Origin of the sequence: Burkholderia sp. BCC1047 (assembly GCF_902833155.1) — a bacterium.
Lineage (GTDB): Bacteria > Pseudomonadota > Gammaproteobacteria > Burkholderiales > Burkholderiaceae > Burkholderia > Burkholderia sola.
The window spans coordinates 55,866-144,585 of record NZ_CADFEH010000020.1; the positions used below are offsets into that span (position 1 = coordinate 55,866).

Annotated in this window: 85 protein-coding genes, 1 tRNA gene and 1 pseudogene (1 of these 87 running past the window's edge); 38 read left to right on the forward strand and 49 right to left on the reverse strand. The window is 66.7% G+C overall.

Annotated features, from left to right (window positions below):
- Positions 1-1,944 carry the 5' portion of a monovalent cation:proton antiporter family protein gene (locus HWX55_RS20735; RefSeq protein ID WP_175977115.1) on the reverse strand. 63 nt of this gene lie to the left of the window's left edge, so only the first 1,944 of its 2,007 coding nucleotides appear in the window; its start codon is at positions 1,942-1,944; its stop codon lies off the left edge, out of view.
- Between the two features lie 125 nt (positions 1,945-2,069).
- On the opposite strand from HWX55_RS20735, the gene kdsD reads away from it, so the two are divergent.
- From kdsD to HWX55_RS20790, 11 genes are all read left to right on the forward strand, one after another.
- Positions 2,070-3,053, forward strand: a complete 984-nt coding sequence (gene kdsD, locus HWX55_RS20740; RefSeq protein ID WP_089488829.1) for an arabinose 5-phosphate isomerase KdsD — start codon at positions 2,070-2,072, stop codon at positions 3,051-3,053.
- Complete coding sequence (locus HWX55_RS20745) at positions 3,053-3,589, forward strand: HAD family hydrolase (protein WP_175977116.1); 537 nt, start codon at positions 3,053-3,055, stop codon at positions 3,587-3,589. Before kdsD ends, HWX55_RS20745 begins: the two co-directional genes overlap by 1 nt.
- A gap of 3 nt (positions 3,590-3,592) precedes the next feature.
- Positions 3,593-4,207 carry an LPS export ABC transporter periplasmic protein LptC gene (gene lptC / locus HWX55_RS20750; RefSeq protein WP_175977117.1) on the forward strand — a complete coding sequence of 205 codons (615 nt, stop codon included), beginning with the start codon at positions 3,593-3,595 and terminating at the stop codon, positions 4,205-4,207.
- A 20-nt stretch (positions 4,208-4,227) separates the two neighbouring features.
- Positions 4,228-4,893 carry a lipopolysaccharide transport periplasmic protein LptA gene (lptA, locus tag HWX55_RS20755; RefSeq protein WP_050014883.1) on the forward strand — a complete coding sequence of 222 codons (666 nt, stop codon included), beginning with the start codon at positions 4,228-4,230 and terminating at the stop codon, positions 4,891-4,893.
- On the forward strand, positions 4,890-5,666 hold the full coding sequence (gene lptB / locus HWX55_RS20760) for an LPS export ABC transporter ATP-binding protein (RefSeq protein ID WP_050014881.1): 777 nt from the start codon (positions 4,890-4,892) through the stop codon (positions 5,664-5,666). Before lptA ends, lptB begins: the two co-directional genes overlap by 4 nt.
- A 172-nt stretch (positions 5,667-5,838) precedes the next feature.
- Positions 5,839-7,344: an RNA polymerase factor sigma-54 gene (locus HWX55_RS20765; RefSeq protein WP_175977118.1), complete on the forward strand. Its 1,506-nt coding sequence runs from the start codon at positions 5,839-5,841 to the stop codon at positions 7,342-7,344.
- 159 nt (positions 7,345-7,503) lie between these two features.
- Positions 7,504-7,863 (forward strand): ribosome-associated translation inhibitor RaiA, encoded by a 360-nt coding sequence (raiA, locus tag HWX55_RS20770; protein ID WP_006477786.1) that lies wholly within the window; start codon positions 7,504-7,506, stop codon positions 7,861-7,863.
- Between the two features lie 167 nt (positions 7,864-8,030).
- The gene (locus HWX55_RS20775) at positions 8,031-8,570 is read left to right on the forward strand and encodes a PTS sugar transporter subunit IIA (RefSeq protein ID WP_011546240.1); all 540 of its coding nucleotides are present in this window, start codon (positions 8,031-8,033) and stop codon (positions 8,568-8,570) included.
- A gap of 129 nt (positions 8,571-8,699) precedes the next feature.
- On the forward strand, positions 8,700-9,668 hold the full coding sequence (gene hprK, locus HWX55_RS20780) for an HPr(Ser) kinase/phosphatase (RefSeq protein WP_006483133.1): 969 nt from the start codon (positions 8,700-8,702) through the stop codon (positions 9,666-9,668).
- A gap of 74 nt (positions 9,669-9,742) precedes the next feature.
- Positions 9,743-10,651, forward strand: coding sequence for an RNase adapter RapZ (rapZ, locus tag HWX55_RS20785; protein WP_050014875.1), 909 nt, complete (start codon positions 9,743-9,745; stop codon positions 10,649-10,651).
- Positions 10,652-10,678: 27 nt separating this feature from the next.
- The gene (locus HWX55_RS20790; protein WP_050014873.1) at positions 10,679-11,314 is read left to right on the forward strand and encodes an LON peptidase substrate-binding domain-containing protein; all 636 of its coding nucleotides are present in this window, start codon (positions 10,679-10,681) and stop codon (positions 11,312-11,314) included.
- Between the two features lie 113 nt (positions 11,315-11,427).
- On the opposite strand, the gene mutY is transcribed toward HWX55_RS20790, so the two are convergent.
- Together mutY and mutM are read right to left on the reverse strand one after the other, a co-directional pair.
- Positions 11,428-12,534 carry an A/G-specific adenine glycosylase gene (mutY, locus tag HWX55_RS20795; protein WP_050014871.1) on the reverse strand — a complete coding sequence of 369 codons (1,107 nt, stop codon included), beginning with the start codon at positions 12,532-12,534 and terminating at the stop codon, positions 11,428-11,430.
- 24 nt (positions 12,535-12,558) lie between these two features.
- Positions 12,559-13,386, reverse strand: coding sequence for a bifunctional DNA-formamidopyrimidine glycosylase/DNA-(apurinic or apyrimidinic site) lyase (gene mutM / locus HWX55_RS20800; RefSeq protein WP_050014869.1), 828 nt, complete (start codon positions 13,384-13,386; stop codon positions 12,559-12,561).
- 246 nt (positions 13,387-13,632) lie between these two features.
- Between mutM and HWX55_RS20805 the strand changes: the two genes are divergently transcribed.
- The 8 genes from HWX55_RS20805 to hisC all read left to right on the forward strand — a co-directional run bounded on the left by HWX55_RS20805 (position 13,633) and on the right by hisC (position 20,793).
- The gene (locus tag HWX55_RS20805; protein ID WP_175977119.1) at positions 13,633-15,456 is read left to right on the forward strand and encodes a tetratricopeptide repeat protein; all 1,824 of its coding nucleotides are present in this window, start codon (positions 13,633-13,635) and stop codon (positions 15,454-15,456) included.
- Complete coding sequence (gene lolB / locus HWX55_RS20810; protein WP_175977120.1) at positions 15,456-16,076, forward strand: lipoprotein insertase outer membrane protein LolB; 621 nt, start codon at positions 15,456-15,458, stop codon at positions 16,074-16,076. The genes HWX55_RS20805 and lolB overlap by 1 nt, the downstream gene beginning before the upstream one ends.
- A gap of 27 nt (positions 16,077-16,103) precedes the next feature.
- Complete coding sequence (gene ispE / locus HWX55_RS20815; protein ID WP_175977121.1) at positions 16,104-16,985, forward strand: 4-(cytidine 5'-diphospho)-2-C-methyl-D-erythritol kinase; 882 nt, start codon at positions 16,104-16,106, stop codon at positions 16,983-16,985.
- Between the two features lie 55 nt (positions 16,986-17,040).
- A tRNA-Gln gene (locus HWX55_RS20820) sits at positions 17,041-17,117 on the forward strand.
- 44 nt (positions 17,118-17,161) lie between these two features.
- Positions 17,162-18,124, forward strand: a complete 963-nt coding sequence (locus HWX55_RS20825) for a ribose-phosphate pyrophosphokinase (RefSeq protein WP_050014861.1) — start codon at positions 17,162-17,164, stop codon at positions 18,122-18,124.
- Positions 18,125-18,282: 158 nt separating this feature from the next.
- Positions 18,283-18,888, forward strand: coding sequence for a 50S ribosomal protein L25/general stress protein Ctc (locus HWX55_RS20830; protein ID WP_011546248.1), 606 nt, complete (start codon positions 18,283-18,285; stop codon positions 18,886-18,888).
- Positions 18,889-19,008: 120 nt separating this feature from the next.
- Positions 19,009-19,608 carry an aminoacyl-tRNA hydrolase gene (pth, locus tag HWX55_RS20835; RefSeq protein ID WP_050014859.1) on the forward strand — a complete coding sequence of 200 codons (600 nt, stop codon included), beginning with the start codon at positions 19,009-19,011 and terminating at the stop codon, positions 19,606-19,608.
- Between the two features lie 117 nt (positions 19,609-19,725).
- Positions 19,726-20,793 carry a histidinol-phosphate transaminase gene (gene hisC, locus HWX55_RS20840; RefSeq protein WP_175977122.1) on the forward strand — a complete coding sequence of 356 codons (1,068 nt, stop codon included), beginning with the start codon at positions 19,726-19,728 and terminating at the stop codon, positions 20,791-20,793.
- Between the two features lie 88 nt (positions 20,794-20,881).
- On the opposite strand, the gene HWX55_RS20845 is transcribed toward hisC, so the two are convergent.
- The 3 genes from HWX55_RS20845 to rsmD all read right to left on the reverse strand — a co-directional run bounded on the left by HWX55_RS20845 (position 20,882) and on the right by rsmD (position 22,431).
- The gene (locus tag HWX55_RS20845; protein ID WP_175977123.1) at positions 20,882-21,148 is read right to left on the reverse strand and encodes a YfhL family 4Fe-4S dicluster ferredoxin; all 267 of its coding nucleotides are present in this window, start codon (positions 21,146-21,148) and stop codon (positions 20,882-20,884) included.
- A 59-nt stretch (positions 21,149-21,207) separates the two neighbouring features.
- Entirely contained in the window at positions 21,208-21,705 is a 498-nt protein-coding gene (gene coaD, locus HWX55_RS20850) for a pantetheine-phosphate adenylyltransferase (RefSeq protein ID WP_044847476.1), read from the reverse strand.
- Between the two features lie 111 nt (positions 21,706-21,816).
- The gene (gene rsmD, locus HWX55_RS20855; protein ID WP_175977124.1) at positions 21,817-22,431 is read right to left on the reverse strand and encodes a 16S rRNA (guanine(966)-N(2))-methyltransferase RsmD; all 615 of its coding nucleotides are present in this window, start codon (positions 22,429-22,431) and stop codon (positions 21,817-21,819) included.
- A 215-nt stretch (positions 22,432-22,646) separates the two neighbouring features.
- Between rsmD and ftsY the strand changes: the two genes are divergently transcribed.
- Positions 22,647-23,807 carry a signal recognition particle-docking protein FtsY gene (gene ftsY / locus HWX55_RS20860; RefSeq protein ID WP_175977125.1) on the forward strand — a complete coding sequence of 387 codons (1,161 nt, stop codon included), beginning with the start codon at positions 22,647-22,649 and terminating at the stop codon, positions 23,805-23,807.
- Between the two features lie 96 nt (positions 23,808-23,903).
- Here ftsY and maiA read toward each other — a convergent pair whose 3' ends face one another.
- Positions 23,904-24,548, reverse strand: a complete 645-nt coding sequence (maiA, locus tag HWX55_RS20865) for a maleylacetoacetate isomerase (protein WP_175977126.1) — start codon at positions 24,546-24,548, stop codon at positions 23,904-23,906.
- A 181-nt stretch (positions 24,549-24,729) separates the two neighbouring features.
- Between maiA and ybiB the strand changes: the two genes are divergently transcribed.
- Together ybiB and leuA are read left to right on the forward strand one after the other, a co-directional pair.
- Positions 24,730-25,704, forward strand: coding sequence for a DNA-binding protein YbiB (gene ybiB, locus HWX55_RS20870; protein WP_124593415.1), 975 nt, complete (start codon positions 24,730-24,732; stop codon positions 25,702-25,704).
- Between the two features lie 377 nt (positions 25,705-26,081).
- Positions 26,082-27,728 carry a 2-isopropylmalate synthase gene (gene leuA, locus HWX55_RS20875; protein WP_175977154.1) on the forward strand — a complete coding sequence of 549 codons (1,647 nt, stop codon included), beginning with the start codon at positions 26,082-26,084 and terminating at the stop codon, positions 27,726-27,728.
- A 133-nt stretch (positions 27,729-27,861) separates the two neighbouring features.
- Here leuA and HWX55_RS20880 read toward each other — a convergent pair whose 3' ends face one another.
- Both HWX55_RS20880 and HWX55_RS20885 read right to left on the reverse strand, forming a co-directional pair.
- On the reverse strand, positions 27,862-28,245 hold the full coding sequence (locus HWX55_RS20880) for a nuclear transport factor 2 family protein (RefSeq protein WP_011886076.1): 384 nt from the start codon (positions 28,243-28,245) through the stop codon (positions 27,862-27,864).
- A 45-nt stretch (positions 28,246-28,290) separates the two neighbouring features.
- On the reverse strand, positions 28,291-28,860 hold the full coding sequence (locus tag HWX55_RS20885) for an acyloxyacyl hydrolase (protein ID WP_050014846.1): 570 nt from the start codon (positions 28,858-28,860) through the stop codon (positions 28,291-28,293).
- Positions 28,861-29,219: 359 nt separating this feature from the next.
- Between HWX55_RS20885 and rpoH the strand changes: the two genes are divergently transcribed.
- From rpoH to HWX55_RS20915, 6 genes are all read left to right on the forward strand, one after another.
- Positions 29,220-30,155 carry an RNA polymerase sigma factor RpoH gene (gene rpoH / locus HWX55_RS20890; protein WP_175977127.1) on the forward strand — a complete coding sequence of 312 codons (936 nt, stop codon included), beginning with the start codon at positions 29,220-29,222 and terminating at the stop codon, positions 30,153-30,155.
- A gap of 359 nt (positions 30,156-30,514) precedes the next feature.
- Positions 30,515-30,796 carry a cytochrome oxidase putative small subunit CydP gene (gene cydP / locus HWX55_RS20895; protein WP_175977155.1) on the forward strand — a complete coding sequence of 94 codons (282 nt, stop codon included), beginning with the start codon at positions 30,515-30,517 and terminating at the stop codon, positions 30,794-30,796.
- Positions 30,786-32,366 (forward strand): cytochrome ubiquinol oxidase subunit I, encoded by a 1,581-nt coding sequence (locus HWX55_RS20900; RefSeq protein ID WP_089488835.1) that lies wholly within the window; start codon positions 30,786-30,788, stop codon positions 32,364-32,366. The genes cydP and HWX55_RS20900 overlap by 11 nt, the downstream gene beginning before the upstream one ends.
- A gap of 31 nt (positions 32,367-32,397) precedes the next feature.
- Entirely contained in the window at positions 32,398-33,534 is a 1,137-nt protein-coding gene (gene cydB / locus HWX55_RS20905) for a cytochrome d ubiquinol oxidase subunit II (protein WP_050014841.1), read from the forward strand.
- Between the two features lie 61 nt (positions 33,535-33,595).
- The gene (cydX, locus tag HWX55_RS20910; protein WP_060733353.1) at positions 33,596-33,718 is read left to right on the forward strand and encodes a cytochrome bd-I oxidase subunit CydX; all 123 of its coding nucleotides are present in this window, start codon (positions 33,596-33,598) and stop codon (positions 33,716-33,718) included.
- A 590-nt stretch (positions 33,719-34,308) separates the two neighbouring features.
- The gene (locus tag HWX55_RS20915; RefSeq protein WP_175977128.1) at positions 34,309-36,795 is read left to right on the forward strand and encodes a family 20 glycosylhydrolase; all 2,487 of its coding nucleotides are present in this window, start codon (positions 34,309-34,311) and stop codon (positions 36,793-36,795) included.
- Between the two features lie 161 nt (positions 36,796-36,956).
- Here HWX55_RS20915 and nagE read toward each other — a convergent pair whose 3' ends face one another.
- From nagE to HWX55_RS20960, 10 genes are all read right to left on the reverse strand, one after another.
- Positions 36,957-38,720, reverse strand: coding sequence for an N-acetylglucosamine-specific PTS transporter subunit IIBC (gene nagE, locus HWX55_RS20920; protein ID WP_175977129.1), 1,764 nt, complete (start codon positions 38,718-38,720; stop codon positions 36,957-36,959).
- A gap of 87 nt (positions 38,721-38,807) precedes the next feature.
- On the reverse strand, positions 38,808-41,405 hold the full coding sequence (ptsP, locus tag HWX55_RS20925) for a phosphoenolpyruvate--protein phosphotransferase (protein ID WP_175977130.1): 2,598 nt from the start codon (positions 41,403-41,405) through the stop codon (positions 38,808-38,810).
- Between the two features lie 15 nt (positions 41,406-41,420).
- Positions 41,421-42,437, reverse strand: coding sequence for an SIS domain-containing protein (locus HWX55_RS20930; protein ID WP_175977156.1), 1,017 nt, complete (start codon positions 42,435-42,437; stop codon positions 41,421-41,423).
- Positions 42,430-43,533, reverse strand: a complete 1,104-nt coding sequence (gene nagA, locus HWX55_RS20935) for an N-acetylglucosamine-6-phosphate deacetylase (RefSeq protein ID WP_050014925.1) — start codon at positions 43,531-43,533, stop codon at positions 42,430-42,432. The genes HWX55_RS20930 and nagA overlap by 8 nt, the downstream gene beginning before the upstream one ends.
- Before the next feature lie 122 nt (positions 43,534-43,655).
- A complete protein-coding gene (locus HWX55_RS20940; RefSeq protein ID WP_175977131.1) occupies positions 43,656-44,390 on the reverse strand; it encodes a GntR family transcriptional regulator in 735 nt (244 codons plus the stop codon).
- A gap of 311 nt (positions 44,391-44,701) precedes the next feature.
- Positions 44,702-47,920, reverse strand: coding sequence for an error-prone DNA polymerase (locus tag HWX55_RS20945; RefSeq protein ID WP_175977132.1), 3,219 nt, complete (start codon positions 47,918-47,920; stop codon positions 44,702-44,704).
- Between the two features lie 6 nt (positions 47,921-47,926).
- Positions 47,927-49,423, reverse strand: coding sequence for a DNA polymerase Y family protein (locus HWX55_RS20950; protein WP_175977133.1), 1,497 nt, complete (start codon positions 49,421-49,423; stop codon positions 47,927-47,929).
- Positions 49,356-50,048: a translesion DNA synthesis-associated protein ImuA gene (gene imuA / locus HWX55_RS20955; protein ID WP_175977134.1), complete on the reverse strand. Its 693-nt coding sequence runs from the start codon at positions 50,046-50,048 to the stop codon at positions 49,356-49,358. Before imuA ends, HWX55_RS20950 begins: the two co-directional genes overlap by 68 nt.
- 211 nt (positions 50,049-50,259) lie before the next feature.
- Positions 50,260-50,478, reverse strand: a complete 219-nt coding sequence (locus tag HWX55_RS36160; RefSeq protein ID WP_244140615.1) for an alpha/beta hydrolase — start codon at positions 50,476-50,478, stop codon at positions 50,260-50,262.
- A gap of 28 nt (positions 50,479-50,506) precedes the next feature.
- Positions 50,507-51,190 carry an alpha/beta hydrolase gene (locus tag HWX55_RS20960; protein WP_244140616.1) on the reverse strand — a complete coding sequence of 228 codons (684 nt, stop codon included), beginning with the start codon at positions 51,188-51,190 and terminating at the stop codon, positions 50,507-50,509.
- A 209-nt stretch (positions 51,191-51,399) separates the two neighbouring features.
- On the opposite strand from HWX55_RS20960, the gene HWX55_RS20965 reads away from it, so the two are divergent.
- Complete coding sequence (locus HWX55_RS20965; protein WP_175977135.1) at positions 51,400-51,708, forward strand: VF_A0006 family four-cysteine protein; 309 nt, start codon at positions 51,400-51,402, stop codon at positions 51,706-51,708.
- Positions 51,709-51,824: 116 nt separating this feature from the next.
- Here HWX55_RS20965 and HWX55_RS20970 read toward each other — a convergent pair whose 3' ends face one another.
- Positions 51,825-52,640, reverse strand: coding sequence for a MetQ/NlpA family ABC transporter substrate-binding protein (locus tag HWX55_RS20970; protein WP_175977136.1), 816 nt, complete (start codon positions 52,638-52,640; stop codon positions 51,825-51,827).
- 219 nt (positions 52,641-52,859) lie between these two features.
- Positions 52,860-54,500: a methyl-accepting chemotaxis protein gene (locus HWX55_RS20975; protein ID WP_175977137.1), complete on the reverse strand. Its 1,641-nt coding sequence runs from the start codon at positions 54,498-54,500 to the stop codon at positions 52,860-52,862.
- Positions 54,501-54,740: 240 nt separating this feature from the next.
- Here HWX55_RS20975 and HWX55_RS20980 point away from each other — a divergent pair, with 240 nt between their 5' ends.
- The gene (locus tag HWX55_RS20980; protein WP_126363448.1) at positions 54,741-55,031 is read left to right on the forward strand and encodes a YciI family protein; all 291 of its coding nucleotides are present in this window, start codon (positions 54,741-54,743) and stop codon (positions 55,029-55,031) included.
- Between the two features lie 152 nt (positions 55,032-55,183).
- On the opposite strand, the gene HWX55_RS20985 is transcribed toward HWX55_RS20980, so the two are convergent.
- The 5 genes from HWX55_RS20985 to HWX55_RS21005 are packed head-to-tail and all read right to left on the reverse strand — an operon-like array spanning position 55,184 to position 59,266.
- Positions 55,184-55,801, reverse strand: a complete 618-nt coding sequence (locus HWX55_RS20985) for an SCO family protein (RefSeq protein WP_050014818.1) — start codon at positions 55,799-55,801, stop codon at positions 55,184-55,186.
- 18 nt (positions 55,802-55,819) lie between these two features.
- Positions 55,820-56,722 (reverse strand): heme o synthase, encoded by a 903-nt coding sequence (cyoE, locus tag HWX55_RS20990; protein ID WP_050014816.1) that lies wholly within the window; start codon positions 56,720-56,722, stop codon positions 55,820-55,822.
- Between the two features lie 8 nt (positions 56,723-56,730).
- Positions 56,731-57,843, reverse strand: a complete 1,113-nt coding sequence (locus tag HWX55_RS20995; protein ID WP_050014814.1) for a COX15/CtaA family protein — start codon at positions 57,841-57,843, stop codon at positions 56,731-56,733.
- A gap of 25 nt (positions 57,844-57,868) precedes the next feature.
- On the reverse strand, positions 57,869-58,495 hold the full coding sequence (locus tag HWX55_RS21000; protein ID WP_050014811.1) for a cytochrome c oxidase subunit I: 627 nt from the start codon (positions 58,493-58,495) through the stop codon (positions 57,869-57,871).
- A 60-nt stretch (positions 58,496-58,555) separates the two neighbouring features.
- Positions 58,556-59,266 carry an SURF1 family protein gene (locus HWX55_RS21005; protein ID WP_244140617.1) on the reverse strand — a complete coding sequence of 237 codons (711 nt, stop codon included), beginning with the start codon at positions 59,264-59,266 and terminating at the stop codon, positions 58,556-58,558.
- An 84-nt stretch (positions 59,267-59,350) separates the two neighbouring features.
- Between HWX55_RS21005 and HWX55_RS21010 the strand changes: the two genes are divergently transcribed.
- Positions 59,351-59,560, forward strand: a complete 210-nt coding sequence (locus HWX55_RS21010) for a twin transmembrane helix small protein (RefSeq protein WP_006477735.1) — start codon at positions 59,351-59,353, stop codon at positions 59,558-59,560.
- A gap of 174 nt (positions 59,561-59,734) precedes the next feature.
- Here the strand turns inward: HWX55_RS21010 and HWX55_RS21015 are convergent, their stop codons facing one another.
- From HWX55_RS21015 to HWX55_RS21050, 8 genes are all read right to left on the reverse strand, one after another.
- Positions 59,735-60,592 carry a cytochrome c oxidase subunit 3 gene (locus HWX55_RS21015; protein ID WP_006477734.1) on the reverse strand — a complete coding sequence of 286 codons (858 nt, stop codon included), beginning with the start codon at positions 60,590-60,592 and terminating at the stop codon, positions 59,735-59,737.
- Positions 60,593-60,766: 174 nt separating this feature from the next.
- Positions 60,767-60,967, reverse strand: coding sequence for a DUF2970 domain-containing protein (locus HWX55_RS21020; protein WP_175977139.1), 201 nt, complete (start codon positions 60,965-60,967; stop codon positions 60,767-60,769).
- 16 nt (positions 60,968-60,983) lie between these two features.
- Positions 60,984-61,604, reverse strand: a complete 621-nt coding sequence (locus HWX55_RS21025) for a cytochrome c oxidase assembly protein (protein ID WP_175977140.1) — start codon at positions 61,602-61,604, stop codon at positions 60,984-60,986.
- Between the two features lie 35 nt (positions 61,605-61,639).
- The gene (locus HWX55_RS21030) at positions 61,640-61,780 is read right to left on the reverse strand and encodes a cytochrome oxidase small assembly protein (protein ID WP_089435671.1); all 141 of its coding nucleotides are present in this window, start codon (positions 61,778-61,780) and stop codon (positions 61,640-61,642) included.
- A gap of 81 nt (positions 61,781-61,861) precedes the next feature.
- Positions 61,862-63,469: a cytochrome c oxidase subunit I gene (gene ctaD / locus HWX55_RS21035; RefSeq protein WP_050014798.1), complete on the reverse strand. Its 1,608-nt coding sequence runs from the start codon at positions 63,467-63,469 to the stop codon at positions 61,862-61,864.
- A gap of 43 nt (positions 63,470-63,512) precedes the next feature.
- On the reverse strand, positions 63,513-65,111 hold the full coding sequence (gene coxB / locus HWX55_RS21040) for a cytochrome c oxidase subunit II (RefSeq protein ID WP_175977141.1): 1,599 nt from the start codon (positions 65,109-65,111) through the stop codon (positions 63,513-63,515).
- Between the two features lie 56 nt (positions 65,112-65,167).
- On the reverse strand, positions 65,168-65,692 hold the full coding sequence (locus HWX55_RS21045) for a DUF2244 domain-containing protein (RefSeq protein WP_050014795.1): 525 nt from the start codon (positions 65,690-65,692) through the stop codon (positions 65,168-65,170).
- Positions 65,693-65,887: 195 nt separating this feature from the next.
- Complete coding sequence (locus tag HWX55_RS21050) at positions 65,888-66,853, reverse strand: methyltransferase domain-containing protein (RefSeq protein WP_175977142.1); 966 nt, start codon at positions 66,851-66,853, stop codon at positions 65,888-65,890.
- Between the two features lie 81 nt (positions 66,854-66,934).
- Between HWX55_RS21050 and HWX55_RS21055 the strand changes: the two genes are divergently transcribed.
- Together HWX55_RS21055 and trmL are read left to right on the forward strand one after the other, a co-directional pair.
- Positions 66,935-67,732 carry a phosphoribosyltransferase family protein gene (locus tag HWX55_RS21055; protein ID WP_175977143.1) on the forward strand — a complete coding sequence of 266 codons (798 nt, stop codon included), beginning with the start codon at positions 66,935-66,937 and terminating at the stop codon, positions 67,730-67,732.
- Positions 67,733-67,828: 96 nt separating this feature from the next.
- Positions 67,829-68,299, forward strand: coding sequence for a tRNA (uridine(34)/cytosine(34)/5-carboxymethylaminomethyluridine(34)-2'-O)-methyltransferase TrmL (gene trmL / locus HWX55_RS21060; protein ID WP_175977144.1), 471 nt, complete (start codon positions 67,829-67,831; stop codon positions 68,297-68,299).
- A 34-nt stretch (positions 68,300-68,333) separates the two neighbouring features.
- Here the strand turns inward: trmL and HWX55_RS21065 are convergent, their stop codons facing one another.
- From HWX55_RS21065 to HWX55_RS21085, 5 genes are all read right to left on the reverse strand, one after another.
- Positions 68,334-68,858, reverse strand: a complete 525-nt coding sequence (locus HWX55_RS21065) for an O-acetyl-ADP-ribose deacetylase (RefSeq protein ID WP_175977145.1) — start codon at positions 68,856-68,858, stop codon at positions 68,334-68,336.
- A gap of 92 nt (positions 68,859-68,950) precedes the next feature.
- On the reverse strand, positions 68,951-69,949 hold the full coding sequence (locus HWX55_RS21070; protein WP_050014785.1) for an NAD(P)H-dependent glycerol-3-phosphate dehydrogenase: 999 nt from the start codon (positions 69,947-69,949) through the stop codon (positions 68,951-68,953).
- Between the two features lie 25 nt (positions 69,950-69,974).
- Complete coding sequence (gene secB, locus HWX55_RS21075; RefSeq protein ID WP_006481561.1) at positions 69,975-70,466, reverse strand: protein-export chaperone SecB; 492 nt, start codon at positions 70,464-70,466, stop codon at positions 69,975-69,977.
- Positions 70,467-70,574: 108 nt separating this feature from the next.
- Complete coding sequence (gene grxC / locus HWX55_RS21080) at positions 70,575-70,835, reverse strand: glutaredoxin 3 (RefSeq protein ID WP_006477722.1); 261 nt, start codon at positions 70,833-70,835, stop codon at positions 70,575-70,577.
- Positions 70,832-71,254: a rhodanese-like domain-containing protein gene (locus HWX55_RS21085; RefSeq protein WP_006481558.1), complete on the reverse strand. Its 423-nt coding sequence runs from the start codon at positions 71,252-71,254 to the stop codon at positions 70,832-70,834. The genes grxC and HWX55_RS21085 overlap by 4 nt, the downstream gene beginning before the upstream one ends.
- Positions 71,255-71,390: 136 nt before the next feature.
- Between HWX55_RS21085 and gpmA the strand changes: the two genes are divergently transcribed.
- From gpmA to moeB, 3 genes are all read left to right on the forward strand, one after another.
- A complete protein-coding gene (gpmA, locus tag HWX55_RS21090; protein WP_050014779.1) occupies positions 71,391-72,137 on the forward strand; it encodes a 2,3-diphosphoglycerate-dependent phosphoglycerate mutase in 747 nt (248 codons plus the stop codon).
- A 237-nt stretch (positions 72,138-72,374) separates the two neighbouring features.
- On the forward strand, positions 72,375-73,928 hold the full coding sequence (locus HWX55_RS21095; RefSeq protein ID WP_050014777.1) for a S41 family peptidase: 1,554 nt from the start codon (positions 72,375-72,377) through the stop codon (positions 73,926-73,928).
- 104 nt (positions 73,929-74,032) lie between these two features.
- The gene (moeB, locus tag HWX55_RS21100; protein WP_175977146.1) at positions 74,033-74,785 is read left to right on the forward strand and encodes a molybdopterin-synthase adenylyltransferase MoeB; all 753 of its coding nucleotides are present in this window, start codon (positions 74,033-74,035) and stop codon (positions 74,783-74,785) included.
- Between the two features lie 68 nt (positions 74,786-74,853).
- Here moeB and ptsP (HWX55_RS21105) read toward each other — a convergent pair whose 3' ends face one another.
- From ptsP (HWX55_RS21105) to HWX55_RS21135, 7 genes are all read right to left on the reverse strand, one after another.
- The gene (gene ptsP / locus HWX55_RS21105) at positions 74,854-76,626 is read right to left on the reverse strand and encodes a phosphoenolpyruvate--protein phosphotransferase (RefSeq protein WP_050014919.1); all 1,773 of its coding nucleotides are present in this window, start codon (positions 76,624-76,626) and stop codon (positions 74,854-74,856) included.
- 201 nt (positions 76,627-76,827) lie between these two features.
- Entirely contained in the window at positions 76,828-77,097 is a 270-nt protein-coding gene (locus HWX55_RS21110) for an HPr family phosphocarrier protein (RefSeq protein WP_006477716.1), read from the reverse strand.
- A gap of 79 nt (positions 77,098-77,176) precedes the next feature.
- On the reverse strand, positions 77,177-77,647 hold the full coding sequence (locus HWX55_RS21115; protein WP_050014761.1) for a PTS fructose transporter subunit IIA: 471 nt from the start codon (positions 77,645-77,647) through the stop codon (positions 77,177-77,179).
- 231 nt (positions 77,648-77,878) lie between these two features.
- The gene (gshB, locus tag HWX55_RS21120; RefSeq protein WP_175977147.1) at positions 77,879-78,835 is read right to left on the reverse strand and encodes a glutathione synthase; all 957 of its coding nucleotides are present in this window, start codon (positions 78,833-78,835) and stop codon (positions 77,879-77,881) included.
- A gap of 27 nt (positions 78,836-78,862) precedes the next feature.
- Complete coding sequence (gene gshA, locus HWX55_RS21125; RefSeq protein ID WP_175977148.1) at positions 78,863-80,152, reverse strand: glutamate--cysteine ligase; 1,290 nt, start codon at positions 80,150-80,152, stop codon at positions 78,863-78,865.
- A 243-nt stretch (positions 80,153-80,395) separates the two neighbouring features.
- On the reverse strand, positions 80,396-81,904 hold the full coding sequence (locus HWX55_RS21130; RefSeq protein ID WP_175977149.1) for an ammonium transporter: 1,509 nt from the start codon (positions 81,902-81,904) through the stop codon (positions 80,396-80,398).
- Positions 81,905-81,941: 37 nt separating this feature from the next.
- Complete coding sequence (locus tag HWX55_RS21135) at positions 81,942-82,280, reverse strand: P-II family nitrogen regulator (protein ID WP_006398175.1); 339 nt, start codon at positions 82,278-82,280, stop codon at positions 81,942-81,944.
- 356 nt (positions 82,281-82,636) lie between these two features.
- On the opposite strand from HWX55_RS21135, the gene HWX55_RS21140 reads away from it, so the two are divergent.
- The gene (locus HWX55_RS21140) at positions 82,637-82,888 is read left to right on the forward strand and encodes an accessory factor UbiK family protein (protein ID WP_006489451.1); all 252 of its coding nucleotides are present in this window, start codon (positions 82,637-82,639) and stop codon (positions 82,886-82,888) included.
- A 290-nt stretch (positions 82,889-83,178) separates the two neighbouring features.
- Positions 83,179-84,183, forward strand: a pseudogene (locus HWX55_RS21145) (ATP-binding protein); the annotation flags it as partial.
- Positions 84,184-84,304: 121 nt separating this feature from the next.
- Here HWX55_RS21145 and HWX55_RS21150 read toward each other — a convergent pair.
- The 3 genes from HWX55_RS21150 to HWX55_RS21160 all read right to left on the reverse strand — a co-directional run bounded on the left by HWX55_RS21150 (position 84,305) and on the right by HWX55_RS21160 (position 88,436).
- Complete coding sequence (locus HWX55_RS21150; RefSeq protein WP_175977151.1) at positions 84,305-85,597, reverse strand: tyrosine-type recombinase/integrase; 1,293 nt, start codon at positions 85,595-85,597, stop codon at positions 84,305-84,307.
- A 158-nt stretch (positions 85,598-85,755) separates the two neighbouring features.
- The gene (locus HWX55_RS21155; protein WP_175977152.1) at positions 85,756-86,337 is read right to left on the reverse strand and encodes a hypothetical protein; all 582 of its coding nucleotides are present in this window, start codon (positions 86,335-86,337) and stop codon (positions 85,756-85,758) included.
- The gene (locus HWX55_RS21160; RefSeq protein ID WP_175977153.1) at positions 86,334-88,436 is read right to left on the reverse strand and encodes a hypothetical protein; all 2,103 of its coding nucleotides are present in this window, start codon (positions 88,434-88,436) and stop codon (positions 86,334-86,336) included. The genes HWX55_RS21155 and HWX55_RS21160 overlap by 4 nt, the downstream gene beginning before the upstream one ends.
- Positions 88,437-88,720 lie beyond the last annotated feature (284 nt).

Sequence of the window (88,720 nt, forward strand, 5' to 3'; positions counted from 1 at the left end):
CGCCTCGGGCAGCCCGCGCAGCACCACGATGTCGCTCGCGCGCAGCTTGGTCTGCGGATCGGGTTCGACGCCGCGGATGCCGTGCCGGCGGATCGCCGTGACTTCCAGCCCGAGCGCGTACAGCCCCAGTTCTTCCAGCGAACGCCCGACTGCGTCCGCACGCGCATCGACCGGCACCGATTGTAGCCGCACCTGCTCGTGGTCGTCGTCGTCCGCATCGTCCGCGCCGCGGAAATAGCCGCGTAGCAGGCTGTAGCGCTCGTCGCGCATCTCCTCGACGCGCCGCACGACCTTGCGCATCGGCACGCCGACCAGCACCAGCGTGTGCGACGCGAGCATCAGGCTGCCCTCGACGATTTCCGGAATCACCTCGGTCGCGCCGGCCGCGAGCAGCTTCTCGAGATCGGCGTCGTCGACGGTGCGCACGATCGCCGGCAGCGTCGGCTCCAGCTCGTGCACGTGATGCAGCACGCGCAGCGCGGACGGCGTGTTCGCATAGGTGATCGCGACGGCCGCCGCCCGATGGATACCGGCCGCGAGCAGCGATTCGCGGCGCGCCGCGTCGCCGAACACGACCGATTCGCCGGCCGTCGCGGCCGCGCTCACGCGATCGGGGTCGAGGTCGAGCGCGACGTACGAAATGCCTTCCTGCTCGAGCATGCGCGCGAGGTTCTGCCCGGCACGACCGTAGCCGCAGATAATCACGTGGCCGCGCTGCTTCAGGCTTTGCGTCGCGATCCGCGTCATCTGCAGCGACTGCTGCATCCATTCGGTCGACGACAGCCGCATCACGATGCGGTCCGCGTTCTGGATCAGGAACGGCGCGGCGAGCATCGACAGCAGCATCGACGCGAGGATCGCCTGCAGCAGCGTCGAATCGACGAGGTGCCGGTCGAGGATCAGGTTCAGCAGCACGAAGCCGAATTCGCCGGCCTGCGCGAGGCCGATGCCCGTGCGCATCGCGACGCCCGGCGTCGCGCCGAACAGCCGCGCGAGCCCGGCGATCATCGTCGCCTTGAACAGGATCTGCCCGACGAAGAAGCCGAGCACGATCAACGGATGCTCCCAGATCACGCGCGGATCGAGCAGCATCCCGGTCGTCACGAAGAACAGGCCGAGCAGCACGTCGCGGAACGGCTTGATGTCCTCTTCCACCTGATGGCGGAACGGCGTCTCGGAAATGAGCATCCCCGCGATGAACGCGCCGAGCGCGAGCGACAGGCCGAACTTGTCGGTGATGAACGCGGCGCCCAGCGTGACGAGCAGCAGGTTCAGCACGAACAGCTCCTGCGAGCGGCGCCGCGCGACGACGTTGAGCCAGCGCGTCATGAAGCGCTGTCCGATGACCAGCAGCAGCGTGAGCGCGATCACGATCTTGACCGCCGCGACGCCGAGCGTGAGCGCGAGGTCCTTCGACGATTCGGCGCCGAACGCGGCGATCACGATCAGCAGCGGCACGACCGCGAGATCCTGGAACAGCAGCACGCCGAAGATGTTGCGGCCGTGCTCGGTCTCGATCTCGAGCCGCTCGGCAAGCATCTTCGACACGATCGCCGTCGACGACATCGCGAGCGCGCCGCCGAGCGCGATGCTGCCCTGCCACGTGAGATGCTCCCAGCGCTCGAACAGCGCGCCGAGCGCGAGCGCGAGTACCAGCGTCGCGACGACCTGCAGCAGCCCGAGCCCGAACACGAGCCGCTGCATCGACCTCAGCTTCGCCAGCGAGAATTCGAGGCCGATCGAGAACATCAGGAACACCACGCCGAATTCCGCGAGGTGCTCGGCCCGTTCGAGATCCGCCGTGATGCCAAGCGCGTGCGGGCCGACCAGGATGCCGACGGTCAGGTAGCCGAGCATCGGCGGCAGGTTCAACGAGCGGAATACGACGACGCCCACCACCGAGGCCAGCAGCAGCAGCAGGGTCATTTCGAGCGGGGAAATCACAGGCGAAGCGTCCTCGTTCGTCGGGGCCACGGCAAGGCGGGCGCGGGTTGTGGCGGGGGGCAGGCGACCTCGGACGAGTCCGAAGGCGCGGCGCGGCGAACAAACGCCTTTGCTATACTCCGCGCATGATAGCGAAAATCAATGATGATCGGGCGCTCGCGCTCGCCCGCGACGTGCTCGACATCGAGGCGGACGCCGTGCGCGCGCTGCGCGACCAGCTCGACGGCGGCTTCGTCGAGGCCGTGGCGCTGCTGCTCGGCTGCCGCGGCCGCGTCGTGGTCTCCGGGATCGGCAAATCGGGGCATATCGCCCGCAAGATCGCAGCCACGCTGGCCAGCACCGGTACGCCGGCCTTCTTCGTCCACCCTGCCGAGGCCAGCCACGGCGACCTCGGGATGGTCACCTCCGACGACGTCTTCATCGGCATCTCCTATTCCGGCGAATCGGAAGAACTCGTCGCAATCCTGCCGCTCGTGAAGCGGATCGGCGCGAAGCTGATCGCGATCACGGGCCGCGCGGGGTCGAGCCTCGGCACGCTCGCCGACGTGCACCTGAACGCCGCGGTGTCGAAGGAAGCGTGCCCGCTGAACCTCGCGCCCACCGCGAGCACGACCGCCGCGCTCGCGCTCGGCGACGCGCTCGCCGTCGCCGTGCTCGACGCGCGCGGCTTCGGTTCGGAAGATTTCGCGCGCTCGCATCCGGGCGGCGCGCTCGGCCGGCGCCTGCTCACCTACGTACGCGACGTGATGCGCTCGGGCGACGATGTCCCGTCCGTCGGGCTCGATGCGACGCTGTCGGACGCGCTGTTCCAGATCACCGCGAAGCGCCTCGGCATGACGGCCGTGGTCGACGCCGACGGCAAGGTCGCCGGCATCTTCACCGACGGCGACCTGCGCCGCGTGCTCGCCCGCGACGGCGACTTCCGCACGCTGCCGATCACCGAAGTGATGACGCGCAACCCGCGCACGATCGCGCCGGATCATCTGGCCGTCGAGGCCGTGGAACTGATGGAGCGCCACCGGATCAACCAGATGCTGGTCGTCGATGCCGACGGCGCGCTGATCGGCGCGCTGAACATGCACGACCTGTTTTCGAAGAAGGTGATCTGATGAGCGCAGCGCTGACTGCGGCCGAACGCGCGAGCCGCGTGAAGCTGATGATTTTCGACGTCGACGGCGTGCTGACCGACGGCGGCCTGCTGTTTACCGCGGCCGGCGACGCGATGAAGTCGTTCAATTCGCTCGACGGCCACGGCGTGAAGCTGCTCGGCGAAGCCGGCATCGCGACCGCGATCATCACGGGCCGCCGCTCGGAGATCGTCGCGGCGCGCGCGAAGGAAATGAAGATCGCGCACCTGTTCCAGGGCGTCGAGAACAAGCTCGCCGTGTTCGCCGACCTGATCGCGTCGCTCGGCCTGACGGCCGACGCATGCGGCTACATGGGCGACGACTGGCCCGACCTGCCGGTGCTGCTGCGCTGCGGCTTCGCCGCGGCCCCCGCGAACGCGCACCCCGACGTGATCGCCCGCGCGCACTGGGTCGCCGAGGCCCGCGGCGGCCACGGCGCCGTGCGCGAGGTCTGCGATGCGATCCTGCGCGCGCAGCGCCGCTACGACGCGCTGCTCGCCGCCGCCTGCGGAGCCTGACCGATGAGCACGCATTTCCGCTGGACCCAGATGCTGCCGCTCGCCGCGGTCGCCGCGCTCGCGGGCGTCACCTGGTGGCTGCTGCAGGCCACGCTGCCGCCGCCCGGCGAGGGCGTCGCGCAGCCGAAGCGCCACACGCCCGACTATTTCGCGGACAACTTCTCGGTCACCGAGCTCGACCAGACCGGCACGACCCAGTACCGGCTGACGGCCGCGAAGCTGGTTCATTACGAAGACACCGAAGGCAGCGACCTGACCGATCCGGCCATGCGCGCGTTCCAGCCCGGCAAGCCGGTCGTGACGACCACCGCGAAGCGCGGCACCGTCAACGGCGACGTGTCGATCGTCGATTTGTACGACGATGCGCGCGTCCTGCGCGCGGCCGGCGGCGGCGATCCGCAGATGCAGGCCGATTCCCAGCATTTCCGGATCTTCGTCAATGACGATGTGATCCAGACCGAAAAGCCGGTTAAACTTCAGCGCGGCCTGTCGCTCGTCAACGCGACCGACGGCATGAAGTACAACAACGTCACCCGGGTCATCGAGCTTTACGGCAACGTGCGCGGCACGATTGCCGCGGCGGACACGTCCGGCGGCTCGAAAGGTCAACCCAAGTGACGCATCCCTCACGTGACTGCATGAACGAACCGTTCCCTCGACTGATTTCCGGCGGCGCTGCGCGCGCCGTCCGCGCCGCGCTCGCCGCGACGCTCGTGGCGCTCCCGCTCGTCGGGCTGGCGCCGCTCGCCCATGCCGAGAAGGCCGACCAGAACAAGCCGATCAACGTCGAGGCCGACAACCTGACCTACGACGACCTGAAGCAGGTCACGGTCGCGACCGGCAACGTCGTGATCACGAAGGGCACGATCATCATCAAGGGCGATCGCGTCGAAGTGCGCCAGGACCCGGAAGGCTATCAGTACGCGACCTCGTTCGGCAGCGGCAAGAAGCACGCGACGTTCCGCCAGAAGCGCGAAGGCCTCGACGAATACATCGACGGCGACGCCGAGCGCATCGACTACGACGGCAAGCAGGACCTGACCACGCTGACCACCGCCGCGACCGTGCGCCGCCTGCAGGGCACGTCGACGGTCGCCGACACCGTGCACGGCAGCGTGATCACGTACGACGGCCAGCGCGACTTCTACACCGCGAAGGGCGGCAAGGACGTCGCGGCGCCGGGCAACCCGAACGGCCGCGTGCGCGCGATGCTGTCGCCGAAGAACGGCGGCCCCGCGCCGCTGAACGGCGCGCCGGCCAAGCTGTCGCCGTCGACCACGATCCAGGGAGCACCGGGCCAATGAACGCGCTTCCGAACCGCCAGCCGGCCGGCACGACGAGCTCGCTCGTCGTCCGCAACCTGAAGAAGCGCTACGGCTCGCGCACGGTCGTCAAGGACGTGTCGCTCGACGTGAAGAGCGGCGAAGTCGTCGGCCTGCTCGGCCCGAACGGCGCCGGCAAGACCACGTCGTTCTACATGATCGTCGGCCTCGTGCCGACGGACGCGGGCGAGATCTCGCTGAACGGCAGCTCGATCGGCCTGCTGCCGATCCACAAGCGCGCGTCGCTCGGCCTGTCGTACCTGCCGCAGGAAGCGTCCGTGTTCCGCAAGCTGACCGTCGAGGAAAACATCCGCGCGGTGCTCGAGCTGCAGTACGGCGAGGACGGCAAGCGCCTGTCGAAGGACGCGATCTCGTCGCGCACCGAAGCGCTGCTCGACGAGCTGCAGATCGGCCACCTGCGCGAGAATCCCGCGCTGTCGCTGTCGGGCGGCGAACGGCGCCGCGTCGAAATCGCGCGCGCGCTCGCGACCAACCCGAACTTCATCCTGCTCGACGAACCGTTCGCCGGCGTCGACCCGATCGCGGTGCTCGAGATCCAGAAGATCGTCAAGTTCCTGAAGCAGCGCAACATCGGCGTGCTGATCACGGACCACAACGTCCGCGAAACGCTCGGCATCTGCGACCACGCGTACATCATCAGCGACGGGTCGGTGCTGGCCGCCGGCGCGCCGAGCGAAATCATCGAAAACGAAAGCGTGCGCCGCGTGTACCTCGGCGAACACTTCCGCATGTAACGTCCTCCTCGTGGCTGGCTGCACCCCGCCCGGCATCGCCGCGCGGGGCTGCGCCCCGCTTTGCATCCACGCCCGCGGCCCTGCCCGCGGCCGGGCGGCGCGCCGCGCGTAATCGCGGATGGCTCAATGCGCCTGGGTCGTGGCAAACTGCCGGTATGACTCCCTCCTTGCCATGAAAGCCAGCCTTCAACTCCGCCTGTCGCAACATCTTGCGCTGACGCCTCAGCTGCAGCAGTCGATCCGGCTCCTGCAGTTGTCGACGCTCGAATTGCAGCAGGAAGTCGCGATGGCCGTCGCGCAGAACCCGCTGCTCGAGAACGACGACGAATGGATCGCGAGCCCGCTGCGCGTCGCGGCCGACGGATCGCTGATCGCGCAGACGCCGCCCGCACAGAACACCGAGCCGGCCGCGACGAACGGCAGCAGCACGTCCAGCGACCGCGCCGAGCGCGACGAGCCGGCCGGCGCCGACGAATACGACGGCTACGGGTCCGGCGACGGCAACGACGGCCCGCAGTGGAATCTCGACGAATACGGCCGCTCGAGCGGCGCGTCCGACGACGACGACCTGCCGCCGCTGCAGGTGCAGGAAGCCGCGACGTCGCTGCGCGACCACCTGTCCGCGCAATTGCGCGTCACGCAGGCCGGCCCGCGCGACCGCGCGCTCGTGATGTTCCTGATCGAATCGCTCGACGACGACGGCTACCTGACCACCACGCTGGACGAAGTGCTCGCCGACCTGCCGCCCGAACTGGAAATCGACTGCGACGAACTGAACGCGGCGCTCGCGCTGCTGCACAGCTTCGACCCGGCCGGCGTCGGCGCGCGCTCGGCCTCCGAATGCCTGAAGCTGCAGCTGCTGCGCCTCGATCCGTCCCCCACGCGTACGCTCGCGCTGGAGATCGTGTCGCAGCATCTCGAGCTGCTCGCCGCACGCGACTTCACACGGTTGCGCAAGCACCTGAAGGCGAGCGACGACGCGCTGCGCGACGCGCATGCGCTGATCCGCTCGCTGGAGCCGTTCCCCGGCGCCGCATACGGCAAGGCCGAGGCCGACTACGTCGTGCCCGACATCATCGTGAAGAAGGCCGGCCAGGGATGGCTCGCGGAGCTCAATCCGGAGGTCGTGCCGCGCCTGCGGATCAACAACCTGTACGCGAACATCCTGCGCAACAGCCGCGGCGATCCGTCGGCCGGATCGCTGAAGCAGCAGCTCCAGGAAGCACGCTGGTTGATCAAGAACATCCAGCAGCGTTTCGACACGATCCTGCGTGTCGCGCAGGCTATTGTCGAGCGTCAGAAGAATTTCTTTGCGCACGGTGAAATTGCCATGCGCCCCTTGGTTTTGCGGGAAATAGCTGATACGCTGGGCCTACACGAGTCGACTGTCAGCCGTGTGACAACCGGGAAGTACATGCTGACCCCGTTCGGGACGCTTGAATTTAAGTACTTCTTCGGATCTCACGTCTCGACCGACACCGGTGGCGCCGCGTCGTCGACCGCCATCCGAGCCCTCATCAAGCAACTGATAGGAGCTGAAGACCCAAAATCGCCACTTTCGGACAGCCGCATTGCCGAGCTGCTGGCAGAACAGGGTTTCGTGGTCGCGCGCCGCACGGTTGCGAAATATCGCGAAGCCCTCAAGATCCCGGCAGTGAATCTGCGCAAGTCTCTTTAAGCCTGCTGCCTGCCCGGCGGCAGGCGTGTCCCGACCACCGCGCACACGGGGAACAGGCCGGGCGACCTGTCCGCGATACGCCGCCTTCGTGCGGCACGGGCAAGTCGACCGGAGCGCCGCCTCGATGCGGCCGGGTGGTCACTCGCTTGGAGAAGCACTATGAACCTGAAGATCAGTGGACATCATCTCGAAGTCACGCCTGCAATTCGCGAATACGTGATCACCAAGCTGGACCGGGTGCTACGGCATAGCGATCAGGTGATCGATGGCACTGTGATCCTCTCGGTCGACAACCACAAGGAAAAGGACAAGCAGCAGCGCGCGGAAATCAACCTGCACCTGAAGGGCAAGGACATCTTCGTCGAAAGCGCGAACGGCAACCTGTATGCCGCGATCGATCTGTTGATCGACAAGCTGGATCGCCAGGTCGTCAAGCACATGGAGCGCCTGCAAACGCATGCGCACGACCCGATCAAGCTGCAGCCGTCGATCGACCAGATCGAACTGCCGCCGCAATAACCGTCACCGCAACACGCACGCCGCCCGGTTCGCCGGGCGTTTTTTTTGCCACGCCGAGCACAGGTGCAACCGGTCCGTCCGTGCTGCGCCACGCACGCGGCTGTGCTCTATAATGTTCCGGTTATCGCCGGGGGGTGTTGGATGCGGTAGCGGCGTTGCAGGTTGCCATGCCACATGCCTTGATATCGCCGAACATGGAAAATCAGTCCGCCGCCGCAAGGAGACCCCAGGCCGCCCAATCGCCTGCCAACATGAATCGCCTAGCCAAAATCCTGCCCATAGAGAACGTCGTCATCGACCTCTCGGTCACCAGCAAGAAACGCGTCTTCGAACAAGCCGGGCTGATGTTCGAGAATCAGAACGGCATCGGTCGCAGCACCGTCACGGACAACCTGTTCGCGCGCGAGCGCCTCGGTTCGACCGGGCTCGGCGAAGGTGTCGCGATTCCGCACGGCCGCATCAAGGGCCTCAAGCATCCGCTCGCCGCGTTCGTCCGCCTCGCCGATGCGATCCCGTTCGAAGCGCCCGACGGCCAGCCTGTCGGCCTCCTGATCTTCCTGCTCGTCCCCGAGCAAGCCACCCAGCAGCACCTCGAGATCCTGTCGGAAATCGCGCAACTGCTGTCCGATCGCGACGCGCGCGAGCGTCTGCACAACGAAACGGATATCGCCGAGTTGCATCGCCTGCTCACTCAGTGGCAACCTTGAGTTGTTCCGGGCGGAATATTTCCCCGTACGAGGCGGCACGCGCCGCCGTCCAGGGCCGCCCGGCGCCGGCCCGGCATGGCGACGTCCGTCGCCGCGCGCCCGCACCGGCCCATTGGAGTGACGAGAGTCATGGATACGTCCAGCATCAACGCCCAGAGCATCTTCGACGACAACGCAGCGACGCTGAAACTGAGCTGGCTGACGGGGCATGAAGGCTGGGAACGCGGCTTTTCGGCCGACACGGTCGGCAACGCGACGTCCAGCGCCGACCTCGTCGGCCACCTGAACCTGATCCACCCGAACCGGATCCAGGTGCTCGGCGAAGCCGAGATCGACTACTACCAGCGCCAGACCGACGAAGACCGCTCGCGCCACATGGCCGAGCTGATCGCACTCGAACCGCCGTTCCTCGTCGTCGCCGGCGGCGCCGCGGCGCCGCCCGAACTGGTGCTGCGCTGCACGCGCTCGTCCACGCCGCTGTTCACGACGCCGATGTCGGCCGCCGCGGTGATCGACAGCCTGCGGCTTTACATGTCGCGCATCCTCGCGCCGCGCGCGACGCTGCACGGCGTGTTCCTCGACATCCTCGGGATGGGCGTGCTGCTGACCGGCGATTCGGGTCTCGGCAAGAGCGAGCTCGGCCTCGAGCTGATCAGCCGCGGCCATGGCCTCGTCGCCGACGACGCGGTCGATTTCGTCCGTCTTGGCCCCGATTTCGTCGAAGGGCGCTGCCCGCCGCTGCTGCAGAACCTGCTCGAAGTGCGCGGCCTCGGCCTGCTCGACATCAAGACGATCTTCGGCGAAACCGCGGTACGGCGGAAAATGAAGCTGAAGCTGATCGTCCAGCTCGTGCGGCGCCCCGACGGCGAATTCCAGCGCCTGCCGCTCGAAAGCCAGACCGTCGACGTGCTCGGCTTGCCGATCAGCAAGGTCACGATCCAGGTCGCGGCCGGCCGCAACCTCGCGGTGCTCGTCGAGGCGGCCGTCCGGAACACGATCCTGCAGTTGCGCGGAATCGACACGTTGCGCGATTTCATGGATCGGCAACGACTCGCGATGCAGGACCCCGACAGTCAGTTCCCCGGCAAACTGGTGTAACCCGCACGCGCCGGCCGCGCAACGCCGACGCGTCGAGCCGGTGCTATGATGAAACGTCAGGATTCTCTGTTCCCATGCGCATCGTCCTCATCACCGGCATCTCCGGCTCAGGCAAGTCCGTCGCGCTGAACGCGCTCGAAGACGCAGGCTATTACTGCGTCGACAACCTGCCGCCGCACGTGCTTCCCGAACTCGCCCGCTACCTCGCGCAGGACGGCCAGCGCCGGCTCGCGGTCGCGATCGACGCGCGCTCGAGCGCGTCGCTCGACGAAATGCCCGGCCTGATCCGCGAGCTGTCCCGCGAGCACGACGTGCGCGTGCTGTTCCTCAACGCGAGCACCCAGGCGCTGATCCAGCGCTTCTCCGAAACGCGCCGCCGCCATCCGCTGTCCGGCTCGCGGTCGCACGATGCGGACGTCGGCCTGCTGTCGTCGCTCGAGGAAGCGATCGAGCGCGAGCGCGAGCTCGTCGCACCGCTCGCCGAATTCGGCCATCAGATCGACACCAGCACGCTGCGCGCGAACGCGCTGCGCACCTGGGTCAAGCGCTTCATCGAGCAGAAGAACAACGACCTGATGGTGATGTTCGAATCGTTCGGCTTCAAGCGCGGCGTGCCGCTCGACGCCGACCTGATGTTCGACGTGCGCGCGCTGCCGAACCCGTACTACGACCACGAGCTGCGCCCGCTCACCGGGCTCGACCAGCCGGTCATCGCCTTTCTCGACGCACTGCCGATCGTCCACCAGATGATCGACGACATCCATGCGTTCCTGATGAAATGGCTGCCGCACTTCCGCGACGACAACCGCAGCTATCTGACCGTCGCCATCGGCTGCACGGGCGGCCAGCATCGCTCGGTGTTCATCGCGGAAACGCTCGCCGCGCGCCTCGCGCGCGACGCGAACGTGATCGTGCGGCATCGTGACGCGCCAGTGGATGTCGACGCGTCGTCGCGGCTCGTCTCCGAGGTCGACCGACCCTAGCGACACCCGCCCCCACGCCCGCGCGCCATGTCCTCCCTATCGACCACCCTGATCGACCTGCCGCTGTTTCCGCTGCACACGGTGCTGTTTCCCGGAGGGCTGCTCCCGCTCAAGGTGTTCGAGGCGCGCTATCTCGACATGTCGCGCGCGTGCCTGCGCGACGACGCACCGTTCGGCGTGTGCCTGCTCAAGAGCGGGCCCGAAGTCGCGCAGGACGGCGCGGTGTCGGTGCCCGAGACCATCGGCTGCATGGCGCGCATCACCGAGTGCGATACCGGCGAATTCGGGATGCTGTATCTGCAGGCGGTCGGCACGCAGCGTTTCGAGCTGCTGTCGTATCGCGTCGAAGGCAACGGGCTGCTGGTCGGCATCGCGGAGCCGCTGCCCGACGACATCCCGCTCGAAGGCGAACAGGCGCTCGCGCAGTTCGGCTCGTGCGCCGAGGTGCTCGAGCGCATCATCGACGCGCTGAAGAAATCCGATCCGCAGAAAATGCCGTTCGGCGAACCGTTCCGCCTCGACGATCCGAGCTGGGTAGCGAATCGCCTCGCGGAGCTGCTGCCGCTCGACCTGCGCGCGCGGCAGAAGCTGATGGAGTTTCCGGACGTCGGCGCGCGCATCGACGCCGTGCACCACGTGCTCGACCGGCACGGCTGGCTGTAGCGACCGCGTCCGGTCCGTCGCGCATCGCGCGTCGCGCCCCCCGAAGGTCTTTCCTGCGCGCGGCAACGCCGCGCCCTCCCGAACGCGGCCCGCGCCGCGCCCTTCCCCGTTCGTTACAGCAGCGGCCCGCTCAGCGCATCGAGCAACTTGCGCACGGGCGCCGGCACGCCGTACGCGTCGAGCCGGCTCAGCGGCACCCACGCTGTGTCCGCGTCCCGCGCCTGCGACGGCAGGCCGCCGCCGTCCGCCAGATCGCTCAGCCGCGGCTCGATCTCGAGCCGGAAATGCGTGAACGTATGCGTGAGCGGCGCGAGCGGCACCGTGCCGCCACCGCCGAAGCCGCGCGCGAGATCCGCGAGCGCGGCATCGCCGTCCGCTTGCGGCAGGCTCCACAGGCCGCCCCAGATGCCGGTCGGCGGCCGTCGCTCGAGCAGCACGGCGTCGCCGTCGCGCAGCACGAGCATCCACGTCTTGCGCGTCGGCACGGCCTTCTTCGGCCGCGCGGCCGGCAGTTCGCGCTGGCGGCCGGTCGATTGCGCAACGCAGTCGCCCGCGAATGGGCAGCGCGCGCAGTCGGGCTTGCCGCGCACGCACAGCGTCGCGCCCAGATCCATCAGCCCCTGCGTGTACGCGCTCACGTCGGCCGCATTCGCGGCATCGGGCAGCAGCGATTCGGCGAGCGCCCACATGTCGTTCTCGACACGCTTCTCGCCCGGAAAGCCCTCGACGCCGAAGACCCGCGCGAGCACGCGCTTCACGTTGCCGTCGAGGATCGTCGCGCGCGCGCCGTATGCAAACGACGCGATCGCGGCGGCCGTCGAGCGGCCGATCCCAGGCAGTTCGGCCAATGCGTCGGGCGTCGCCGGAAACGCGCCGCCGTGCTCGGCGACGACGACCTGCGCGCAGCGGTGCAGGTTGCGCGCGCGCGAGTAGTAGCCGAGCCCCGCCCACAGCGCCATCACGTCGTCGGTCGGCGCGGCCGCGAGCGCGGCGACGTCGGGGTAGCGGTCGAGAAAACGCGTGTAATACGGGATGACGGTCGACACCTGCGTCTGCTGCAGCATGATTTCCGACAGCCAGATCCGGTACGGATCGCGGGTGTTCTGCCAGGGCAGGTCATGGCGGCCATGCTCGCGCTGCCACGCGACGAGACGCGTGGCGAACGTGCGGTGCAGCGGCGTGACGGGGAACGGAGCGGGGGCGATGCGGGGCGGCTTCAAGTTGTCTGATCGTGGAAAAGGGTTTCAACGCTGGCACGTCGGGCAGAAATAGGTCGACCGCTGGCCCTGCACGATCTGGCGGATCGATGTGCCGCAGACGCGGCACGGCTGGCCGGCGCGATCGTAGACGAAGCAGTCGAGCTGGAAGTAGCCGCTTTCGCCGTTGCTGCCGACGAAATCGCGCAACGTGCTGCCGCCGCGCTCGATCGCGTCGGCGAGCGTCGCGCGCACCGCATCGGCCAGCCGCTCGTAGCGCGGCAGCGACACCTTGCCGGCGGCCGTCGTCGGCCGGATGCCGGCGCGAAACAGGCTCTCCGACGCATAGATGTTGCCGACGCCGACGACCATGTCGCCCGCGAGCAGCGCCTGCTTGACCGACACCGTGCGGCCGCGCGTGCGCGCATGCAGCAGCGCGCCGGTGAACGCCGGCGAGAACGGCTCGACGCCGAGGCTCGCGAGCAGCGGATGCGCATGCACGTCGCCGGCTTCGCGCGGGTGCCACAGCACGGCGCCGAAGCGGCGCGGATCGCGAAACCGCAGCACGAATTCGTCGAAGATCCAGTCGATGTGATCGTGCTTCGCGGCGACCGGCACGCCGGCCGCGGGCAGCACGCGCAGCGTGCCCGTCATCCCGAGATGGACGATGAACCAGCCCGCATCGACTTCGAACAGCAGGTACTTGCCGCGGCGCTCGACGGCGAGCACCTCGCGCGCGCGCAACTGCTCGGCGAGCCCCGCCGGCACGGGCCAGCGCAGCATCGCGGTACGGACGTCGACACGCTCGACGCGGCGGCCCGCGACAAAGGGCTCGATGCCCCGGCGCGTGACTTCGACTTCTGGCAACTCTGGCATGTTTTGCGGGTCTGAGGCTACGGTCTGCTTACATGGGGAACGCGCATGCGCCGCCGCGAGAACGGCCGTTCTCGCGGCGACTCCGAATTAAACACGGGAATGCCCGAAATCGCCGGCCTGGCAGCCCGCGAGGCGGGCGATTTCGGGCATTCGCATGGGGATTCCGCAGGCAAGCGGACCCTATCACGATCGTGCGTGTATTGTAGCGAGCGCGTTACAATCGGTTGAAACATCGAACGGATTTCCATGACTCTGCCCTCGAAGCTGCTTCAGAAGCGCCCCGCCGCCGTGCGCGGCGCGCGCGCCTTCCCGGTCCGCCGTGCACTCGGTGCCGCGCTGTTTGCCGCCTGGACCCTCACCGCCTTTCCGGCCCACGCGCAGGCTCCGGCATCGGACGACGCGGAGCCGCAGGGTGCGTTCGAGCATGTGATGCCGGACGAGCAGAAGAATCTCCCCGGCGTCCCGCTGACGAGCCAGATCGTCTATCAGGTGCTCGCGGCCGAGGTCGCGCTCCAGCGCAACCAGCCGGCACCGGCGTACCAGACCTACCTCGCGCTTGCCCGCGACACGCGCGATCCGCGCATGGCGCAGCGCGCGACCGAAATCGCACTCGGCGCGCAGAGCCCGGCCGACGCGCTGTCCGCCGCGAACCTGTGGCGGCAGTACGCACCGGATTCGAACCGCGCGTCGCAGGTCGACGCCGCGCTGCTGGTGCTCGCCGGCAAGCCGGCCGACGCGCAGCCGATGCTCGCGCGCGAGCTGGCCCGCGCGACCGGCGACACGCGCGGCCCGGCGATCCTCGCGCTGCAGGCGCTGCTCGTGCGCGGCCCCGACCGCGTCGGCGGCCTCGCGGTGCTGAAGGACATGCTGAAGAACGACATGAATCGCCCCGAGGCGCAGCTCGCGATCGCGCGGCAGCAGCTCGCGGTCGACGACAAGGACGGCGCCGCGCAATCGCTGAAGCAGGCGCTGCAGATCCGCCCCGACTACCTGCCGGCGGCGCTGATGCTGTCGCAGATGGGGCCGGCGGAGCGCGCGGCGGGCATCGCGTCGTTCGAGAAGTATGTTCAGCAGAATCCGAAGTCGCGCGACGCGCGGCTCGCGCTGTCGCAGCTCTATCTCGCCGACGATCGCCTCGACGACGCGCAGAAGCAGTTCGAGACGATGCGCAAGCTCGACGCGAAGGATCCGACGCCGCTGATGGCGCTCGCGCTGATCAAGATCCAGCAGAAGAAACTCGACGAGGCGACCGGCTACCTGAAGCAGTACGTGCAGCTCGGCGACAAGCAGCCGAACCTCGACGTCGGCCAGGGCTACATCTACCTCGCGCAGATCGCGATCGACCAGAACAACGACGCGCAGGCGTCGCAATGGCTCGACAAGGTCGACCAGACGAGCCAGCACTACCTGCCCGCGCAGATCACGCGTGCGCAACTGCTGCAGAAACAGGGCAAGACCGACGAGGCGCGCAAGGTGCTCGACAACCTGCCGATCTCGGATCCGCGCGACGCGGCCGTGGTCGCGCGCACCGATGCGTCGATCCTGTTCACCGCGAAGCGCTATCCGGAAGCGGAAGCGCGGCTCGGGCAAGCGGTCCAGGACTTCCCGGACGATCCCGACCTGCGCTACGACTACGCGATGGCGGCCGAAAAGACCGGCCACTACGCGACGATGGAAAAGCAGTTGCGCGAGCTGATCCGTACGCAGCCCGACAACCCGCAGGCCTACAACGCGCTCGGCTATTCGCTCGCCGACCGCAACCAGCGCCTGCCCGAGGCGAGCAAGCTGATCGACAAGGCGATGGCCCTCGCGCCGAACGACGCGTACATCATGGACAGCCTCGGCTGGGTGAAGTACCGGATGGGCGACACGGCCGGCGCGACGAAGGTGCTGCAGCGTGCCTACGAACTGCAGCCGAACGCGGAAATCGGCGCGCATCTCGGCGAAGTGCTGTGGAAGAGCGGCGCGCAGGACGACGCGCGCAACGCGTTGCGTGCCGCGCAGAAGCTCGAGCCCGACAACGAAACGCTCGTGCAGACGCTCAAACGCCTGCAGATCAACGGCCTCTGATGCGGATGTTCCCGATGTTTTCCCGGTTCTCCCGCGCGCAGCGCACGCTGGCCGCGGCCGGCGCGGCGCTTGCGCTCGCCGGCTGCGCGAGCACGCCGCCGGCGGCCCACGCGCCGACGGGCGCCGCGCTGCAGACGGCGGCGACGCATGCGTACCATGGCCGCTTCGCGGTGCGGTACGACGATCGTCTCGGCAACCCGCAGAACGTGTACGGCAACTTCGACTGGCAGGAGCACGGCGACGACGTGTCGCTCGAGCTGCGCAGCCCGCTCGGCCAGACGCTCGCGGTCGTGAAATCGTCCCCGCGCGCGGCGTCGCTCGAATTGCCGAACCGCCCGACCCAATATGCGCCCGACGTCGGCGACCTGATGCAGAAAACGCTCGGCTTCGAGCTGCCGCTCGCGGGCCTGCGCTACTGGCTGCTGCCGACCGCCGCACCCGCGACGCCCGCGGAAACCGTGCGCGACCCGGCCGACGGCACGCGCATCAAGCAGTTGCGCCAGGAAGGCTGGACGATCGACTACCTTGCCTACGCGGATGCCCCGGCCACGGGCGTCAAACGCGTCAACCTCGTGCGCGCGACGCCGCCGCTCGACATCAAGCTCGTGCTCGATCAGTGAGCACGCGCGCCTAGCCCCGATACCCGCATGACCGATTCGACCCGCTCGCTGCGCAACTGCCTGGCGCCCGCGAAACTCAACCTGTTCCTGCACATTACCGGCCGTCGTCCGAACGGCTATCACGATCTGCAGAGCGTATTCCAGCTGCTGAACTGGGGCGATACGCTGCACTTCACGCGGCGCGACGACGGCCGCGTCGCACGCGTCACCGACGTGCCCGGCGTGCCCGAGGAAAGCGATCTCGTCGTGCGCGCGGCGAACCTGCTGAAAGCGCATACGGGCACCGCGCACGGCGTCGACATCGAGATCGACAAGATCCTGCCGATGGGCGCCGGCCTCGGCGGCGGCAGCTCCGACGCGGCGACGACGCTGCTCGCGCTGAACCGCCTGTGGCAACTCGATGTGCCGCGCGCCGAACTCCAGTCGCTCGCGGTCAAACTCGGCGCCGACGTCCCGTTTTTTATTTTCGGAAAAAATGCGTTCGCAGAGGGTATCGGAGAAGAATTAGCTGAGGTACAATTGCCGACTCGCTGGTTCTTGGTTGTGACGCCACGCGTTCATGTCCCGACCGCTGAAATATTTTCAGATGAGTTGTTGACAAGAGATACGAAGCCCGTCACAATTGCTGACTTTCTTGCACAGCAAACCAGCGATGCGGAATGGCCAGATAGCTTCGGCCGGAACGATATGCAGGAAGTTGTAACAAGGAAGTACGCGGAAGTTGCGCAGGTGGTCAAATGGTTGTATGATGTGACCCCCGCGAGGATGACCGGCTCCGGAGCAAGCGTGTTTGCAGCGTTTCACAGCAAGCACGAGGCAGAAGCGGCGAAAGCCAGGCTGCCCGCCAGTTGGAACGGCGCAGTTGCCGAGAGTCTGAACGAGCATCCGCTCTTCGCTTTCGCGTCATGAAGTTTTACTTTGCCGAACGGCCTACACAAGTTCGGTGAAGTTATCAGTTAAGTGTAGGGGAGTCGCCAAGTTGGTCAAGGCACCGGATTTTGATTCCGGCATGCGAGGGTTCGAGTCCTTCCTCCCCTGCCAAAAATTTTCCCGCATTTCCCGCCCAAGCCTGAAGCAGGTGCACGATGAGCAGCCACAGCCATGATGGCCTGATGGTCTTTACTGGCAACGCGAATCCCGCGCTCGCCCAGGAAGTCGTCAGTATCCTTGGTATTCCCCTCGGCAAAGCGATGGTCAGCCGTTTCTCCGACGGCGAGATCCAGGTCGAGATCCAGGAAAACGTGCGCGGCAAGGACGTCTTCGTCCTGCAATCCACGTGCGCACCGGCGAACGACAATCTGATGGAACTGATGATCATGGTCGATGCGCTCAAGCGCGCATCCGCCGGCCGGATCACCGCTGCCATCCCCTACTTCGGCTATGCCCGTCAGGATCGCCGCCCGCGTTCGGCGCGCGTCGCGATCTCGGCGAAGATCGTCGCGAACATGCTGGAAATCGCCGGCGTCGAGCGGATCATCACGATGGATCTGCACGCCGACCAGATTCAGGGCTTCTTCGACATCCCGGTCGACAACATCTACGCGACGCCGATCCTGCTGGGCGACCTGCGCAAGCAGAACTACTCGGATCTGCTCGTCGTGTCGCCGGACGTCGGCGGCGTGGTGCGTGCCCGGGCACTCGCGAAGCAGCTGAACTGCGATCTCGCGATCATCGACAAGCGTCGTCCGAAGGCGAACGTCGCCGAAGTGATGAACATCATCGGTGAAGTCGAAGGCCGCACCTGCGTGATCATGGACGACATGGTCGATACGGCCGGCACGCTGTGCAAGGCCGCACAAGTGCTGAAGGATCGCGGCGCGAAGCAGGTTTTTGCCTACGCGACGCATCCGGTGCTGTCGGGCGGCGCCGCAGATCGCATCGCCGCATCGGCACTCGACGAGCTGGTCGTCACCGATACGATTCCGCTGTCGGCCGAATCGCTGGCATGCTCGAAGATCCGCTCGCTGACGAGCGCGAGCCTGCTGGCCGAGACGTTCTCGCGGATTCGCCGCGGCGATTCGGTGATGTCGCTGTTCGCGGAATCCTGATCGCGAATCGACGGAACAAAGCATGCGCGGAAAGCGAAGCGGCAACGCTTCGCTTTTTGCACAATCGGACGGGATAGACGAAACCCCGGCCGTTTCATCGGGGGCCGCTTGATGGCCCCGTTTTACTGCCTGGTCGCGGGCAGCACATGGAGAATCACATGAAAGTCGTCGCTTTCGAGCGCCAACAGCAAGGTACGGGTGCGAGCCGCCGCCTGCGCAACGCCGGTAAGACCACGGGTATCGTCTACGGTGGCGAAGCCGCCCCGCAAAAGATCGAACTGGATCACAACGCGCTGTGGCATGCACTGAAGAAGGAAGCCTTCCACTCGTCGATCCTCGACCTGGAAGTCGCTGGCCAGTCGCAACAGGTTCTGCTGCGCGACGTGCAATACCACCCGTTCAAGCAACTCGTGCTGCACGTGGACTTCCAACGCGTCGACGCGAAGAAGAAGCTGCACACGAAGGCACCGCTGCACTTCCTGAACGCAGAAGTCAGCCCGGCCGTGAAGCTGTCGAGCGCGATCGTTTCGCACGTCGCGACGGAAATCGAAATCGAGTGCCTGCCGGCCGACCTGCCGGAGTTCCTCGAAGTCGACCTGTCGAAGATCGAAGCCGGTCAATCGCTGCACGCGAAGGACATCGCGCTGCCGAAGGGCGTCGCGCTGGTCGCGCACGTCGACGCGGAAAACCCGGTCATCGCTTCGGCGACGGTCCCGGCGGGTGCCGTGTCGGACGCAGCAGAAGGCGAAACGCCGGCTGCCTAAGCGGCTGCCTGCACGCCCCATCGATCCGTTTCTCGAAACGGTCGACGCAACCCGCCGCGGCTTGCCCGGCGGGTTTTTCTTTTTCTGCGCCCAGGCGGCCGCCGCCGCCTTCGAAACGTCATGATCAAACTGATCGTCGGCCTCGGCAATCCCGGGGCGGAATACACCGCGACGCGCCACAACGCCGGTTTCTGGCTGATCGACCAGCTCGCCCGCGAAGCCGGCACGACGCTGCGCGACGAGCGCCGCTTCCACGGCTTCTACGCGAAAGCGCGCCTGCACGGCGAGGAAGTCCATCTGCTCGAGCCGCAGACCTACATGAACCGCTCGGGCCAGTCGGTCGTCGCGCTCGCGCAATTCTTCAAGATCCTGCCCGACCAGATCCTCGTCGCGCACGACGAGCTCGACCTGCCGCCCGGCACCGTGAAGCTGAAGCTCGGCGGCGGCAGCGGCGGCCACAACGGCCTGAAGGACATCACCGCGCACCTGTCGTCGCAGCAATACTGGCGGCTGCGGATCGGCATCGGCCATCCGCGCGACCTGATTCCGGAAAGCGCGCGCGCCGGCGCGAAGCCCGACGTCGCGAACTTCGTGCTGAAACCGCCGCGCCGCGACGAGCAGGACGTGATCGACGCATCGATCGAACGCGCGCTCGCCGTGATGCCGATGGTCGTCAAGGGCGAACTCGATCGCGCGACGATGCAGCTGCATCGCAACTGACCGCACCGCGCACCGGCCCGGTGCATCGGCCGTCCGACGCCATCCGGCGGCCTCGCCTGCCCCACCGCGACGCGCACATGCGGTAATCTGGACGTTTTGCCCGACAGGAGCCAAGCGGTGAGCCGTTACTGGAGCGACGTCGTTCAGCAACTCGTGCCTTACGTGCCGGGCGAACAGCCCGCGCTCGCGCACCCCGTCAAGCTGAACACCAACGAGAATCCCTATCCGCCGTCGCCGCGCGTCGTCGCGGCGATCGCACGCGAACTCGGCGACACCGGCGACACGCTGCGCCGCTATCCCGACCCGGTCGCACGCGCGCTGCGCGAGACGGTCGCGGCCCATCACCGCATCCAGCCCGACCAGGTGTTCGTCGGCAACGGCTCCGACGAGGTGCTCGCGCACGCGTTCCAGGCGCTGCTCAAGCACGACCGGCCGCTGCGCTTTCCCGACATCACGTACAGCTTCTATCCGACCTACGCGCGCCTGTACGGCGTCGAAACCACGGTCGTGCCGCTCGCGGACGATTTCTCGATCCGCGTCGACGACTATCTCGACGACGCCGGCGGCGTGCTGTTTCCGAACCCGAATGCGCCGACCGGGCGCGCGCTGCCGCTCGCGGACGTCGAGCGGATCGCGGCCGCGAACCCGTCGTCGGTCGTCGTGATCGACGAAGCGTACGTCGATTTCGGCGCGCAGTCGGCGATTACGCTGATCGACCGCCACCCGAACCTGCTCGTCGTGCATACGACGTCGAAGGCGCGCTCGCTCGCGGGCATGCGCGTCGGCTTCGCGTTCGGCGATGCGGCGCTGATCGATGCGCTGAACCGCGTGAAGGACAGCTTCAACTCGTACCCGCTCGACCGGCTCGCGCAGGTCGCCGCGCAGGCCGCGTATGAAGACACCGATTATTTCAACGCGACCTGCCGGCGCGTGATCGACAGCCGGACGCGGCTCACGCATGCGCTCGACGCACTCGGCTTCGGGATCGTGCCGTCGGCCGCGAATTTCGTGTTCGCACGCCATCCCGCGCACGATGCGGGCAGGATCGCGGCGAAGCTGAAGGAACGGGAAATTTTCGTGCGGCACTTCCGGCTGCCGCGGATCGACCAGCATCTGCGCATCACCGTCGGCACCGATGCCGAATGCGATGCGCTCGTCGCGGCGCTGCGCGAGCTGCTGGGCTGACACGGAAGAACCGGCGCCGGGCGGCACCGATCCGAAAGCAAGCGCGGCGCGCGCGCCCGTCGATCGAAGCGCGCGCGTCAGCGCAGGGTCACGATGCGTCGTCGCCCTTCACGGCGATCAACGCGTGGTACTTCTCCATCAATTGCGCGTGCGATTCGTCATGCTGCGGATCGCGCGGAATGCATTCGACCGGACACACCTGCTGGCACTGCGGTTCGTCGAAATGGCCGACGCACTCGGTGCACTTGTTCGCGTCGATCACGTAGATATCCGGGCCCATCGAAATCGCGCCGTTCGGGCACTCGGGCTCGCACACGTCGCAATTGATGCACTCGTCGGTAATCATCAAAGCCATACTGATCTCACTTCTTCAGGCCGGCGGCCGGCTTCGCAACGAAACCGGCCGGCGCCGCATCACGCGGCAGGGCCTCCCATCGCCGTGACTTTCTCGGTCAGCCACTTCTCGACGGACGGAAACACGAATTTGCTGACATCGCCGCCCAATTGCGCGATTTCGCGCACGATCGTCCCCGAGATGAACTGGTACTGATCGGACGGCGTCATGAACATCGTCTCGACGTCGGGCAGCAGATAGCGGTTCATCCCCGCCATCTGGAACTCGTATTCGAAATCGGACACGGCGCGCAGCCCGCGCACGATTACGCGCGCGTTGTTGATGCGGACGAAATCCTTCAGGAGGCCGGTGAAGCTCATCACCTTCACGTTCGGATAATGGCCGAGCACCTCGTTCGCAATCGTCAGACGTTCTTCGAGCGAGAAAAACGGCTTCTTCGCGCGGCTGTCGGCAACGCCCACCACCAGCGTATCAAAAATGCTCGACGCACGCCGCACGAGGTCTTCGTGCCCACGCGTCAGCGGATCGAACGTACCGGGATACACGGCGACTACCATGTCGCTCCTCCTGTCATCACGCAAACGGGATGGCAGCCGTGCGATGCACGCGCCGCTGCCGAGATGGGCATGCGTCGCCTTTGCGGCGCGCCGCCTCGTATGGAACGCGCATTATTCATCATTTTCGCGGCGCAGCAAATGATAGTGAACCGCACCGGCCTTGCCGTGCTTCACCACCTGCCAGCCCGCGAGCGCGTCGTGCGCGGCCGGGTCGAGTTCCGCCCCCGTTTCGACGTACAGCGCGCCGTCTGCCGCGACGAGCGGCGCGGACAGCGCGATCGCGCGCTCGAGCACGGCCAGGTCGTCGAACGGCGGATCGAGGAACACCACGTCGAACGCGCCCGGCGTGAGCCCGGCCGCAAGTCGCAGCGCATCGGCTTCGGCGATCTCGACCGAACGGGCGCCGAGCTTGTCCTTGATCGCACGCAGCTGCTGCGCGGCGCGCGGATGGCGCTCGACCATCACGACGCTCGCCGCGCCGCGCGATGCGGCCTCGAAGCCGAGCGCGCCGGTGCCCGCGAACAGGTCGAGGCAGCGCCAACCGTCGAGATCCTGGCCGAGCCAGTTGAACAGCGTCTCGCGTACGCGATCGGGCGTCGGGCGCAGGCCGTCGAGATCGAGCACCGCGAGCGGCGTGCGTTTCCAGTCGCCGCCGATGATGCGGACCGTGTGCGGCTTGCCGCGACTGGAAGGGGCCGCGGGGCGGCCGGAAGAGGAACGGGACATACGGGATATCGACAACGGAGGGACCGGGCGCGCGCGAGGGGCGCCGCCAAACAGGCGCACGTTACCACAGCGGCGACGCGCACTGACGCGAGCGCCGCGCCGCACTGATAAAATGCACGGTTTCGGCCACCGAGCGCCGCGCCCGCGCGAGCGCAGAACGGCCCGTCCGGCGCCCCGCCCTCGGCGGCGGCCCGCCCTCTTCCCGACGCCAGACCATGTTCAGTTTCTTCAAACGATTCAAGAAAACGCAGGAGCCCGATCCGGCGGAATCGCAATCGGCCGACGTGCAGCAAGCGGACGAAGCGTCCGACGCCGACGCGCCCGCGCCGGAGGCGCCGCCCGCGGCCGACGTGCCGCAGGCAAGCGCGCAAGCGGCCGCGCCGGCCGTCGTGGTGACGGTCACGCCGACCAACGACGGCCGCGACGAAGTGGTCGAGACGGTCGAGATCGTCCCGCCGCCGCTGCAGGACGCGTCCGCGAAGAAGTCGTGGCTCGCGCGCCTGAAAACGGGGCTCGCGAAGACGGGCTCGAGCATCACCGGCGTCTTCGTCAACACGAAGATCGACGAGGACCTGTACGAGGAGCTCGAAACCGCGCTGCTGATGTCCGACGCGGGCGTCGACGCGACCGAGTACCTGCTCGACGCGCTGCGCGAGAAGGTGCGCGCGGGCCGGCTGACCGATCCGCAGCAGGTGAAGGATGCGCTGCACGACCTGCTCGTCGAACTGCTGACGCCGCTCGAGAAATCGCTGATGCTCGGCCGCGCGCAGCCGCTCGTGATGATGATCGCCGGCGTGAACGGCGCGGGCAAGACGACCAGCATCGGCAAGCTCGCGAAGCATCTGCAGAGCTTCGACCAGTCGGTGCTGCTGGCCGCCGGCGACACGTTCCGCGCGGCCGCGCGCGAGCAGCTGGCGGTCTGGGGCGAGCGCAACAACGTGACGGTCGTGCAGCAGGAAAGCGGCGATCCGGCCGCGGTGATCTTCGACGCGGTCAGCGCCGCGCGCGCGCGCAAGATCGACGTGATGATGGCCGACACGGCCGGCCGCCTGCCGACGCAGCTGCACCTGATGGAAGAGCTGAAGAAGGTGAAGCGCGTGATCGCGAAGGCGCACGACGGCGCGCCGCACGAGGTGCTGCTGGTGATCGACGCGAACACCGGCCAGAACGCGCTCACGCAGGTGAAGGCATTCGACGACGCGCTGGGCCTGACCGGCCTGATCGTCACGAAGCTCGACGGCACCGCGAAGGGCGGGATTCTCGCCGCGATCGCGCGGCAACGGCCGGTGCCCGTCTACTTCATCGGCGTCGGCGAGAAGGTCGAGGACCTGCAGCCGTTCAGCGCGGTGGAATTCGCGGACGCGCTGCTCGGCTGAACGCCGCCGGCTCGCATCGCACGGGGCGCCTTCGGGCGCCCTTTTTCATGCGCGGCCGATCCTGCTCGCCACGGGGCCGCCGCGCTCGTTCGGCGCTTATTCGGCGTCGGGCTGCACGCCCGGCTCGGCGGCCTTGAACGCATCGATCGTCGCCGCATGGTCGGCGATCCGCTGGATCGTCGGGAAACGCGTCGTGTCGATCGAGAAGCGGTTCGCGTTGAACACCTGCGGCACGAGGCACACGTCGGCAAGCGTCGGCGTGTCGCCGAAGCACAGCTTGCCGGTGCGCGGATCGTTCGCGAGACGCGCCTCGAGCGTGTCGAAGCCCGCCTCGATCCAGTGCCGGTACCACGCGTTCTTTGCGTCTTCGGGCACATTCAGCGTGTGCTTCAGGTACTTCAGCACGCGCAGGTTGTTGAGCGGGTGGATTTCGCACGCGATCTGCAGCGCGACCGACCGCACGTACGCGCGATCGACCGGCTGCTTTGGCAGCAACGCCGGCTCGGGATGGGTTTCGTCGAGATATTCGATGATCGCGAGCGACTGCTGCAGCGTCGCGTCGCCATCGACCAGCGTCGGCACGACCCCATCCGGATTCAGCGCGCGGTATGCGTCCTTCAGTTGCTCGCCGCCGTCGCGCAGCATGTGCACGGGCGCATAGTCGAACGGCAGCCGCTTCAGGTTCAGGGCGATCCGCACGCGGTACGACGCGGAACTGCGGAAATAGCTGTAGAGCTTCATGGGATGTCTCTCTTTTGGTCGTATTCGGCCGGCGGCGGCACGGGCGCGGCGCAGCGGGTGCGTACGCCGCCGGGAACCAGAGTGTAGCGCGGCACGGTGCGCGGCCGCGCCCGTGCGATACTCGGGGCATTCCTCACCGCTCACCGCGCGGCCCGATGCCGGCCGCCCGCCCCACGTTCCGATGACCGCTTCCCACGATCCCGCCGCCGCTCCGTTCCCTTGCGCCCGCTTCATCAAGGAAATCGGCCGCGGCCCCAACGGCGCGCGCGCCCTGTCCGCCGAAGACACGTTCGAGCTTTATCGCGCGATGCTCGATGCGCGCGTGTCGGACGTCGAACTCGGCGCGATCCTGATCGCCTATCGACTGAAGGGCGAATCCGCCGACGAACTGGCCGCGATGCTCGCCGCCGCGCAAGCGTCGTTCGAGCCCGTGCACGTACAGGACGCCGCGTTCCGCCCGGTGTCGATCCCGAGCTACAACGGCGCGCGCAAGCAGCCGAATCTCGTGCCGCTGCTCGCGCTGCTGCTCGCGCGCGAAGGCGTGCCGGTGCTGGTGCACGGGGTGGAGCGCGATCCGGGCCGCGTGACGAGCGCCGAGATCTTCTCGGCGCTGTCGCTCGCGCCGTCGACGTCGCACGATGCGATCGAGGACACGCTCGCCGAGCGCCGCGTCGCGTTCGCGCCGATCGACGTGCTGGCGCCGCGCATCGCGCACCTGCTGTCGATGCGCGGCGTGCTCGGCGTGCGCAACTCGACGCATACGCTCGTGAAGATCCTGCAGCCGTTCGCGCCGGCCGGGCTGCGGCTCGTCAACTACACGCACCCGCCGTACCGCGACAGCCTCGCGCAGCTGTTCCGCGATCATCCGGACGCGGCGCGGGGCGGCGCGCTGCTCGCGCGCGGCACCGAAGGCGAAGCGGTGGCCGACACGCGGCGCCAGGTGCAGGTCGACTGGCTGCACGACGGCGTGTGCGACACGCTGATCGACGCCGAGCGTTCGTCGACCGACGCGCCGCCCGTCGCGCTGCCCGAGTCGCGCGATGCGGCGACCACGGCCGCGTGGACGGACGCGGTGCTGCGCGGTGAGGTGCCGGTGCCCGACACGGTCGCGCGACAGGTCGCGACGATCGTGCAGATCGTCCGCGTCGCGCGCTGACGGCGCGGCAGCGGCCTGCCCCTTTATCCCGACATTTGACACGCGAGCGCATCCTGGCATAGAGTGGTCGTCATGCGTTCCTTTCCGAACACCCTCCGAATTACCTCCGGCCGCCTAGCGCGGCCGCTATCGCTACGACTAGCCTAAGGCTGTCGTAGCGCCGTGTGCTGTTCGCACGGTCCTCCCAGCAGTTCCTCGCCGTACCCCTCTCGCAGTTTTTACAACCCGAAGTCGTCAGCATTCGTCCGTCCATCCGTCGGCCGATTCGCGAAGATCATCCGCATCCGCGGCGCCATCGCGCGCCGGATGCGAGGCAGCGCCAACCGGCGCCCGTGCCGCGCGTCTTCGCTCGCGACTTGAGACCCGAGGTCCAGAAGATGATGCGCAATCCGCAAGACAAGTACCGTCCGTTCGAGCCCGTCCGCCTCAATGGCCGCCGCTGGCCGGCCCGCACCATCGAGCGTGCGCCCGTGTGGATGAGCACCGACCTGCGCGACGGCAACCAGTCGCTGATCGAGCCGATGAGCATCGAACAGAAGCTCGAGTTCTTCGACATGCTGGTCGCGATCGGTTTCAAGGAGATCGAAGTCGGTTTTCCGTCGGCGTCGCAAACCGACTTCGATTTCGTCCGCAAGCTGATCGACGACAAGCGGATTCCCGACGACGTGACGATCGAGGTGCTCGTGCAGTCGCGCGAAGACCTGATCGCGCGCACGTTCGATGCGCTCGAAGGCGTGCCGCGCGCGATCGTGCACCTGTACAACGCGGTCTGCCCGTCGTTCCGCCGCATCGTGTTCGGGATGTCGAAGGACGACGTGAAGGCGCTCGCGATCGACGGCACGCGCATCATCAAGGCACACGCGGCCGCGCGCCCCGATACGCACTGGACCTTCCAGTACTCGCCGGAAACCTTCAGCATGACCGAGCTGACGTTCGCGCGCGAGATCTGCGACGCGGTCGCGCAGACCTGGCGCCCGACCCGCGACCACAAGATGATCGTCAACCTGCCGGCCACCGTCGAAGCCGCGACCCCGAACGTGTTCGCCGACCAGATCGAATGGATGGACCGCAACCTCGCGTATCGCGACAGCATCGTGCTGTCCGTGCATCCGCACAACGATCGCGGCACCGCGGTCGCGGCGGCCGAACTCGCGCTGCTCGCGGGCGCCGATCGCATCGAAGGCTGCCTGTTCGGCAACGGCGAGCGCACCGGCAACGTCGATCTCGTCACGCTCGCGCTGAACCTCTACACGCAAGGCATCGACCCGGGCCTCGACTTCTCCGACATCGACGCGGTGCGCCGCGTCGTCGAGCGCTGCAACCAGATTCCCGTGCATCCGCGCCATCCGTACGCGGGCGACCTCGTGTTCACCGCGTTCTCGGGCTCGCACCAGGACGCGATCCGCAAGGGCTTCGCGCAGCAACGCCCCGACGCGATCTGGGAAGTGCCGTACCTGCCGATCGACCCGGCGGATCTCGGCCGCAGCTATGACGCGGTGATCCGCGTGAACAGCCAGTCCGGCAAGGGCGGCGCGACGTTCCTGCTCGAACGCGGGATGGGCTTCACGCCGACGCGCCGCGTCCAGATCGAATTCAGCCACGCGGTGCAGACGCTCGCCGACGCATCGGGCGAGGAAGTGACGGGCGACGCGATTTGCGCGCTGTTCGCGCGCGAATTCTTCGAGACCGACGGCCCGGCCGCGCGCCACGACAGCGGCGCGCGCTGGCAAAACCGCGAGATCGCGGCGGCGCCCGCCGCCGATGCGACGCCCGACGCCGCCGCGCGACATTTCGCCGCGGCATTGGCGGCGGCCGCCGGCGCGGCGATCGACGTCGCGTCGTGCGAACACGTGCGCGCCGCGGACGGCCGGATCGCGGTATCGGTCGGCTGCCGGGTCGGCGACGCGCCGCTGCGGCATGGGGTCGGCGTGCACGCCGATGCGGCGGTCGCGGCGCTCGATGCGGTCGTCAGCGCGATCAACCGCTCGGCATGGCACTGCGCGGACCACCGCGCGGCGGCCTGACTAGGGCAGGGTTGAAACGTCAGCGAGCGGTGCGTGACCGCTCGTGCGCCGCGCGATCCGCGCCGCACGAGACAGCAAAAAGCGGCTCGGAAGGCCGCTTCGGTCGATGCATGAAAAGGGGCGCCACCCGCGCTCATGTCTCGGTCGCGCACCGCGTCGCCTGCCACGCAAGCAGCCGCCACTGCCCGTGCTCGTGCGTGTGCACGGCCGTGTAGGCGATCGGAAACACGAGGCCGCCATTGTTCGTTTCCATCTCGATCAACGCGCGCCCGGTCACGACGCAGGTGGCATCGCCGACGGGCAGCAGGTCCTGCGACTGGATCTCGATCTGACGATAGCGGCGGCGGCCGGCGACGATGGCGTCGATGAACTGCTGCTTGGTTTCGCGTTTGCCGTTGGTGTGCACGAAGAACACCTTGTCCGACAATTGCGCGTCGAGCGCCTCGCCGTCCCCGTCGACCATCGCCCGGAACCGATCGCGCTCGAGCGCGCGAATCGCATCGACCACCTTCGCCATCGCCTGACTCCTCGGCAACGCGCCCGCCGTGCGCCGGCGGGCGGATCAGAAGTTGTACTGCACGTAGAACTGGTGGAAATTTATACCAGGATTCGGCTCTTTGATACCCGCGTTAGACACATGTTGGAAACGGTAACCCACCTGATACTGTTGCCGTTCGCCGAACTGCGCGCCGACGCCGACGACGTCCGCGAACTGGAACGATGTCGACAGCGACAGATTGTTCGAGATCGTCGGATGCGTGAGGAACCGGATGCCGGCGCCGGCTTCCACGAACGGGCGAACCTGGCCCGCGCTCTTGATGAAACGGAACATCGGCGTCGCGCCGAATTCACCGATGTTGGCGTGCACGTTGCCGCCGGTGTGCCAGTAGCCGACATGGCCTTCCATCACGAACGCGAAGTGCCAGCCGCCGATTTCCCACCAGTTCCAGCCCGGATCCCAGACCACGCCGAGATCGGCCTTGTCGATCCCGTGGCGATCGGAAAATCCGCCGCCCGCCTGGATCCCCCACCGGTCCGCGAACGCGGCGCCCGATCCGCCCAGCAGCGACGCGGCCAGCAGCGCATGCAGCGCAAGCCGGTTTCGGGGCCGGCGGTTCTTCTTATTGTTCATCTGACACTCCAACTTTATGGGTTGAATGGAGCCTTGCCGCAGCGGCCGGCCCGAGCGAACTGAATGGTATGGTAAAGGACTTTTCGAATCGGCATCGCGAAGCGAAATTGTTTGCTTCCAAAACTACAAAAATCGAAAACGTCTACTGATTACTATCGGAAACAAGCACTTACGGAACTTCGTACCACCGGCCCGGTCGCAAATTAGACTATCGACTCCAACGACTCGATAGAAAACCGGGAACTTGGATGCCCCCGTGGCCTCTAAGGAATTAGCACTCGGATTGTGGGAGTGCTAAGATGGGCTCCGGAATCTCATCCGAGACCAACGGTTTGTCCCTGATTCCAAAGGAGTTTTTAGTGAGCCACGCCCTGACCCTTCCGAACACCCTGAGCCCGACGCCGGCCAAGGCCGAATCGGCAGGCTCGCTGGCGCTCGCAGCCCAATCGATGTTGCCGGGCCAGCTCGGCAACATCGACGCGTACATCCAGGCCGTCAACCGCATTCCGCTGCTGACCGCCGAGGAGGAACGCCGGTATGCAACCGAATTCCGCGAAAACAACGACCTCGACTCGGCGCGCCGCCTCGTGCTGTCGCACCTGCGTCTCGTCGTGTCGATCGCGCGCAACTATCTCGGCTACGGCCTGCCGCACGGCGACCTGATCCAGGAAGGGAACATCGGCCTGATGAAAGCGGTGAAGCGATTCGACCCGTCGCAAAACGTGCGCCTGGTGTCGTATGCGATTCACTGGATCAAGGCCGAGATCCACGAGTACATCCTGCGCAACTGGCGCATGGTGAAGGTCGCGACGACGAAGGCGCAGCGCAAGCTGTTCTTCAACCTGCGCAGCCACAAGAAGAGCATGCAGGCGATGACGCCCGAGGAAATCGACGGCCTCGCGCAGGAGCTCAACGTCAAGCGCGAAGAAGTCACCGAGATGGAAACGCGCCTGTCGGGCAGCGACATCGCGCTCGAGGGCCAGATGGAAGACGGCGAGGAATCGTACGCGCCGATCGCCTACCTGGCCGACTCGCACAACGAGCCGACCGCCGTGCTCGCCGCGCGCCAACGCGACATGCTGCAGACGGACGGCATCGCGCAGGCGCTCGACGCGCTCGATGCGCGCAGCCGCCGCATCATCGAGGCGCGCTGGCTGCAGGTCGACGACGACGGCTCGGGCGGCTCGACGCTGCACGATCTCGCTGCCGAATTCGGCGTGTCGGCGGAACGCATCCGCCAGATCGAGGCGAGCGCCATGAAAAAGATGCGTACCGCCCTCGCCGAATACGCGTAAATCCGCGACGATCCAGAGCGCCTCGTCGAAAACCGCTGCCCGACCGGCAGCGGTTTTTTTTCGTCCGGCTTCCGCTGCTTTTCCTCTGCTTTTCAGCCGTTTCGCTCTCCGTTTTTGCGTCGATTAATTGAACGGATTCATCAGGCATTACGCCATTTGCGGCGCCCTTCCGCATAACCTTGATCCATCTCAATTTTTACCCCCTGTTTCGCGACGGTCTGCCGCATCGCAGCACTCGGCATCGGAAAGCAGTCCTTTTAAAATTGGCATGTCAGGCGCAAAAGGATTAAAACAGCTTCACGGCCGTCATAAATCCGACGTAAAGTCGCCCCCAATCCGACGTAAATCGATTCAGGATAATCGCCTTGATCTCGATCAATAAAGAGCCTGCGCCGCCTTCGCGGCCGGCCGGCACGATCGGCTGGCGTGCGCGCATCGCCGCATGGGCACGCGGTCCCACCCTCGCCCGCGACATCACCCTGGTGCTGATCGTCAAGCTGATCCTCCTGATGTCGCTCAAATACGCATTCTTCAATCATCCGCAGGCCGAGCACATGTCGTTGCCGCCTGCCGCCGTGGCCGAGAAGCTGCTCTCGGTGCCGGCGCCTGCAACTACCGAGAGAGACCATCATGATAAGTAGTGAAGTCGTCGATCTGTCACGTCTACAGTTCGGCATCACGGCGCTCTACCACTTCCTGTTCGTGCCGTTGACGCTCGGCCTATCCTGGCTGCTCGTCATCATGGAAGCCGTCTACGTGATGACCGGCAAACAGGTCTACAAGGACATGACCCAGTTCTGGGGCAAGCTGTTCGGCATCAATTTCGCGATGGGCGTGACGACCGGCATCACGCTCGAATTCCAGTTCGGCACGAACTGGTCCTACTACTCGCACTATGTCGGCGACATCTTCGGCGTGCCGCTCGCGGTCGAAGGCCTGATGGCGTTCTTCCTCGAATCGACGTTCGTCGGCCTGTTCTTCTTCGGCTGGAACCGCCTGTCGAAGGTCAAGCACCTGATCGTCACGTTCCTCGTCGCGCTGGGCTCGAACCTGTCCGCGCTGTGGATCCTCGTCGCGAACGGCTGGATGAACAATCCGGTCGGCGCCGAGTTCAACTACCAGACGATGCGCATGGAGATGACGAGCCTGTTCGACGTGCTGTTCAACCCGGTCGCGCAGGTGAAGTTCGTGCACACGGTGTCGGCCGGCTACGTGTCGGCGGCGATGTTCGTGCTCGGCGTGTCGTCGTGGTATCTGCTGAAGAAGCGCGACGTCGACTTCGCGCTGCGCTCGTTCGCGGTCGCGGCCGGCTTCGGCCTCGCGGCGACGCTGTGCGTGATCGTGCTCGGCGACGAATCGGGCTACACGACGGGCGAAGTGCAGAAGATGAAGCTCGCCGCGATCGAATCGGAATGGGAAACCCAGCCGGCGCCCGCGTCGTTCACGCTGATCGGCATTCCGAACCAGGCGGAACAGCGCACCGACTATGCGATCAAGATTCCGTACGCGCTCGGCCTGATCGCGACGCGCTCGATCGACGAACCGGTGATCGGCCTGCGCGACCTCGCGAAGCACAGCGAGGAGCACATCCAGAGCGGGATGATCGCGTACGGCGCGCTGCAGAAGCTCAAGCAGGGCGACACGAGCGACGCGACCCGCGCGCTGTTCGATCAGCACAAGCAGTATCTCGGCTACGGGCTGATGCTCAAGCAGTTCACGCCGAACGTGACCGACGCGACGCCCGAGCAGATCAAGGCCGCCGCGAAGAAGACGATTCCGCCCGTCGCGCCCGTGTTCTTCTCGTTCCGGATCATGGTGTTCCTCGGCTTCCTGTTCGTCGCGACGTTCGTTGCCGCGTTCTGGTTCTGCGCGCGGCGGCAGCTGCTGCAGGACAACCGCCGCTGGTTCCTGCGCTACGCGGTGTGGGCGATCCCGCTGCCGTGGATCGCGATCGAATTCGGCTGGATCGTCGCCGAGCTCGGCCGCCAGCCGTGGACGATCGCCGGCGTGCTGCCGACGCACCTGTCCGCGTCGAGCCTGCAGCCGAGCGACCTGTACCTGAGTCTCGCCGGGTTCATCCTGTTCTACACCGCGCTGTTCGTCATCGAGATCAAGCTGATGTTCAAGTACGCGCGCCTCGGCCCGTCGTCGCTGCATACCGGCCGCTATCACCACGAACTCGTCGCTGCCGGCGAGCGGGCCGCCGTCTGAGCACGCACTCGCAACGGAACAAGGAATCGCTATGGACTATGCAACTCTCAAGCTGATCTGGTGGGTGCTCGTCGGCGTGCTGCTGATCGGCTTCGCCGTCACCGACGGCTTCGACATGGGCGCGACCGCGCTGCTGCCATTCCTCGGCAAGACCGACGAGGAGCGCCGCATCATCGTCAACACGGTCGGCGCGACGTGGGAAGGCAACCAGGTGTGGCTGATCACGGCCGGCGGCGCGATGTTCGCGGCCTGGCCGCTCGTCTACGCGGCGTCGTTCTCCGGCTTCTACTTCGCGATGCTGCTCGTGCTGTTCGCGCTGTTCTTCCGGCCGGTGGGCTTCGACTACCGCAGCAAGCGGCCGGACCCGCGCTGGCGCGCGGGCTGGGACTGGGGCCTGTTCGCCGGCGGCTTCGTGCCGGCGCTCGTGTTCGGCGTCGCGTTCGGCAACCTGCTGCAGGGCGTGCCGTTCAAGTTCGACAGCGACCTGCGCGTGACCTACTACGGCGGCTTCTGGGCGCTCCTGAACCCGTTCGCGCTGCTGTGCGGGCTCGTCAGCCTCACGATGCTCGTCGCGCACGGCGCCGCGTTCATCAAGATGAAGACCGACGGCGTGATCGCGCGCCGTGCGTCGATCGCGCTGCGTGTCGCGTCGTTCCTCGCGGTCGTGCTGTTCGTGCTGGCCGGCGTGCTGGTGGCCTCGTATATCGGCGGCTTCCACATTACCCACGCCGCGCCGACGGACACCGTCGCGAACCCGCTGCTCAAGGACGTCGCCGCCGGCGCGGGCCTGTGGCTCGCGAACTACGGCGACTATCCGTGGATGATCGCCGCGCCCGTCGTCGGGATCGCGGGCGGCGTGCTCGCGCTGCTGCTCGCCGGCTCGAAGCAGGAAAAGACGGCGTTCTTCTGCACCGGCCTGATGATCGCCGGCGTGATCCTGACCGCAGGCTTCTCGATGTTCCCGTTCATCATGCCGTCGTCGCTCGACCCGCGCAGCAGCCTGACCGTGTGGGATTCGACGTCGAGCCACATGACGCTGCAGGTGATGCTGTTCGCGGTGATCGTGTTTCTGCCGATCGTGCTGATCTATACGGGCTGGGTCTATCGCGTGATGCGCGGCAAGGTCACGCACCAGACGCTCGAAGAAAACAAGCACTCGATGTATTGATGCATTGAACCGGCCGGGGCGCTCAGGCGCCCTCGCCTACCGTTTCGCAAGGAGTCTGACCATGTGGTATTTCAGCTGGATTCTCGGTATCGGCGTCGCGCTGTCGTTCGGCATCGTCAACGCGATGTGGCTCGAAGCGCGGCAGAAGACGCAGGAAGCGTCCGTGCGGGCGCGCCGCGACTGACGCACCGATGCACTGACGGGTGACGCGCGCGGCCGATCGATCGCGCGCCGCCGTCCGGAAGAGAAAGAACCTCGCTTCGCGCGAGGTTTTTTTTCGTACTGGCCGCGCGGGCACACGTCGTGCATCGATGCCAATTTAGCGCCAGATTGATACCACTTGAATACCAATAAAAGGTTTCATAAGATCGTTGGACACGGCCGCTGACAGGCCGATTCCTTCTGGGTGGGGGAGACATGCGATTCCCGTATGTGGCGTGCGCCTGCGCGCCGTGTCGACGTCCGTGTGCCACGGCGCGCGCCGTCGTCGTACTCGTGCTCGTGCGCGGCCAACCGGGCGCCGCCGGCCGCGGCCGGCTCGTCGCCGCGGCGAACGTCATGGACCGCCGATGAATCCGCGCACGCCGCCGCGCCGATCCGATCGGCACGCATGCCCGCCTCCCGTTCCGTAACGCACGCCCCCGCGTGCCGATTGTGCGCGGGGCTGCCGCATCGCCCCGCGTGCTGGTATCTCCCGCAGCTCCACTGAAAGACCCGATCGCAGCGACGTCGCGTCACGGCGCCGCCACGCCCTCTTTTTCTCAGGAGTTCGAATTGAAGCGTACCTTGCCCTCCCTCATTGCCGGCCTGCTGCTCGCGGTGCTGTCGCCCGCTGCGATCTCGGCGCTGCCGGCGTCGGCCACCGCCGGCGCGACTGCCGGCAGCGCGCAAGCGGCCGGCGCCCAGGCGGCCAGCCTCGCGACACAGCTGTCGAACGGCCTCGCGTTGCGCGTCGCCGTCGACAACAACCACGCGGCCGCGGCCGGCGTGCCGTGCGCCGATCTCGGCGCCGATGGCGCGGCCTGCGCGACGGGCCGCCTGATCCTGCAAAACCGCGGCCACCAGGCGATCGCCGACGGCGGCTGGAAGCTCTACCTGCACAGCATCCGCCGCCTGCTGCGGATCGATCGCCCCGGCTTCGCGCTGCGGCGGCTCACCGGCGACCTGTACGAACTGACGCCGCAGCCGGGCTCGGTGCGGCTCGCGCCCGGCGAGCGCATCGAGCTACCGTTCGTCGCCGAATACTGGCTGCTGCGCTACAGCGACGTGATTCCGCGCCCGTACGTCGTCGTCGACGGCGCGCCGCCGGCCGTGCTGCGCTACAACGACACCGACAACGAGCTGCGCTACGTCGAATCGCTGCCGGCCGACGCGCAGAACAACTCGACCGGCAACGCGCCGCCGGTGGCCGCGCGGCCCGATCCGGCCCGCGCGCTGCCGAGCGTGAAGCGCGAATTGCCGCTGCCCGGCACGCTCGAGCTTCGCGGCGTCGAACTCGCGCTGCCGGACCTGCCTGACGCGCAGGTCGCGGCGTTGCGCGAGCGCGCGACGACCCTCGGGCTCGACGGCGCACGCGTGCCGGTGCGCGGCTTCGTCGCGCCGCGCCGGCTGCCGGCCGACCTCGCGACACCGGGCGGCTACCGGCTCGCGATCGGGCCGCGCGGCGTGCTGATCGAAGGCTACGACCGCGCGGGCCTCTACTACGGCGTGCAGACGCTCTATTCGCTCGCGCCGGCAGGCGGCGGCGCGATCCCGGCGATGCTGGTCGAGGATGCGCCGCGCTTCACGCATCGCGGGATGCACGTCGACCTCGCGCGCAACTTCAAGCAGCCGGCGACGCTGCGCCGCCTGATCGACCAGATGAGCGCGTACAAGCTCAACCACCTGCACCTGCATCTGTCCGACGACGAAGGCTGGCGCATCGAGATTCCCGGCCTGCCCGAGCTGACCGAGATCGGCTCGCGCCGCTGTCACGACCCGGGCGAGACGCGCTGCCTGCTGCCGCAGCTCGGCTCCGGCCCCGACAACCGCTCGGGCGGCGGCTACCTGACGCGCGACGACTACGTGGCGCTCGTGCGCTACGCGGCCGCGCGCTTCGTGCAGGTCATCCCCGAGATCGACATGCCCGCGCACGCCCGCGCGGCCGTCGTGACGATGGAGGCACGCTACCGGCGCCTGCACGCGGCCGGCCGCGAGCAGGAAGCGAATGCGTATCGGCTGCTCGACCCGCAAGACACGACGAACCTGACGACGGTGCAGTTCTACGACCGGCGCAGCGACCTGAACCCGTGCGTGCCGGGCGCGCTGAACTTCGCGTCGAAGGTGATCCGCGAGATCGCGGCGATGCACGCGGACGCGCAGGCGCCGCTGCAGACCTGGCACTACGGCGGCGACGAGGCGAAGAACATCTTCCTCGGCGGCGGCTTCCAGCCGCTGAACGGCACCGACCCGAACAAGGGGCGCATCGACCTGGCCGCGCAGGACAAGCCCTGGGCGCGGTCGCCCGCGTGCACGGCGCTGCTCCAGCGCGGCGAGATCAAGTCGATCGACGAGCTGCCGACGCGTTTCGCGAAACAGGTGAGCGCGGCCGTCAACGCGAACGGGATCGGCACGATGGCCGCGTGGCAGGACGGCATCAAGCACGCGAACGGGCCGCAGGATTTCAGCACGCGCCACGTGATGGTGTCGCTGTGGGACACGATCTTCTGGGGCGCGTCGGACAGCGCGCGCGACCTGAGCGGCAAGGGCTACCAGACGGTGCTCGCGCTGCCCGACTACCTGTACTTCGACTTCCCGTACACGCTCAATCCGCGCGAGCGCGGCTACTACTGGGGCTCGCACGCGACCGACGAGTACAAGGTGTTCTCGCTCGCGCCGGAGAACCTGCCGCAGAACGCCGAAGTGATGGGCGACCGCGACGGCAACGCGTTCGAGGTGACGGGCACGGGCCCGGCGCCACGCATCGAAGGCATGCAGGGCCAGGCGTGGGGCGAGGTGATGCGCAACGACACCTTCCTCGAATACATGACCTACCCGCGGCTGCTCGCGCTCGCCGAGCGCGCGTGGCACCGGGCCGACTGGGAGCTGCCGTATGCGGCCGGCGTGCGCTTCAGGCGCGGCGACACGCATCACGTCGACGTCGCCGCGCTGCAGCGCGACTGGGCCGGCTTCGCGACGCTGCTCACGCAACGCGAATTGCCGAAGCTCGAGGGCGCCGGCGTCGGCTACCGGAAGCCGACCTTCACGCTGACGAATCCGTGAACGGCTGAAGAAGGCATCCGGCGATACGCGAGGCGGGCAAACGCATCGCGCATCGCCCGCCCCAAAAGAAAACGGCTTGCGACGCGTACGTCGCAAGCCGTTGTTCTTTTGACCACCGGCCCGGATCCGCCGCGCGGATCGCTCAGGCCGGCTTCACCGCATCACGCCGGTTGCGCGGCCGCCCCGCCGCCCGACGGCGGCAGGCGCGCGCCGAGCTGTTCGGCATAGCGTGCCGCCGCGTTGCCGCAGACGATGTGGAACGTGTCGAGCGACACCCATGCGACGTCGAGCGTGCCGAGACGCTCGCGATCGACCGCCGACGGATCGCGCACGACCACGCGCAGGCGCGTGGTGGCCACCGCATCGAGCGACACGACGTTGGTCGCGCCGCCGAACACTGCGAGCCAGCGGGCCGGCTCCGGATCGAGCGGGCCGGCGGCCGCGCCCGTGACGGGCTGCGCGGCGGCGGCCGGCGCCGTTGCTGCCGCGCCGGTCGCGCCGCTGCCGATCGCGGCACGCATTTCGTCGGCGATGATGTCGGCCTCGGGCCCGATGATCACCTGCACGCTGTTGCCGCCGCGCTTGAGCACGCCGCGTGCGCCGATCGACTTCAGTTCCGGCTCCGATACCTTCTCCGGATCGACGACGGTCAGGCGCAGGCGCGTCGTGCACGCGTCGACGACCGACAGGTTGGCCGCCCCGCCCAGCGCGGCGATGTAGCGTTGCGCACGCGGTGCGGCAGCCGTGGCCGCCGCGCCCGGTGCGACGAAGCCGCCCGATGCGTACGATTCCGTGGCCGCGTCGGTCGATGCCGGTTCACGGCCCGGCGTGGCCATGTTGAACTTGCGGATGAAGAAGCGGAACAGCCCGTAGTACGCGACGCCGTACGCGATACCGAGCGGAATCGCGATCCAGCCCTTCGTCGACAGCCCGTAGTTCAGCACGTAGTCGATCGCGCCGGCCGAGAACGTGAAGCCGAGCTTCACGCCGAGGATCTGGCAGATCGCGAGCGACAGCCCCGTCAGCACCGCATGGATCACGTACAGTACCGGCGCGAGGAACATGAAGCTGAATTCGATCGGCTCGGTCACGCCGGTCAGGAACGACGTCAGCGCCATCGAGAACAGCAGGCCGCCGACCATCGCGCGGCGCTCCTTCGGCGCTTCGTGCAGCATCGCGAGACACGCGGCCGGCAGGCCGAACATCATGATCGGGAAGAAGCCGGCCATGAAGGTGCCCGCGGTCGGGTCGCCCGCGAAGAAGCGGTGCAGGTCGCCGTGCACGATCTCGCCGCCGGCCGGCGGCGTGAAGTTGCCGAACACGAACCATGCGAGCGAGTTGATGATGTGGTGCAGGCCGGTGACGAGCAGCAGGCGGTTCAGGAAGCCGAACACGAACGCACCGATCGCGCCCGCCGTCGTCAGCCACTGGCCGGCCGCGTCGATCGCATGCTGGACCGGCTGCCACACGTACCCGAATACGATCCCGAGTACCACGCACACCAGCCCCGTGATGATCGGCACGAACCGCTTGCCGCCGAAGAACGCGAGGTAGTCCGGCAGCTTGATGTCTTTATAGCGGTTGTACAGCAGGCCCGCGACGACACCCGCGATGATCCCGGACAGCACGCCCATGTTCAGCTTGGGATCGATGTCCTTCATGATCGCGGTTTCGATCAGGTAACCGATCGCGCCCGCGAGCGCCGCCACGCCGTTGTTGTCCTTCGCGAAGCCGACCGCCACGCCGATCGCGAACAACAGCGGCAGGTTGTCGAAGATCGCGCCGCCGGCGTCGGCGATCATCTTGATGTTGAACACGTCCGGCTGGCCGAGCCGCAGCAGGATGCCGGCGACCGGCAATACCGCGATCGGCAGCATCAGCGCGCGGCCTAGACCCTGTATTTTCAGAAACGGATTCCCGTTCATTCAGTCCTCCAATCCTTGTCTCGTCATGAATCGTCGTTGAGGTGATTGCTTTGGTAGTGATACGGGTCGCGCGCCCGCCGCCGACGTTCAGTCGAGCGGCCAGACCTCGCGGCTTGCTGCCCTTACCGCCTGTGCCGAATCGAGCGCGAGCAGATCCTGCGCGCGCTGACGGCACAACTGGTAATCGAGACGGCGCACGCGCGCCTTGATGCCCGGCACCGACACCGGATCGACCGACAGTTCGGTCACGCCGAGGCCCACCAGGACCGGCACCGCGAGCGGATCGCCGCCGAGCGCGCCGCATACGCCGACCCACTTGCCGTGCTTCGCCGCGCCGCGCACCGCGATGTCGATCAGGCGCAGCACGGCCGGATGCAGGCCGTCGGACTGCGCGGCGAGATCGGCTTGGCAGCGGTCCATCGCGAGCGTGTATTGCGTGAGGTCGTTAGTGCCGATCGACAGGAAATCCGCGTGCTGCGCGAGCTGGTCGGCCAGCAGCGCGGCCGACGGCACCTCGATCATCACGCCGACCTCGATCGGCTCGCTGCGGCCCTGCGCGCGCGCGAATTCGTCGATGCGCTTTTTCAGCCGCACGAGTTCGCCTGCGTCGGTCACCATCGGCAGCAGGATGCGCACCGCGCCGAACGGCTTCACCGCGAGCAGGCCCTGCAACTGATCGTCGAGCAGATCGGGGCGCACCTGCGCGAGACGGATGCCGCGCAGGCCGAGCGCCGGGTTCGGTTCGGGCGGCAGCGTCAGGTAGTCGACTTCCTTGTCCGCGCCGACGTCGAGCGTGCGGATGATCGCCGTGCGGCCCTGCAGCGCGTCGACGATCGACTGGTAGCTCTGCTGGTGCTCGACCGCCGTCGGCGCGGCCTGACGATGGATGAACATCAGTTCGGTGCGCAGCAGGCCGACCGCGTCGGCGCCGTTGTCGACCGCGGTATTCGCGTCGTCGAGCGTCGCGATGTTCGCGGCGACCTCGATCGCGCGGCCGTCGACGGTCGCGGCCGCTACACCTGCCAGTTGCCGGTTCGCGTCGCGCACGCCGTCCAGGCGCTGGCGTTCGTGCCGCGCGCGCTCGACGTCGAGCGCGGTCGGCGCGTGTTCGAGCCGGCCCGCGCTCGCGTCGACGACGACCTGCGTGCCGTCCGGAATCGCGTACAGCGCATCGCCGACCGCCACCAGCGCCGGGATGCCGAGCTGCCGCGCGATGATCGCCGCGTGCGACGTCGCGCCGCCGCGCGCCATCACGAGCGCGGTCACGCGTTCGCGATCGAGCGACGTCAGGTCGGACGGCGTGAATTCGTCGGCCGCGAGCACGGCCTCATCGGGTAGCGCGCGCGCGGCGCCGCTCGTGTGACCGAGCGCGCGCAGCACGCGCTTCTCGATGTCGCGCAGGTCGGCCGCGCGTTCGGCGAGCAGCGCATCGTCGAGCTTCGACAGCGTGTCGATCTGCGTGCGGATCGTCGCGCGCCACGCGAAGCCCGCGCCCTTGCCGAGGCTGATCAGGTCGCGCGCCGCGTCGACGAGCGTCGGGTCTTCCAGCAGCACGCGATGCACCGCGAAGATGCCCGCTTCGCCGACCGCGCCGCGCGCCGATGCGTTGCGCACCGTTTCGCCGAGTTCGGCGTCGACCGCCTTCAGCGCCTGGTCGAGGCGGCGGCTTTCCGCGGCCGGCGTGCCGGTCGCCTGCTCGGGCGGCACGATGTCCGCATCGTCGAGACGCACCAGCGTGCCGACCGCGATGCCGGGCGCGGCGCACACGCCGGCGAGCGTGTTCGGGTCAATGGGCGCGCCATCGCGCGGCGCGCCGGCGTGGCGTGCGACCGTCTGCGGCGCGGGCGACTTCAGCCGCGCCGGCTTTTCCTCCAGTTCGCCGTGCGCTTCGCGCAGCAGCTCGCGATCGACCGCGTCGACGGCCTGCTGTGCATGCGCGCCGCGGCCGACCAGCTCCACCGTCGCGCCTTCGCCAGCGCCGAGACCGAGCAGGCCGACGACGCTCGCGATCGACGCCTTGCGGCCGTCGAACAGCACGTCGACGCTCGCGTCGAGCCCGCGCGCGGCTTCCCGCGCCCGTGCGGCCGGCCGCGCATGCAGGCCGCCCGGCTGCGCGAGCACGATTTCGCGGCGCACTTCGTTGTGCGCGGCCGCGCCGGCCTGCGCCGCCTGCGCGGCGGCTTCGCCCTTGCCGCGCAGCGCGAGCAACGGCGTCTCGCCGGCCGTCGCGAAACCGCTCGCGCGATCGACGACCTCGAACGCGTCGGAATTCGCGATCGCGATCACCGACACCAGCGAATGCGCGTTTCGCGCGACCGCGTCCTGGTCGAACTCGATCAACAGCGCGCCCGCTTCGACGCGCGCGCCGGCTTCGACGTGCGCGACGAAGCCCTGCCCGTTCAGCTCGACGGTGTCGATGCCGATGTGCAGCAGCACTTCCGCGCCTTGCGGCGTCGTGATCGTCACCGCGTGGCCGGTGCGTGCGAGATGCGACACGACGCCCGCGCACGGCGCGACGAGCCGGCCTTCGAGCGGGTCGATGCCGATGCCGTCGCCGAACATCCCGCCGGAGAACACCGGATCGGGCACGTCGGCCAGCGGAACGATCGGCCCCGTCAACGGGCTAAGCAGGACGATCTGATCGTGGTTGGGGCTCTTCAACTGGGATTCCTCGGCGCGTCTCATCGGCTTTCTCGACTATCAGTGCGTTTCGGTGACTTTGTTCAGGTGACGCGGCGTGTCGGGATTGCGGCCGCGCGCGACGGCGAGATCCGCCGCCATCACGTAGAACGAAAGAATGGCGGCGATCGGGTCGAGCGCCGAATGGGCCGACTGCGCGAGCGGCAGCACGGTGCCCGATACGCCGGGCGTGCCGGCGGGCGCCGCGAGCAGCACGGCGGCGCCGCGTGCGCGCATGTCCGCGGCCAGCTGCAGCAGGCCGGCCTGCTCGGGCCCCGGCGGCGCGAACACGAGCAGCGGATAGTCGCGGTCGATCAGCTCCATCGGGCCGTGGCGGACTTCGGCGCTCGAGAATGCCTCGGCCTGGATGCCGGAGGTTTCCTTCAGCTTCAGCGCGGCTTCCTGCGCGAGCGCGAGGCCGAGGCCGCGACCGATCACGATCATCCGCTCGACCCCCGCGAGCGCGGCGACGGCCTGCGACCAGTCGAGCCGGCCGGCTTGCGCAAGCACGTCGGGCAAGCCGCGCAATGCGGTGATCAGCGCGGCGTCGCGCTGCCAGTACGCGACGATCTGCGCGGACAGCGACAGCATCGCGATATAGCTCTTCGTCGCGGCGACCGACAGTTCGGGGCCGGCCAGCAGCGGCAACTGGTGCTCGCACGCGTCGGCGAGCGGCGACGGCAGCACGTTGACGGCGGCGACGGTGCGCGCGCCGGCTTCGCGCAGCGCGGCCATCGTGTTGACGAGATCGGGGCTCTTGCCCGACTGCGAGAACGCGAGCGCGAGCTGGTCCTGCACCTTCAGCGGCGCCTGCTGCAACGTCGCGACCGACATCGGCAGCGACGCGACCGGCACGCCGAGGCGGCTCATCGTCAGGCTCGCGAAATAGCTGGCGGCGTGATCCGAGCTGCCGCGCGCGACCGTCAGCGCGACGGCCGGCGGGTGATCGAGCAATTGGCCGGCGAGCGCTTCGACGCGCGCGGTGTCGGCGAGTTGCGCGGCGACGACCTGGGCGGACTCGCGCGCTTCCTTAAGCATATTCGACAATCGATTCTCCTTCGACATAGGTCGCGGTGAGGTTCAGGTCGCGATCGAACACCGCGAGGTCGGCCCATGCGCCGCGCTCGAGGCGGCCGCGATCGGCGATGCCGAGGTAGTCGGCCGCGTAGCGCGACATCCGGTTCGACACGTCGGCGATCGGCAGGCCGAGCGATACGAGATTACGCAGCGCCTGGTCCATCGTCAGCGTGCTGCCGGCGAGCGTGCCGTCGGCGAGCCGCACGCCGCCGAGGCACTTCGTCACGTGCTGGCTGCCGAGCCGGTATTCGCCGTCGGGCATGCCGGTCGCGGACGTGCTGTCGGTCACGACGTACAGGCGCGGGATCGCGCGCAGCGCCGCACGGATCGCGCCCGGATGCACGTGCAGCAGATCGGGGATGATTTCCGCGTACTCGGCGTGCGCGAGCGCCGCGCCGACGAGGCCCGGGTTGCGGTGATGCAGCGGCGACATCGCGTTGAACAGGTGCGTGAAACCGCACGCGCCGTGCTTGAGCGCGGCGACCGCGTCGTCGTAGGTCGCGAGCGAGTGGCCGAGCTGCACGCGCACGCCGCGCGCGGCCATCTCGCCGATGATCTCGATGTGGCCCGCGATTTCCGGCGCGAGCGTGACGACGCGGATCGGCGCGATCGACAGGTACTTCAGCACCTCGTCGAGCACGGCCGACACGGCCGCGTCCGGCTGCGCGCCGAGCTTGCCGGGGTTGATGTACGGGCCTTCGAGATGCACGCCGAGCACGCGCGCGCCGCCGGGCGTGCGGGTGCGGGCGACGATGCCGAGGTTCGCGACGACCTCCATCAGTTCGTCGCGCGGCGCGGTCATCGTCGTCGCGAGCAGGCTCGTCGTGCCGAATTGCGCGTGCGTGCGAGCGATCGTTTCGATCGCATCGCCGCCTTCCATCACGTCGGCGCCGCCGCCGCCATGCACGTGCAGGTCGATGAAGCCGGGCAGGATGTAAGGCGCGTCGTTCGTCGCGGGATCGACGGGCGTGCCGTCGAGCGTGGTGATGCGGCCGTTCTCGCTATCGAGCGAACCGAGAATCCAGCCGTCGGAGGTGAGGATGTTGCCAGTCAGCATGACGTTCTCTTGATGATCGGGTGACGCGGGCATCCGCGTCGTGATTGGCCAATCCGTTGCGATTTATTGCGCGCGATTGCGTTCCATCGCGATTGCGCGGGGTGCGCGGGCAGCCTCGCGCGTCAGCGTTTCAGTTCGGCGACGAAGTCGTAGTAGTCGTCGCGGCAATACGTTTCGGTCACTTCGATCGCGCGCTGGTCGGCGCCGTAGCCGATCCGCGTGATCACCAGCAGCGCCGAGCCCGGCTTCACCGCCATCCATTTCGCGATCGCGTGCGTCGCGTTCGCGGCGCGAAAGTGCTGCAACGCGCGCACGACGGTCATGCCGCGCGCCTCGAGGTATTCGTACAGCGACGCGCCGAGCGCCTGTGGATCGGGCACCACCGCGGCCGGCAGCGTCGAATGCTCGACCGCCATCACGATGCCGTCCGCGCGGCGCAGCCGCTCCAGCCGCGCGACCGTCGCGCCGGGCGCGAGACCGAGATGCGTGAGCTCGTCGCGGCTCGCGGCGCGCAGCGTGCGCGCCAGCCACACCGAATCGGGCACGAAGCCGCGCTGCTCCATCTTCGCGGTGAAGCCGACGAGCCGCGACAGCGGATCGGCGACACGCGGCGTGATGAAGCTGCCTGCGCCGCGCGCCCGCTTGATCAGGCCCTGCTCGACCAGCAGCGCGAGCGCACGACGCGCGGTGATCCGCGACACGCCGACCGACACCGACAGCAGCCGTTCCGACGGCAGCGCCTCGCCGGCCCGCCACGCGCCGGCGTGGATCGCGCTCGCCAGATTGCGGGCGAGCTGCAGATAGAGCGGCGTGTCGTCGAGGGGATCGGGCGCCAGTTCGGACCAGCCGGTTTCCATGTGCCTCCGGGTGTCGGACGACGATCTCGGACCGTCGAAAGTGAACGCATTATATAACCACCATAATACCAGTCAACGAACTGGTATTAGCGCCGCGGAAATCGCCGAAAGCCTTGCGCGGCAAGCGTTTTAGTGCCGGCAAAGCCTTTGTTTACAACGCAGTGCGGGATAGGGATTTACCCGAAGTGGTATGCAAAGGGACGGTTCCGGTGCACCGTTCGGCCGGGTTTCGGATGCGAATATGAGACCGGAATAGAACCAATTTGGCCAACTGGTATGCACCTGCCGAGCAGGCCGGCGCGATGCAGGCGTCAGTGGAATTCGCGGCTCGACGTGCGCAGGCCGCCGAGCAGCGGCGTCAGATCCTCGAAATGCTGCGCGACGAGGTGCCGTACGTCGCTGACGACCTGCCACACGCCGGACGCCGCGAGCAGCCGCGAATCGAGCGTTTCGCGACGCTGCCGCGCGAGCAGCTCGGGCCGGACGATCACGTTCACGCAGCCCGTTTCGTCTTCGAGCGTCATGAACATCACGCCCTTCGCGGTGCCCGGCATCTGCCGCGCGATCACGAGCCCGCAGGCGCGTGCGAGCCGGCCGTCGGGGCGATCGCGCAGCTCGGCCGCGGACGACAGCCGCTGCGCGCGCAACGCCGGCCGCAGCAGCGCAACCGGGTGGCGGTTCAGCGTGAGGCCGGTGGTGTGATAGTCGGCGAGGATGTCGTCGGCTTCCGACGGCGCGCCGAGCGCGGGCTGCTCCACCTCGTCGATCGGCGCGGCGGCGAGCAGGTCGCGCTCCGGCGCCGCGGCGACGGCCTGCCACAGCGCATCGCGGCGATGGCCGGCGAGCGTCGCGAGCGCGTTCGCGGCGGCGAGCGCTTCGAGATCGCGCCGTTCGAGCTGCGCGCGCCGGGCGAGGTTGTCGACGTTGTCGAACGGGCCGGCGGCGCGGGCGGCTTCGATGCGGCGCACAGCGGCTTCGCCAAGACCGCGCACGAGCGACAGGCCGAGCCGCACGGCCGGCTGGCCGTGTGGCGGCGGCTGATCGGGCAGCGCTTCGAGCGCGGCCTCCCAGTTGCTTTGCGTGACGTCGATCGGCAGCACCTTCACGCGATGACGCTTCGCGTCCTGCACGAGTTGCGACGGCGGGTAGAACCCCATCGGCTGGCTGTTCAGCAGCGCGGCGAGGAAGATCGCCGGTTCGTGGCACTTGAGCCAGCTGCTCGCGTACGCGAGTTTCGCGAAACTGGCCGCATGGCTTTCGGGAAAACCGTATTCGCCGAAGCCCTTGATCTGCTCGAAGATCTGTTCGGCGAATTCGCGCGTGTAGTTGCGTTCGAGCATCCCGCTGATGATCTTGTCCTGATATTTCTCGAGATTGCCCTTGCGCTTCCATGCGGCCATCGCGCGACGCAAGTCGTCCGCTTCGCCAGGCGTAAAACCCGCGGCGACGATCGCGATCTGCATCACCTGTTCCTGGAAGATCGGCACACCCAGCGTGCGAACGAGCACTTCCTTGAGCGCGTCGCTCGGATACGTGACCTCCCCCTCCTCTTCGCCGGCCACGATCCTGCGCCGCTGCAAATACGGATGCACCGCGCCGCCCTGAATCGGGCCGGGCCGCACGATCGATACCTGGACGACGAGGTCGTAATAGTGGCGGGGCTTCAACCGCGGCAGCATCGACATCTGCGCACGCGATTCGATCTGGAACACGCCGACCGTATCGGCACGGCAGATCATGTCGTAGGTTGCTTTGTCGTCCTGCGGAATGTGTTTCAGCGTAAACGGTTCGCCGTCCGGCTCCGGCGGCCCGCGCCATGCGGTGCGCAGGTCGAACGCGCGATGCAGCGCCGACAGCATGCCGAGCGCGAGCACGTCGACCTTCATCAGCCCGAGCGCCTCGAGATCGTCCTTGTCCCACTGGATCACGCGCCGCCCGTCCATCGCCGCGTTCTCGACCGGCACGAGCCGCGTGAGCTTGCCGCGGCTGATCACGAAGCCGCCCGAATGCTGCGACAGGTGACGGGGGAAGTTGAGCAAGCGCCCCGCCAGTGCGGCCCATGTGCGAATCAGCGGCGTTTCGGGATCGAGCCCGGTCGACGCGAATTGTTGCAGCAGATCGCGGCTGCCGTCGAACCAGCGATGCCCCTTCGCGACCCGATCGACCAGCATCGGATCGACGCCGAGCGCCTTGCCGGTTTCGCGCAGCACGCCGCGCGGACGATACGTCGAAACGGCCGCCGCGAGCGCGGCGCGATCCTTGCCGTATTTTTCGTAGATGTGCTGGATCACCTCTTCCCGGCGCTGATGCTCGAAGTCGACGTCGATATCCGGCGGCTCGCCGCGTTCCGCGCTGATGAAGCGCTCGAACAGCATCGTGCTTTGTTCGGGATTCACTTCGGTGATGCCGAGGCAATAGCAGACCACCGAATTCGCGGCCGAGCCGCGGCCCTGGCACAGGATGTTCTGGCTGCGCGCGTATTTGACGATGTCGTAGACGGTCAGGAAGAACGGTTCGTATTTCAGCCGGGCGATCAGATCGAGTTCGTACCGGATCTGCTGCTCTACTTTTTCCGGGATGCCGTTCGGATAACGATCGGCCGCTCCCGCGAAGGTTTCCTGTTCCAGATAGCGCGTCGGCGTGAGCCCCTTCGGCACGATCTCGTCGGGATACTCGTAGCGCAGCGTGTCGAGTTCGAAATCGCACGCATCGAGCATCGCACACGTCTCCGCGATCTCGGCCGACAAAAACAACTTCGCAATCCGCCCGCGCGAGCGCAGATGCTGCTCCGCATTCGGCGCGAGCGCATACCCGCACTCTGCAACCGGCATGCCGACGCGAATCGCCGTCATCACGTCCTGTAGCGGCTTGCACGAGCGCACATGCATCGTCACGTCGCCAAGCGCGACGATGCGCACGCCGCGGCGTTTGCCGGTCTCACGAATCCCGTCGCGCTGCGCACCATCCAGCGCACGCTGCAACTGCACGAGCCCGAGCCGCGCGCGCTCGCCGAACGTCGCGCGAAACCATGCGGCCTGTACGTCGAGCACGGCCGCCCGCACCGGATACGTCGGCACGAGAATCGCGAAGCAGTCGGGCATGCCGCGCAGATGGGCGAATTTCTCAGGCGGCCTCGACAACATTCGCGACGTCAGCCGGTAAGTTCCCTTCGGCGCCTCCATCCGCCGCCATGAAATCAGCTCGGAAAGATTGCCGTACCCTTCGCGGTTCTGCGCGAGCAACACGAGTCCGAACGCACCGGGGCCCGGATCCTGGCCGGGCGCGACTTCATCCGGCGTGACGTCGAAATACGAACCGATGACGAGCGGCAGCCCTTTCGCCCTCGCGGCGACATGCATGCGCGGCGCGCCGGCGAGCGAACACTCGTCGGTGATCGCGATCCCGCGATAGCCGAGTTCCGCCGCACGCTCGACCAGTTCGTCCGCATGCGACGCGCCATGCAGGAACGAAAAGTTCGAGCGGCAGAACAACTCCGCGTAATCGGGCAGCAAACTGAATTCCGCAGCCATCTCCGCTCACCCGAACAAACCGTGCAGGAACCAGCGCGGGGCAGCCTGACTGCTCGTCCGCTCCATGAATACCCAGTAGCACGCGCCCTCTTCGTCCTGCGCGACGTGGTAATCGCGTGCGATCAACTGTCCGTCGAACCACCCGGCCTCGATCCGCTCGGCCGACGACATCATTCGGAGTGGCGTATGAAATACCGGCCGCTCGCCGCGCATCAGAAGCGGCAGCGGTTCGGCCAGCAGCCACGCGGGACGCGGCGGCGCGGCGGGCGGACCGGCAACAGGCTTGCCCGCTTGCGCATCGAGCGGCAACCAGCGGTTCGCGACCTCGGGACGATGATCGGCGACAGGCGCCGCGCGCAATACGTTATCCGCGCCGAGCCGCGCGACCAGCAGCTCGAGCAACCGCTCGCGGGTTTCCCGCGTACCGCCCGGCTCGGGAAAAAGATCGTCGGCCGGCGGCGCGACCGATTCGACGCGCGTCGCCTTCAGCCGCACCGCAATCACCGCGGCCGGCAACTCGACGCGCGCGAGCCGCTCGCCGAGCAGTCGCATGAAATGCGCTTCGTCGCGCACGGGCGCCGCGAACGCGAGTTCGAGCGGCGTCGGCGGCACGGCCTGACGGCCGCGCTCGTGCTCGAGATCGAACGTCATCGCGGCCAGCGACAGTTGCCGCGCGGCCAGCCAGCCGCACAGCTGCACGACGAGCCGCCGTGCGGCGAACAGCACGGCTTCCGCGTATTCGATGCGCTCCGGCAATTCGAGCCGCACGTCGAACACGGGCGGCACCGCCATCCACGCGAGCGGCTCGACCGCTTCGCCGTACGCACGATCGAGCGTGGCCAGCAGCGCGGGACCGCAGCGCCGCTGCAGCCCCGCGCGCGGCAGGCGGCGCAGATCGGCGAACGTGCGACAGCCGAGGCCGTCGAACCAGCCCGCATACGGACGCGCGTCGGGCAGCAGCACGCAGGGCAGCCGGTCGAGCGTGCGGACGAGCGACGCGTGACGCGCGACGCGGCGCCGGATGCGCGAGCGCGCCGACGTGCGCGCGAGCAGCCACGCGCCGCGCCCGGTCGGCGCGGCGGACAGGCGCGCCGCATAGCCGAGCGCCGCGAGCGTCGCGCGCACCTGGCGGCACAGCGACGGCAGCCCGCCGAACAGGCGCAGGCTCGGGCCGACGTCGACGATCAGCGTGGCTTCGTCGTCGAGCGCGACGCACGGCGAGAAGCGCAGCAGCGCGAGCGCGACCGCGCGCAGCGCATCGGCTTCGCGGGCGGGATCGCGTTCGACGAGCTGCGTCGCGGGCGCGAGCGTCAGCACGCCGCCGCGCTTCATGCCCGCGCGCACGCCCTGTCGGCGCGCGGCCGCATCGGCGATCAGCACGACGCCCTGCTCGAGCACCGCACAGCCGGCGTCGCTAGCCTCGCCGGCCGCTGCGTCAGACGGCGGCGGGGCGCACACGTCGAGCGGCAGGCGCGGCAGATGGATGCCGAGCAAGACGCGCATAGCGGCTCTCCACGATGGGCGACGGCAAATCGAGCACGAGCGGCTCGCTGCGCGCGGGCCCGCGACGCTTGACGATGTCGAGCGACACGCCGCCCGGCACCGGATACAGCGCGACGCGCAGCACGGCCGGCGACGGCTGCTTCGCGGCCGACAGCGGACGCAGCATCACGAACAGCGTGTCGCCGGTGCGCGCGGCCGCAAGATGCAGGCGGCGCAGTGCATCGGGCCGCGCGTCCTGCCAGAGCAGCAGTGCGCCGCAACAGCCGGTCTTGAGCGCCTGCTCGGCGGCCCACAGCGCATCGGTGCGGCTTCCGGCGCGCAGCCACAGCAGCGTGTCGGCCGGCACGCCGAGACTGGCGAGCGCGGTGGCATGCGGCGACTGCGGCGGCGCGACGAGCGCGAGCGGCCGCCGCGCGCTGACGGCGCGGGCGAGCGCGGGCGCGAGCAGCCGCATCTCGCCACAGCCCGGCTGCGCGGCCAGCAGTTCGACGAGGCCGCCGACCGGCCAGCCGCCGCCCGGCAGCTCGGCCGACAGCGGCGCGAAGCCCGTGTCGATCGTGCGCGGACCGCCGCGCGCGAGTTGCGAGCCGCGCCAAAGGGTGATGCCTCCCGATCCGGGCGACATGCTTTCGTCAAGCAGCGCATCGATCGAACGCGTCCGCTCGTCTGACGGACGTAACGGCGAAGAAACTGTGGCAACGGAGGTCACGGTCACGCCCCGAATACTGTATAAATATACAGTTATTCTAGCATCCTCGCGCGATTGCAGCGTGGTTTCCATGGCGCCGGGCCGATTCGCCGCGGGTGCCTCCATCCTTCCGATAAGAGCGACTTGCTCACCGCCCGGCAATCGCGCGGATGGCCTCCGCAAAGACATCCGGCGCCTCGCGCGGGACGAAGTGTCCTGTTCCAGGCAGCAGGCGGCGTTCATAGCGCCCGGAAAAGTACCGCGCCTTGTTTTCGGAAGTGACGGGCAAATTGTCGCGGTCTTCCGCACCCTGGAGCATGATGGTGTCGATACGGATCGTCGGCGCGGCCGCCAATTGTCGTTCCACCTGCTCGTGCTGCTCCGCGCCCGGCGCATCATGCCAGCGCTGCCGATAAGCATGGGCTGATGTCGGCCCAGTCGGGATTGTCGAGCGAGCCGACCATCGCCTGGAAGTCGCTCTCCCTATCGGGCCAAGCGGGCGACCAGCTGCTCCACAAGTATCGGCACAATCGTTCGCGATCCTCTCGATAGGCCGTCATTCCATGCGTCGTGGCGACGTACCACTCATACCAATAGGCGTTGGCCAGCTCATAGGGCATTTCGTTGGCCGGCATCGCGGTGGCATAGCCCGCCGCGGCGGTAACCAGGCCTCTGACTCTTTCGGGAAACAGGGCAGCGACTCCGTACGCCGCGCGCGCGCCCCAGTCATACCCGGCGAGAATGACATCCGTCAAATTCAGCGTTTCCATGAACTGCGACAGATCAAGCGTCAAAGCGGCGATCGCGCCGCTGCGCATCGTATCTTGATTCAAGAAACGCGTCGGTCCCGATCCGCGCAGATAGGGCGCGTAGATTCGGAACGGCTGGCCGCTCAGCCCGAGGTGCAGGATAGTCTTGTCCCAGCACCGGACATCGTCCGGCCATCCATGGACAAGGACAAGCGGCAGTCCGTCGAGCGGGCCTGATACTTCATAGGCCACCTCGAGCTCGCTCGTGCGACAAGTAAGGAGGTTGCGTTGCGTGCCGCGTGTGGCCGACTCATCCGCATCTGAAGTCATATCGATCTCCGGAAAGGTGATTCAAAGATGTCGGCACTAAGCCGCATCGCCCGTTCCCGTCAAAATGGCTTCCGACCAAATTACGATGGGCCGCCTTCGCCCGCCCGCCATACGACGGCGCGCCGCGCCGCCCCGGCGCAACGCGTCAACCGCACTCACAGCTTTACGTTATGCTGTCCGCCGACCCGACCCACACCATCGGAGGGGACTTGAAACGAACGATTCGTGCGCTCGCATGCGCGGCCGTCGCGCTGGCGCTGCCGGGAGCAGCATTCGCGCTGACCGACGGCAACACGCAATACGACGACTGCATGCTCAATGCGCTGCGCGAAAGCCGCAACGGCGCCGCCGCGCAGCTGATCCAGCGCTCGTGCGATGCGCTGTACCGCAACAACGCGATGCTGCTGCCGCGCGAACGGCGCTTTCACGAGTGCGTGGTGCAGTCGCTACCGGGCGTGCGCGACAACTATGCGATCCAGCAGATCATGTCGATCTGCTCGCGGCGCGGCGAGATGTGAGCGCGCGCTGAACGCCGCGCGGTCGCCCGCCTTTACGCGCACCGATATGAAAACCCACCGCACACGAAAAAAAGGCCTGCACACGTGCAGGCCTTCATTTGATCAACCGATCGCGTTCAGAACGACGCGACCATCGATCCCTTGAACTGCTTCTTGATGAATTCCTTCACTTCCGGCGACTGGTAAGCCTTCACCAGCTTCTTCACCCACGGCTGATCCTTGTCCTTCGCACGCACGGCGATCAGGTTCGCGTACGGGCTCGTCAGCGCTTCGAGCGCGATCGCGTCCTTGGTCGGCTGCAGGTTCGCGGCCAGCGCGTAGTTCGTGTTGATCACCGCCGCGTCGACGTCCGACAGCACGCGCGGCAGTTGCGCGGCGTCGAGTTCGGAGATCTTCAGCTTCTTCGGGTTCTCGGCGATGTCGAGCACCGTCGCGTTGTTGCCGCCCGTGCCGGCGCCCGACTTCAGCTTGATCACGCCTTGCGTCTGCAGCAGCAGCAGCGCGCGGTTCTCGTTCGACGGATCGTTCGGCACCGCGAGCTTAGCGCCCTGCGGCAGATCCTTCAGCGACTTGAACTTCTTCGAATACACGCCGATCGGCGAAATGTAGGTCAGGCCCGCGCTGACGATCTTGTAGCCGCGCTGCTTCACCTGGCTGTCGAGGTAGGGCTGATGCTGGAAGCTGTTCGCGTCGAGGTCGCCCGAATCGAGCGCCGCGTTCGGCTGCACGTAGTCGTTGAACTCGATGACCTTCACGTTCAGGCCTTCCTTCTCCTTCGCGACCTTCTGCACGACTTGCCACACTTCCGCATCCGGGCCGGCGACCGTACCGACCTTGATCACCTTGTCTTCGGCATGCGCGCCTGCCGACAGCGTCAGCGCGGCGCCGGTGGCCAGCACGGAAAATACCTTCAGGAGACTGCGACGCTTCATCTGTTTCTCGCTTTCTTGCTTACTTGAAATGGGGCGCGATACGGGTATGCCCGGACTCGCAGGAAGGGGCAAATGGTGTCACAGGATCGGCGGGAAGTGAAATACATCCCGCTCATATGGGTATGCACCAGCGCAGTGCCGGCGGCCGATGCCCGATTCAGCCGTTAGTTGCACCTTCTCGTCGATGCATCGGCTCATCAGCCCATCGGCCGACACCCGTCACGCCGCCACCACCTCGTCGACCGCCTTCGCGCCGCCGAATGCCGGTTCGGCCGCCCTGCCGCCGGCCCCGCGCGCCGACGGGCCGCCGGTATTGCCGACCCGGAACGAACCGACCGCATCGCGCAGCCGCGCGGCCTGTTCCTGCAGCGACGCGGCCGCAGCCGCCGCTTCCTCGACCAGCGCCGCGTTCTGCTGCGTCACCTGGTCCATCTGCGTGACCGCGCGCCCGACCTGCGTGATGCCGCTCGCCTGCTCCTCGGACGCGGCCGCGATCTCGCCCATGATGTCGGTCACGCGCGCGACCGCCTGCAGGATCTCGCCCATCGTCGTGCCGGCCTGGCCGACCAGCGTCGAGCCGTTGCGCACGCGCTCGACCGAATCGACGATCAGCGCACGGATCTCCTTCGCGGCCGTCGCGCTGCGCTGCGCGAGCGAACGCACCTCGCCCGCGACCACCGCGAAGCCGCGGCCCTGCTCGCCCGCGCGCGCGGCCTCGACTGCCGCGTTCAGCGCGAGGATGTTGGTCTGGAACGCGATGCCCTCGATCACGCCGATGATGTCGGCGATCTTGCGCGAGCTGTCGTCGATCTCGCCCATCGTGCCGATCACGCGGTTCACGACGTCGCTGCCGGTGCGCGCGATGTCCGACGCGTTGTTCGCGAGCCCGCTCGCCTGCCGCGCGTTGTCCGCGTTCTGTTTCACCGTCGCGGTCAGTTGCTCCATGCTCGCGGCCGTTTCCTCGAGCGACGCGGCCTGCTCCTCGGTGCGCTGCGACAGGTCGTCGTTGCCGGCCGAGATCTGGCGGCTCGCCGACGCGATCGCTTCAGCCGACTGGCGAATCCCGCCGATCGTCGCCTGCAGCCGCGCCTGCATGTCGTGCATCGCGGCCATCATGCTCGTGCGGTCGCCGGCTCGCACCGGCACCGGCTGCGTGAGGTCGCCCTGCGCGATGCGCGTCGCGAGCGCGGCCGCTTCGTCCGGCTCGCCGCCGAGGCTGCCGCGCACGTTGCGGATGATCACCAGCATCGCCGCGCTGATCACGAAGCCGATCACGAACACCACGGCCAGATGGCCGAGCAGCGTCCGGTAATAGACGGTGTCGATGTCCTTCAGGAACACGCCGCTCGAAATGTTCCAGTCCCACGGCGCGAATCGGGTGACGTAGCTGATCTTCGGCACGGCCGTCTCGCTGTGCGGCAACCGCCCGCGATATTCGGCGAACCCGCTGCCGGTCGCCTTCGCCGCGTTCAGGATCGTCACGAACAGCGGCTTGCCGTCCGGATCGAGATAGTCGCCGACCTGCGTGTCGACGAGCTTCGGCAGCGTCGGGTGCATCAGCACGACCGGCTTCGAATCCATCACGAACACATAGCCCGAATCGCCGTAGCGCATCGCGGCGAGGCGCGCGAGCGCGTCGCGCTTCGCGTCGGCCTCGGGCATCGTGCCGCTCTGCGCGAGCGCGTGATAGGCCTTCACGATGCCCGCCGCCGAGTCGACGAGATTCGCGATGCCGGCCTTGCGTTCGGCGAGCATCGTCGCGCGCGTCTCGTAGGCGCTCCATGCGCCGACGCCCAGAAGACCGATCCATACCAGCGCAAGCGCGAGCCACAGCTTGCGGTTCAAACTCATTCTGCTCATCTGCGTGCCTCTGTCGATGTCGATGCATCCGGCGCGCGAACGGCCTGCCGCGCGCAAACGGTTGCTCTTTCATTTACGGCATCGATGCTTACATCTTGAATACGCGCCGCCGCGGCGAACCGGCGATCGACAGGCACGCCGTCCGTCACGCGGCGGCGGCGGCGCGACAGCCCGCGTCCGCTGTGCTAAAAAGACCGGCCGGCCGGCACGCAAAGCGCCGGCATCATTCCAGGGCCATCCATGTACGTCATCGACATCCACTACACCGCGTCGCTCGAGCGCATCGACGACGCGCTCGAACGCCACCGCGCGTATCTGCAGCCGCAGTTCGACAAGGGCATCTTCATCGCGGCGGGGCCGAAGGTGCCGCGCGAAGGCGGCATGATCCTCGCGGCCCGCATCGATCGCGACGAACTCGACGCGATCCTTGAAACCGACCCGTTCGTCACCGAGGGGCTCGCCACCTATCGCGTGACGGAATTCCGGATCACGCGCGCCGCGTCCGGCTTCAACGTGCCGGCGCTGCCGTAACGCGGCTTCGGCACGGCTTCAGCGCAATACGCGCGCATGCCGACGCGCCGCCCGGCGGGCAGCGCATGCGCACAACGAAGCGAGCGGGAAAACGTGACGGCGCGAAACGGCCGTCACGCGAAACGCCGGGCCGTGCGCCCGGCGGCTGCCGGTCAGTCGACCAGCAGCTTCAGGTCGTGGACCCACGGCGCCGGGCCCTGGCCATCGCGCACGAACAGGCGCAGCTTGCCGTCGCGGTCGAACACGTAGCTCGCGGCCGTATGGTCCATCGTGTAGCTGCCGGGCGTCTTGCCGGGCACCTTCGCGTAGTACACGCGGAAATCCTTCGTGACCTTCTTCAGCGCCGCTTCGTCGGCCGGCCGCAGGCCGATGAACGACGGATCGAACGCGGGCACGTACTGGCCGAGCAGCGCCGGCGTGTCGCGTTCCGGATCGACGGTGACGAACAGCACCTGCACGCGCTTCGCGGCATCGGGCCCGAGCTGCTTCAGCGCTTCGGACAGCTCGGCCATCGTGGTCGGGCACACGTCCGGGCAGTGCGTATAGCCGAAGAACATCACGACGGCTTTGCCCTTGAAGTCGGCGAGCGTGCGGACCTTGCCGGTCGTATCGGGCAGCGAGAAGTCGCTGCCGAACTGCGTGTTGCCGGTGATGTCGAGATTCTGGAATTTCGGCGCGTTGTCGCATCCGGCGAGCAGCAGCGCTGCCGTGAATGCGCACGCGAGCATCCAGCCTTGGCGCGCGCGGCGCCCGAACCGTGATGGGAGCATTGCGTTCAAACCGTGCGGTTACACGCCGAGCAGCGGGCGTGCATAGTGATCGACGAGCAGCGCGACAAACAGCAGCGACAGATAGACGATCGAGTAGCGGAAGGCCTTGCGGGCGAGTGCGTCCGAATAGTCGCGATGGATCTTCCACGCATACGCGAGGAACACCGCGCCGAGCAGCACCGCGCTCGTCAGGTAGACGGCCCCGCTCATCCCGGAAATGAACGGCATCATCGTGACCGCGAACAGGATCACCGTATACAGCAGGATGTGCAGCCGCGTGAACTTCTCGCCGTGCGTGACGGGCAGCATCGGCAGCCCGGCGTTCTCGTAATCCTTGCGGCGATAGAGCGCGAGCACCCAGAAATGCGGCGGCGTCCACACGAAGATGATCAGCACGAGGATCCACGCGTCGCCCGGCACCGCGCCGGTGACGGCGGCCCAGCCGAGCGCCGGCGGCATCGCGCCCGACGCACCGCCGATCACGATGTTCTGCGGCGTCATCGGCTTGAGCAGCAGCGTGTAGACCACCGCGTAGCCGACGAACGTCGCGATCGTCAGCCACATCGTCAGCGGATTCGTGAACGTGTAGAGCGTCCATGCGCCGACGCTGCCGAGCACGGCCGAGAACAGCAGGATCTGCGGCGTCGTGATCTCGCCGCGCGCGGACGGACGCCACGCGGTGCGGCGCATCATCGCGTCGATCTTCTGTTCGACGAGGCAGTTGATCGCGAACGCGGCGCCGGCCAGCAGCCAGATGCCGACGGTGCCGCCGATCAGCACGTGCCACGGCACCATGCCCGGCGTCGCGAGGAACATGCCGATCACCGCGCAGAACACCGCGAGCTGCGTGACACGCGGCTTCGTCAGCGCCATGTACTGGGAAAAGCGGCTACCGGGCGATTGGGAGAGGGTGCTTTGCATGGGGACGGTCACGCCGGGGCGACGTCGCGCGCAGGCTGCGCGACACGGCCGGGGCGGCTTGAAAGGATGCGAAAGTTTAACATGACGACGAGCAGCAGCAGGATCGCGGCCCCGCCGTTGTGCGCGACGGCGACGGGCAGCGGCCACTGCAGCACGATGTTGGTCAGGCCCGTCACGAACTGCAGCAGGACGACCAGCAGCACGCCGTTCGCGGGCCGCCGCAGCGATTCGAAGCGGCGCATCTTCAGCGCGAACGCGACCAGGTACGCGACCACGACGAACGCGAACGTGCGATGCGTCCAGTGGATCGCGACCAGCGCGTCCTGCGTGATCGCGTCGCCGTCCTTCGTCATCCCGAGCGCGCGCCACAGGTGGAAGCCGTGCTGGAAGTCCATCGGCGGAATCCACTGGCCGTTGCAGGTCGGGAAGTCGGTGCACGCGAGCACCGCGTAGTTGGTGCTCACCCAACCGCCGAGCGCGATCTGCACGACCAGCAGCACGAGCGCGGCGAGCGCGGCCGCACGGTAGCGGCCGGCCTCCGGGTCATGCGACGGCAGCGGCGTCTGCCGCGCCGCGAGCCAGCCGAGCGTGCCGAGCAGCGTGAGGCCGAGCAGCAGGTGAATCGTGACGATCACCGGCTGCAGCTTCATCGTGACCGTCCATGCGCCGAACGCGCCCTGCACGAGAATCAGCAGCAGCAGGCTCGTCGGCCACCACGGCGACACGTGCAGCGGGCGGCGGCGCAGCCGCGCGGCCCACGCGATCGCGACCTGCGCGATGATCAGCACGCCGATCGCCATCGCGAAATAGCGGTGGATCATCTCGATCCACGCCTTCGTCATGCTGACGGGGCCGGTCGGCATCGCCTGGTGCGCGGCCGTGATCGCGGCGTGCGCGATGAACGGCGACGACGTGCCGTAGCAGCCGGGCCAGTCGGGGCAGCCGAGCCCCGAATCGGTCAGCCGCGTGAAGCCGCCGAACATCACGAGATCGAGCGTCAGGAACGTGGTGATCCACACGAGCTTGCGGAACTTGTCGTCGTCGGCCTTCACCCACACGTACGACAGCGGCAGCAGCGCGATGCACGCGCCGATCAGGCCGAGTTGCAGTAGATACGACATCGGAATGGTGCCTCGTTCTCTCGCCTTAACCGATGCTCGACCACTTCAGCAGCTTCGTCACGTCCGACTTGATCTTGCTGGGATTCGGGTCTTTCGGGAAACGCATCATCAGGTTGCCGTTCGGGTCGACCATGTAGATGTGGTCGCTGTCCTTCGTGCCGGCGTCGGCCGGCAGCCACGCGGCCACCGCGGCCGGATCGGCGACGAGCCGGCGCGTGTCCGGATACGCGTCCAGCACCTTCTGCGGCGTCGCGCCCGCATCGCTGCGCAGCCACACCATCGTGATCCGGTGCCGCTCGCCCGCCTGCGTGACGCGGATCTGGCGCATGAAATAGAGCTTCTGCGCGCACGCGTCGTCGCACGCGCTGCGGTCGGTCATCACGAACAGCCAGACCCCGCGCAGCGACGACAGCGGCACCGTCTTGCCGGTTTCGTCGGTGACCTGCAGATCCGCCGGAATCGGGCGCTGCGGCTCGATCAGCGTGCCGTAGTTCGTCGATCCGCCCTTCGGCTTGATCACGTAATAGGTGAAGTACGACGCGATCATCGGCGCCGCGCACACGAGACCGAGCAGCACGAGCATCCAGCGGCCGCGCTTGCGGGCCGCGGGCGACATCGGCGCAGCGGCCGGACCCTGACGGGAAGATTGCATGGACAAATCAGACCTCTCGAAACGAACCCGCGGCGCCGGCGCCGCGTCCTGGCATGACGCTCACGCGCCGGCCGACTTCTTCGCCGCACGCCGCGCGGCGTACAGGCCGAAGCCGAGCGCGGCCGCCGCCATCGCCCACCACTGAAACATGTAACCGTAATTGCGCTCGACGCCGGTCGTCGCCGCCGGCCAGTCGCGCACGAGCTTGTCGCCGTCGTCGCTCGTCTGCTGGATCACGAACGGCTGCAGCGGCAGCCCGGTTTCCTTCGCATACGCGGCGACGTCGAGGTTCTGCCGGATCTTCTGGTGCGCGGCCGACCCGCCTTCGCCGAGCTCGAACGCGCGCGACGCGTCGGCGCGCGCGATGCCGACGATCTCGACGTCGCCCGCCGGCGTCGCGAACGGCTCGATCGCCGTGCGATCGGCGATGTTGCGCGGCAGCCAGCCGCGGTTCACGAGCACGACGCCGCCGCCCGTGAGTTTAAACGGCATCACGACGTAAAAACCCGGCTGGTCGTTATACGGCCGATTGTCGAGAAACACCGCCTGCTCGGGCAGGAAACGGCCCTTTGCCCGTACGCGATGAAACTCGATCGACGCGAGCGGCACCGGCTGCGCGCCGAGCTCGACCGGCGCCGCCTGCTCGTAGCGCGCGATGCTCGCCTGCAGCGCTTCCTTCTGGTGCGCGCGGTCGCGCTGCCAGAAACCGAGCCGGATCGTGACGGCGACGACGACGAGGATCAGCAGCGCAGGCAGCCAGCGGATCTTCATCGGGCGGCCCGCCCGGCGCGTTGGCGAAAGCGAAGTGCGATAATTATCCTCTTCCTTTCGAATTGCCGTCGTCCGGTTCGCGTCATGCACATACTCGTTCCCATCGCCTTCGTCCTCATCATTGCCAGCATGGGCTCGGCGCTCTACTTCATGATGCACGACCGCGGCCATACGAAGCGCATGGTCTGGTCGCTCGCCACCCGCGTCGGGCTGTCGGTGTCGCTGTTCCTGCTCATCCTGTTCGCGAACTGGATGGGCTGGATCCATTCGACCGGTTTGCCGATCGGGCGCTGATGCCGTCGCCGCGCCGGCCGCTGTGACATTTAGCCGCACGGCCGCGCCACCAAGTAAAAGCGCCGCCTGACTGAGTCGCGGCGGCGCCAGGGTGGTGTCGCGCGCAGCGTCGCCGCCGCGCCCGCGACACCAATGAAAACGGCCCGCGCATCGCTGCGCGGGCCGTTTTTCCATTTACAGCCAGTAGACGACGACGTACAGGCCGAGCCAGACGACGTCGACGAAGTGCCAGTACCACGCGGCGCCTTCGAATGCGAAGTGATGATCGGGCTTGAAGTGGCCGCGGATCATCCGCACCAGCACCACCGCGAGCATCGTGCCGCCGAGGAACACGTGGAAGCCGTGGAAGCCGGTCAGCAGGAAGAACGTCGAACCGTACACGCCCGAGTTCAGCGTCAGGTTCAGTTCATTGTATGCGTGGTAGTACTCGAAGCCCTGCAGGAACAGGAAGCAGATACCGAACACGAGCGTCGCGGCGAGCCACGCGATCGCCTTCTTGCGATGGTCGTCGCGCAGCGCGTGGTGCGAGATCGTCAGCGTCACGCCCGACGACAGCAGGAACGCGGTGTTCAGCGTCGGGATCGGCCACGGGCCCATCGTCTTGAAGTGACCGGCGAGCGCGGCGGGGCCTTCGTTCGGCCACACGGCGGAGAAGTCCGGCCAGATCAGCTTGTAGTCGAGGCTGCCGAGCTGGTGCAGCGCGATTTCACGCGCATAGAACAGCGCGCCGAAGAACGCGCCGAAGAACATGACTTCCGAGAAGATGAACCAGCTCATGCTCCAGCGGTACGACTTGTCGACGTTCTTGCCGTAATGACCGCCTTCCGATTCGGCGATCGCGTCGCCGAACCAGTGATACAGCGTGAAGAGCAACCACAGCAGGCCGAGCAGCGCCGTAAACGGCGCCCAGTCGTGACCGTTGATCCACAGCGCGGCCGACCCGAGCATGACCAGCAGGCCGATGGCCGCGCTGATCGGATGCTGCGACGGATGCGGCACGAAATAGTACGGGGTCTGGTTTTGACCGCTCATGCTTGATTCTCCACTTCAGTCCAATTTGTGTACCGGAAACCGCTCCGGCTTTATTTCTTGCGCGGCGAGACCGCCACCGCTCTTTCCCGCACGCCGCGCCGTAGCGCCGCGCACTGCATTCTTTCATGGCCGCGGGCCGCTGGCCGCTAACCGCGCACCACTAGCCGTGCGCCCTCAACCCACCACCGCACGCACGATCAGGATCAGCACGCCGATGAACATGCCGGCCGCGAGCAACGCGACGATCAGCACGTGCAGCGGATTGAGCTGCGTCGCATCGGCCTCCAGATCGCGCCGCTTGCGCACCCCGAAGAACGACCACAGCACCGCTTTCAGCGCCTGACCGAACGTCCCGCTCCGCTTGGTTTCCGTCATCGCCCCGTCTCCTTCGTCATGCGTCCGGCTTCGCCGCACCCTGCGCCGCCGCCGTACTGCGCTGCGCCGGTGCCGGCGTGGCCGGGGTATTCAGCTCGAAGAACGTGTACGACAGCGTGATCGTCTTCACGTCCTTCGGCAATTTCGGGTCGATCACGAACACCACCGGCATCTTGCGCGACTCGTTCGCGGTCAGCGTCTGCTGCGTGAAGCAAAAGCATTCGATCTTCTTGAAGAACTCCGTCGCCTGCTTCGGCGCGTAGCTCGGAATCGCCTGCGCGACGACCGGCCGGCCCTGCCCGTTCGTCACGTCGTACACGATCGTCGTCAGTTCGCCCGGATGCACGTCGAGGCTGTTGTGCTCAGGCTTGAACCCGAGCGGCCCGCGTGCGTTCGCATCGAACTCGACCGACACCGTGCGGCTGGTGTCGACCTGCGAGTTCTTCACCTCGCGCTCGCTGACATCGCGCTGCACCAGATTGTTGATGCCGGTGATCTGGCAGATCGCCCGATACATCGGGATCAGCGCGAAGCCGAAACCGAACATCAGCCCGGCCACGACGAAGAGCTTCACCAGCATCGAACGATTGAACGCGCGATCCACGGCGCCCGCTTCCGGCTCTTCCGGCTTCGACATACGACGACTTCCTCGCTACTGCGTCAGTTGCTGCATCAGTGGGTGGACAGCCACCACTGCTTGATCACGACACCCACGAAAAAAACGGCGGCGATGACGAGCAGGGTGAGGCCGAGCCGCTTGTTGCCCGCGCGAATCTGCTCGGGCGTTCGTCTTTCTGATGGATTCCGGGTCATCTGAAACTTCGCTGAAACTTCCGTTCCGCGCCCCGCCGCGCCTGCCTGCGCGGCAGGCAGCGGCGGAACGCTCGGTGAAACTTACTCGACGTGCGGCGGTTGCTCGAACGTGTGGAACGGAGCCGGGCTCGGCACCGTCCACTCGAGGCCCGTCGCGCCATCCCACGGCTTGTCCGACGCCTTTTCCAGGTCGCCGCCGCCGCGGTAGGCCGGCAGCGCGACCGCGAACAGGAAGTACACCTGCGCGAGGCCGAAGCCGAATGCACCGATCGTCGCCACCTGGTTGAAGTCCGTGAACTGCGCCGGGTAGTCCGCATAGCGGCGCGGCATGCCCGCGAGACCGACGAAGTGCATCGGGAAGAACGTCAGGTTGAAGAAGATCATCGACGCCCAGAAGTGGATCTTGCCGCGCGTCTCGTTGTACATCCAGCCCGTCCACTTCGGCGCCCAGTAGTACCAGCCCGAGAACAGCGCGAACAGCGAGCCGGCCACCAGCACGTAGTGGAAGTGCGCGACCACGAAATAGGTGCCGTGATACTGGATGTCGAGCGGCGCCATCGCGAGCATCAGGCCCGTCAGGCCGCCGAACGTGAACACGAACAGGAAGCCGATCGCGAACAGCATCGGGGTTTCGAACGTCATCGAGCCGCGCCACATCGTCGCGAGCCAGTTGAACACCTTCACGCCCGTCGGCACCGCGATCAGCATCGTCGCGTACATGAAGAACAGCTGGCCGGTGACCGGCATGCCCGTCGCGAACATGTGGTGCGCCCAGACCATGAACGACAGGATCGCGATCGATGCCGTCGCGTACACCATCGAGCTATAGCCGAACAGCGTCTTGCGTGCGAACGCCGGGATCACCTGCGACACGATCCCGAACGCCGGCAGAATCATGATGTACACCTCGGGGTGGCCGAAGAACCAGAAGATGTGCTGGTACATCACCGGGTCGCCGCCGCCTGCCGCGTTGAAGAACGACGTGCCGAAGTGGCGGTCGAACAGCACCATCGTGATCGCGCCTGCCAGAACCGGCATCACGGCGATCAGCAGGTACGCGGTGATCAGCCACGTCCACGCGAACATCGGCATCTTCATCAGCGTCATGCCCGGTGCGCGCATGTTCAGGATCGTCACGACGATGTTGATCCCGCCCATGATCGACGACGCGCCCATGATGTGGACCGCGAAGATCGCGAAGTCCATGCCCGGGCCCATCTGGGTCGACAGCGGTGCGTACAGCGTCCAGCCGGCGGCCGTCGCGCCGCCCGGCGCGAAGAACGAACCGACCAGCAGCACGGCCGCGACCGGCAGCAGCCAGAAGCTGAAGTTGTTCATCCGCGCGAACGCCATGTCGGATGCGCCGATCTGCAACGGAATCATCCAGTTCGCGAAGCCGACGAACGCCGGCATGATCGCGCCGAACACCATGATCAGGCCGTGCATCGTCGTGAGTTCGTTGAAGAACTCCGGACGCATGATCTGCAGGCCCGGCTCGAACAGCTCGGCACGAATGCCGAGCGCCATCACGCCGCCCGACAGGAACATGATGAACGAGAACAGCAGGTACAGCGTACCGATGTCCTTGTGGTTGGTGGCGAACAGCCAGCGACGCCAGCCGTGCGGGGCTTCGTGCGCGTGGTCGTCGTGCGCGTGGTCCGCGGCTACGTCGTGCCCGATGCTAGACATGAGAATCTCCTAATGCGAATACGTCGACTAACTCAGCGACACGTCAAGCCGCCGGGCCGATCTCGACACGCCGGGCTTCCTTCGCGTCAGCCCCGCCCGTGATCGTTTCCGGCTTTTTGAGAATAATGTGGTCTTCCGCCACGCCTGCTGCCTTCAGCGCATCGCGCACGGCCTGCGCCCGATGCTTCGCCAGTTCGGCGTTCGCGTCGGCCGAGCCCGTCTTGTCGGTGAAGCCCGACAGCGCGAGCTTCGCGTCCGGATGCGCCTTCGCATAGTCGGCCGCGGCGGCGATCGCCGCCTTCGCGTCGGCCGGCAGCACGCTCTTGCCCGTCTCGAAGTAGATCGTCGACAGCGCGGCCGATGCCGCTGCCGCCGGTTGCTCGGCACCCGACGCGGCTTGCGCCGGCGCCGAAGCCGCTTCGGCCGGGGCCGCTGCCGTCGCCGCGCCTGCCGTGTCTTCCGGCAGCTTGCCGTTGCGTGCGTCGGCCACTTGCTTCGGCTGCAGCAGGTCGTTCTTGTGGTTGCCCCACGAGTTGCGTTCGTACGTGACGACCGAAGCGATGTCGAGGTCCGACAGCGATGCCCACGACGGCATCGCGCCCTTGCCGTGCAGCACGCGCTCGACGTGCGCGGCGATCGGGCCGTTCACGATCGGGCTGCCGTCCATCGCCGGGAATGCGCCGAGGCCCTTGCCGTTCACCTGGTGGCAGGCCGCGCAGTTCGCCTTGTAGACTTCCTCGCCGTGCGCGACGAGTTCGGCCATCGTGTAGACCTTGTTCGGATCGACCGCCGCGCCGGCCAGCTTCGCCTTCTGCGCGGTGACCCACTTCGCGTAGTCGTCGTCCGACAGGACTTCGACGACGACCGGCATGTACGCGTGCTCCTTGCCGCACAGCTCGGTACAGAAACCGCGGAACGTGCCGACCTTGTCGGCCTTGAACCACGTGTCGCGCACGAAGCCGGGGATCGCATCCTGCTTCACGCCGAACGCGGGCACGTACCACGAGTGGACGACGTCGTTCGCGGTCGTGATGATGCGGATCTTCTTGTTGACCGGCACGACGAGCGGATTGTCGACTTCCTGCAGATAGGTGTCGGTGATCGGCTTCTTGCCCATCACTTCGTCGCGCGGGGTGGTCAGCGTCGACAGGAAGCCGATGCCCTCGCCCGGGCCCTTCACGTAGTCGTAGCCCCACTTCCACTGGTAGCCGGTGACCTTGATCGTGAGATCGGCGTTCGTCGTGTCCTTCATCGCGACGACGGCCTTCGTCGCCGGCAGCGCCATCAGCACGACGATGACGAACGGCACGATCGTCCAGATGATCTCGACGGTCGTGCTTTCATGGAAATTGGCGGCCTTGTGGCCCTTGGATTTGCGGTGCGCGAAGATCGAATAGAACATCACGCCGAACACGCCGACGAAGATCACCGTACACAGGATCAGCATCATCGTGTGGAGATCGTAGAGCTCCTCGGCGATCTTCGTGACAGGCGGCTGAAAGTTGATCTCGTTGACACGGGGGCCGCCCGGGCTATCACCGACCGCCAGGGCCGCACCGGCAAAGAGCAATCCGCTGCATGCCAGCACGCCCGCGAGGGCTCGCTTGATTGTTTTCATAGCATCCTTACCCAAAATTTCCATTCAAACCCTCCCCCGTCGCAAGCCGCCGGCCTGTTCCGGCCGATGACCGCGCCTCGTCAGCCGCAGCGCCTGAGCGACACGCGCAGTTCGTCGGCGAACTGCGCACGCTTGTACTGCGCGAGATGCTGCCCGATTACGACGGTCTGCCCGCGCGATACCAGTCGAATCGGATCGCGTGGCGTCGCACCCGGCTCGACCCGCACCCAGCGCGGGTTGAATTCGATCTGCGTGAGCCGCTCCGCATCCATCCGCTCGATCACGAGCCGGTGCGGAAACAGCCTGATGCGCTCGTAATCGACCGCATGGCGAGCATAGATCGCAAATGCGACACCCACCGCGAGCAACTCGATGCCGGTGAAGGGCATGACGAGCCAGGCCCCTCTCCACATCAGCAACGCCGCGATCGCCAGCGAGAAGCCCGCGAGCGACGCATAAAACAGCACGAACTGGCGTGGCGACACCGAACAGTTGCGTTTCATCAGCCAGTCTTCGAGGACCGGTTCGCTGTCCGCCGTCTTCGCCAAAACGCTCGCTGCTTCCATCGCCGCCTCACGCGAATGGCATGCGATGCATGCCTGCATCGGACTCGTCGCCCCGTATTGCGGGGACCCCGGGACGACAAGCTGACGCATTATAGGCGGGTTCAATGGCATCCACAAGCAAGCGCCTATCGCCCGCCAAGCCAAGCGCGACAAGCTTTCCGGCCGTTTTTGCCGCCAATTCGACCCCGCTTTGCGCCGCTAATTTCGGACATAACAAAACCCCTCTTTACCGCTTTACCGATTCTTCGGACGCCCCTTGCCGATGTCCTCGATGCGCACGATCCCGTGCCCTTCCGCGGTCGTGCGCGGCACGGCCTTCCATGCGTGGCCGTAGATCACCTCGAACGTGAGCGGGATCGTGCCGTCCTCGCGCCGGCGCGCGTCGAGCGCATCGCCGAGCGCCGCGCGAAAGCGCCGCGTCGCATGCTGCGGCGCCGTGCGCGCGAACGGATAGGCGCCCCAGCGGCGCACGTCGGCGAGCAGCGTATCGGGGGATTGGTAGGTGACGGTCAGCACTTCCTGGTCCATCACGGGAATTTCGAAGCCGCTCTCGACGAGCATGTCGCCGAGGTCGTGCATGTCGACGAAATCGATCACGCGCGCGGCGGGCGGCGCGACGCCGAGCGCCGCTTCGGCGTCCGCGCAGGCCGCGCGCAGCTCGCGCAGCGTGTCGGGGCCGAGCGTGCTGAACATCAGCAGCCCATTGACGCGCAGCACGCGCTGCCATTCGGGGAAGACGGTATCGGGACGCGAATGCCAGTGGAGCGCGAGATTCGACCAGATCAGGTCGAACGCGCCGCCGGCAAACGGCAGCGCGGCGAAGTCGGCCTGCGCGACGCGCGGGCCGCGCTGGCCCAGCGCCCGGCCGAGCGACGCCGGCAGCCAGCGGCGCCAGGTGGTCTGCTCGACCTCGCGCTGACCGGCCCGCGCGAGCATCGCGCCGGACAGGTCCACGCCGAACACCGGCGCTTCCGGAAAGCGCGCGCGCAGCGCCGGCAGGTCGTCGCCCGGGCCGCAGCCCGCGTCCAGCACGGCCGCGGGGCTCACCTTGATGTATTCGAGGCGCTCGTTCATCCGCTGCGCGATCTCGCGCGGCAGGAACGCAACCGCGTCGAACGTGGCGGCACGGCGGTCGAAGATCCGCCGCAGGCGCCTGCCGTCATTGGCCGGACGGCCGGTTGAAGTCGAAGCTGGGGACATGTCGGGCACACTGGCGAAGAGCCCGAAGTATACTCGCTCGCCTCGCAAGCTTCATTGAGGCGGCATGCCAGGAGTGTTGCGATGGTCCGCGGTTCCGCCGAGCGCACGATGCGCGTCGTTTTGTCGCAGGTTCGCGCGCTGGTCGTGCGCGTCGCCGCGGTCACGTTGCCGAATCGCTGCGCGTTGTGCGGCAATTTGTCACACACGGTGATTTGCGGCGCCTGCGATGCCGCGTACTGGAATGAAGCGCGGCTGCGCTGCGAGGTGTGCGCGGTGCCGCTCGGTGTCGGGCACGCGCGGTCACGCGGCGGCGGTCGCAGCCGCGTCGGTAGCGCGTCCGCGTACCGGTGCGAAACGTGCCGCACCGCGCCGCCGCCGTTCGACGCGACGCTCGCGCTCGCCGATTACCGCGCGCCGCTCGACGGGCTCGCGCGCGGCCTGAAGTTTCATGCGCGGCTCGCGCTCGGCGGCGAATTCGCGGCCCGACTTGCACGGCTGGTCGACGATACGCGCGGCGCGAGCGGCTTCGATCTCGTCGCGCCGGTGCCGTTGTCGCACCGGCGGCTCGTCGCGCGCGGCTACAACCAGGCGTGGGCGATCGCGCGGCCGCTCGCGCGCCGGCTCGGCGTGCCGGCGGAGGCCGCCTTGCTCGCGCGCGTCGCCGACACCGCGCCGCAGTCGCGGCTCGACCGGCACGCACGGCGCGACAACGTGATGGCGGCTTTCGCGGTGGCAGGCGGCGTCGCCGGCCGCCACGTCGCGCTCGTCGACGACGTGATGACGTCCGGCGCGACGCTCGCGGCGGCCGCGCAGGCGCTGAAGGCGGCGGGCGCCGTGCGCGTGACGAATCTGGTTGCGCTGCGCACCGCCAGGGATTAATTAGATAGAGAGGCCGCCCGCGGGCGGCCGTCACGAACCGGCCGGCCGGGAGCCCGCGCGCATCGCGCGGCCCCGTCGGCCCAGCCAAACCGAAACATGTTCAACGTCGTCCTCGTCGCCCCCGAAATTCCGCCGAACACCGGCAACGTGATCCGCCTGTGCGCGAACACCGGCGCGCACCTGCACCTGATCGAGCCGCTCGGCTTTCCGCTCGACGACGCGCGGATGCGTCGCGCCGGCCTCGACTATCACGAGTATGCGCAGATGCGCGTGCACCGCGACTGGGACGCGTTCGTCGCGTCCGAAGCGCCCGATCCCGCGCGGATGTTCGCGTTCACGACGCGCGGCTCGGGCCGCTTCCACGATCACGCGTTCCTGCCCGGCGACTGGTTCGTGTTCGGCTCGGAAACGCGCGGCCTGCCCGCCGAGCTGCTCGAACGCTTCCCGAGCGAACAGCGCGTGCGCCTGCCGATGCGGCCGGACAACCGCAGCCTGAACCTGTCGAACACGGTCGCGGTGGTCGTGTTCGAGGCGTGGCGCCAGGCCGGCTTCGAGGGCGGCGCCTGACGCGCGCCGGGCGCGACCCGCGGCGCTGAAGGCGTCAGGTTCGCGCGAGCCGAGCGCGGTACAGGTCGTAGATGTCGGGGGAAAAGCACGCGAATATCACGCGTGCGAGGCTCGGCGCCTGCGGCAGCATTTCGGCGACGGTACCGACTGCAATGTCGACGGCCTCGCCGGCCGGATAGCGATAAATACCGCAACTGATCGCCGGAAATGCGATCGACGTCGCGGCGACTTCTTCGGCCAGTTCGATCGCGCGCCGGTAACACGACGCGAGCAGATCGGCCTCGCCGCGTGCGCCGCCGTACCAGACCGGCCCCACCGCGTGGATCACGTAGCGCGCCGGCAGCCCGTGGCCGCGCGTGAGCTTCGCGTCGCCGGTGTCGCAGCCGCCGAGCATGCGGCACTCGGCGAGCAGGCCGGGGCCGGCCGCGCGGTGGATCGCGCCGTCGACGCCGCCCCCGCCGAGCAACGAGCCGTTCGCCGCGTTGACGATCGCATCGACGTCGAGCGTCGTGATGTCGACGCGTTGCGCATCGAGCGTGGTGGAATGGATCTGCAGCATGACACCCTCGCGGAACGCCGGAGACGATTCAAGCGTAGTCCGCTTTGGCGCCGCGCGCCCGGCGCAATCGTGCCGGGCGATCGCGGCCCGTGCTACTCGGCGCGCGCGTCGCGGCGCAGCAGGCCGCTGACGGCGTCGCGCGGCGCGATCCCGTCGAACAGCACACCGCACACGGCTTGCGTGATCGGCATGTCGATCGACTGCGCGCGCGCGAGCGCCAGCACGGCCTGCGCGCAGCGCACGCCTTCGGCCACGTGGCCGAGCGCGCCGAGGACGTCGTTCAGCGTGCGGCCGGCCGCCAGTTGCAGGCCCACCGTGCGGTTGCGCGACAGGTCGCCCGTCGCGGTAAGGATCAGGTCGCCGAGGCCCGTGAGGCCCGTAAAGGTTTCCGCGCGGCCGCCGAGCGCCACGCCGAGCCGCGACATTTCCGCGAGGCCGCGCGTGATCAGCGCGGCGCGCGCGTTCAGCCCGAGGCCGAGGCCGTCGGAAATGCCGGTCGCGATCGCCAGCACGTTCTTCACCGCGCCGCCGACCTCGACGCCGACCACGTCGTCGCCCGTATAGATCCGCATCGCGCCGTGATGGAACGCGGCGAGCGTGCGCTCGCGGCATTCGGCCGACGCGCTCGCCACCGTCAACGCGACGGGCAGCGACTGACCGACCTCGCGCGCGAAGCTCGGCCCCGACAGCACGCCGTTGCTCTGCTGTTCGGGCAGCTCGGCCGCGATCACCTGATGCGGCAGCAGATGCGTGTCGGCCTCGAAACCCTTGCAGACCCAGACGACGTGCGCGGGCACGCAGCCCGCGTCGCGCATCGCGTGACACAGCGTGCGCAGCCCGGCCACCGGCGCGGCGATCACGCACAGCGCGTCGTCCGCGGCGCCATGCGCGAGCGCGGCGCCGAGATCGGCGTCGTAGCGCAGCGCGTCAGGCAGCGCGATGCCGTCGAGATAGCGGGAATTTTCGTGCCGGGCCTGCAGCCCGGCGATGAGCGCGGCGTCGCGCGCCCACAGAAGCGTATCGTGCCGCGCGGCCAGATGGCCCGCGAGCGCGGTGCCCCAGGCACCGGCGCCGAGAACGGCTACTTTCATACCCAGCACCGGTCCGAGTGAAACGTCAGTTCAGCGTCGTGCCATTCGGCGCGCCGTTCGGTGCACCTGCCGCGCCGGCCTGCTGCTGAAGCTGCGCGAGACGCTGCTCGTACAGCGCCTGGAAGTTGATTTCGGCCAGGTGGATCGGCGGGAAGCCGGCGCGCGTGATCGCGTCGGCGATGTTCGAGCGCAGGTACGGGAACAGGATCGTCGGGCACGCGATGCCGACGAGCGGATCGAGCTGTTCGTCCGGAATGTTGCGAATGTCGAAAATGCCGGCCTGCTTCGCTTCGATCAGGAACGCGACCTTGTCCTTCACCTTCGCGGTGACGGTACCCGACACGACGACTTCGAACACGCTTTCCGCGAGGCGGTCGGCCTTGACGTCGACTTCGACTTCAACCGACGGCATGTCCTGCTCGAGGAAGATCGCCGGCGAATTCGGCTGCTCGAGCGACATATCCTTCAGGTAGACGCGCTGGATGTTGAAGAACGGTTGGTTTTCGACGTCGGACATGGTGTTTCCCTAAAAGTGGTGACGGGGCGGGCCCGGCTGTTCGCCGGCCGCCACGGATGAATCCTGCGCGCCCAAGCCGCGGCGCGGCCGGCGGCCATTCTGCCCTAATCAGGCCGCTTGCAGAAGCGGCACGAGGCCGCCTTCGCGGTCGAGCTTCGACAGATCGTCGTAACCGCCGACGTGCGTGTCGCCGATATAGATCTGCGGCACCGTGCGGCGCCCCGTGCGCGTCATCATTTCCTCGCGGCGGGCCGGATCGCGATCGATCAGCACCTTCTCGATCTGCTCGACGCCGCGCAGCTTCAGCAGGCGCTCGGCCTGCATGCAATACGGACACACCTGCGTGCTGTACATCAAAACCTTGTTCACTTCGCCACTCCTTGTTTGACGACCGGCATCCCGGCCTGCTGCCAGGCGGCCACGCCGCCCTCGAGCACGTGCACCTCGGCGTAACCCGCCGCCTCGACCTCGCGCGCCGCCTTCTGCGACTGCTGGCCGTTCTGGCAGACGAGCAGCACCGGGGTGCTCTTGTTCTTCGCGACCTGCGCAATTTTCGCGCCGATCTCGCCCGCCGCGACCTGACGCGCCGACGGCAGGTGGCCGGCGGCGAAATCGGACGCGGCGCGCAGGTCGATCACGACCGCGTTGCGGCGATTGATGAGCTGCGTCGCCTCCGCGGCCGACAGGCCGCCCCGGCCACGGCGCAGGGCCGGCCATGCCAGCAGGCCGCCGGAAACCAGCAGGATCGCGATAAGGGCCAGGTTCGTGTAATTGGTAAAGAACGTCACGGAATGTCGCCGGAAAAAGAGAAATCGGATGAGGACAATCCGGCCATTATAAAATAACCGCCTTGCGCGATGGCGGGCCCGGTCCGGGCGCCGCGCGACGCGCCCCGCTTCCCTCTCACTACCGACCGCAAGATCCATGTACAAACTCGTTCTCATCCGCCACGGCGAATCGACGTGGAACAAGGAAAACCGCTTCACCGGCTGGGTCGACGTCGACCTGACCGAACAGGGTCGCAACGAGGCCTACCAGGCCGGCGAATTGCTCAAGGAGGCCGGCTACACGTTCGACATCGCGTACACGTCGGTGCTCAAGCGCGCGATCCGCACGCTGTGGCACGTGCAGGACAAGATGGACCTGATGTACCTGCCGGTCGTCCATTCGTGGCGCCTGAACGAGCGCCACTACGGCGCGCTGTCGGGCCTGAACAAGGCGGAAACGGCCGCGAAGTTCGGCGACGAGCAGGTGCTCGTGTGGCGCCGCAGCTACGACACGCCGCCGCCCGCGCTCGAGCCGACCGACGAGCGCGCGCCGTTCAACGATCCGCGCTACGCGAAGGTGCCGCGCGAGCAGCTGCCGCTCACCGAATGCCTGAAGGACACGGTCGCGCGCGTGCTGCCGCTGTGGAACGAGTCGATCGCGCCGGCGGTGCGCGCCGGCAAGCAAGTGCTGATCGCCGCGCACGGCAACTCGCTGCGCGCGCTGATCAAGTACCTCGACGGCATCTCGGACAGCGACATCGTCGGCCTGAACATCCCGAACGGCGTGCCGCTCGTGTATGAACTCGACGAGAACCTGAAGCCGATCAAGCACTACTACCTCGGCGACGCGGACGCGATCGCGCAGGCGCAGGCCGCCGTCGCGAAGCAGGGCAAGGCGGGCTGACGCCCGGCGCGGCGCCGGGCTCCGGCCTCGGCCCGCACGCCGCGCGAACCTTCCCGGCCCTGCCGCGGTCGAATCCGCTTTCGAACCCCGCAGCGCGCCCGGCGGCGCCCCGGCCGGGCCCTCAGCGGCCTTTTCGACGCTTTTCGCGCCGTTCCACTGAGTAATCGGACGAACAGTTATACTTGTCCGCTACATCCCCGCTACCGCCACGCGCTTCCCGACCGCACCAGACTCTCTATGCGAATGAATTTGAAGAACATCGGCCTGATTGCCGCGGGCCTCGCCACGGGCGTGTTCGCCACGCTGCAGGTTTCCGCATCGGCCGAGCAGACCGCCACGGCGCCGCTTCCCCTCGACCAGCTCCGCCTGTTCGCGGAAGTATTCGGGCAGATCAAGCGCGAGTACGTCGAACCGGTCGACGACAAGAAGCTGCTGACGGCCGCGATCAAGGGCATGGTGTCGAGCCTCGACCCGCACTCGTCGTTCCTCGACAAGACCGACTATGACGAACTGCAGGAGCAGACGAAGGGCCGCTTCGCGGGCCTCGGCATCGAGATCTCGCAGGAAGACGGCCTCGTCAAGGTGATCTCGCCGATCGAGGATACGCCCGCGTTCCGCGCCGGTATCCGTCCGGGCGACCTGATCACGCGCATCAACGACAAGCCGGTGCGCGGCATGACGCTCGACAAGGCCGTCAAGCAGATGCGCGGCGAGCCGGGCACCAAGGTCACGCTGACGATCTTCCGCAAGAGCGACGACCGCACGTTCCCGGTCACCGTCACGCGCGCGATCATCAAGGTCCAGAGCGTGAAGATGAAGATGCTCGATCCGGGCTACGCGTACGTCCGCATCACCAGCTTCCAGGAGCGCACGACGCCCGATCTCGCGCAGAAGCTGCAAGACATCGCGCGCCAGCAGCCGAACCTGAAGGGCCTGATCCTCGACCTGCGCAACAACGGCGGCGGCCTGCTGCAGAGCGCGGTCGGCGTGGCCGGCGCGTTCCTGCCGCCCGACTCGGTCGTCGTGTCGACCAACGGCCAGATCCCCGATTCGAAGCAGGTCTACCGCGATACGTACGACAACTATCGCCTGCCGTCCTTCGACGGCGATCCGCTGAAGAACCTGCCGCCGGTCTTCAAGACCGTGCCGATGATCGTGCTGACGAACGCGTATTCGGCGTCCGCGTCGGAAATCGTCGCCGGTGCGCTGCAGGATTCGAAGCGCGCGCAGATCATGGGCAAGACGACGTTCGGCAAGGGTTCGGTGCAGACGGTCCGCCCGATGACGGCCGACACCGCGCTGCGCCTGACCACCGCGTACTACTACACGCCGAGCGGCCGTTCGATCCAGAACAAGGGCATCACGCCGGACGTGCCGGTCGATCAGTACGCGGACGGCGATCCGGACGACGTGCTCGTGACGCGCGAGGTCGACTACACGAACCACCTCGCGAACACGCAGGACCCGAACGAGAAGAAGGAACAGGAAGAGCGCGAGCAGCGCCGGCTGGATCAGCTGCGCATTCTCGAGGAGCAGAACGACAAGAAGACGCCGGAGCAGCGCCAGAAGGATCGCGATCGCAAGCCGATCGAGTTCGGCAGCGCCGACGACTTCATGATGCAGCAGGCGCTCAACAAGCTCGAAGGCAAGCCGGTCCAGGCGTCGAAGTCGCTGCTCGCCGAGAGCACGACGAAGGGCCCGGCCGCCAAGGCCGCCACGGCGGCGAAGGCATCGGGCGCGAGCGCCGCGAAGCCGGCTTCCGCACCGAAGCCCGCGTCGGCGCCGCAGTAAGCGCCGGGCGGCATCCAACGGGCCATCGCGGGAAGACCGCGATGGCCCGTTTTTCATGCGCGCCTAAAATAACGAACGTCCGCCCGCCTCGCTCACGATTCCCCATGAACGACGATCAACTCCTTCGCTATTCCCGCCACATCCTCGTCGACGAAATCGGCATCGACGCGCAACAGCGCTTTCTCGATGCGCATGCGATCGTCGTCGGCGCGGGCGGCCTCGGCTCGCCGGCCGCGATGTATCTCGCGGCGTCGGGGGTCGGCACGCTCACGCTCGTCGACGCCGATACGGTCGACCTCACGAACCTGCAGCGGCAGATCCTGCACGGGACGGCGTCGGTCGGCCGCAGCAAGGTCGAATCGGGGCGCGACGCGCTCGCGCAGCTGAATCCCGAGGTGACGGTGAACGCGGTCGCGGTGCGCGTCGACGATGCGTGGCTCGATGCGCACGTGCCGCACGCGAGCGTCGTGCTCGACTGCACCGACAACTTCGCGACGCGGCATGCGATCAACCGCGCATGCGTCGCGCACGGCGTGCCGCTCGTGTCGGGCGCCGCGCTGCGCTTCGACGGCCAGATCAGCACGTTCGACTTCCGCGACGCGGCCGCGCCCTGCTATGCGTGCGTGTTCCCGGAAGACCAGCCGTTCGAGGAAGTCGCGTGCGCGACGATGGGCGTGTTCGCGCCGACCGTCGGGATCATCGGCGCGATGCAGGCGGCCGAGGCGCTGCGCGTGATCGGCGGCATCGGCAAGACGCTCAGCGGGCGGCTGATGATGCTCGATTCGCTGCGAATGGAATGGACGACGATGAAGATCGCGCGCCAGGCCGACTGCCCCGTGTGCGGGGGCCGGCACTGACGCGCGACGGGCATGCGCCAGAGCGCGCATGCGCGACACTACGCTACGGTTAGCGGCAGCGAAAACGGCTACGCGGCCGCATCCGCGCGCGGCTCGGCGACCGACAGCCGCTGCAGCGCCGCCTGCACTTCTTCCGGCTCGAACGCGGCCAGCACGTCGGCCGTCGGCTTCTCGAGCGCCTTCAGGTGCGCGCGCAGGATCTCCTGCTTCACGACCAGCAACTGGCTCGGATGCATCGAGAACTCGGTGAGCCCCATCCCGAGCAACAGGCGCGTGAGCGCCGGGTCGCCCGCCATCTCCCCGCACACCGACACCGACACGCCCGCGCGCTTCGCCTCGCGCAACGTGTATGCGATCAGGTGCAGCACGGCCGGATGCAGCGGGTCGTACAGGTGCGCGACCGCGTTGTCGGCGCGATCGATCGCGAGCGTGTACTGGATCAGGTCGTTCGTGCCGATCGACAGGAAATCGAAGCGCTTCAGGAACAGCGGCAGCGCGATCGCCGCGGCCGGAATCTCGATCATCGCGCCGAGGCGCACGTTCGGATCGTATGCGAGCCCCGCGTCGTCGAGCTGGCGTTTCGCCTCGCGGATCAGGTCGAGCGTCTGGTCGATCTCCTGCGCATGCGCGAGCATCGGGATCAGGATCTTCACCTGGCCGAACGCGGACGCGCGCAGGATCGCGCGCAACTGCGTGAGGAACATCTGCGGCTCGGACAGGCTCCAGCGGATCGCGCGCAGCCCGAGCGCCGGGTTCGGCGCCGTTTCGTAGCCTTCGTCGAGCGCCTCGAGCGGTTTGTCGGCGCCGACGTCGATCGTGCGGATCGTCACCGGCATGCCCTTCATCCACTCGACGGCGCGCTTGTATGCGGCGAACTGCTCCTCCTCTTCCGGCATCGCCTTCTGATGCATGAACAGGAACTCGGAGCGAAACAGACCAACGCCGACCGCGCCGGCCTCGACGGCCGCCTTCGCGTCGTCGGGCAACTCGATGTTCGCGTACAGGTCGATCTTCGTGCCGCACAAGGTTTGCGTCGGCGAAAACTTCAGGCGCTGCAGCTTGCGTTGCTCGAGCAGCTTCTCGGACTGGCGATACGAGTATTCCTCGAGGACGATCGGCGCCGGATCGACGATCACGATGCCCTGGTCGCCATCGACGATGATCAGGTCGTCCTGGCGGATCAGCGAACTCGCATGCTGGACGCCGACCGCGGCCGGAATGCCGAGGCTGCGCGCGACGATCGCCGTGTGCGACGTGCGGCCGCCGAGATCGGTGACGAACGCCTGGAACGACTGCGTCTTGAACTGCATCATGTCGGCCGGCGCGATGTCGTGCGCGACGACGATCATCTCGTTCGTGCCGTTGCGGGCCGCGCGATCGAGCGCCTGCGACGCGGACGGCGCGCCGGCGAGCGCCTTCAGCACGCGCTCGACCACCTGCTCGATGTCGGCCTTGCGCTCGCGCAGGTATTCGTCCTCGATGTCGTCGAAATGGCGTGTGAGCAGTTCGAGCTGCTCGGTCAGCGCCCATTCGACGTTGTAGCGGCGCGTGCGGATCAGGTCGATCGTTTCCTGCACGAGCATCTCGTCGCTCAGGATCATCGTGTGGACGTCGATGAATGCGCCGACTTCGCTCGGCGTGTCGTCGGTCAGGTCGGCGCGCAGCGCTTCGAGCTCGCGACGCACGACGTCGAGCGCCGTGCGGAACCGCTCGACCTCGGCGTCGGTCTGGTTGACCTCGATCAGGTAATGGGCGACGTCGAGCGCCGCCGGCGCGATCAGGTACGCTCGCCCGATCGCGATACCTCGTGAGACGGGAATGCCATGCAGCGTGAAGGACACGCGCACCTCCTCTGTACAAGTAAAGCCGCGGCACACTGCTGCGATGCGCTTATGACCCCGGTTAGCGATTATAAATTCCGCGACTCCCTGTTGACTGCATGCAGCGCAGCATTGCGCATTTCGCATCAATGCTTCCGACGAAAAAAATGCCGCGACATCCGCGGCATTCCGACTGGAAACGGCAACGATCGCGCGTCGCGATCACTGGCCTTCGCCGAACTTGTCGGCGATCAGCTTCAGCAGCGCGTCCATCGCTTCCCGCTCGTCGGGACCTTCGGTCTCGATCGTCACGGTGCTGCCGATGCCGGCCGCCAGCATCATCACGCCCATGATGCTCTTCGCATTGATCTTGCGCCCGTTGCGTGTCATCCAGACTTCCGACTGGAAGTTGCCGGCCAGTTGCGTAAGCTTGGCCGATGCGCGCGCATGGAGCCCCAATTTATTGACGATGGTGGTTTCTTGTTGAAGCATGATTCTCGGTCGGGTCGGTCGGGACCGCCGGCGGCGCGCGCAGGCGGGTCGGTCTAAAACGAAAAACGGAGACGGAGGCTCAGGGCGATTCGGTGCGCGGCTGCGGTTCGGGCGGAATCGGCGCGCACTGGCCGCAGCCGGTTTCGCTCGGCGGCGGCGGCGTGCCGGACGACACCTCGTGGACGCCCTTCGCGCCGCCGGACAGCGCCTTGTCGACCAGCTTGTCGAGCGGCACGGTGCGGTAGCAGACGGCCCGCACGAGCATCGGCAGGTTCACGCCGGCCAGCACGCGCACGTTGTCGAGCTTCGCGAGCTGGCCCGCGATGTTCGCGGGCGTCGCGCCGTACATGTCGGTCAGCACGACCACGCCGTTCTCTTCGCGCAGCCGCGCGAGTTCCGCGTGCGCGAACGCCATCACCTGGGCTGGATCGCTGTCGGCCATCACGTCGATGCAGCCGATGCGGGCGGGCACGCCGCCGTAGATGTGCGCGATGCAGTCCCGCAGCGCGGTGGCGAGCGGCGCGTGCGCGATGATCAGGATCCCGGCCATGTCAGATCGCTCCCGGCCGCCCCTGGCGGGCCGATACCCCGCGGCGGGGCAATGAGCGTAGCGAGTATGGGGAACGTTTCATGTTCAGCCTTGCAACAGTGTCGGCCCGACCGCCGGGCCTTCGGTGCGCCGATCATGGCACCGGGCAAGCGGGCATTGTAGCAGGCCGGTCAAGCTGCTCCGGCGACGGGGGACCTGCGCGGCCGCCGCCGGAGTTGCGCGGGAGGCGGCCTACGCGGCCGCACGCTCCAGCGCGTCGATGAACATCGCGGCGACGTCGAAGCCCGTCTGCTCCATGATCTCGCGGAAGCACGTCGGGCTCGTGACGTTCACCTCGGTCAGCCAGTCGCCGATCGCGTCGAGCCCGACCAGCAGCAGCCCGCGCGACGCGAGCACCGGCCCCAGCGTGTCGGCGATCTCGCGATCGCGCGGTGTGAGCGGCTGCGCGACGCCGAGCCCGCCCGCGGCCAGATTGCCGCGCACCTCGCTGCCCTGCGGAATCCGCGCGAGCGAATACGGGACGGGCTCGCCGGCGATCAGCAGGATGCGCTTGTCGCCGGCCTTGATCTCGGGAATGAACTTCTGGATCATCAGCGAGCGCGTGCCGTCATGGCCGAGCATCTCGATGATCGCGCCGAGGTTCATCCCGTCGGCCTTCACGCGGAACACGCCCATCCCGCCCATCCCGTCGAGCGGCTTCACGATCACGTCGCCATGCTCGGCGTGAAATGCACGCAAGCGCGCCGCGTCGCGCGTGACGAGCGTCGGCGCGACGAACTGCGGAAACTCGCCGATCGCCAGCTTCTCCGAATGATCGCGGATCGACTGAGGCTTGTTGAACACGCGTGCGCCCGCGCGTTCGGCAAGCTCGAGCATCCAGGTGGCCGTCACGTACTCCATGTCGAACGGCGGATCCTTGCGCATCAGCACCGCGCCGAACGACGTCAGCTGACGCGACTCGTGCGCGGCCGCCTCGTACCACGGGCGGCGATGCAGGTCGGTCGTGTCGCCGACGATCGTCACGCGCTGCACGTCCGCCTCGACGCCCGAGCCCGTCCACGCGAGCTGGTGCGGCTGGCACGCGTACACCGCATGCCCGCGCCGGGCGGCCTCCGCCATCATCGCGTAGGTCGAATCCTTGTAGATCTTGAAACGCTCGAGCGGGTCGGCGATAAAAAGAATGTCCATGCGGGTCCTGTACGTAGCGAAGGTCCGTTACACCTGGATGGCTTCGGGGTCGGTCTTTTCCAGTTCGATCGACGACGCGATCAGCGACAGCCGCGCGACCACGCCATACATGTAGAAACGGTTCGGCGGCGCGGCGCCCGGCTTGGCGCCGGCATCCGGCAGCGCGGTGTGCTCGAAGCCGAGCGGCACGTAGTGCATGCCGGGCGCGTTCAGGTTCTGGTCGCGCTCGCGGCCGCCGTGCGTGCGGTAGAAGCCGCCGACCACGTAGCGGTCGATCATGTACACGACCGGCTCGGCCACTTCGTCGCCGACGCGCTCGAACGTGTAGACGCCTTCCTGCACGATCACGTCGCGCACCGCGAGGCCGGCCTTCGATTCGGCCATCTGCGCACGCTCGGCCTTCGTCATGCGGCCGATCTCGGCCGCGTCGTGCACGGTCATCACGCCGCGGCCGGCGGTGCCCGCGTCGGCCTTCACGACGACGTACGGCTTCTCGCTGATCCCGTACTCGCGATACTTGCGCGCGATCTTCTTCAGCACGCCGTCGATCGCGTCGGCGAGCGCCTGCTCGCCTTCATGCGCCTGCCAGTCGACGCCTTCCACGTGCGCGAAATACGGATTCACCATCCACGGATCGACGCCGACCATCTTCGCGAACTTCTTCGCGACGTCGTCGTAGCAGGAAAAGTGCGTCGACTTGCGGCGCACGGCCCAGCCCGCGTGCAGCGGCGGCAGCAGATATTGCTCGTGCAGGTTTTCCAGCACGGCCGGGATGCCGGCCGACAGGTCGTTGTTCAGCAGGATCGAGCACGGATCGAAATTCTTCAGGCCGAGGCGGCGCTGCGAACGCTCGAGCGGTTCGAGCACGATCTTCTGGCCGTCGGCCAGCGTGATCGGCGTCATGTCGGTGATGCTGGGGTCGAGCGAGCCGAAGCGCACGTGCAGGCCGGCCTGGCGCATGATCGTCGCGAGCCGTGCGACGTTTTCCAGATAGAACGCGTTGCGGGTCGGCAGCTCGGGAATCACGAGCAGATTCTTCGCGTCCGGGCAGATCTTCTCGATCGCGGCCATCGCGGCCTGGACGGCGAGCGGCAGCACTTCGGACGGCAGATTGTTGAACGCGCCGGGAAACAGGTTCGCGTCGACGGGCGCCAGCTTGAAGCCGGCATTGCGCAGGTCCACCGAACAATAGAACGGCGGCGTGTGTTCCTGCCATTCGAGCCTGAACCAGCGTTCGATCGCAGGCGTCGCGTCGAGGATCTTCTGCTCGAGCTCGAGCAGCGGACCGTTCAACGCGGTAACGAGGTGGGGAACCATGAATCACTCGCGAGCGGGAGAATGAAGATTGTAGAGCAATTGCCTTGCCCATTTGGGGATTGTTCCCGGCTTCGCAAGGGTTACGAGGAAGTTTTCGGCTATTGACCCGATAGCGTGAAGGGTTATCCGCTACGGCAGTGGGTGACAGGAGAAAAAAAACCCGCCGGGTGGGCGGGTCGAAGTCGCTGCGCTCATTCGGGGCGGGCGCCGTCTGCGCGGCGGCCCGCCGTTGATTCGTGTGACTTATTCCACGTGCTCGCCGTGCAGGATCACGTCGAGACCTTCGCGCTCTTCTTCTTCGGTCACGCGCAGGCCGATCGTCAGGTCGATCAGCTTCAGCAGCACGAAGCTCAGCACGCCGCTGTAAACCAGCGTGATCAGCACGCCCTTCGCCTGCAGCAGCAGGCTGCCGTCGAAGCCGCCGATGTCCTTGACCGCGAATACGCCCGTCAGCAGTGCGCCGAGAATCCCGCCGATGCCGTGCACGCCGAACGCGTCGAGCGAATCGTCGTAGCCGAGCTTCGACTTGAGCCACGTCGCCGACCAGAAGCAGATCACGCCTGCCGCGATGCCGATCACGAGCGCACCCGGTACGCCGACGAAGCCGGCTGCCGGCGTGATCGCCACGAGACCCGCGACCGCGCCCGACACGATGCCGAGCACCGACGGCTTGCCCTTGGCGATCCACTCGGCGAACATCCAGCCGAGCGCCGCGCAGGCGGTGGCGACTTGCGTCGTCAGCATCGCGAAGCCGGCACGGCCGTCGGCCGCGACCGCGGAACCCGCGTTGAAGCCGAACCAGCCGACCCACAGCATCGAGCCGCCGATCATCGTCAGCACCAGGTTGTGCGGCGCCATCGATTCACGGCCGTAGCCGACGCGCTTGCCGAGCACGAGGCACGACACGAGGCCCGCGATACCGGCGTTGATGTGCACCACCGTGCCGCCCGCGAAGTCGAGCACGCCGTCGGCCGACAGCCAGCCGGTCGGCTCCCACACCATGTGCGCGATCGGCACATAGACGATCAGCGACCAGAGCGTCATGAACACGAGCATCGCCGAGAACTTCATCCGGTCGGCGAACGCGCCGCAGATCAGCGCCGGCGTGATGATCGCGAACGTCATCTGGTAGACGAAGTAGACCGATTCCGGAATCGTCGACGCGAGGTGGCTGACGGTCAGCGTGGTCGCCTTGTCGCCCTTGATGTAGTTCATGCCGTGCAGGAACACGCGCGACAGCCCGCCGATGAAGCCGTTGCCCGGCGTGAACGCGAGGCTGTAGCCGACCACCGTCCACAGCACCGTGATCACCGCGGTGATCGCGAAGCTCTGCATCACGGTCGCGAGCACGTTCTTCTTGCGGACCATGCCCGCGTAGAACAGCGCGAGGCCGGGGATCGTCATGAACAGCACGAGCGCGGTGGACGTCAGCATCCACGCGGTGTCGCCCGCGCTGATCTTCGACGAATCGACCGAGAACGGGGCGGTGGGCGCGGCCGGGGCGGCCGGCGCGGATGCGGCGGCGGCAGCCGATGCGTCGGCGACGCCGGAAGGCGTCGTGGCGGCGGCAGCGGATGCGTCGGTCGCAGCCGGCGCCGAAGCGGCCGGCGCGGCGGCGGCCGATGCGTCGGAAGCCGTGGCGGCGGGCGCGGAGGCAGCCGCGGCGGACGCCGCGTCGTCCGCGAGCGCGGGACCGACGCCGGCCGCGATCAGCGAGCCGGCCATCAGCAGGGACATCAGAAGTTTGCGCATCTTAGGTTTCCTCTTGTCGCTTGTCTTGTCTGTTCTGTTACAGCGCGTCCGCGCCTGTCTCCCCGGTGCGAATCCGGATCACTTGTTCGATCGGCGTGACGAAGATCTTGCCGTCGCCGATCTTGCCCGTGCGCGCGGCCCGCTCGATCGCTTCCACCGCCTGGTCGACGAGATCGTCGGACACGGCCGCCTCGATCTTCATCTTCGGCAGGAAATCGACCACGTATTCGGCGCCGCGGTACAGCTCGGTATGCCCCTTCTGGCGCCCGAACCCTTTCACCTCCGTCACCGTGATGCCGGAGACGCCAAGCGCCGACAGCGCCTCGCGCGTCTCATCGAGCTTGAACGGCTTGATGATTGCGGTAATGAGTTTCATGAAGTCCTCTCGCTGGGTTGTCCCGTCGAATAGAGTTGGAATGTTGTAACGGACTCTTCTCAGCAACTCGCATGCCATGTTGGCCCGAACACCGTCTCGAAGGGCTCCGGAACGGGGTCATATCCCGCGGTGTAAGGCGCCGAAGCCCGGCCGAATGGCCAACATCGGCCGGTTTGCTGGCGCGGCGAAAGGATCGTTGCTAGAGTGCACGCACGTCCCGGCTCGCCGGGCCATTCACCCATGCGGGCGCCGTGCCCGGAATTCGCGCCTCGCGCGCACCATTTCCGGTCATGCGTGCATCATGGGCACGTACGCAACTGAAGATGCACATTTTTTGTGCAAGGAAGGGGAATCACATGAAGCAACCCAGCGACGTTTTCAACGATCTGCAGTCGCGCGTCAGCGATTTGCTGAAAAACTCGCCGGCCAAGGACGTCGAGCGCAACGTGAAGGCCATGCTGTCGCAAGGCTTCTCGAAGCTCGACCTCGTCACGCGCGAGGAATTCGACACCCAGGCACAGGTGCTCGCCCGCACCCGCGTGCGGCTCGAGGAACTCGAAAAGCGCGTCGCGGAACTCGAGCAGAAGCTCGCCGCCCCGCAGGCCTGACGCCCCACCCGGCCGCAAGGTCCGGGCGCGGGCCGCGTCGTGCGGCCTGCGCCCGCCACCTTCCTCCGCGCTTCGTCGTTCGTCGTTCTTCGCTGCACCCTCTGCTCTTCGTAGTCCATCGCTCTTCGCAGCACCCTCCGCTCTTCGCAGTCCATCGCTCTTCGCTGTTCGTCGTTCGCAACACCTCGTTCTTTCCCCGCGCCACGCCGGCAAGCGCGCACCGATTTCTCCGATTCCCGCGGCATGCGGCCCCGAACGGCCGTCGCCGCCTGTCATGCAGGAGCCCCGCCATGTCGCTCGCCGTGGTGCGCAGTCGCGCGCCCGCTTCCGGCCGCGCGCCGGACGTCACCGTCGAAGTCCATCTCGCCAACGGGTTGCCGTCGTTCTCGATCGTCGGGCTGCCCGATCTCGAAGTCCGCGAAAGTCGCGAGCGCGTACGCGCCGCGCTGCAGAACTGCGGATTCGAATTCCCGGTGCGCCGTATCACCGTCAATCTCGCGCCGGCCGACCTGCCGAAGGAATCCGGCCGCTTCGACCTGCCGATCGCGCTCGGCATCCTCGCCGCGAACGGCCAGATCCCGGCCGACGCGCTGGCCGGCCGCGAATTCGCGGGCGAGCTGTCGCTGACCGGCGCGCTGCGGCCGATGCGCGGCGCGTTCGCGATGGCGTGCGGCGCCGCGCGGGACTGGCGGGCGGACGCATGCGGCGCGGGCCTCGCCGGCGGCGCAAGCGTGAGTGCCGGCGCACCGCGCGAGTCCGTCGCGACATCGCGTCCGCCCGAGCTGTACCTGCCGCTCGACAGCGCCGCCGAGGCCGCGCTCGTGCCGGGCGTGACCGTATTCGGTGCGCGCGACCTGCCCGCGCTGTGCGCGCACCTCGCCGATGCGCCGGACGGACGGCTCACGCCGGTCGCGGCGCCCTGTCTCGACGGCCTGCCGGCGCCGGCCGCGCCCGACCTCGCGGACGTCGTCGGCCAGCGCAGCGCGCGGCGTGCGCTGGAAGTCGCGGCCGCGGGCGGGCATCACATGCTGATGGTCGGCCCACCCGGGGCCGGCAAGTCGATGCTGGCCGCGCGCCTCGCCGGGCTGCTGCCGCCGCTGACCGATGACGAGGCGCTAACCTCGGCCGCGCTGCTGTCCGCGAGCCGGCTCGGCTTCTCGCCCGCGCAGTGGCGCCGCCGGCCGTTCCGTTCGCCGCATCACTCGTCCAGCGCCGCCGCGCTGGTCGGCGGCCGCAATCCGCCGCAGCCGGGCGAAATCACGCTCGCGCACCTCGGCGTACTGTTTCTCGACGAACCCGTTGTTTCGCTTTTGTCAAAAAGTTGCTCACCGCCGATTGCTACATAAATCAGAAGCTTGTATGGCTTCTGAACATTTTGGGGTTGAGCAACTTCATATTCTGCCGACCGCGCGCGCGTCAGCGCTTGGCCAGACCGAGAGCGTCCGCGAGCATGGCGCCGCTTTCACTTCGTTTGGTCTCAAAGCCTACAGTCCTAGACAACTCGTCGACCAGACGCATCAGACCTTTTTCAAGCCTGTCGGCGTACTGCAAGGCGTCAAGCGTCTCCCGTTCAGCCTGGAGTTCCGCTAGCTCAGCCCTTCCTTCCCGCGCCAATCGTTGAAGTTCGACAGATGGCGACGGCTCCTCCATCAGTAGCGGCATTAATGCGAACGCCCAGTCCACATAGCGGTGCAGCGTGCTTTCGGTCGTCAAGCCAGTCTCTTGCATAATCTCGACCTTCAAATGCTCGAATTTCATGCATAGCTCAAAGAAGTGCTGCGCATTGGTAACTTTATGAGCGACGATAAACCGATAGACCTTCATTGTGAAAAATCGATGACGGAACAGATGGGGATGCGCCTTTTCCTTGATTCCAGCCGCCTTCCTCAAGATATGGACTTCCAGCGTCACGGTATCCGGAGTGATGGGTTTTCCGGTTCTAATATTGACAAAAACAAACCCATGGTCACTTTTTCCCAAACATCTATCAACAATCGGCGCTCGGTAAAGCTCGACATACTCGATTAGGAAATCCAATTCCGCATGTGAAATCGGAACTTTCCGTATTTGCGGCGCCCCCCTACGTTTGACGGTCATTAGGTCGATGAAAGGTCGCTCCATTTCTTTGGCACGCATGACATCATCAACCTTTAGATTTGCTGCCTCTATTCGTCGCGGCCCGACTGCCTCTAGGAACCGGAGAATTGTTAGCCGACGCATCTTTTGCGCAGACGTACGGCTCGATGTAACCGCTGCTTGACGCAATAAATTGATGTTGTGCTCGGTGACCGGGTTTCTGCGATTCTCCGCACTTTTTTCGGGAAAACATGGGTGATGCCAATACTCGACGCGGACCTCCTGATTTCCAGACAATTTTTTTGAAAAGGTCTTTTTGTACGCTTGAATGTGTGGACCTGTTGGAGCCACGTAGTCGGCGATGTTCCGCCTCTTTCCTACAAAGTCGAGAAAGCTGAGCGTGCGTCGCCCGATTCTAAGAATTGTTGTGTTGCACTTGACTTGCTCACCATCCGACCTTTTTTCCGCAGCCAGCCCACGCATAAACAGTACGAATTGCGCGTCCGTCAGACGGTGGAAATCCAATTTGTTCGCATGGCAGTAACGCACTACCGGGCTCAACTCTGAACTGTATGTACCAAGCGTCCCGCCGCGGTCAAATAGCGAGCGGCTCTGTGCCAGCAGAAATGCCATGTAGGCGGCAATCTCCATGCACCAGCGCCCATCAGGCCATCTCGGCAGCGGCATTCCACCCACGCTAATCGTGCGAATCTGACTTCGTTCATATGAGCGAAATACTTCTGTCCCAGCAGGCGCCCGGACGAATAGCTGTTTGCGTCCCTTTCCGCGACTCATAGCTGCCTCAACTGGACCAGCCAAGTTTCAGTAGCACTACCAATTTCCACAACCGGTCGATTCGCAAGGTCAAACATTGCAAGCAGTCTTTCTTCCTCTTTATCCCATAGTTCAACCATGGCCGGACTGCGCGAGCGATTCGCGAGGCGTCTGCCAGCCTTGAGGGCTTCGTGAAACGCCGTCGTCACATGCCAGAGGTCAACCATGGCTTGAACGTGCGCGAAATTCGCTGACGTCAAATCTTCGCCCAGCCGCGCTTTAGTTCGATGTTTTGATTTGAGGCTTATCCGCGTTTCTTCTTCAACGGCCGCTAGCGCCGTCTCCCGAAGAGAATTGAGGCCCTCGAACCCTCCGTCAAGCACTGCGGCGGCTAATCGTTCGACTGTTGACCTCGAGGTTCCTGTAATGCGATGCTCCACATTCGAATACTTGGCAAGACGACTTTGCCGCTTCAACGCAGAAAGCAGATGGGTGTCACCCAGATATGCTCGAGGGTTTCCGATGATTTTTCCCAAAAACACTTCGAGCGCGACCACTGATTTCTCGTTCGGCGTACGTGGTTTGCGCTTGGCAGTCATTTCCGCCTCTCGATTCGAGCCACAATCTTGTACTGATGGCCGTCAGCCTGCGGAAGAAACACTGGCTCGACCACGAGCCCTTTTCTCATCTGTTGATTTAGATAGTCTTCAAGGGCGTCCGCATCAATAAGCGAAAACCTCCGCGTTCCGAAATGCGCTTCGGCAAGGTCACCCAACTCCTTACGGACACGCTCATGAAGTTCAACGACCTGTTGCTCCTCGGGAAGGCGTAGCTCATCGACAAGGAAATAAGCGGCAGCCTCCCGTTTCATATCCCCCGAGACTGTGTTGGTCAGGTAGTGCCACAAATGTGCGGCGTCGACTTGGCCAACGAACCAGCGAAGCGTGTTCAGATTGCCCTGTCGTGCGGCGAAGAAGAAGGTAATAATCAAGAACCGACGGAACTGATGCTCCCGCAGGTAGTGCCGACACCCATGCTCGTTTGTTGGCGTATCGAAATAATCACAGAAGACGTCTAAAGCCATGTTGAACGAAACAGGGAGAGGGACACGCAGTCCATAGTGTCCTGGCATACTAAACAACGCTCCGAAGCCGTCCGTACAATCGGCATGAACGAGCTGGGATTGAAAATCTTCCACGATTGAAACGATTTGCCCAACTATGGGTGGCACCGGCCGAGACTCTTCCTGACGTAATCCACCAGCTCCCGATTTCGCATTCCTAAAGATAATGTAAGACCGCGAGGAATCCAAACACCCAACAGTCGGCAACTTCAGGAGCTCGATTTGCCTACGTGCTGTGATTGGACCAATCACATGAGCAATCGAACCGTATAAGACATGAATGTTCTGTAACAGTCCGTGCCCCTTACGAAGGTCCTCAAAAAATTTGTTCGGGTTGGGCCTGTTGTCGCATTTTCTAAACTGCGGCCAGTTTGTTGCGTGCTGTCGCAAGCAGAACGTGGAGACTCCAAAGTTGAGTGCCCCTTCCGTCATAAATTCCCGAACATCTCTGTTGCAAACGAGCGCTTGGAGAGAGGTATTCTCCGCCTTCGCGGCTTTCATCAGGTTCGCGTAGCTCAGAAGTAAGTCTTCGCCATGTTCCATCGCGAACTCAATAGCGTGCCGTATGCCGTCCAATACTTGCCAGACCGGTGGATTCCGGTACCGGCCCGGGGTGCTCGCTTCATAGCGGCTCGCGTCTTTGTCCCGGATTGCTTCGACGGCGTCGAGAGGCACATCCACTCCAGCGCTAGCTAACGTTGACAAGCTGAAGATTGTCATTCTCCATGCTTGAACGTACTTCGAGGAGGGCCTGTCTCTTTCGATGGTACGGACGTCAACACCCGGATACTCCCGGCGGTACTTTTCCACGGGGTAGAGACAGAGCTCACCGGGTATCGCTTTTCTCCCTCTTCCGAAAATCGTATCTTTGTAGATAATCTCCGTCAATTTGGGGACATACGGCACGTACCGGTAGTCGTGAGTTCCCGCAGTTCGATACATCTTCAGCAGCCAAAGCACAGCTCTCCAGGAGGCGAGTTGAGTTCTATCCGACGTCAGAGTCCAATCTTCTTCCGGAACTGAAATGTCGCCGAACACCTCGTGTCGTTTCAATAGCTGGTCGACATCACCTTGGTTCTCATGTACCTGCTCGTCGAGCCATCGGGCGAGACGCTCTGACCAGTGATATATGACCTCTTCATCGTTCGGTCCTGCCGCACAGCGGAACAGAAGTTCATCGAAGTCACTCTCCGTCACCAAATCGAATCCATACCGGTCGAGCTTGAACCGGTCGTTCTGTAGCAGGAAGAAGTCGACGAACCGGCACGCCCGGTAAACCAACTGTTTGGTCGCGGGCTCATCCATTACTCTCCCTCTCATAGTGGCTGGGTGTGCTCGACTAGTGACTATCAATTTGAACGTCTCGAGCATTTCGGCGTGAGCTTTGTCCGTTAGACGCCCCTTTCCAAATGCTACGGACCACTCAATCGTGCGTTCATAATCGCCGAATCGCATGACCCAAGTATTCGCCGGAAAGGGACTTTTGAGCCAAGTCGCCACCTGCAGGGCTGAAGTACGCGGATGCAGCATAGACTGGAGACGTTCCAACAATCCTTCCGGCATGTTCTTAAGCATAGATTGCCTCCGGAGACACCAGTCCAGAACAGTCACGCCGCCTCGCTGCTTTGAGCATCATTCGGAAGTCGTCACGAGGTGGAGAGCTGTGCTCGATATACTCAAACAACTTCCCGGCATATTCGTCCCACATGATGGCAAGTTTTGACACCGGTTGCTGAGCACTGGCAACCGCAGTGTTGATTTGCACGGAATCCTGACCCACCCTACGCAGTAATTTGCATCGAATATTGACCCACGTAGAACACTGACCTGCTCGGCAACGGGCAGGGGAACGGAGTGAT

What these genes read in the sequence shown, in the direction of transcription:
- kdsD (WP_089488829.1), top strand. Translation starts at nt 2,070, where the DNA reads ATGATAGCGAAAATCAATGATGATCGGGCGCTCGCGCTCGCCCGCGAC.
- HWX55_RS20745 (WP_175977116.1), top strand. Translation starts at nt 3,053, where the DNA reads ATGAGCGCAGCGCTGACTGCGGCCGAACGCGCGAGCCGCGTGAAGCTG.
- lptC (WP_175977117.1), top strand. Translation starts at nt 3,593, where the DNA reads ATGAGCACGCATTTCCGCTGGACCCAGATGCTGCCGCTCGCCGCGGTC.
- lptA (WP_050014883.1), top strand. Translation starts at nt 4,228, where the DNA reads ATGAACGAACCGTTCCCTCGACTGATTTCCGGCGGCGCTGCGCGCGCC.
- lptB (WP_050014881.1), top strand. Translation starts at nt 4,890, where the DNA reads ATGAACGCGCTTCCGAACCGCCAGCCGGCCGGCACGACGAGCTCGCTC.
- HWX55_RS20765 (WP_175977118.1), top strand. Translation starts at nt 5,839, where the DNA reads ATGAAAGCCAGCCTTCAACTCCGCCTGTCGCAACATCTTGCGCTGACG.
- raiA (WP_006477786.1), top strand. Translation starts at nt 7,504, where the DNA reads ATGAACCTGAAGATCAGTGGACATCATCTCGAAGTCACGCCTGCAATT.
- HWX55_RS20775 (WP_011546240.1), top strand. Translation starts at nt 8,031, where the DNA reads ATGCCACATGCCTTGATATCGCCGAACATGGAAAATCAGTCCGCCGCC.
- hprK (WP_006483133.1), top strand. Translation starts at nt 8,700, where the DNA reads ATGGATACGTCCAGCATCAACGCCCAGAGCATCTTCGACGACAACGCA.
- rapZ (WP_050014875.1), top strand. Translation starts at nt 9,743, where the DNA reads ATGCGCATCGTCCTCATCACCGGCATCTCCGGCTCAGGCAAGTCCGTC.
- HWX55_RS20790 (WP_050014873.1), top strand. Translation starts at nt 10,679, where the DNA reads ATGTCCTCCCTATCGACCACCCTGATCGACCTGCCGCTGTTTCCGCTG.
- mutM (WP_050014869.1), bottom strand. Translation starts at nt 13,386, where the DNA reads ATGCCAGAGTTGCCAGAAGTCGAAGTCACGCGCCGGGGCATCGAGCCC.
- HWX55_RS20805 (WP_175977119.1), top strand. Translation starts at nt 13,633, where the DNA reads ATGACTCTGCCCTCGAAGCTGCTTCAGAAGCGCCCCGCCGCCGTGCGC.
- lolB (WP_175977120.1), top strand. Translation starts at nt 15,456, where the DNA reads ATGCGGATGTTCCCGATGTTTTCCCGGTTCTCCCGCGCGCAGCGCACG.
- ispE (WP_175977121.1), top strand. Translation starts at nt 16,104, where the DNA reads ATGACCGATTCGACCCGCTCGCTGCGCAACTGCCTGGCGCCCGCGAAA.
- HWX55_RS20825 (WP_050014861.1), top strand. Translation starts at nt 17,162, where the DNA reads ATGAGCAGCCACAGCCATGATGGCCTGATGGTCTTTACTGGCAACGCG.
- HWX55_RS20830 (WP_011546248.1), top strand. Translation starts at nt 18,283, where the DNA reads ATGAAAGTCGTCGCTTTCGAGCGCCAACAGCAAGGTACGGGTGCGAGC.
- pth (WP_050014859.1), top strand. Translation starts at nt 19,009, where the DNA reads ATGATCAAACTGATCGTCGGCCTCGGCAATCCCGGGGCGGAATACACC.
- HWX55_RS20845 (WP_175977123.1), bottom strand. Translation starts at nt 21,148, where the DNA reads ATGGCTTTGATGATTACCGACGAGTGCATCAATTGCGACGTGTGCGAG.
- coaD (WP_044847476.1), bottom strand. Translation starts at nt 21,705, where the DNA reads ATGGTAGTCGCCGTGTATCCCGGTACGTTCGATCCGCTGACGCGTGGG.
- rsmD (WP_175977124.1), bottom strand. Translation starts at nt 22,431, where the DNA reads ATGTCCCGTTCCTCTTCCGGCCGCCCCGCGGCCCCTTCCAGTCGCGGC.
- ftsY (WP_175977125.1), top strand. Translation starts at nt 22,647, where the DNA reads ATGTTCAGTTTCTTCAAACGATTCAAGAAAACGCAGGAGCCCGATCCG.
- maiA (WP_175977126.1), bottom strand. Translation starts at nt 24,548, where the DNA reads ATGAAGCTCTACAGCTATTTCCGCAGTTCCGCGTCGTACCGCGTGCGG.
- ybiB (WP_124593415.1), top strand. Translation starts at nt 24,730, where the DNA reads ATGACCGCTTCCCACGATCCCGCCGCCGCTCCGTTCCCTTGCGCCCGC.
- leuA (WP_175977154.1), top strand. Translation starts at nt 26,082, where the DNA reads ATGATGCGCAATCCGCAAGACAAGTACCGTCCGTTCGAGCCCGTCCGC.
- HWX55_RS20880 (WP_011886076.1), bottom strand. Translation starts at nt 28,245, where the DNA reads ATGGCGAAGGTGGTCGATGCGATTCGCGCGCTCGAGCGCGATCGGTTC.
- HWX55_RS20885 (WP_050014846.1), bottom strand. Translation starts at nt 28,860, where the DNA reads ATGAACAATAAGAAGAACCGCCGGCCCCGAAACCGGCTTGCGCTGCAT.
- HWX55_RS20900 (WP_089488835.1), top strand. Translation starts at nt 30,786, where the DNA reads ATGATAAGTAGTGAAGTCGTCGATCTGTCACGTCTACAGTTCGGCATC.
- cydB (WP_050014841.1), top strand. Translation starts at nt 32,398, where the DNA reads ATGGACTATGCAACTCTCAAGCTGATCTGGTGGGTGCTCGTCGGCGTG.
- cydX (WP_060733353.1), top strand. Translation starts at nt 33,596, where the DNA reads ATGTGGTATTTCAGCTGGATTCTCGGTATCGGCGTCGCGCTGTCGTTC.
- nagE (WP_175977129.1), bottom strand. Translation starts at nt 38,720, where the DNA reads ATGAACGGGAATCCGTTTCTGAAAATACAGGGTCTAGGCCGCGCGCTG.
- ptsP (WP_175977130.1), bottom strand. Translation starts at nt 41,405, where the DNA reads ATGAGACGCGCCGAGGAATCCCAGTTGAAGAGCCCCAACCACGATCAG.
- HWX55_RS20930 (WP_175977156.1), bottom strand. Translation starts at nt 42,437, where the DNA reads ATGCTTAAGGAAGCGCGCGAGTCCGCCCAGGTCGTCGCCGCGCAACTC.
- nagA (WP_050014925.1), bottom strand. Translation starts at nt 43,533, where the DNA reads ATGCTGACTGGCAACATCCTCACCTCCGACGGCTGGATTCTCGGTTCG.
- HWX55_RS20940 (WP_175977131.1), bottom strand. Translation starts at nt 44,390, where the DNA reads ATGGAAACCGGCTGGTCCGAACTGGCGCCCGATCCCCTCGACGACACG.
- HWX55_RS20945 (WP_175977132.1), bottom strand. Translation starts at nt 47,920, where the DNA reads ATGGCTGCGGAATTCAGTTTGCTGCCCGATTACGCGGAGTTGTTCTGC.
- HWX55_RS20950 (WP_175977133.1), bottom strand. Translation starts at nt 49,423, where the DNA reads ATGCGCGTCTTGCTCGGCATCCATCTGCCGCGCCTGCCGCTCGACGTG.
- imuA (WP_175977134.1), bottom strand. Translation starts at nt 50,048, where the DNA reads ATGTCGCCCGGATCGGGAGGCATCACCCTTTGGCGCGGCTCGCAACTC.
- HWX55_RS20960 (WP_244140616.1), bottom strand. Translation starts at nt 51,190, where the DNA reads ATGACTTCAGATGCGGATGAGTCGGCCACACGCGGCACGCAACGCAAC.
- HWX55_RS20970 (WP_175977136.1), bottom strand. Translation starts at nt 52,640, where the DNA reads ATGAAGCGTCGCAGTCTCCTGAAGGTATTTTCCGTGCTGGCCACCGGC.
- HWX55_RS20975 (WP_175977137.1), bottom strand. Translation starts at nt 54,500, where the DNA reads ATGAGCAGAATGAGTTTGAACCGCAAGCTGTGGCTCGCGCTTGCGCTG.
- HWX55_RS20980 (WP_126363448.1), top strand. Translation starts at nt 54,741, where the DNA reads ATGTACGTCATCGACATCCACTACACCGCGTCGCTCGAGCGCATCGAC.
- HWX55_RS20985 (WP_050014818.1), bottom strand. Translation starts at nt 55,801, where the DNA reads ATGCTCCCATCACGGTTCGGGCGCCGCGCGCGCCAAGGCTGGATGCTC.
- cyoE (WP_050014816.1), bottom strand. Translation starts at nt 56,722, where the DNA reads ATGCAAAGCACCCTCTCCCAATCGCCCGGTAGCCGCTTTTCCCAGTAC.
- HWX55_RS20995 (WP_050014814.1), bottom strand. Translation starts at nt 57,843, where the DNA reads ATGTCGTATCTACTGCAACTCGGCCTGATCGGCGCGTGCATCGCGCTG.
- HWX55_RS21000 (WP_050014811.1), bottom strand. Translation starts at nt 58,495, where the DNA reads ATGCAATCTTCCCGTCAGGGTCCGGCCGCTGCGCCGATGTCGCCCGCG.
- HWX55_RS21005 (WP_244140617.1), bottom strand. Translation starts at nt 59,266, where the DNA reads ATGAAGATCCGCTGGCTGCCTGCGCTGCTGATCCTCGTCGTCGTCGCC.
- HWX55_RS21010 (WP_006477735.1), top strand. Translation starts at nt 59,351, where the DNA reads ATGCACATACTCGTTCCCATCGCCTTCGTCCTCATCATTGCCAGCATG.
- HWX55_RS21015 (WP_006477734.1), bottom strand. Translation starts at nt 60,592, where the DNA reads ATGAGCGGTCAAAACCAGACCCCGTACTATTTCGTGCCGCATCCGTCG.
- HWX55_RS21020 (WP_175977139.1), bottom strand. Translation starts at nt 60,967, where the DNA reads ATGACGGAAACCAAGCGGAGCGGGACGTTCGGTCAGGCGCTGAAAGCG.
- HWX55_RS21025 (WP_175977140.1), bottom strand. Translation starts at nt 61,604, where the DNA reads ATGTCGAAGCCGGAAGAGCCGGAAGCGGGCGCCGTGGATCGCGCGTTC.
- HWX55_RS21030 (WP_089435671.1), bottom strand. Translation starts at nt 61,780, where the DNA reads ATGACCCGGAATCCATCAGAAAGACGAACGCCCGAGCAGATTCGCGCG.
- ctaD (WP_050014798.1), bottom strand. Translation starts at nt 63,469, where the DNA reads ATGTCTAGCATCGGGCACGACGTAGCCGCGGACCACGCGCACGACGAC.
- coxB (WP_175977141.1), bottom strand. Translation starts at nt 65,111, where the DNA reads ATGGAAATTTTGGGTAAGGATGCTATGAAAACAATCAAGCGAGCCCTC.
- HWX55_RS21045 (WP_050014795.1), bottom strand. Translation starts at nt 65,692, where the DNA reads ATGCAGGCATGCATCGCATGCCATTCGCGTGAGGCGGCGATGGAAGCA.
- HWX55_RS21050 (WP_175977142.1), bottom strand. Translation starts at nt 66,853, where the DNA reads ATGTCCCCAGCTTCGACTTCAACCGGCCGTCCGGCCAATGACGGCAGG.
- HWX55_RS21055 (WP_175977143.1), top strand. Translation starts at nt 66,935, where the DNA reads ATGGTCCGCGGTTCCGCCGAGCGCACGATGCGCGTCGTTTTGTCGCAG.
- trmL (WP_175977144.1), top strand. Translation starts at nt 67,829, where the DNA reads ATGTTCAACGTCGTCCTCGTCGCCCCCGAAATTCCGCCGAACACCGGC.
- HWX55_RS21065 (WP_175977145.1), bottom strand. Translation starts at nt 68,858, where the DNA reads ATGCTGCAGATCCATTCCACCACGCTCGATGCGCAACGCGTCGACATC.
- HWX55_RS21070 (WP_050014785.1), bottom strand. Translation starts at nt 69,949, where the DNA reads ATGAAAGTAGCCGTTCTCGGCGCCGGTGCCTGGGGCACCGCGCTCGCG.
- secB (WP_006481561.1), bottom strand. Translation starts at nt 70,466, where the DNA reads ATGTCCGACGTCGAAAACCAACCGTTCTTCAACATCCAGCGCGTCTAC.
- gpmA (WP_050014779.1), top strand. Translation starts at nt 71,391, where the DNA reads ATGTACAAACTCGTTCTCATCCGCCACGGCGAATCGACGTGGAACAAG.
- HWX55_RS21095 (WP_050014777.1), top strand. Translation starts at nt 72,375, where the DNA reads ATGCGAATGAATTTGAAGAACATCGGCCTGATTGCCGCGGGCCTCGCC.
- moeB (WP_175977146.1), top strand. Translation starts at nt 74,033, where the DNA reads ATGAACGACGATCAACTCCTTCGCTATTCCCGCCACATCCTCGTCGAC.
- HWX55_RS21110 (WP_006477716.1), bottom strand. Translation starts at nt 77,097, where the DNA reads ATGCTTCAACAAGAAACCACCATCGTCAATAAATTGGGGCTCCATGCG.
- HWX55_RS21115 (WP_050014761.1), bottom strand. Translation starts at nt 77,647, where the DNA reads ATGGCCGGGATCCTGATCATCGCGCACGCGCCGCTCGCCACCGCGCTG.
- gshB (WP_175977147.1), bottom strand. Translation starts at nt 78,835, where the DNA reads ATGGACATTCTTTTTATCGCCGACCCGCTCGAGCGTTTCAAGATCTAC.
- gshA (WP_175977148.1), bottom strand. Translation starts at nt 80,152, where the DNA reads ATGGTTCCCCACCTCGTTACCGCGTTGAACGGTCCGCTGCTCGAGCTC.
- HWX55_RS21130 (WP_175977149.1), bottom strand. Translation starts at nt 81,904, where the DNA reads ATGCGCAAACTTCTGATGTCCCTGCTGATGGCCGGCTCGCTGATCGCG.
- HWX55_RS21135 (WP_006398175.1), bottom strand. Translation starts at nt 82,280, where the DNA reads ATGAAACTCATTACCGCAATCATCAAGCCGTTCAAGCTCGATGAGACG.
- HWX55_RS21140 (WP_006489451.1), top strand. Translation starts at nt 82,637, where the DNA reads ATGAAGCAACCCAGCGACGTTTTCAACGATCTGCAGTCGCGCGTCAGC.
- HWX55_RS21150 (WP_175977151.1), bottom strand. Translation starts at nt 85,597, where the DNA reads ATGGCATTTCTGCTGGCACAGAGCCGCTCGCTATTTGACCGCGGCGGG.
- HWX55_RS21155 (WP_175977152.1), bottom strand. Translation starts at nt 86,337, where the DNA reads ATGACTGCCAAGCGCAAACCACGTACGCCGAACGAGAAATCAGTGGTC.
- HWX55_RS21160 (WP_175977153.1), bottom strand. Translation starts at nt 88,436, where the DNA reads ATGCTTAAGAACATGCCGGAAGGATTGTTGGAACGTCTCCAGTCTATG.